At 71.5% G+C, this 97,855-nt stretch carries 96 protein-coding genes and 3 pseudogenes; 48 read left to right on the top strand and 51 right to left on the bottom strand.

What is annotated here, in order from left to right; translation table 11 throughout:
* Nucleotides 1-1,689: 1,689 nt before the first annotated feature.
* Entirely contained in the window at nt 1,690-2,061 is a 372-nt protein-coding gene (locus ACWDYJ_RS12125; RefSeq protein ID WP_451565405.1) for a hypothetical protein, read from the bottom strand.
* 169 nt (nt 2,062-2,230) lie between these two features.
* Here ACWDYJ_RS12125 and ACWDYJ_RS12120 point away from each other — a divergent pair, with 169 nt between their 5' ends.
* Nucleotides 2,231-2,839, top strand: coding sequence for a flavin reductase family protein (locus ACWDYJ_RS12120; protein ID WP_451565421.1), 609 nt, complete (start codon nt 2,231-2,233; stop codon nt 2,837-2,839).
* Nucleotides 2,840-2,898: 59 nt separating this feature from the next.
* On the opposite strand, the gene ACWDYJ_RS12115 is transcribed toward ACWDYJ_RS12120, so the two are convergent.
* The 3 genes from ACWDYJ_RS12115 to ACWDYJ_RS12105 are packed head-to-tail and all read right to left on the bottom strand — an operon-like array spanning nt 2,899 to nt 6,118.
* Nucleotides 2,899-3,966: a Zn-dependent alcohol dehydrogenase gene (locus ACWDYJ_RS12115; protein WP_451565404.1), complete on the bottom strand. Its 1,068-nt coding sequence runs from the start codon at nt 3,964-3,966 to the stop codon at nt 2,899-2,901.
* A complete protein-coding gene (locus ACWDYJ_RS12110; protein ID WP_451565403.1) occupies nt 3,963-5,186 on the bottom strand; it encodes an acyl-CoA dehydrogenase family protein in 1,224 nt (407 codons plus the stop codon). The genes ACWDYJ_RS12115 and ACWDYJ_RS12110 overlap by 4 nt, the downstream gene beginning before the upstream one ends.
* Before the next feature lie 8 nt (nt 5,187-5,194).
* The gene (locus tag ACWDYJ_RS12105; RefSeq protein ID WP_451565402.1) at nt 5,195-6,118 is read right to left on the bottom strand and encodes an SDR family oxidoreductase; all 924 of its coding nucleotides are present in this window, start codon (nt 6,116-6,118) and stop codon (nt 5,195-5,197) included.
* A gap of 103 nt (nt 6,119-6,221) precedes the next feature.
* Between ACWDYJ_RS12105 and ACWDYJ_RS12100 the strand changes: the two genes are divergently transcribed.
* Entirely contained in the window at nt 6,222-7,166 is a 945-nt protein-coding gene (locus ACWDYJ_RS12100) for a cyclase family protein (RefSeq protein WP_451565420.1), read from the top strand.
* Between the two features lie 417 nt (nt 7,167-7,583).
* Here ACWDYJ_RS12100 and ACWDYJ_RS12095 read toward each other — a convergent pair whose 3' ends face one another.
* Complete coding sequence (locus tag ACWDYJ_RS12095) at nt 7,584-8,063, bottom strand: hypothetical protein (protein ID WP_451565401.1); 480 nt, start codon at nt 8,061-8,063, stop codon at nt 7,584-7,586.
* Between the two features lie 467 nt (nt 8,064-8,530).
* Here ACWDYJ_RS12095 and ACWDYJ_RS12090 point away from each other — a divergent pair, with 467 nt between their 5' ends.
* A complete protein-coding gene (locus tag ACWDYJ_RS12090; protein WP_451565400.1) occupies nt 8,531-9,073 on the top strand; it encodes a hypothetical protein in 543 nt (180 codons plus the stop codon).
* Between the two features lie 40 nt (nt 9,074-9,113).
* Nucleotides 9,114-9,542 (top strand): annotated as a pseudogene (locus ACWDYJ_RS12085) (DNA-binding transcriptional regulator); the annotation flags it as partial.
* Here the strand turns inward: ACWDYJ_RS12085 and ACWDYJ_RS12080 are convergent.
* The gene (locus ACWDYJ_RS12080; RefSeq protein ID WP_451565399.1) at nt 9,530-10,207 is read right to left on the bottom strand and encodes a DUF4386 domain-containing protein; all 678 of its coding nucleotides are present in this window, start codon (nt 10,205-10,207) and stop codon (nt 9,530-9,532) included. The pseudogene ACWDYJ_RS12085 and the gene ACWDYJ_RS12080 sit on opposite strands and share 13 nt — an antisense overlap.
* A 119-nt stretch (nt 10,208-10,326) precedes the next feature.
* Between ACWDYJ_RS12080 and ACWDYJ_RS12075 the strand changes: the two genes are divergently transcribed.
* From ACWDYJ_RS12075 to ACWDYJ_RS12065, 3 genes are all read left to right on the top strand, one after another.
* Nucleotides 10,327-11,010, top strand: a complete 684-nt coding sequence (locus tag ACWDYJ_RS12075) for a TetR/AcrR family transcriptional regulator C-terminal domain-containing protein (protein WP_351455040.1) — start codon at nt 10,327-10,329, stop codon at nt 11,008-11,010.
* A gap of 168 nt (nt 11,011-11,178) precedes the next feature.
* Nucleotides 11,179-11,451 carry a type II toxin-antitoxin system Phd/YefM family antitoxin gene (locus ACWDYJ_RS12070; RefSeq protein WP_451565398.1) on the top strand — a complete coding sequence of 91 codons (273 nt, stop codon included), beginning with the start codon at nt 11,179-11,181 and terminating at the stop codon, nt 11,449-11,451.
* On the top strand, nt 11,448-11,729 hold the full coding sequence (locus tag ACWDYJ_RS12065; RefSeq protein ID WP_451565397.1) for a hypothetical protein: 282 nt from the start codon (nt 11,448-11,450) through the stop codon (nt 11,727-11,729). The genes ACWDYJ_RS12070 and ACWDYJ_RS12065 overlap by 4 nt, the downstream gene beginning before the upstream one ends.
* 137 nt (nt 11,730-11,866) lie before the next feature.
* On the opposite strand, the pseudogene ACWDYJ_RS12060 reads toward ACWDYJ_RS12065, so the two are convergent.
* The 6 genes and pseudogenes from ACWDYJ_RS12060 to ACWDYJ_RS12035 form a co-directional block, all read right to left on the bottom strand.
* Nucleotides 11,867-12,221 (bottom strand): annotated as a pseudogene (locus ACWDYJ_RS12060) (VOC family protein).
* Between the two features lie 82 nt (nt 12,222-12,303).
* Entirely contained in the window at nt 12,304-12,669 is a 366-nt protein-coding gene (locus ACWDYJ_RS12055) for a hypothetical protein (protein WP_451565396.1), read from the bottom strand.
* A gap of 265 nt (nt 12,670-12,934) precedes the next feature.
* Complete coding sequence (locus ACWDYJ_RS12050; RefSeq protein WP_451565395.1) at nt 12,935-13,399, bottom strand: ATP-binding protein; 465 nt, start codon at nt 13,397-13,399, stop codon at nt 12,935-12,937.
* A gap of 371 nt (nt 13,400-13,770) precedes the next feature.
* The gene (locus ACWDYJ_RS12045; protein ID WP_451565394.1) at nt 13,771-14,670 is read right to left on the bottom strand and encodes an acyl-CoA dehydrogenase family protein; all 900 of its coding nucleotides are present in this window, start codon (nt 14,668-14,670) and stop codon (nt 13,771-13,773) included.
* A 5-nt stretch (nt 14,671-14,675) separates the two neighbouring features.
* A complete protein-coding gene (locus ACWDYJ_RS12040) occupies nt 14,676-15,839 on the bottom strand; it encodes an acyl-CoA dehydrogenase (RefSeq protein ID WP_451565393.1) in 1,164 nt (387 codons plus the stop codon).
* Nucleotides 15,839-17,038, bottom strand: a complete 1,200-nt coding sequence (locus ACWDYJ_RS12035; protein WP_451565392.1) for an amidohydrolase family protein — start codon at nt 17,036-17,038, stop codon at nt 15,839-15,841. The genes ACWDYJ_RS12040 and ACWDYJ_RS12035 overlap by 1 nt, the downstream gene beginning before the upstream one ends.
* A 146-nt stretch (nt 17,039-17,184) precedes the next feature.
* On the opposite strand from ACWDYJ_RS12035, the gene ACWDYJ_RS12030 reads away from it, so the two are divergent.
* On the top strand, nt 17,185-18,732 hold the full coding sequence (locus tag ACWDYJ_RS12030; protein WP_451565419.1) for an AMP-binding protein: 1,548 nt from the start codon (nt 17,185-17,187) through the stop codon (nt 18,730-18,732).
* Nucleotides 18,733-18,776: 44 nt separating this feature from the next.
* On the opposite strand, the gene ACWDYJ_RS12025 is transcribed toward ACWDYJ_RS12030, so the two are convergent.
* On the bottom strand, nt 18,777-19,295 hold the full coding sequence (locus ACWDYJ_RS12025) for an EF-hand domain-containing protein (protein WP_451565391.1): 519 nt from the start codon (nt 19,293-19,295) through the stop codon (nt 18,777-18,779).
* 316 nt (nt 19,296-19,611) lie between these two features.
* Between ACWDYJ_RS12025 and ACWDYJ_RS12020 the strand changes: the two genes are divergently transcribed.
* Together ACWDYJ_RS12020 and ACWDYJ_RS12015 are read left to right on the top strand one after the other, a co-directional pair.
* Nucleotides 19,612-20,190 (top strand): sigma-70 family RNA polymerase sigma factor, encoded by a 579-nt coding sequence (locus tag ACWDYJ_RS12020; protein WP_451565390.1) that lies wholly within the window; start codon nt 19,612-19,614, stop codon nt 20,188-20,190.
* Nucleotides 20,187-21,482, top strand: coding sequence for a zf-HC2 domain-containing protein (locus ACWDYJ_RS12015; protein WP_451565389.1), 1,296 nt, complete (start codon nt 20,187-20,189; stop codon nt 21,480-21,482). Before ACWDYJ_RS12020 ends, ACWDYJ_RS12015 begins: the two co-directional genes overlap by 4 nt.
* A 59-nt stretch (nt 21,483-21,541) precedes the next feature.
* On the opposite strand, the gene purU is transcribed toward ACWDYJ_RS12015, so the two are convergent.
* Both purU and ACWDYJ_RS12005 read right to left on the bottom strand, forming a co-directional pair.
* The gene (purU, locus tag ACWDYJ_RS12010; RefSeq protein WP_451565388.1) at nt 21,542-22,414 is read right to left on the bottom strand and encodes a formyltetrahydrofolate deformylase; all 873 of its coding nucleotides are present in this window, start codon (nt 22,412-22,414) and stop codon (nt 21,542-21,544) included.
* 14 nt (nt 22,415-22,428) lie between these two features.
* Entirely contained in the window at nt 22,429-22,875 is a 447-nt protein-coding gene (locus ACWDYJ_RS12005) for an SCO4402 family protein (RefSeq protein ID WP_451565418.1), read from the bottom strand.
* A 196-nt stretch (nt 22,876-23,071) separates the two neighbouring features.
* Between ACWDYJ_RS12005 and ACWDYJ_RS12000 the strand changes: the two genes are divergently transcribed.
* On the top strand, nt 23,072-24,433 hold the full coding sequence (locus ACWDYJ_RS12000; RefSeq protein WP_451565387.1) for an ABC transporter substrate-binding protein: 1,362 nt from the start codon (nt 23,072-23,074) through the stop codon (nt 24,431-24,433).
* 1 nt (nt 24,434) lies between these two features.
* On the opposite strand, the gene ACWDYJ_RS11995 is transcribed toward ACWDYJ_RS12000, so the two are convergent.
* Nucleotides 24,435-25,388, bottom strand: coding sequence for a GlxA family transcriptional regulator (locus tag ACWDYJ_RS11995; RefSeq protein WP_451565386.1), 954 nt, complete (start codon nt 25,386-25,388; stop codon nt 24,435-24,437).
* Nucleotides 25,389-25,478: 90 nt separating this feature from the next.
* Between ACWDYJ_RS11995 and ACWDYJ_RS11990 the strand changes: the two genes are divergently transcribed.
* Nucleotides 25,479-26,072, top strand: a complete 594-nt coding sequence (locus ACWDYJ_RS11990) for an MBL fold metallo-hydrolase (RefSeq protein ID WP_451565385.1) — start codon at nt 25,479-25,481, stop codon at nt 26,070-26,072.
* 31 nt (nt 26,073-26,103) lie between these two features.
* Here the strand turns inward: ACWDYJ_RS11990 and ACWDYJ_RS11985 are convergent, their stop codons facing one another.
* The gene (locus tag ACWDYJ_RS11985) at nt 26,104-27,555 is read right to left on the bottom strand and encodes a hypothetical protein (RefSeq protein ID WP_451565384.1); all 1,452 of its coding nucleotides are present in this window, start codon (nt 27,553-27,555) and stop codon (nt 26,104-26,106) included.
* Between the two features lie 83 nt (nt 27,556-27,638).
* Nucleotides 27,639-29,021 carry a transcriptional regulator gene (locus ACWDYJ_RS11980; RefSeq protein WP_451565383.1) on the bottom strand — a complete coding sequence of 461 codons (1,383 nt, stop codon included), beginning with the start codon at nt 29,019-29,021 and terminating at the stop codon, nt 27,639-27,641.
* A gap of 214 nt (nt 29,022-29,235) precedes the next feature.
* Here ACWDYJ_RS11980 and ACWDYJ_RS11975 point away from each other — a divergent pair, with 214 nt between their 5' ends.
* The 3 genes from ACWDYJ_RS11975 (at nt 29,236) to ACWDYJ_RS11965 (ending at nt 32,573) form a co-directional block, all read left to right on the top strand.
* Entirely contained in the window at nt 29,236-29,922 is a 687-nt protein-coding gene (locus ACWDYJ_RS11975; RefSeq protein ID WP_451565382.1) for a bifunctional DNA primase/polymerase, read from the top strand.
* 156 nt (nt 29,923-30,078) lie between these two features.
* Nucleotides 30,079-30,924, top strand: coding sequence for an ABC transporter ATP-binding protein (locus ACWDYJ_RS11970; protein WP_451565417.1), 846 nt, complete (start codon nt 30,079-30,081; stop codon nt 30,922-30,924).
* Nucleotides 30,921-32,573: a transporter gene (locus ACWDYJ_RS11965; RefSeq protein ID WP_451565381.1), complete on the top strand. Its 1,653-nt coding sequence runs from the start codon at nt 30,921-30,923 to the stop codon at nt 32,571-32,573. Before ACWDYJ_RS11970 ends, ACWDYJ_RS11965 begins: the two co-directional genes overlap by 4 nt.
* Nucleotides 32,574-32,635: 62 nt before the next feature.
* Here the strand turns inward: ACWDYJ_RS11965 and ACWDYJ_RS11960 are convergent, their stop codons facing one another.
* From ACWDYJ_RS11960 to ACWDYJ_RS11945, 4 genes are all read right to left on the bottom strand, one after another.
* Nucleotides 32,636-33,895, bottom strand: a complete 1,260-nt coding sequence (locus ACWDYJ_RS11960) for a transglycosylase family protein (RefSeq protein ID WP_451565380.1) — start codon at nt 33,893-33,895, stop codon at nt 32,636-32,638.
* Nucleotides 33,896-34,023: 128 nt separating this feature from the next.
* The gene (locus tag ACWDYJ_RS11955) at nt 34,024-35,652 is read right to left on the bottom strand and encodes a CHAP domain-containing protein (protein ID WP_451565379.1); all 1,629 of its coding nucleotides are present in this window, start codon (nt 35,650-35,652) and stop codon (nt 34,024-34,026) included.
* A 225-nt stretch (nt 35,653-35,877) separates the two neighbouring features.
* The gene (locus tag ACWDYJ_RS11950) at nt 35,878-36,042 is read right to left on the bottom strand and encodes a hypothetical protein (protein WP_451565378.1); all 165 of its coding nucleotides are present in this window, start codon (nt 36,040-36,042) and stop codon (nt 35,878-35,880) included.
* A 145-nt stretch (nt 36,043-36,187) separates the two neighbouring features.
* Complete coding sequence (locus ACWDYJ_RS11945) at nt 36,188-36,547, bottom strand: hypothetical protein (protein ID WP_451565377.1); 360 nt, start codon at nt 36,545-36,547, stop codon at nt 36,188-36,190.
* Between the two features lie 156 nt (nt 36,548-36,703).
* On the opposite strand from ACWDYJ_RS11945, the gene ACWDYJ_RS11940 reads away from it, so the two are divergent.
* Nucleotides 36,704-37,699, top strand: coding sequence for a helix-turn-helix transcriptional regulator (locus ACWDYJ_RS11940; protein ID WP_451565376.1), 996 nt, complete (start codon nt 36,704-36,706; stop codon nt 37,697-37,699).
* Nucleotides 37,700-37,877: 178 nt separating this feature from the next.
* Complete coding sequence (locus ACWDYJ_RS11935; RefSeq protein WP_451565375.1) at nt 37,878-38,423, top strand: EF-hand domain-containing protein; 546 nt, start codon at nt 37,878-37,880, stop codon at nt 38,421-38,423.
* A gap of 73 nt (nt 38,424-38,496) precedes the next feature.
* On the opposite strand, the gene ACWDYJ_RS11930 is transcribed toward ACWDYJ_RS11935, so the two are convergent.
* Together ACWDYJ_RS11930 and ACWDYJ_RS11925 are read right to left on the bottom strand one after the other, a co-directional pair.
* Nucleotides 38,497-40,032: a pyridoxal phosphate-dependent decarboxylase family protein gene (locus ACWDYJ_RS11930; RefSeq protein WP_451565374.1), complete on the bottom strand. Its 1,536-nt coding sequence runs from the start codon at nt 40,030-40,032 to the stop codon at nt 38,497-38,499.
* Complete coding sequence (locus ACWDYJ_RS11925) at nt 40,029-40,664, bottom strand: DUF6875 domain-containing protein (protein ID WP_451565416.1); 636 nt, start codon at nt 40,662-40,664, stop codon at nt 40,029-40,031. The genes ACWDYJ_RS11930 and ACWDYJ_RS11925 overlap by 4 nt, the downstream gene beginning before the upstream one ends.
* 392 nt (nt 40,665-41,056) lie before the next feature.
* On the opposite strand from ACWDYJ_RS11925, the gene ACWDYJ_RS11920 reads away from it, so the two are divergent.
* The 3 genes from ACWDYJ_RS11920 to ACWDYJ_RS11910 all read left to right on the top strand — a co-directional run bounded on the left by ACWDYJ_RS11920 (nt 41,057) and on the right by ACWDYJ_RS11910 (nt 42,872).
* Entirely contained in the window at nt 41,057-41,602 is a 546-nt protein-coding gene (locus ACWDYJ_RS11920) for a hypothetical protein (RefSeq protein ID WP_451565373.1), read from the top strand.
* 601 nt (nt 41,603-42,203) lie between these two features.
* Nucleotides 42,204-42,557: a hypothetical protein gene (locus ACWDYJ_RS11915; protein WP_451565372.1), complete on the top strand. Its 354-nt coding sequence runs from the start codon at nt 42,204-42,206 to the stop codon at nt 42,555-42,557.
* Between the two features lie 30 nt (nt 42,558-42,587).
* The gene (locus ACWDYJ_RS11910) at nt 42,588-42,872 is read left to right on the top strand and encodes a hypothetical protein (RefSeq protein ID WP_451565371.1); all 285 of its coding nucleotides are present in this window, start codon (nt 42,588-42,590) and stop codon (nt 42,870-42,872) included.
* Nucleotides 42,873-42,874: 2 nt separating this feature from the next.
* Here the strand turns inward: ACWDYJ_RS11910 and ACWDYJ_RS11905 are convergent, their stop codons facing one another.
* Nucleotides 42,875-43,294, bottom strand: a complete 420-nt coding sequence (locus ACWDYJ_RS11905) for an ATP-binding protein (protein WP_451565370.1) — start codon at nt 43,292-43,294, stop codon at nt 42,875-42,877.
* A 201-nt stretch (nt 43,295-43,495) separates the two neighbouring features.
* On the opposite strand from ACWDYJ_RS11905, the gene ACWDYJ_RS11900 reads away from it, so the two are divergent.
* The 4 genes from ACWDYJ_RS11900 (at nt 43,496) to ACWDYJ_RS11885 (ending at nt 46,693) form a co-directional block, all read left to right on the top strand.
* A complete protein-coding gene (locus ACWDYJ_RS11900) occupies nt 43,496-44,335 on the top strand; it encodes a helix-turn-helix domain-containing protein (RefSeq protein WP_451565415.1) in 840 nt (279 codons plus the stop codon).
* An 11-nt stretch (nt 44,336-44,346) separates the two neighbouring features.
* A complete protein-coding gene (locus tag ACWDYJ_RS11895; RefSeq protein WP_451565369.1) occupies nt 44,347-44,526 on the top strand; it encodes a DUF397 domain-containing protein in 180 nt (59 codons plus the stop codon).
* A 76-nt stretch (nt 44,527-44,602) separates the two neighbouring features.
* Nucleotides 44,603-45,013 (top strand): hypothetical protein, encoded by a 411-nt coding sequence (locus ACWDYJ_RS11890; protein WP_451565368.1) that lies wholly within the window; start codon nt 44,603-44,605, stop codon nt 45,011-45,013.
* A gap of 201 nt (nt 45,014-45,214) precedes the next feature.
* Nucleotides 45,215-46,693, top strand: coding sequence for an alpha/beta fold hydrolase (locus ACWDYJ_RS11885; protein ID WP_451565367.1), 1,479 nt, complete (start codon nt 45,215-45,217; stop codon nt 46,691-46,693).
* A gap of 171 nt (nt 46,694-46,864) precedes the next feature.
* Here ACWDYJ_RS11885 and ACWDYJ_RS11880 read toward each other — a convergent pair whose 3' ends face one another.
* Nucleotides 46,865-47,737 (bottom strand): alpha/beta fold hydrolase, encoded by an 873-nt coding sequence (locus tag ACWDYJ_RS11880; protein ID WP_451565366.1) that lies wholly within the window; start codon nt 47,735-47,737, stop codon nt 46,865-46,867.
* Between the two features lie 329 nt (nt 47,738-48,066).
* Entirely contained in the window at nt 48,067-48,759 is a 693-nt protein-coding gene (locus ACWDYJ_RS11875; RefSeq protein WP_451565365.1) for a metal-dependent transcriptional regulator, read from the bottom strand.
* Between the two features lie 232 nt (nt 48,760-48,991).
* Here ACWDYJ_RS11875 and ACWDYJ_RS11870 point away from each other — a divergent pair, with 232 nt between their 5' ends.
* On the top strand, nt 48,992-49,747 hold the full coding sequence (locus tag ACWDYJ_RS11870; protein WP_451565364.1) for an SIS domain-containing protein: 756 nt from the start codon (nt 48,992-48,994) through the stop codon (nt 49,745-49,747).
* On the opposite strand, the gene ACWDYJ_RS11865 is transcribed toward ACWDYJ_RS11870, so the two are convergent.
* The gene (locus ACWDYJ_RS11865) at nt 49,744-51,078 is read right to left on the bottom strand and encodes a PAS domain-containing protein (protein WP_451565363.1); all 1,335 of its coding nucleotides are present in this window, start codon (nt 51,076-51,078) and stop codon (nt 49,744-49,746) included. The genes ACWDYJ_RS11870 and ACWDYJ_RS11865 overlap by 4 nt on opposite strands.
* A gap of 170 nt (nt 51,079-51,248) precedes the next feature.
* On the opposite strand from ACWDYJ_RS11865, the gene ACWDYJ_RS11860 reads away from it, so the two are divergent.
* Nucleotides 51,249-52,481, top strand: coding sequence for an RNA-guided endonuclease InsQ/TnpB family protein (locus ACWDYJ_RS11860; protein ID WP_451565362.1), 1,233 nt, complete (start codon nt 51,249-51,251; stop codon nt 52,479-52,481).
* Between the two features lie 537 nt (nt 52,482-53,018).
* Here the strand turns inward: ACWDYJ_RS11860 and pdxH are convergent.
* Nucleotides 53,019-53,681, bottom strand: a complete 663-nt coding sequence (gene pdxH, locus ACWDYJ_RS11855) for a pyridoxamine 5'-phosphate oxidase (RefSeq protein WP_451565361.1) — start codon at nt 53,679-53,681, stop codon at nt 53,019-53,021.
* 199 nt (nt 53,682-53,880) lie between these two features.
* On the opposite strand from pdxH, the gene ACWDYJ_RS11850 reads away from it, so the two are divergent.
* Entirely contained in the window at nt 53,881-54,984 is a 1,104-nt protein-coding gene (locus ACWDYJ_RS11850) for a citrate synthase 2 (protein WP_451565360.1), read from the top strand.
* 53 nt (nt 54,985-55,037) lie between these two features.
* Here the strand turns inward: ACWDYJ_RS11850 and ACWDYJ_RS11845 are convergent, their stop codons facing one another.
* The 7 genes from ACWDYJ_RS11845 to ACWDYJ_RS11815 form a co-directional block, all read right to left on the bottom strand.
* Complete coding sequence (locus tag ACWDYJ_RS11845; RefSeq protein ID WP_451565359.1) at nt 55,038-55,670, bottom strand: TetR/AcrR family transcriptional regulator; 633 nt, start codon at nt 55,668-55,670, stop codon at nt 55,038-55,040.
* Complete coding sequence (locus ACWDYJ_RS11840) at nt 55,658-56,404, bottom strand: enoyl-CoA hydratase family protein (RefSeq protein WP_451565358.1); 747 nt, start codon at nt 56,402-56,404, stop codon at nt 55,658-55,660. The genes ACWDYJ_RS11845 and ACWDYJ_RS11840 overlap by 13 nt, the downstream gene beginning before the upstream one ends.
* 362 nt (nt 56,405-56,766) lie before the next feature.
* On the bottom strand, nt 56,767-57,924 hold the full coding sequence (locus ACWDYJ_RS11835) for an acyl-CoA dehydrogenase family protein (RefSeq protein WP_451565357.1): 1,158 nt from the start codon (nt 57,922-57,924) through the stop codon (nt 56,767-56,769).
* On the bottom strand, nt 57,921-59,828 hold the full coding sequence (locus tag ACWDYJ_RS11830; RefSeq protein ID WP_451565356.1) for an acetyl/propionyl/methylcrotonyl-CoA carboxylase subunit alpha: 1,908 nt from the start codon (nt 59,826-59,828) through the stop codon (nt 57,921-57,923). Before ACWDYJ_RS11830 ends, ACWDYJ_RS11835 begins: the two co-directional genes overlap by 4 nt.
* A gap of 8 nt (nt 59,829-59,836) precedes the next feature.
* Nucleotides 59,837-61,444 (bottom strand): acyl-CoA carboxylase subunit beta, encoded by a 1,608-nt coding sequence (locus ACWDYJ_RS11825; protein WP_451565355.1) that lies wholly within the window; start codon nt 61,442-61,444, stop codon nt 59,837-59,839.
* The gene (locus ACWDYJ_RS11820) at nt 61,441-63,246 is read right to left on the bottom strand and encodes an acyclic terpene utilization AtuA family protein (RefSeq protein ID WP_451565354.1); all 1,806 of its coding nucleotides are present in this window, start codon (nt 63,244-63,246) and stop codon (nt 61,441-61,443) included. The genes ACWDYJ_RS11825 and ACWDYJ_RS11820 overlap by 4 nt, the downstream gene beginning before the upstream one ends.
* The gene (locus ACWDYJ_RS11815) at nt 63,243-64,043 is read right to left on the bottom strand and encodes a TIGR03084 family metal-binding protein (protein WP_451565353.1); all 801 of its coding nucleotides are present in this window, start codon (nt 64,041-64,043) and stop codon (nt 63,243-63,245) included. The genes ACWDYJ_RS11820 and ACWDYJ_RS11815 overlap by 4 nt, the downstream gene beginning before the upstream one ends.
* A 277-nt stretch (nt 64,044-64,320) precedes the next feature.
* Between ACWDYJ_RS11815 and ACWDYJ_RS11810 the strand changes: the two genes are divergently transcribed.
* From ACWDYJ_RS11810 to ACWDYJ_RS11785, 6 genes and pseudogenes are all read left to right on the top strand, one after another.
* On the top strand, nt 64,321-64,950 hold the full coding sequence (locus ACWDYJ_RS11810; RefSeq protein WP_451565352.1) for a Crp/Fnr family transcriptional regulator: 630 nt from the start codon (nt 64,321-64,323) through the stop codon (nt 64,948-64,950).
* Between the two features lie 137 nt (nt 64,951-65,087).
* Complete coding sequence (locus tag ACWDYJ_RS11805; RefSeq protein WP_451565351.1) at nt 65,088-65,897, top strand: hypothetical protein; 810 nt, start codon at nt 65,088-65,090, stop codon at nt 65,895-65,897.
* Complete coding sequence (locus ACWDYJ_RS11800) at nt 65,894-66,646, top strand: hypothetical protein (protein ID WP_451565350.1); 753 nt, start codon at nt 65,894-65,896, stop codon at nt 66,644-66,646. The genes ACWDYJ_RS11805 and ACWDYJ_RS11800 overlap by 4 nt, the downstream gene beginning before the upstream one ends.
* Nucleotides 66,643-66,954 carry a helix-turn-helix domain-containing protein gene (locus ACWDYJ_RS11795; protein ID WP_451565349.1) on the top strand — a complete coding sequence of 104 codons (312 nt, stop codon included), beginning with the start codon at nt 66,643-66,645 and terminating at the stop codon, nt 66,952-66,954. The genes ACWDYJ_RS11800 and ACWDYJ_RS11795 overlap by 4 nt, the downstream gene beginning before the upstream one ends.
* Nucleotides 66,951-68,090: a hypothetical protein gene (locus ACWDYJ_RS11790; protein ID WP_451565348.1), complete on the top strand. Its 1,140-nt coding sequence runs from the start codon at nt 66,951-66,953 to the stop codon at nt 68,088-68,090. Before ACWDYJ_RS11795 ends, ACWDYJ_RS11790 begins: the two co-directional genes overlap by 4 nt.
* Before the next feature lie 373 nt (nt 68,091-68,463).
* Nucleotides 68,464-68,724, top strand: a pseudogene (locus ACWDYJ_RS11785) (NUDIX hydrolase); the annotation flags it as partial.
* 71 nt (nt 68,725-68,795) lie between these two features.
* Here ACWDYJ_RS11785 and ACWDYJ_RS11780 read toward each other — a convergent pair.
* Together ACWDYJ_RS11780 and ACWDYJ_RS11775 are read right to left on the bottom strand one after the other, a co-directional pair.
* The gene (locus ACWDYJ_RS11780; protein WP_451565347.1) at nt 68,796-69,005 is read right to left on the bottom strand and encodes a hypothetical protein; all 210 of its coding nucleotides are present in this window, start codon (nt 69,003-69,005) and stop codon (nt 68,796-68,798) included.
* Nucleotides 69,005-69,961 (bottom strand): EamA family transporter, encoded by a 957-nt coding sequence (locus ACWDYJ_RS11775; RefSeq protein WP_451565346.1) that lies wholly within the window; start codon nt 69,959-69,961, stop codon nt 69,005-69,007. Before ACWDYJ_RS11775 ends, ACWDYJ_RS11780 begins: the two co-directional genes overlap by 1 nt.
* Before the next feature lie 123 nt (nt 69,962-70,084).
* Between ACWDYJ_RS11775 and serC the strand changes: the two genes are divergently transcribed.
* Together serC and ACWDYJ_RS11765 are read left to right on the top strand one after the other, a co-directional pair.
* Nucleotides 70,085-71,203 carry a phosphoserine transaminase gene (gene serC / locus ACWDYJ_RS11770; RefSeq protein WP_451565345.1) on the top strand — a complete coding sequence of 373 codons (1,119 nt, stop codon included), beginning with the start codon at nt 70,085-70,087 and terminating at the stop codon, nt 71,201-71,203.
* A gap of 201 nt (nt 71,204-71,404) precedes the next feature.
* Nucleotides 71,405-74,614 (top strand): sacsin N-terminal ATP-binding-like domain-containing protein, encoded by a 3,210-nt coding sequence (locus ACWDYJ_RS11765; protein WP_451565344.1) that lies wholly within the window; start codon nt 71,405-71,407, stop codon nt 74,612-74,614.
* A 6-nt stretch (nt 74,615-74,620) separates the two neighbouring features.
* Here ACWDYJ_RS11765 and ACWDYJ_RS11760 read toward each other — a convergent pair whose 3' ends face one another.
* The 4 genes from ACWDYJ_RS11760 to ACWDYJ_RS11745 all read right to left on the bottom strand — a co-directional run bounded on the left by ACWDYJ_RS11760 (nt 74,621) and on the right by ACWDYJ_RS11745 (nt 78,335).
* Nucleotides 74,621-75,064 carry a hypothetical protein gene (locus ACWDYJ_RS11760; protein WP_451565343.1) on the bottom strand — a complete coding sequence of 148 codons (444 nt, stop codon included), beginning with the start codon at nt 75,062-75,064 and terminating at the stop codon, nt 74,621-74,623.
* Nucleotides 75,061-75,348: a hypothetical protein gene (locus ACWDYJ_RS11755; RefSeq protein ID WP_451565342.1), complete on the bottom strand. Its 288-nt coding sequence runs from the start codon at nt 75,346-75,348 to the stop codon at nt 75,061-75,063. The genes ACWDYJ_RS11760 and ACWDYJ_RS11755 overlap by 4 nt, the downstream gene beginning before the upstream one ends.
* Nucleotides 75,349-75,418: 70 nt before the next feature.
* On the bottom strand, nt 75,419-77,872 hold the full coding sequence (locus ACWDYJ_RS11750) for an HAD-IC family P-type ATPase (protein WP_451565341.1): 2,454 nt from the start codon (nt 77,870-77,872) through the stop codon (nt 75,419-75,421).
* A 91-nt stretch (nt 77,873-77,963) separates the two neighbouring features.
* The gene (locus tag ACWDYJ_RS11745; protein ID WP_451565340.1) at nt 77,964-78,335 is read right to left on the bottom strand and encodes a DUF2530 domain-containing protein; all 372 of its coding nucleotides are present in this window, start codon (nt 78,333-78,335) and stop codon (nt 77,964-77,966) included.
* A 154-nt stretch (nt 78,336-78,489) separates the two neighbouring features.
* Here ACWDYJ_RS11745 and ACWDYJ_RS11740 point away from each other — a divergent pair, with 154 nt between their 5' ends.
* Complete coding sequence (locus ACWDYJ_RS11740) at nt 78,490-79,920, top strand: NCS2 family permease (protein ID WP_451565339.1); 1,431 nt, start codon at nt 78,490-78,492, stop codon at nt 79,918-79,920.
* On the opposite strand, the gene ACWDYJ_RS11735 is transcribed toward ACWDYJ_RS11740, so the two are convergent.
* A complete protein-coding gene (locus tag ACWDYJ_RS11735) occupies nt 79,913-80,095 on the bottom strand; it encodes a ribbon-helix-helix protein, CopG family (protein WP_266574969.1) in 183 nt (60 codons plus the stop codon). The two genes, ACWDYJ_RS11740 and ACWDYJ_RS11735, sit on opposite strands and share 8 nt — an antisense overlap.
* A 173-nt stretch (nt 80,096-80,268) precedes the next feature.
* On the opposite strand from ACWDYJ_RS11735, the gene ACWDYJ_RS11730 reads away from it, so the two are divergent.
* The 3 genes from ACWDYJ_RS11730 to thpR all read left to right on the top strand — a co-directional run bounded on the left by ACWDYJ_RS11730 (nt 80,269) and on the right by thpR (nt 82,770).
* The gene (locus tag ACWDYJ_RS11730) at nt 80,269-80,706 is read left to right on the top strand and encodes a MarR family winged helix-turn-helix transcriptional regulator (RefSeq protein WP_451565338.1); all 438 of its coding nucleotides are present in this window, start codon (nt 80,269-80,271) and stop codon (nt 80,704-80,706) included.
* A 25-nt stretch (nt 80,707-80,731) separates the two neighbouring features.
* Nucleotides 80,732-82,054, top strand: a complete 1,323-nt coding sequence (locus tag ACWDYJ_RS11725; protein ID WP_451565337.1) for an MFS transporter — start codon at nt 80,732-80,734, stop codon at nt 82,052-82,054.
* A gap of 149 nt (nt 82,055-82,203) precedes the next feature.
* On the top strand, nt 82,204-82,770 hold the full coding sequence (gene thpR / locus ACWDYJ_RS11720) for an RNA 2',3'-cyclic phosphodiesterase (protein WP_451565336.1): 567 nt from the start codon (nt 82,204-82,206) through the stop codon (nt 82,768-82,770).
* 230 nt (nt 82,771-83,000) lie between these two features.
* On the opposite strand, the gene ACWDYJ_RS11715 is transcribed toward thpR, so the two are convergent.
* Nucleotides 83,001-83,993: an MmcQ/YjbR family DNA-binding protein gene (locus tag ACWDYJ_RS11715; RefSeq protein WP_451565335.1), complete on the bottom strand. Its 993-nt coding sequence runs from the start codon at nt 83,991-83,993 to the stop codon at nt 83,001-83,003.
* A 213-nt stretch (nt 83,994-84,206) separates the two neighbouring features.
* On the opposite strand from ACWDYJ_RS11715, the gene ACWDYJ_RS11710 reads away from it, so the two are divergent.
* Complete coding sequence (locus ACWDYJ_RS11710; RefSeq protein WP_451565334.1) at nt 84,207-85,196, top strand: aldo/keto reductase; 990 nt, start codon at nt 84,207-84,209, stop codon at nt 85,194-85,196.
* Nucleotides 85,197-85,374: 178 nt separating this feature from the next.
* Here the strand turns inward: ACWDYJ_RS11710 and ACWDYJ_RS11705 are convergent, their stop codons facing one another.
* Nucleotides 85,375-86,067 carry a GDSL-type esterase/lipase family protein gene (locus tag ACWDYJ_RS11705; RefSeq protein WP_451565333.1) on the bottom strand — a complete coding sequence of 231 codons (693 nt, stop codon included), beginning with the start codon at nt 86,065-86,067 and terminating at the stop codon, nt 85,375-85,377.
* An 86-nt stretch (nt 86,068-86,153) separates the two neighbouring features.
* Between ACWDYJ_RS11705 and ACWDYJ_RS11700 the strand changes: the two genes are divergently transcribed.
* Nucleotides 86,154-87,185 (top strand): WD40 repeat domain-containing protein, encoded by a 1,032-nt coding sequence (locus tag ACWDYJ_RS11700; RefSeq protein ID WP_451565332.1) that lies wholly within the window; start codon nt 86,154-86,156, stop codon nt 87,183-87,185.
* A gap of 91 nt (nt 87,186-87,276) precedes the next feature.
* Here ACWDYJ_RS11700 and ACWDYJ_RS11695 read toward each other — a convergent pair whose 3' ends face one another.
* Entirely contained in the window at nt 87,277-88,194 is a 918-nt protein-coding gene (locus ACWDYJ_RS11695) for a DUF3027 domain-containing protein (RefSeq protein WP_451565331.1), read from the bottom strand.
* Between the two features lie 315 nt (nt 88,195-88,509).
* Between ACWDYJ_RS11695 and ACWDYJ_RS11690 the strand changes: the two genes are divergently transcribed.
* The 4 genes from ACWDYJ_RS11690 to ACWDYJ_RS11675 all read left to right on the top strand — a co-directional run bounded on the left by ACWDYJ_RS11690 (nt 88,510) and on the right by ACWDYJ_RS11675 (nt 92,301).
* Nucleotides 88,510-89,889 (top strand): MFS transporter, encoded by a 1,380-nt coding sequence (locus tag ACWDYJ_RS11690; RefSeq protein ID WP_451565330.1) that lies wholly within the window; start codon nt 88,510-88,512, stop codon nt 89,887-89,889.
* A gap of 332 nt (nt 89,890-90,221) precedes the next feature.
* Nucleotides 90,222-90,722, top strand: coding sequence for a DUF2771 domain-containing protein (locus tag ACWDYJ_RS11685; RefSeq protein ID WP_451565329.1), 501 nt, complete (start codon nt 90,222-90,224; stop codon nt 90,720-90,722).
* A gap of 6 nt (nt 90,723-90,728) precedes the next feature.
* Complete coding sequence (locus ACWDYJ_RS11680) at nt 90,729-91,454, top strand: futalosine hydrolase (protein ID WP_451565328.1); 726 nt, start codon at nt 90,729-90,731, stop codon at nt 91,452-91,454.
* A complete protein-coding gene (locus tag ACWDYJ_RS11675) occupies nt 91,441-92,301 on the top strand; it encodes a 1,4-dihydroxy-6-naphthoate synthase (protein WP_451565327.1) in 861 nt (286 codons plus the stop codon). The genes ACWDYJ_RS11680 and ACWDYJ_RS11675 overlap by 14 nt, the downstream gene beginning before the upstream one ends.
* A 75-nt stretch (nt 92,302-92,376) precedes the next feature.
* Here the strand turns inward: ACWDYJ_RS11675 and ACWDYJ_RS11670 are convergent, their stop codons facing one another.
* Together ACWDYJ_RS11670 and ACWDYJ_RS11665 are read right to left on the bottom strand one after the other, a co-directional pair.
* A complete protein-coding gene (locus ACWDYJ_RS11670) occupies nt 92,377-92,760 on the bottom strand; it encodes a cold-shock protein (RefSeq protein ID WP_451565326.1) in 384 nt (127 codons plus the stop codon).
* 144 nt (nt 92,761-92,904) lie between these two features.
* Nucleotides 92,905-94,008 carry a helix-turn-helix domain-containing protein gene (locus tag ACWDYJ_RS11665; RefSeq protein WP_451565325.1) on the bottom strand — a complete coding sequence of 368 codons (1,104 nt, stop codon included), beginning with the start codon at nt 94,006-94,008 and terminating at the stop codon, nt 92,905-92,907.
* Nucleotides 94,009-94,154: 146 nt separating this feature from the next.
* Between ACWDYJ_RS11665 and ACWDYJ_RS11660 the strand changes: the two genes are divergently transcribed.
* The gene (locus tag ACWDYJ_RS11660) at nt 94,155-94,352 is read left to right on the top strand and encodes a hypothetical protein (protein WP_451565324.1); all 198 of its coding nucleotides are present in this window, start codon (nt 94,155-94,157) and stop codon (nt 94,350-94,352) included.
* A complete protein-coding gene (locus tag ACWDYJ_RS11655) occupies nt 94,349-94,576 on the top strand; it encodes a DUF7848 domain-containing protein (RefSeq protein WP_451565323.1) in 228 nt (75 codons plus the stop codon). The genes ACWDYJ_RS11660 and ACWDYJ_RS11655 overlap by 4 nt, the downstream gene beginning before the upstream one ends.
* 48 nt (nt 94,577-94,624) lie before the next feature.
* On the opposite strand, the gene ACWDYJ_RS11650 is transcribed toward ACWDYJ_RS11655, so the two are convergent.
* Together ACWDYJ_RS11650 and ACWDYJ_RS11645 are read right to left on the bottom strand one after the other, a co-directional pair.
* Nucleotides 94,625-95,410 carry a hypothetical protein gene (locus ACWDYJ_RS11650; RefSeq protein ID WP_451565414.1) on the bottom strand — a complete coding sequence of 262 codons (786 nt, stop codon included), beginning with the start codon at nt 95,408-95,410 and terminating at the stop codon, nt 94,625-94,627.
* Nucleotides 95,407-96,357, bottom strand: coding sequence for a recombinase family protein (locus tag ACWDYJ_RS11645; RefSeq protein WP_451565322.1), 951 nt, complete (start codon nt 96,355-96,357; stop codon nt 95,407-95,409). Before ACWDYJ_RS11645 ends, ACWDYJ_RS11650 begins: the two co-directional genes overlap by 4 nt.
* Before the next feature lie 113 nt (nt 96,358-96,470).
* Here ACWDYJ_RS11645 and ACWDYJ_RS11640 point away from each other — a divergent pair, with 113 nt between their 5' ends.
* On the top strand, nt 96,471-96,725 hold the full coding sequence (locus tag ACWDYJ_RS11640; RefSeq protein WP_451565321.1) for a hypothetical protein: 255 nt from the start codon (nt 96,471-96,473) through the stop codon (nt 96,723-96,725).
* A gap of 9 nt (nt 96,726-96,734) precedes the next feature.
* Here ACWDYJ_RS11640 and ACWDYJ_RS11635 read toward each other — a convergent pair whose 3' ends face one another.
* Nucleotides 96,735-97,388 carry an HAD family hydrolase gene (locus ACWDYJ_RS11635; protein ID WP_451565320.1) on the bottom strand — a complete coding sequence of 218 codons (654 nt, stop codon included), beginning with the start codon at nt 97,386-97,388 and terminating at the stop codon, nt 96,735-96,737.
* Nucleotides 97,389-97,855: the final 467 nt, after the last annotated feature.

Genomic DNA, 97,855 nt, shown 5'->3' with positions numbered 1-97,855 from the left:
CGGTTCGGTGATCCGGGGGTTCGGTGATCCGGGGGTTCGGTGATCCGGGGGTTCGGTGATCCGGGGGTTCGGTGATCCGGGGGTTCGGTGATCCGGGGGTTCGGTGATCCGGGATCAGGGAGGGTATGGGGGCTTCCCGTCAGTCTCATCGTCTCTCCGGTTCGGGCCGGCCCCTCAAGGGCGCTCCTCCTCGTTCCTCGTCGTCGCGTCGCTTCGCGATGGCCTGCGGCCACCCTTGACCGGCCGTCCCGCCCCGGACAAACGAAGACTGTCGGGAAACCCCCAAAAGAACGGCACGGGGAGAGGGACGGGCATGCGAGGTCATCAGGGATGCGAGCCCCTGCCCCGGCAGGACGATCCCCATCCGGGGTCGACAACCATCCAGCCCCGAGTCGGGGCCGGCCCATCCTCACGAAACAGCGACCAGACCGAGCCGGCGGCCCCTCAGCGGGGTCAGGCGCATCAGATCGCTACTCGCTCCACACATCTCGGCGACCGACCCCCGCCTGTGGCCGCGCAAAAGCCGCACAAGCACCCCAGAGCTCCGCACCGACGGCGCCCGACGGCCGTCCGTGGCCGGGCAAAAGCCGCCCAAGCTCCCCAGCGCGCCTCATGTCCCGGCGGCGAACGGCCGCCTGTGGCTGGGCATAAGCCGCCCACGCTCTCCGGCGCGCCTCATCGACGGCGACTGACCGTCCGATGGGGTCAAAAGACGGCTGGCAGCGGGTATGTCGTGGTGGATTGCGGTCTGGACGAGTGGGCGCGCGCAGGGGCCGCCAAATTGCCGCAATTACCCTAGTTTGCACGCGTGTTTGTGGTGTGGAGGTCGCTCTGACCGCTTCACAGCTCGACATGGGCGCTGTTTGGGGCCTTCAGCCCGGATGGGCGACGGTCGCCCGCATCGAGATGCACCAAGGCGTCGTGGGCGGCTTGTGTCCAGCCACAGAGGGGCGACGGCCGCCTTCCATGCGAGGCATGCAGGCGTCGTGGGCGGTTTGTAGCCGACCACAGACAGGCGACGGGCACCCCTCAAGGCAGGCACGCAGGCATCTTGGGCGGCTTGTGACCAGCCGCAGACGGGCGACGGCCGCCTTCCACGCGAGGTGCGCAGGTGGCTTGGGCGGTTTGTGCCCGGCCACAGGCGGCCGTCAGTCGCCGTCGATGAGAAGCGCTGGGAAGCATGGGCGGTTTGTGCCCGGCCACAGGCGGCCGTCAGTCGCCGTCGATGAGAAGCGCTGGGGAGCATGGGCGGCTTGTGCCCGGCCACAGACGGGTGGCAGCCGCCGAGACGTGTGGAGCGAGTAGCGATCTGATGCGCACCCACGCTCCCGGGAACCGTCTGGCCGCCGTGAGATGGATGCTGGCCTCCTTGGCTCCAGTCCCGCATCCCTGATCTCCTCGCATGCCCGCTCCTCCCCCCGTGCCGTTCTTTTGGGGGTTTCCCGACAGTCTTCGTATGTCCGGGGCGGGACGGTCGGTCAAGGGTGGCCGAAGGCCATCGCGAAGCGACGCGACGACGAGGAACGAGGAGGAGCGCCCTTGAGGGGCCGGCCCGACACGGAGAGACGATGAGACTGACGGGAAGCCCCCATACCCTCCCTGATCCCGGATCACTGGACACCGGCCACCGAACCCCCGGCCGCCCCACGCTCCCGCCCCACGACCCCCGCCCCACACCCCCGCCCCTGATCAGCTCGGATGGCCGAGGCGTCGCCGCACCTCGCGGATCCGCCCGTCGGCCTGTGCCCCGTCCTCGATGCCGGCACGGATTCGTCGCTCCAGGTCCCCGATGACCACCTGCCCCAACGGCGCGTCGGGGGACTTCCTCCATGACTTCGGCCGCCGGGTCGACAGTCGCTGCTCGACCGCGTCCCCATCCGCCGTCCGTAGGCCGATAAGCGCCGAGAGAACCAGATACCGGCCTCGCCGGTCGGCACTCTTGGGCGCTCGCTTGTTCCTGCGGATGCTTTTACGTGAGCTCTTGTCGTTCTCGCCGTAGCTGTTGCGTCGGTCCTTGAGGTAACTCATCCGCTTCTTCTCCTGCGGTGCCTTCCGTTCCACGGCCGCCTCGCCTCCAGTTCCGACCAACGACTCACGCCATCCGGCCACCCCCACCGCGGGAAGCGATAAACCCGCACCCCGCATGCGCCGACATGGTCCTACCCATGCCCGCCCCTTCCTATCTGACGCACCGTCAGCTTCAATCGGTCGTGTGATGGGACACGCAGGGATGGCGGCCACCGTCGTCCGATACCTCAGGTCGGTCGGCTCCCCCACCTCCATGGAGCCGGAGTCGGAGACACAGCCGGTCGACGCGCTGCCGCGGCCCGAGCTGCGGGCCGTCGGGGAGGATGAGCGGGCGCCCGTCAGTCCCGCCGAGTTCCGGGCCGTACTGGGCAACTTCGCCAGCGGGGTCACCGTCATCACCGCGCCCGGCGACGACGGGCCGGCCGGTTTCGCGTGTCAGTCCTTCGCCTCGCTGTCCCTCGACCCGCCCCTGGTCACCTTCATGGTGGCCCGTACGTCGACCACCTGGCCGCGCATCGCGCGCGCCGGGGTGTTCTGCGTCAACATCCTGGGCGCCGAGCAGGGCGAGCTGTGCCGGGGCTTCGCCGTCAGCGGTGCGGACAAGTTCGCCGGGGTGGCCCACCGGCCCGCCCCCGTGACCGGGTCGCCGCAACTGGACGACGTGCCCGCCTGGATCGACTGCCGGATCCACGCCGTCCACACCGGCGGAGACCACCTCATCGTCGTGGGGCGGGTCGAGGCCATGGGCGCGGCCGGCGAGGGCGGGCCGCTGCTGTTCCATCAGGGCCGGTTCGGCCGCTTCACCTCCTGAGCCGGGGACGGGACCGGGAGGTGGGGGCCGGGCACAACCCCCGACCCCCACCCCCCACCTCAGAACGTGAGCACCCCCCGCGCCACGCGCCCGTGGTGGGCGTCGTCCGCCGCCTTGGCGAAGTCCTCGACCGGGTAGACCTCCGTCACCAGCTCGTCCAGCAGGAGCTTGCCCTGCCGGTACAGCTCGGCGTACAGCGCAATGTCACGCTGCGGGCGCGAGGACCCGTAGCGGCAGCCCATGATCGTCTTGTCCAGGTACAGGGACGAGACGAGGAACGCCGCCTCCTCCCTGAAGCCCGGCACGCCGAGCAGGACGGCCTGCCCGTGCCGGTCGAGGAGGTCGACGGCCTGGCGGATCAGCTTCACGTTGCCCACGCACTCGAAGGCGTGGTCCGCGCCCGTCGGCAGGATCTCGCGGACGGCCGCGGAGGAGTCGGGGACGGTCGAGGCGTCGATGAAGTGCGTGGCCCCGAACCGGCGGGCCACCGCCTCCTTCGCCGGGTTGGCGTCCACCGCCACGATGGTCGTGGCCCCCGCGATCCGCGCGCCCTGGAGGACGTTGAGCCCGATGCCGCCGGTGCCGATGACCACGACGCTCTCGCCGCGGTCCACCTTCGCCCGGTTCAGCACGGCCCCCACGCCCGTCAGCACCCCGCAGCCGATCAGCGCGGCGGAGGTCAGCGGGATCTCCCGGGGGATCTTGACGGCCTGCACGGCCTTGACGATCGTCCGCTCCGCGAAGGCCGAGTTGGAGGCGAACTGGTACAGCGGCTTCCCGCCCCGTGAGAAGGGTTGTCCGGGCATCCCGATCGCCTTGCGGCACATGGTCGGCCGGCCGCGGTCGCAGTCGGCGCACGCCCCGCAGTTCGCCAGCGTGGACAGTGACACGTGATCTCCCACTGTCACATGTGAAACTCCACTGCCAACCGCCTCCACCACACCCGCCCCCTCGTGCCCGAGCACCACCGGCGGCGGGAACGGGATCGTCCCATCCATCACCGACAGGTCGCTGTGGCAGAGCCCCGCCGCCGCGATCGCGACGAGCACCTCCCCCGGCCCCGGATCGCGGATCTCCAGATCGTCGACGACCTGGGCCTGCTTGCCGTCGAATACGACGCCTCTCACCTGGGCTCCTTAGGCAGGCCGAGCACCCGCTCGGCAATGATGTTCCGCTGGATCTCGTCCGAGCCGCCGTAGATCGTGTCGGCCCGGGTGAACAGGAACAGGCGCTGCTCCTCGTCGAGCCCGAGTTCGTACGGTGTTCCCCGCGCCCAGAGCCCCGGCCCGGCCGTCGCCGCCGCGCCCCGGACCGCCACCGCCAGCTCTCCGAGCCGCCGGTGCCATCCGCCCCACAGCAGCTTCGCCACGCTCGGAGCCCCGGGATCCACCGCGTCACCCAGCGTCCGCAGCGCGTTCCACCGCATGGTGCGCAGCTCGGCCCACTGCCGTACGAGCCGCTCCCGCAACACGGGGTCGGCGGCGTCCCCGCCGGCGCGGTCGGCCAGGGAGGCCGCCACGTACGCGGCCACCACACGCTCCAGTTCCGCCGCGAAGCCGATCTGCTGGACCAGCGTCGAGACCCCCCGCTCCAGGGCGAGCAGCCCCATGGCCACGGTCCAGCCGTTGCCCTCGCCGCCGACCGTCTCGGCCGCCACCGCCCCGTCGAAGAAGACCTCGTTGAACTCCGCCGTCCCCGACAGCTGCCGGATCGGCCGGACCTCGATCCGCCCCGGCTGGTCCATCGGCACCAGCAGGAAGGACAGACCCCGGTGCCGCTTCGACCCCGCCTGCGTCCGGGCCAGGACGAAGCACCAGTCGGCGTCCGCCGCGAGCGAGGTCCAGATCTTCTGCCCGGTGACCCGCAGCCGCCCGTCCGCCCGGTCGCGTACGGCCGCCGTGCTCACCCCCGCCAGGTCGGATCCGGCGTCCGGCTCGCTGTACCCCTGGCACCACAGCTCCTCGCCCCGCGCGATGCCGGGCAGGAAGCGGTCGCGCTGCTCCTGGTCCCCGTACGCGGTCAGGGTGGGGGCCAGGAGGTTCTCCCCGATGTGGCCGACCCGGCCGGGCGCGCGCAGCGCCGCGTACTCCTCCGCCCACACCACCTGCCCGGTGAGCGAGAGCCGCTGCTGCCCGTACGCCCCGGACGGTACGTCCCACCCCTGCCCGATCCAGCCGCCGCGCCCCAGCTCCCGCTCCCACGCGCGCCGCGCCGCCACCCCCTCGTGCTCGCTGCCCGGCCCGCCGAGGCCGACCGCGTCGGCGTACGGCCCTACGAGGTGCTCCGCCAGCCACGCCCGGGCGCGGCCGCGCAGCTCCTCGTCCTCGGCCGCGAAGCTGAAGTCCATGGAGCCTCCTAAGCGTTGGGGCGTTCCTTGGCCGCCGCCGCCTTGGCCATGGCCTCCAGCTGGGCGAGCATCGGCATCGGGTCGGTGCCGACGGTGCCGGGCAGGAAGTCGGCGATCTTCTCGGGGGTCCAGGAACCCTCGGCGTACCCGGCGCGCAGTTCGCGCGGCTGCGCCCAGACGGCGATCTTCGGGCCGGCGATCGTGTAGACCTGCCCGGTGATGCGCTCGCCCCCTACGGCCCTGGCCCGGTCGCTGAGCAGGTAGGTGACGAGCGCGGCGACGTCCTCGGGCTCGCCGATCTCCTTGAGCTCCATGGGGACACCCGCCGACATGCGGGTGCGGGCGACGGGGGCGACGGCGTTGGCGGTGACCCCGTACTTGGCCAGGCCGAGCGCGGCGCTGCGTACGAGGGAGATGATCCCGCCCTTGGCGGCGCTGTAGTTGGCCTGGGCGACGGAGCCCTGGTGGTTGCCGCTGGTGAAGCCGATGAGGGTGCCGGCGCCCTGTTCGCGCATGACTGCGGAGGCGGCGCGGAAGAGGGTGAAGGTGCCCTTGAGGTGGGTGGCGACGACCGGGTCCCATTCCTCCTCGGACATGTTGAACAGCATCCGCTCGCGCAGGATGCCGGCGACGCAGACGACTCCGTCGATGCGCCCGTAGCGGGCGAGCGCGGTGTCGACGATGCGCTGGCCACCCGCCATGGTGGAGATGTCGTCGGCGACGGCGACGGCCTCGCCGCCCGCCGTGAGGATCTCCTTCACCACACCGTCGGCGATCTCGCTGCTCGGCTCCCCGCCCCCTGCGATGCCGACGCCGTAGTCGTTGACGACGACCCTGGCGCCTTCTGCCGCCGCCGCGAGGGCCACGGCCCGTCCGATGCCCCGGCCCGCGCCCGTGACGGCGACGACCTTGCCTGCCAAGAAGTTCCCCACGTCCGGCCCCTTCCCGCGTTTTCTGACGGACCGTTAGATTCTATGGGCAGTCGGACGCCGCAGCACAAGCCCTCGCAAGGAGCTGATGAAACCCATGGCCCCGATGACACCCATGACCCCCACGGCCCTGGCCGCCGAGTTCCACGACATAGCGAAGCGCGTCAACAACTGGGGCCGCTGGGGCGCCGATGACGAGATCGGCACCCTGAATCTGGTCACCGACGCGGTCGTCCGCGCGGCTGCCGCCGAGATCCGCACTGGCCGCCGCGTCCCGCTCGCACTGCCGCTCCAGGAGGACGGCGTACAGGCCGGCCTGATCCCCGGCCGGATCAACCCGCTGCACACGATGGTGCAGATCAACCAGGAGATCTTCGGGCCGGGCACGGTCGCGTGCAGCGACGACGCCGTGACCATGGGCCTCCAGGCCGCGACCCACTGGGACGCCCTGACCCACGTCTCCCACTCCGGGAAGATCTACAACGGCCGCCCGGCCTCCACCATCACCGCGCACACCCGCGCGCAGTTCAGCGGCATCGACAAGGCGGGCCACATCGTCTCGCGCGGCGTGCTGCTGGACGTGGCGCGCGCGAAGGGCCTCGAGCGGCTTGCGGGCGACCACGCGGTGACGCCGGGGGACTTGGAGGAGGCGGAGGAGTTCGGCCGGGTCACGGTCCGCCCCGGCGACATCGTCCTCGTCCGCACCGGCCAGATCCAGGTCTACCTGGCGGGCGACAAGCACGGCTACGGCTACCCCTCACCGGGCCTGTCCATCCGCACGCCGGAGTGGTTCCACGCCCGGGACGTGGCGGCCGTCGCGAACGACACCCTCACCTTCGAGATCTTCCCGCCGGAGATCGATAATCTCTGGCTTCCGGTCCACGCACTCGACCTGGTCGAGATGGGGATGCACCAGGGCCAGAACTGGAATCTCGAAAAGTTGTCCACAGCCTGTGCGGAAGAGGGCCGGTACGCGTTCCTGCTGTCCGCGATGCCGGAACCCTTCGTCGGCGCCACCGGCACCCCGGTCGCCCCGGTCGCCATCCTCTGACCCCGGCCCCGCGACCCCCGGCACCCCGGCACCCCGCCCCGCCGACGGGGCGGGGCAGCGGCTCGTCAGCGGTCCGTGGCTCGCGGGTGCGCCGTTCCCGCGTACGTGATCCAGCACATGTCGCGGGCGGTGTCGACGAGGTACCACACCCGGCCGCCTCCAGTCACCTCGATCTGCCACTGCTCGCAGATCTGTCCGCGATGGGTCCCGTGCGCCAAAGCCCCCTTGAGCGGTGGTGCCGCGGCGTCTCGACGGCCGGCCGCGGATCCGTGCGTATGGCGATCCAGGCTCGGTACGTGTTTTCTCGGGCCTGCTGCGCGAGGCATTCCCAGCCCTTGGCCGAGGCCGCGTCAGCGAAACGGACGTCCCACTGCCCTTCCGGCGCGGGAGGTGCAGCTCGGTCGCCCCTCCCTGCGGTCATGCCGCGTCCCGAGGGTCGGGCACCGGGCCGTAGTCCGTGCCGTGATCCCTGGTCAGCGCGACGAGCAGGTCCGGGTCGGAGTAGACCTCGGCTGTGTGCTGCCAGGCGGTGAGCATTTGGGCGACGGACGCGCTGTTGGCGATGGACTCGGCGGCGCGCATGGTGGCGACAAGCTCGACAGCAAAGGCATGGACATCAGGCTCGGGCAGGAAGCGGACCCAGGGAAATGCATCGGGCAGTATGTCGAGGAGCAGTGCCGTACTACCGGGCTCCCTCCTCGCCATCGCGGCCAGCATGCACGTGGCGGCCGACACTACGGTCTGGTCCTGCTCAGCCCGTGCTGCGGTGGTGAGGACAAGGTCCTCTCCGTCTCTGCGGTGGAGCAGCAACCGTGGCTGGTCCTTGAGCAGAGCCAGCGTCTGCTTGTTCTTGTTCACCAGCTCGGAGAAGTTCACGGCTGCACTCTCAGTCCCCATATCTTTGAAATTAGTTCGAAACTCGCACGCCCGCAATCGCCCGCAAGAGGGAACCTAGAACCCTGGCCACCGAGATCGACCACAAGGCGCCCTGGAGCCCTCGGCGCCACCGGCACCCCGGTCGCGCCGGTGGCCATCCCCTGAGGCCTCGGCTCCGGATCACGCCACGCAGCCGGGCCCGCCTCCGAAGGAGGGGCCGGCTCCGGCCGGTGAGGAAGGACAGCCAGGCCGGGCGGCCGAAGGGGCGCGCGCCGCGCACCCGTGCGCCCCGACGGCCGGCGGAAACGCCGGTGACCCCTGAGGCTGCCACCCATTCGAGGTATCGACGGAAGGGCGGTGGGGCGGTCGCGGAGCGGCTGATTCCTCCCTTTATGGCACGGCATGACTCCGACACGATGGGTTGGCGTCTCCAAGGCCACCACCATGAGCGAGTGGCTCCCGGGTCGCAGAAGAAGAGGGGATCAACCATGTCACCGCGCAAGATCCTGGCGATGATGACCGCGACCGCGGCACTGATCACAGGCACGGTTCTGACCACCAACGCCTCCGCCACCTCCCAGACCCAGCAGTCCGCCTACGCCGAGCAGGTGCGCGATGCGGGGCTGACCGGCCCGCAAGCGGCCCAGCTCCAGAAGAAAGTCGACGGCGTCCTCGCGAAGGATTCGCAAGCGCGCCAGGTCTCCGCGAACAAGCTCACGACCGCCGGCGGCACCCTGACCCTCGCCGTCCCGGGCCAGGCGCAGGTCCGCGACCTGGCCGCTCCCGGTGTGGCGCTGGCCTGCGACCACGGGCACTTGTGCATTCGGGACGGCCAGGGCAACAACTACGACTTCTACCGCTGTGGTTACTACGACTTCTGGGGCATCGGCGACGGAACGTTCAACAACAACCAGACCTCCGGCACGCGGGCCCGCTTCTACAACGAGAACGGCAGCGAACGCTGGTCGAACGTCGCCAAGTCCACCGGCACGGCGTCCTGGACGCCCGTCTACCACATTCGCCCGTGCTGACCCTCTAGAGCACCGATGAGCGGCGGTGGCCCCGGCCTGCGCCCCGGCCGGGGACACCGCCTTCCTCATTCCCCTGCCACCAGGACGAACCACCTGCTCGCCGCGCCCCGACGTACCCGACACCACAATGATCGAGGTCAGGCGCGCGGTGCTCACCGGACACAAGCTGCGCATCCACTACGCGGCCACGGGCCAGACGCCGCACCTCTCCGGCGGCGACCACATCACCGTGCGGGTACGGGTGAACCCGGCGCAGCGGGACGAGCTGCTGGACACCGCGCTGGCTGTCCGCGCGGAAGAACCCGACACAGACGGCCGGCTGCGGCTGGAAGGTGACCTTCCAAGATTCACGACACGCCGAATGGGCGTTGTGGCAGCTCAGCATGGACGCGGAAGCACTATCCCCGCAGTCGTTGCGCACCTTCCTGCGCAACCGCGCCGCCGCGATCGCACCCGCTACGGAGACTCATCCCGGGACGCGGTGCCTGAGCCGGGCCCGAACCCCCTGACGATCAGCCACCCGGCCAGCCCCAGCTCCCAGGCGAACACCGGGAGCGCGGCGACCGTCCCCGCCACGGAGAGCTGCGTGTAGGCCCCGAACATCACGGCGACGGCCGAGGCGCAGATCAGGGGCCCGCCGACCAGCCCGAGCACGGCGATGAAGCGCGGCACGAGCCGTGCGCGGTACGCCAGGTACGCGAGCAGGACGGTGTTCAGGCCGAGGGCGATGTTGGGGCCGAGCAGGAACGTCCAGTCGTGCACGGCCGCCAGCGCGACGTCGGCGCCATCCGCCGCCCCCGCGTCCCGCCGCAGGGTGATGAGCGCCAGGACGGCGACGATCCCGAGGGCGATGACGGCCGCCTCCAGCAGCCGCCCGAAGGCGTACCCGAGCGCGAGGCCCTCGCCATGGCGCCGCAGGACGGGGAACAGCGCCGCCCCGGTACCGGCCACCGCCACCACCAGCACCACCTCGCAGAGCACCCCGAACAGCGCCCGCGTATCGGCGCCCTGCGCGAGCCGGCCGTCCGCCGCGCCCAGCAGGGGGCGGTACAGAACCGCCCCGGCTATCGCGGCGGCCTCGGTCAGCAGGAACAGCGACCCGGCGGCCACCGCGGTTCTCCGGTCCGGACTCATCTTCTCGGTACCTCTCGCTCGGTGTGGTGTACGCCGTACACCTGGCAGCGACCATAGGGTGTACGTCGTACACTCGTCAAGGAGAGGGCGTTGTCGAGGAGGGAAGGGGCCGAACCGGAATGACCCGGCAGGAAGCCACGCACACGCAACGGATCCCCCTGAACAGGGACCGCGTCCTGCGCGCCGCCGTCGCGCTCGCCGACGCCACCGGCATCGACGCGCTCAGCATGCGCAGGCTCGCGCAGGAGCTGGACGTCGTACCGATGGCCCTCTACAAGCACGTGGCCAACAAGGAGGAGTTGCTCGACGGCATGGCCGACGCCGTCGTCGGCGAGATCGACCCGCCGGCCGCGGGCCCCGACTGGCAGCGCGTGGTCCGCGGGCGGATCCTCTCTGCTCGGCGGGTCCTGCTCCGCCACCCCTGGGCGGCCCGGGTCATCGAGTCGCGGACCGGCCCCACCCCGGCCGTGCTGGCGTACCTGGACTCGATGGCCGGGAGCTTCCGGGACGGCGGCCTCTCCGCCGACCTCACGCACCACGTCATGCACGCGATGGGCAGCCGCCTGCTCGGCTTCAGCCAGGAACTGTTCGACACCTCGGGCCCCTCCGGCCCGCCGGACCCCGGGCTGGCGGCGCGCTACCCGCACATCGCGGAACTGGCCGCGACGGCCGCACACGACGGGGGCTCCACGGTCGGTGGCGGCTGCGACGACCAGTTCGAGTTCGAATTCGCCCTGGACCTCCTCCTGGACGGCTTCGAAAGCCTCCGCCGCCAGGGCTGGACGTCCGCGCGGAAGGCATAGCGGGTGCCGGCTTCAGCATCGTCCTGCGCAACGGGCCGCACCCCGAGTGGCGCGCACGACCCGTCGACTACCTACCGGGCCCAGCATGAGAGGACAGGACAGTCCCCCGACTGGTACGGCAATGCCGTACGACTCATCGCGTTATTCGGATGCACCTGGAGGCGAGCCATGCCGATCTCGGCGAACGAAGCCCGGCAGCGCTTGTACCCGTTGATCCGGCAGGTCAACGAAGACCACGAACCCGTAGAGGTCGCGTCCCGCGAGCACGGCGACATCGTGATCATGTCCGCCGAGGACTTCCGGTCCTGGCAGGAAACCGTCTATCTGCTGCGTTCGCCGCGCAACGCACAGATCCTCGTGGAATCCATCGCAGAGCTGGACGCCGGCCACGCACAGGCCAGGGAACTGATCACCACGTACGACGGAGGGTCCACTGGGTGAAGGCCGTCTTCTCCGGCCGCGCCTGGGACCAGTACACCGAAGGACTTACGGACCGCGGAGCCTTCGAACCCGAGAACCTGAGCGACCTTCAGGCCGTGGGCCGCCGCGTCGGCGAGATCGACGCCGACAGTCGCGCCGTCCGGTGGGCCGACGCCCTGGCTACGGACCCCGCCTGGGACGAGGTCCGGACTCTCGCCCGCCAGTTCCTCCTCACGCTGCTGGGCGACTGGCGTCAGCCACTGCCGCGCCCCGTGCGGCCGCACCCCAGTGAAGAGTGAGCACGTCCACGCCGCACCTGTGCGCCGACATGAGGCCCCGCCCTACGCCTCACACCTGAGGCAGCGCCGCATGACCGTCCCGGAGTGGGGAAAGCCGAACCATCGTCTCTTCGAGGGGACCTCCTCCAAACGCTAAGTTACTGGCGCCGCTGGCCAAGGACACAGAACTCGTTACCTTCGGGGTCTGCCAGTACGACCCACGATTGATCACCCTGGCCGATATCAACACGCTGTGCGCCATGAGCAACCAGGCGAGCCACCTCGGCGTCCTGGTCATCAGGCCTGAAGTCGAGATGCAGTCGGCTCTTGACCTTCTTGCTCTCATCAAGCCGGACGAAGTCCAATCCCGGCAGGCGATCCGGCCTCCGGGCGGATCTCGAACTCCTCATCGGAGGAGTGGACCACAACCCAACCAAGGGCTGAAGCCCACCACTGCCCCAAGGCCACCGGATCAACCGAGTGAACAATTACCTGTTCCCATTCCAAGGTCATCCGCCGACCCTAGACCTGCCATGGCTTCGAAAACAGGCACGCACAAAGTGGCCAACTGACCTGCCGTTCCGGTTGGTTCCGCTCAGCCCTCCGGGAGGCGGACGGTGCCGTCGGCGTCGAGGGTGATGGGCTGCGGGGTCAGTTCCTCGTAGAAGCGGAGGGCGCCGATCGGGTCGGGGGCGGTGATGTGCGGGGCCAGGGTGGTGAGGACGTACGCCAGTTCGGGGAGGCTCTCCGTGTGGATCTCCTGGCGGGCCGTGAACGACCAGCCGGCCGGGGTCCGGACGAGTTCGGCGGTGAGGGTCCCGCCCACGCGGTACGCCGGACCGCTCGCGCTCAGCAGGGCCTCGGGGTCATCGGACAGGTGCCACCGGATCAGCGCGAGCGCCGGCTCCGCGGTGGACTCGTCGAGGTCCAGGGCGAGGTCGAGGGCGTAGAGGTCGGCCATCCGGCCGATCCTACGGAACAGGTCGGGCCGACGATGGATTGGCATCCGGCTCCGGCCCAGCGACGATCCCGGCCGGCCCACGCCGGACGGGGGGCGGCGCGTCAAGAAGGAATGGCGGCACTGCGGGTGGCGGCGTGCGCGCGTGCACGCCCCGAGCGCGGCACGGCAGCCGCCACCCCACGACCCGCACTCGTCAAGGCAGGACCCTTGGCGTCCCCTCGCGACGAATCGCTCACCACCAGGGTGATCAACTCGTGACGAACCGTCAACACCTCGTTAGAGGTACACGCGCGGTTCCCGCATCGGTCCATGATTTTTTCGCGGTCCCCCCGGGACCGCCCTGCGTGGCCCGGTCGATCTCGCACCAGATGCGCTTGCCCGCGCCCTCGCGCTGCCAGCCCCACCGGTCCGCCAGTCCGTCCACCAGCTCCAGCCCGCGTCCGCCCGTCTCGTCACCGGCGGCCTGCCGCCGGGCCGGTGCGCGGTCGCTCGCGTCGGCGACCTCGACCCGTACTCCCGGCTCCCCGAACAGCATCCGCAGCACGGCGGGGCAGCCGGTGTGCACGACGGCGTTCGTGACCAGCTCGGAGATCAGCAGGATCAGGGTCTCGGCGAGCGGTTCGTCGTCCCCCATGCCCGAGCCCGCCAGCCTGGACCGCGCCCACCGGCGCGCCCTGCCGACCTCGGCGGGGTCCGGGCCTACCTCCAGCTGCACCTGAAGCACCTGCACCGCTCACACCATCCGAACCGGCGGACACTTCGCCTCGCGACGGGACGGGATCACCGCGCGTGATCCCCGTGCGCAGCAGCATGGTTGACATACAGTCACGACAACAAGCGCTTCGGGCATATTCCAGCGCGAAGGAGTAGGCGTGGTGCATACTGTGCGGCGCTCGCGCCGCTCAACCGCTCGCATTCGTGGGAGCGTACCGGAGCGCACCCCTGACCCCGGGCCGGATCGGGGTGCGCGAAGGACACGAACCGATATCAACTCTCCGTAATCAGACATGCGTCCCGCACCGTCCCTCCCGTACCTGCCCGTGCCCCTCCCCTGCCCGCCCCGTGCCCGCCCTTGCCCGCCCGTGACACCGAGCTACGCGCCTACCGCGCCGCCGAGGCCAGCAGGTCCTCCGCCAGCAGTTCCTCCGCCTCCCCCGCCGTACGCCACTGCTCCGCCCGCACCCACGCCCGCTTCAGGTGCAGGTGGACGTCCGCCTCCCACGTGAAGCCCATCCCGCCGTGCACCTGGAGGCAGTCCCGGGCGCCCAGCCCGGCCGCCTCGTCCGCGAGCAGCTTGGCGGCGGCGATCTCCGCCCCGTCACCCGTCACCGCCGCCGCGTAGACCGCCGTACGGGCCAGCTCGGCCCGCACCACCATCCCCGCGCACAGGTGCTTCACCGCCTGGAAGGCGCCGATCGGCTGCCCGAACTGCTCGCGCTCCCCCGCGTAGCGCACCGCCAGCTCCAGCGTCCGCAGCGCGCTGCCCACCTGGAGCGCCGCCGTCAGCAGCGCACCCGTCGAGCGGTACGCCTCGCAGTCCCCCTGCGAGGCCACCCGGTGCAGCGGCGTCAGCGGGTCCGCCGAGCGCACCGGTTCGCCGACCGGCACGCGGGACGCGCCGAGCACCGCGTCCGCCTCCCCCAGGTACGTCACCAGTGGTCCGCCCAGGTCGAAGGCGGTGACCACCGCCGTCCCGGCCGCCGCCCCCGGGACCACCCCGGCCGCCAGGTGCGTGGCCACCAGCGGCCCCGGCAACAGCTCCCGCCCCGCCTCCTCGAAGACGAGCACCGCCTCCGGCAGGCCGAGCCCGACCCCGCCCTCGGACTCCGGGAGGCGGAGGGAGAAGAAGCCCGCCTCGCCCAGTTCCCGCCACAGGGCCCGGTCCACGGCGACCCCCGTGTCCACCGACGCCCGCAGCGCCTCCCGCCCGTACCGCCCGGCCAGCAGGTCCCGTACGCCTGCCCGCAGGGCCCGCTGGTCCTCGGTCGGCTGGAAGTCCATGCCGCTCACCGCCCCTTCGGCAGGCCGAGGATCCGCTCGGCGACGATGTTCCGCTGGATCTGCGAGGTGCCCGCCGCGATGGTGTACGAGAGGGAGGAGAGGCGGTCCCGGACCCATTCCTCGTCCAGGCAGAGGGAGGAGGGCCCCAGCACCTGCGCCGCCGTGTCGTACAGCTCCTGGCGTGCGTGCGAGTACGCCAGCTTGAAGACGCTGCCGCCCGTGCCGGGGACGCCGCCGGAGCGCTGCGCCTCGCTGACGTTCCACTGCGTGAGCCGCCACAGCGCGCCGAACTCCCCGTGGAGCCGCCCGAGCCGGCGCCGCAGCACCGGGTCGTCCCACCGGCCGTTGGCCTTCGCCGTACGGGCCAGCGCGGCCAGGGTGCGGCGGCAGGCGACGACCTCGCCGACGAAGGCCGTGCCCCGCTCGAAGGACAGGGTGACCATCGTGACCCGCCAGCCGTCGTTCTCCGCCCCCACCCGGTTCGCGACGGGTACCCGTACCTCGTCCAGGAACATCTCCGCGAACTCGGCCGATCCCGCGAGCGTGCGCAGCGGCCGGACCGTGACGCCCGGCGCGTCCATCGGCAGGGCCAGCCAGGAGATCCCCCGGTGCTTGGGCGTCTCCTGGCTGATCGGGGTCGTCCGCACCAGCAGCTCGCACCAGTCGGCGATCTCCGCGTGCGAGGTCCAGATCTTCGATCCGGTGATGACGTACTCGTCCCCGTCGCGCACCGCCCGCGTACGCAAGGAGGCCAGGTCGGAGCCCGCGTCCGGCTCGCTGAACCCCTGGCACCACACCTCGTCGCCGCGCAGCACCGGCGGGAGCCACCGCGCCCGCTGCTCGGCGGTGCCCTCGGCGGCGATGGTCGGGCCGGCGTGGAGCAGGCCGACGAAGTTCGCGCCGACGTACGGGGCCCCCGCGCGCTCGGTCTCCTCCAGGAAGATCAGGTGCTGGGTCGGGGTGGCGCCGCGCCCGCCGGCGTCGAGCGGCCAGTGCAGGCCCGCGTACCCGGCGTCGTGGAGCCTGCGCTGCCAGCCCAGGTCGTACGCGCGGCGGCCGGGCCAGTCGTCCGGGGAGGGGGCGGCGGGCAGCTCGGGCAGCGTCTTGCCGAGCCAGGCGCGCAGCTCGGCGCGGAACTCCTGCTCCTCCCGCGTGTACGTGAGGTCCACTAGCGGCGGTCCTTGTCCGGCTCCAGGCCGAGCATGCGGATGGCGTTGCCGCGCATCAGCTTGTAGACCGTCTCCTCGTCGAGGCCCTGGACGTGGTCGAGGGCGACCTCCTTGGTGTGCGGGAAGGTCGAGTCCACGTGCGGGTAGTCGGTCTCGAAGGTGGCGTTGTCGCGGCCGACCACGTCCAGCGAGGCGATGCCGTGCTTGTCGCGGAAGAAGCAGCAGTAGATCTGCCGGTAGTAGTACGTGGACGGCGGCTCGGGGATCAGGCCCTTGACCCCGCCCCAGGCGCGGTGCTCGCGCCACACGTCGTCCGCGCGCTCCAGGGCGTACGGGATCCAGCCCATCTGGCCCTCGCTGTAGGCCAGCTTCAGCGCCGGGAACTTCACCAGGACTCCGCTGAAGAGGAAGTCCATCATCGAGGCCATCGCGTTGTTGAAGCTGAGCGCGGCCTGGACGGCGGGCGGCGCGTCGGGGGACGCGGCGGGCATCTGGGAGGAGGACCCGATGTGCATGTTGACGACGGTGCCGGTCTCCTGGCAGACGGCGAAGAAGGGGTCCCAGTAGCCGGAGTGGATGGACGGCAGCCCGAGGTGGGTGGGGATCTCGGAGAAGGTCACGGCGCGCACGCCCCGTGCGGCGTTGCGCCGGATCTCGGTGACGGCGAGGTCGATGTCCCAGAGCGGGATGATGCACAGCGGGATGAGCCGGCCGCCGCTGTCGCCGCACCACTCCTCGACCATCCAGTCGTTGTACGCGCGGACGCAGGCGAGCGCCACCTCCTTGTCCTTGGCTTCCGCGAAGGTCTGCCCGCAGAAGCGCGGGAAGGTCGGGAAGCACAGCGAGGCCTCGACGTGGTTGAGGTCCATGTCGAGGAGCCGCGCCTTGGGGTCCCAGCAGCCGCGCCGCATCTCCTCGCGGGTGATGCCCTCCAGGGTCATGTCGTCGCGGTCGAAGCCGACGGCGGCGATGTTGCGCTTGTACGGGAACTTCAGGTCCTCGTAGATCCACCAGTCGGTCGGCGGGCCGTCGGGGTCCATGGAGATCACGTACTTGCCGCCGGTGTAGACGAGTTCGCCGATGCCCGCGGTGAGCGCCTTGGGGCCGCGGTCGCGGTAGGGGGCGGGCAGCCAGACGTCGAAGAGGTGTGCCGGTTCGATCACGTGGTCGTCGACGCTGATGATCCGGGGCAGTTCCATGGTTTCCCCTCACCACATATCTGATGGGTCGTCAGAAACAAAGCTAGCTCCGCCACCCCTGGACCGACAAGCGCCGGAGCCCTACGCTCTCCGCTTGATCTGACTATCCGTCAGCTACAGGGAGGTCCGGGATGACGAGGTCCGGGATGACGGACACCGCGACACGACTCAGCCGGTCCCGCACCCTGTGGGAACTGATCGACCGCCGGGCCGCGCTGACCCCGCACGCCACCGTCCTGATCGAGGCCGCCGAGGAGCCCGCCCGGGACCGCCGACTGACCTTCGGCGGCCTGCGCGAGCGCGCCGAGCGAGTGGCGGCGGGCCTGTACGACATGGGCGTACGCCCCGGCACGGTCGTCGCCTGGCAGCTGCCGACCCGCATCGAGACGGTCCTGCTCTCGGTCGCCCTCGCCCGGCTGGGCGCCGTCCAATCGCCCGTCATCCCCTTCTACCGAGACCGCGAAACCGGCTTCGCGCTACGGGAGTCCAAGGCGGAGTTCTTGGCCGTCCCCGGCGTCTGGCGCGGCTTCGACCACACCGCGATGGCCGCCCGCCTCGGCGCGCGCGGCGTCTTCGAGGCCTACGACGCCCTCCCGGACGGCGACCCGGCCGTCCTGCCCCCACCGCCCGCCTCCGGCACGGACGTCCGGTGGATCTACTGGACCTCCGGCACCACCTCCGACCCCAAGGGCGTCCTGCACACCGACCGCTCCCTGATCGCGGGCGGCTCCTGCCTCGCCCACGCCCTGCGCCTGACCCCGGACGACGTCGGCTCGATGGCCTTCCCGTTCGCCCACATCGCCGGGCCCGACTACACGGTGATGCTGCTGCTGTACGGGTTCCCGGCGGTGCTCTTCGAGAAGTTCGCGCTGCCGGACGCACTGGACGGATACCGCCGCCACGGGGTCACGATCGCCGGCGGCTCCACCGCCTTCTACTCCATGTTCCTGACCGAACAGCGCAGGGACCCCGCCACGAAGCTCATCCCCACCCTGCGCCTGCTCGCGGGCGGCGGCGCCCCCAAGCCCCCGGAGATCTACCACGCGGTGGTCCGTGAACTGGGCTGCCAGCTCACCCACGGCTACGGCATGACCGAAGTCCCCATGATCACGATGGGCGCCCCGGACGACACCCCGGAGAACCTCGCGACCACCGAAGGCCGTCCCCCGGCCGGCATGTCGATCCGCATCACCACCCCGGACGGCACGCCCCTGCCCGCCGGCACGGACGGCGAGGTCCGGCTGCGCGGTGAGGCGGTCTGCCAGGGCTACCTGAACCGCGACGACGCCGCCGGGGTCTTCGACGCCGACGGCTACCTGATCACCGGCGACCTCGGCCACCTCACCCCGGACGGGTACCTGGTCCTCACCGGACGCAGCAAGGACGTCATCATCCGCAAGGGCGAGAACATCTCGGCGAAGGAGATCGAGGACCTGCTCCACCAGCTCCCCGCCGTCGGCGACGTGGCGGTCATCGGCCTGCCGGACCCGGAGCGGGGCGAACGCGTCTGCGCCGTGGTCGAACAGCCGCCGCGGGCGGCCCCGCTGACCCTGCCCCAGGTGACGGCGTACCTCCGCTCGCAGGGTCTCTCGACCCACAAGCTGCCCGAACAACTGGAACTGGTCGACGCGCTGCCCCGCAACGAGGCCCTGCGCAAGGTGCTGAAGTACAAACTGCGCGAGCGCTACGCCTGACGTCCTTCGGGGCGCCCGGACGACACCGGACGCCCCGCCAGGGCTCAGGCGTCCGGGGCCTCCACCCCGCAGTAGCCCGCGAAGGCGGCCAGGATCTCGGCCTGCGAGATCCGCCCGTCGCCGTCCGCGTCCAGGGCCGCCGCGACCTGTCCGGCCAGTTCGGGCGGGGTGCCCAGGACCCGCAGGACCCGGGCCGCCGCCTGCGGGGTCGCGCCGGCGCCGTCCTCGTCCGCCACCGCGATCACGGCCGCGAGGAACGGCCGGGCGATCTCCGCGAACCGCTCGGGGCTGTCCCGCAGCCGCTTCGCCGCGCCGGTGACGAACTCCTCGCGGGACACCCGCTGGTCCCCGTCCACATCGGCGATCCCGGCCATGCCCTGCCAGAACGCCTCGGCCCCGTTGAAGAGGGCCTGACCCTTGTCCGACCGCGCGGCGGTGCCGAATTCGGCCAGCACGGCCCGCGCCGCGGTACTGAAGTCCTCCCGGTCGATATAGCCGGACCCGTCCTGGTCGAAGGTCGCGAATCGGGCGGCGATCTTGCGCTCGTATTCTGCGCTGTCCATATTCGGCGTTCCGCCTTCACATGTGCGGTGGGGTGCAGTTCAAGACAAGGCAGGAGCGTACGGCCTTGGTGGCCTGCGCGTTAAGCGAAGCGGTCAAGGAGGTGGCCGCATCGAACCAGCGCACGGGAAGCGCGGCGGGGCGCGTATGCGTCCGCGTGTGCCCGTGCCCGTGCGTGTGCCCCCGCGTCTCGGCCGCCCGCGGCCCACAACACGCCCTGGCACGGGCAGGATTTCCCGGGTGAGCTTCGCCCAAAACCGGCGCGGCGCGGCGTGTGGCGACTACATTCGACGGGTCGACACACGCCAGGGGGCAGCTATGGCGAAGGACGTTCCACCGCGGTGGGACCGCCGCATGCAGCAACGCCTCGCCCGCGGTGAAGCCGCCGCGCTCGGGGAGTTGTACGACCGCTTCGCGTCGCTCGTGCACAGCCTCGCCCACCGGGTGCTGGGCGACGAGAAGGCCGCGGACCGGATCACCCGCGAGGTCTTCGGCTACATCTGGGAGAACCCGGACGCCTTCGACCCCAAGCAGGGCTCCATGCGTTCCTGGGTCGCCCGGATCACCCAGGGCCAGGCCGTGGCCCGCCTGCGCCAGGCCGAACTGGGCCGCGGATCCCGCGAGGAGCTGGAGCAGAAGGTGCGCAGCGCCAACGCCGCCGCCCGCGCGGACTACATCGTCACCTCCATGCCCGCGCCGCTTCGAGCCGCCCTGGAACTGGCCTACTTCAAACGCCGCGACTACCGCCAGGCCGCCGCCGACCTCCAGATCAGCGAGGACGAGGCGCGGCGCCGGCTGCGGCTCGGCCTCCAGTTGCTGTCGACCGCCAACGTCCTCCCCCGGGAGGACACCGCCCCGCCCGGATACGGCTCACGCGGATATGGAACGCCCCGATGAACGGCCCCTCCGAAGAGATCCCCGACGACGCGTACGAGCGCCCCGCGGGCGGTACGGCGCGGATACCGGGTCCGCGCGCGGCCGGCGACGACCTCGATCCGCCGAGGCCGCCCGGGTCGCGGACGCGGCATCCGCAGCAGACGTCGCCGCCCCAGTGGCCGCCGCTGCGGTCGGTCGCCGAGCCGGCTCCCGCGCCCTCGCACGCCGTACTGAAATCCCTGCTCGGAGCGTGGGCGCTGGCCGCCTGCTCCACCGAGGAGACCCAGGCCGTGGAGGACCACCTCACCGAGTGCGCGCCCTGCGCGGAGGAGGCGCTGCGGCTGCGCGACGCGGTGGGGCTGCTGCACCCGGAGGAGAGCCTCGACCTCAAGCCGCTGCTGCGCTCGCGCGTGCTGGAGGACTGCCTGGGCAAACGCCCGGCTCGCATCCCGGTGCCGGCGTGGGCGAGCCCGTACGACACGGAGACGGCGCGGCTCGACGCGCTGCTGCGGGACTTCGGCGACTCCGAGTGGCACACCCCGGTGCGGCTGAAGTGGTTCGAGGACGAGCGCCGCCGCTCGCACCGGACCACGGTGGCGGGGGTGATCGGCCATCTGCTGACGGTGGACGGTCAGGTCGCGACGGCCCTGGGGCTCGACGACCCGCTGGGGCCGGACGCGCCGCCGCTCGGCTCCACGGGCCGTACGGAGCACTTCTGGAACTCCTCCCCGTATCCGACCACCCGCCACGTCCGCGAGCCGTGGCGGGAGCAGGGGCACACCCTGGTCCGTACGGTCTCGTTCGCGGGCCGGGGCGTGGCGGAGCTGGCGGTGGACTACGGCGCCTTCGCACTGCCCCTCGGGGACGCGTTCCTGGAGCGGGCCTTCGAGTGCTGGGTGCACGCGTGGGACATCGCGGAGGCCGTGGACTACCCGTACGAGCCGCCCTCGGGCCCGCACCTGCACGGGATGATCGACCTCGCGGCCCGGCTGCTGCCGGGCGCGCTGGCGGACCGGCGGCGCGCGGGGCGGGCGGGGGCGCCGCGCGGGCTCGTCGCGGCCGGCGCTCCCGGGCGGACGCTGCACCTGGAGATCGAGGGCGCGGGCGGAGGCGGCTGGGACATCGCCCTGGACTCACCGGCGGCGAAGCCGTCGCGGGAGCACACGGTGGCGGAGGTCGCGCTGGACTGCATCGAGTTCTGCCAGCTCGCCGCGGGGCGCATCTCGCCGGAGGAGGCGGCCGTGGGCCAGACCGGCGACCGCGAGGCGATCCGCGACGTTCTCTTCGCCGCGGCCTCGCTCAGCCGGCTCTGAGAAGTCCCGTCGACGTCCCGGGCCCGGTGGCGGCGGCCCGGGACGGCGCGCGGAGGGAGCTACGCGAAGACGACGGTGCGGGTGCCGTTCAGCAGGACGCGGTGCTCGCTGTGCCACTTCACCGCACGGGCCAGCGCCTGGCATTCGACGTCACGGCCGACGGCGACCAGCTGGTCCGGGGTCACCTCGTGGCCGACGCGCTCGACCTCCTGCTCGATGATCGGGCCCTCGTCGAGGTCGGCGGTCACGTAGTGCGCGGTCGCGCCGATCAGCTTGACCCCGCGCGCGTGCGCCTGGTGGTAGGGCTTCGCGCCCTTGAAGCTCGGCAGGAAGGAGTGGTGGATGTTGATGATCCGCCCGCTCAGCTCCTTGCACAGGGTGTCCGACAGCACCTGCATGTAGCGGGCGAGGACGACCAGCTCGACGTTCTGCGCGCGCACCAGTTCCAGCAGCTGCTCCTCGGCGGCCGCCTTCGTGTCCTTGGTCACCGGGATGTGCACGAACGGCACGTCGTACGAGCCGACCAGCTCCGCGAAGTCGGTGTGGTTCGACACCACCGCCGCGATCTCCACGGGCAGCGCGCCGATCCGCGAGCGGAACAGCAGGTCGTTCAGGCAGTGGCCGAACTTCGACACCATCAGCACGATCCGCATGCGCTCGTCGGAGCGGTGGATCTGCCAGTCCATCCGGAAGGAGTCGCCGATCGCGGCGAAGCTCGCCCGCAGCTTCTCCACCGTCACCGGCTCGTCCGCCGAGAAGTGGACGCGCATGAAGAAGAGCCCGGTGTCACGGTCGCCGAACTGCCGGCTGTCCTCGATGTTGCAGCCGGTCATGAACAGGTAGCTGGACACGGCGTGCACGATGCCCGGCTTGTCCGGGCACGAGAGGGTCAGGACGTACTGCTGCGGCTGGGGCTGCGGGTGATCGCTCATGACGGCACAGCCTTTCACACCGCGCGGGTGAGGATCTTCAGTACTTCTATGGACCGGGGCCCGGCGTCCGGATCGTCCCCGTCCGCCGTCGCCAGCCGTACGTGCGCCTCGCGCGCGGCTCGTACGGCCTCGGGCCAGGCATGGTGCTCCAGGTAGGCGGACACGGGGGCGTCGGGTCCGATCTGGTGCAGGATCCGCAGCACCCGCAGTACGGCGAGGTCGACGACCGCCGCCTCCTGCGCGTCGCGGAAGATCGTGCCGACGTACTTCTCGGCGGACCAGCTGTCGAGCCAGGTGTCCTCGACCAGCCGGTACACGGCGTCGGTGACGTCTCCGTACCCTTCGGCGCCCGTCAGCCAGATCTCCTCCTGGAACACCGGGTCGGAAAGCATGTGCAGCGCCGAGCGCACGTTGCTGCGCCAGCGCCACCACGGCATGTCGTTGAGGGGCATGCCGCCCATGGTGGAGGAGCGGCCGCCGCGGCGGGAAGAGTTCTTCGAACCTTCGACGAATGTCACGCTTTCGATCGTACGTTCCACGTTCGGGCGATCTTGAAGCACCCGCGTTCGAGCGCTCCCCGCGAATTCACCCGGGTGTCACCGAATGTTGTGTACACCTCACACTTCAGTTCCCCGGCGGGCGGAATGGTGCGTGGACATGACCCATCGGCAACGCGTAACAACCCTCTCCCGCATCCTCTTGGCCACGGCGACAGGCGCTTGTCTCACCGCCGCGTGCGGGGCCCTGCCCGGGGGCTCGGGGAGCTCCGGGGACACCCTCACGGTCATGACCTTCGCACCCGTCGGCACCAAGGCCACCAACATGCCCGGCATGCCCGGCATGGCCAAGGCGTACGAACGCTGGGTGAACGCCGAGGGCGGCATCAACGGCCGCAAGCTCCGCGTCCTGACCTGCAACGAGAAGAACACCCCCACCGGCGCCGCCGACTGCGCGCGCCGGGCCGCCCGGGAGAAGGCCGTCGCCGTCGTCGGCTCGTACAGCCAGCACGGGCGCGCCTTCATGGCCCCGCTGGAGGCCGCGGGGATCCCCTTCATCGGCGGCTACGGGGTCTCCGCGGAAGAGTTCCAGAGCACCCTGTCCTATCCCGTCAACGGCGGTCAGCCCGTCCTGCTTGCAGGCGCCGGCCACCAGCTGGGCCGGGCCTGCTCCCAGGTGGCCCTGGTACGCCCGGACACCCTCGCCGGGGACTCCATGCCGGTCCTGCTCAACGCCGGGCTCAAGGCCAACAAGATGCCGGACGCCTCCGACATCAGGGCCGCCGAGGACTCCGCCGACTTCACTCCCCAGGCCCGTGAGGCACTGAACGGCGGGCCCGCCCCGACCGAAGGCGCCGCCGCGGCCCCGGCCGCCAAGGAGCCGAAGGAGCCGAAGGACACGACGGAGCCCAAGGAATCGAAGGAGTCGAAGGACAACAAGAGCTGCGTGACCGCCGTCCTGGGCGAGCGCACCGAGACGTTCTTCGACGCCTTCCGCCGCAGCGACATCCAGCGCAAGAAGCCGCAGATCTCCTCGGTCCTCGGCAGCGTCAGCCAGTCCCTCGTGGACCGCACCGGCGGCAAGGAGAGCCCCTTCGAGGGGGCGTACCTCACCAGCTGGTACCCGGTGGCGAACGACCCGCTGTGGGCGCCGATGCGCAAGGTGATCAGCGAGCAGGCCTTCGGCGACCACACCGTCGACCCCGACGACAGCGGGACGCAGACCACCTGGATCGCGTACAGCGTGCTGAAGCGGATCGTGCAGGGCTTCGACGACGACGAGGACATCACCTCGCGCAAGGTGGCCCGCGCGCTGAACCAGGCCGAGAGCGTCAGCACCGGCGGCCTCACCCCGAACCTGAGCTGGCGCTACCAGGACATGCGCGCCGTCGCCGGCTTCCCGCGCCTCGTCAACGGCCGGGTCACCTTCCAGATCGTCCAGGCGGGACGCCTCGTCGCCCAGCCCGGCGAACAGTCCCTGGACATGACCCCGGCCCTGGAGCAGGCCCCCCGCTCGACCTGACTCAAGTCCTCGTGAACGTACTGCGGTAGACGCGGGGCGGCACGCCCCGACGGCGGACGAACTGCTCGCGCAGGACGGCCGCGCTGCCGAACCCGACCAGGCGTGCGATCTCCTCGATGGGCAGGTCCGTGGTCTCCAGGAGCTCCTCCGCCCGGCCCAGCCGCAGACCCAGCACCCACGCGTGCGGCGTCGTGCCGGTCGCGGCGGAGAACCGGCGGGCGAAGGTGCGGCGGCTCATCAGGGCGCGCCGGGCCAGCTCCGCGACGGGCAGCGGCGCGTGGAGGTGCCCGCGCGCCCAGGTGAGGACGTCCGCGAGCCGTTCGTCCTCGCCGTCCTCGGGTACGGGGGCGGCCAGGTACTGGGCCTGTCCGCCGTCGCGGTGCGGCGGCAGGACGAGGTCACGGGCGACGGCGTTGGCGGCTGCCGCGCCGTACTCGCGGCGCAACAGGTGCAGACAGAGATCGAAACCGGCGGCGGCGCCCGCACCCGTCAGGATCCGGCCCTCGTCCACGTACAGGGCGTCGGGCTCGACGGTGACGGACGGATGGCGGCCGGCGAGCAGTTCGGCGAACCGCCAGTGGGTGGTGGCCCGGAGCCCGTCGAGCAGCCCGGCGGCGGCGAGCGCGAACGCGCCGACGCAGTGCGCCCCGACCAGCGCACCGCGCGTGTGCGCGGCCCGGAGCGCGTCGAGCACGGGGGCGGGCGGCGGGGTACGGAAGTCGGCCCAGGGCAGGACGAGTACGAGATCGGCGGCGGCGATCCGGTCGAGGCCCTGCTCGACCGCCAGCTCCACCCCGACGTCGGTGGTCACCTGCCCGGGCCGGTCGGTGCAGAGCGCGAAGTCGAAGCGCGGGACGCCGGCGGCGCGGGTGTCGAAGACCTCGGCGACGAGACCGACGGCGAGCATGCCGACGCGGGGCGGGGCGTAGGCGGCGACGGTGAGGAACGGCGGCATGCGGCCAGTGTGGCAGCGTGGCACAAATCCTGCGATGCATGGCAACAGGGCCACTCATGGTCTGCGGGCCCGAGGCGCGAAGGTGGAGTCATGACAGACCAGCCCCTCGGCCGCAGCGCCGTGTACACCGTCTTGACCACCGGCTACACCCTCTCCACCGGCCCGGGGGTCGCCGCCACCGTCTCGTACGTCACCGACGGCGACCGGCATGTGATCGTCGACCCGGGCATGGTGGCCCACCGCGACCGCATCCTCGGCCCGCTCGCGGAACTGGGCCTGGGACCGGACGACATCACCGATGTCGTCCTCAGCCACCACCACCCCGACAACACCATGAACGTGGGCCTGTTCGCTCAGGCGCGGGTCCACGACCACAAGGCGGAGTACCGGGGCGACCAGTGGACCGACCGGGATGCCGAAGGCCATGAACTGACCGGCTCCCTGCGCCTGATCCGCACCCCGGGCCACAGCCCCGAGGACATCACCCTCCTCGCCGGCACCGCCGACGGCGTGGTCGCCTTCGCCGGCGACCTCTGGTGGCGCCCGGACGGCCCGGCCGAAGACCCGGTGGCTCCGGACCGGGATGCCCTGCGCACCTCCCGCCTTCGCGTCCTGGCGGCGGCCGACGTGATCGTCCCGGGCCACGGGGGCGCCTTCCCCGCGGTGGAGGGCGTGCCGCTGTAGCGGCGGGGCGGGTGTGAACCCGCCGACCGGGTCAGAGCTGGGACTTGTCCCGCTTGGTGAGGCTGTACTTGACCGCGATCGTGTTCCACATGGTCGCGGCCGACTCCTTGGCCTTCGTCGCCTCGCCGCTCGACTTGTTGCCGGCGGCGGCGTTGTCGGTGGACCTGGCCTTGCCGTCCTTGCAGCCCTTTTCGTCCTTGTCGTCCTTGTCGTCCTTGTCTCCCTTGACGCCCGCCACGTCGTCCGCCCAGGCCGCGTAGCTCTTGTCGGCGGACGCCGAGGCCTGCCAGGCCTTCTTGAGGGTGGCGGAGAGCTTGACGTGGTCCGGGAGCTTGTCCAGCTTCAGCTCCTGAAGCCGGGTGACGAGTTCCTCGCGCTGGCGGGCCGCGTTGCGCAGGTCGTTGGCCGCCTGGTCGAGGTTCTTGCAGACCTTGATGTCTTCCACGGCCTTGATCACCGCGTCCCGGCTGTCGTTGCTGTCCGCGAGCAGCTTGTCCAGCTGGACGGCCTGGGGGCGGGCCGGGTCGACCGGTGCCTCAGCTGCCGCGGCCGCCGAGCCGGCGGAGCTGGTGGGTACGGGGGGCACCGCGCCCGGGTCGTTGTTCTGGGCCTTGCCGTCGCCGAGCAGCGAGCCCACCCCGAGCCCGACCACGGCCAGCCCGATGACCCCGGCGGCGATGACGACGGGGGAGAACCGCCGCTGGGCCGGCGGGGGCGGCGGCGGCGCGTACTGCTGCTGGGGCGGCTGCGGGTGCTGCGGGTGTGGCGGCTGTTGCGTGTGGGGCCGGCGTGGTGCGTACTGCTGGGCGGGCGCCGGGGGCGGCGTCCGGCGCAGCACCGGCTCCTGGACGGGCGGCATGTGCTGGGTGTGCCCGGCGGTGTCGGCGTCGCCCCGGAACAGCCCGTCGAAACCCTCGGCGGCAGGGGGCGCGGGGCCCGGCGGGACGGGCGGGAGGTACTGGGTGGCGTCCTCGGCGGGTGCCGGCGCGGCGGGGACCGGCGCAATGTACTGCGTCGCCGCCTCGGCCGGAGCAGCGGGGACCGGCGCCATGTACTGCGTCGCCGCATCGGCCGGAACGGCCGGGACGGGTGCGGCCGGGACCGGCGCCATGTACTGCGTCGCCGCCTCGGCCGGAGCGGCCGGGACCGCCGGGATGTACTGGGTGACCGCGTCGGGCAGCGGCGGGTAGCCGTACCCGTGCGGATCCCCCGGCCCCTCGAAGCCGGGTCCGACGACATGTCCCGCCGGCGGGTACCCGTACGCCGGCTGCTGGGGGTCGTACGGCGGCGGCTCGTACGGCTGGGCGCCGTACTGCTGCTGCTCGTACTGCGGCGGGTTCTGCCGCTGCGGGTCCTGCTGCTCAGCGCCGTGCTGCCGCTGGTCGTACTGCTGCTCGTGCTCCTGCTGCGGCGGGTACCCGTACGCCGGCGGTCCCCACGGCGCCCCGGGCTGGGGAACGCCCCCTTGTCCGTTCTGCGTCACCGGGACTCCTTCTCGCCTTCTCCGAAGGCTCTCCGCACCTACGGCAGCCGTCGGCCACGCTACCCGGTCACGCCACGATCACGTCAGGCCACCTGAACCTCCAGCCGCGCCCCGAACTCCCGCACCGACGCTTCCTCCCGGTACGGCTCCAGCCGCAGCCGGAAGTCCTCCAAGTACTCCGCCCCCCGCCGCGAGCGCAGCGATGCCAGCAGGTCGGCGGCCTTCGTCGCCGTCTGGCAGGCCTGCTCGACCTCCCGCTGCTGCACCTGCGCCGCCGCCAGCAGTAGCAGCCCGATCGCCCGACGGCGGGCCTTCGTCGCCGGCAGACCGCGCAGCGCCTCCTCGGCGCGCCTGGCGGCCGCGTCGGCCTGGCCCAGGTCCCGGTGGCAGTGGGCCAGTTCGTCGGCCAGGTACCCCTGGCCGAAGTGCCGGATCCACACCGGGTCGTCGTCGGACTCCGGCTCCGCGCGCTCCAGCGCCGTGACCGCCCGCCCGGACAGCACCGCCGTGGCCCGGGCGTCGCCCAGCAGCGCGTGCCCGCGCGCCTCGGCGGCGTAGAACATCGCCTCCACGCGCGGGGTGACCTGGCCCCGCGTGCCCTCCTGGGCGGCCCGCGCCAGCTGCGCGATCTCCCGCGGGTTGCCCAGCTCGGCGGCGAGGTGGCTCATGGACGCGGCCAGGACGTACCCGCCGTACGCGCGGTCACCGGCCGCCTGGGCCAGCCGCAGGGCCTGGATGTAGTAGCGCTGGGCCAGGCCGGGCTGGCCCGTGTCCACCGCCATGTAGCCCGCGAGTTCCGTCAGCCGGGCCACGGCCGCGAACAGCGCTCGGCCGACGGGCTCCCGGTACGAGCCGCCGATCAGCCCGGAGACCACGGAGTTGAGGTAGTGCACGACCACCGGCCGCACGTGCCCGCTGCCGAAGCGGTGGTCGAGTTCGGTGAGGGCCTGGGTGGTCGCCCGTACCGCCTCCACGTCGGACATCCCGACGCGCGCCCCGCCGCTGCGGGCCACCTGCGGGTCGGCGCCGGTGATCAGCCAGTCGCGGCTGGGCTCGACGAGCGCGGAGGCCGCCACGCTCGATCCGGAGAGGAAGTCGCGGCGGCCCACGTCGCTGCGCCACAGCTCGCAGACCTGCTCGATGGCGCCGATGACGGTCGGGGAGAACTGCAGGCCGACGCCGGAGGCGAGGTTCTTGCCGTTGGCCATGCCGATCTCGTCGATGGTGACGGTCCGGCCGAGTTTGCGGCCCAGCGCCTCGGCGATGATGCCGGGGGCCCGGCCGCGCGGCTGCTGGCCGCGCAGCCAGCGGGCCACGGAGGTCTTGTCGTAGCGGAGGTCGAGGCCGTGTTCGGCCCCGCACATGTTGACGCGCCGGGCGAGCCCGGCATTGGAGCACCCGGCTTCCTGGATGAGCGCCTGCAGCCGTTCGTTCGGCTGGCGGGCGACGAGAGGCCTGGCTGCCATGAAAACCCCCTGTGGCCGCGGGTGATCGTTCGAATGATCACTTCCCGCCTGATGTGCGGAGAATCTTCCCCTCGGCGTGGTGTCGCTACCCAGCGACCGCGCCCCAGCCTCCTTTGCGCCCCCGTGCGTGCATCCGTGCGCCCCGTTTGCAGGATCGATGCTCCGCCCACCGGCGGGTTTACCCCCGTAACCCCGAGTGACCCCGGGAGTTGTGATGGGCGTGGAAGAGACCATCGGAGTCACGGAGACCGCGCCCATCCCCCAACAGCGAGGCGACCAGCTGCTGGACCATGCCGTGCGGTACGTGGAAGAACGGCACTGGGACGTCTTCGCCGGTACCTGGCTGGAGCCCGGTGACGGCCGGGAGCTGTGCTCCTGCGGCGCGGCGGACTGCCCGGCACCCGGCGCGCACCCGGCGGTGAAGGACTGGGCGGCGCACGCGTCGGGCAGCGCCGTCGGGGTCCGTCGGATCTGGGCCAAGCACCCCGGCGCCTCCATCCTGCTGCCGACGGGCCGGACGTTCGACGCGCTGGACGTCCCGGACTCCGCCGGATTCCTGGCACTGGCGCGCCTGGAGCGCATGCAGCGCACCCTCGGGCCGGTCACTCTGACCCCCGACCACCGGATGCTGTTCTTCGTACTGCCCGGCGCCGGGGCGAAGGTGACGGACCTGGTGCGCAAGCTCGGCTGGCTGCCGCACGCCATCGACCTGGCCGCGCGGGGCGAGGGCGAGTACGTGGCCGCGCCGCCCACCCGCTTCGGCGGCAAGGGCCCGGTGCAGTGGGCGCGCAAGCCCACGCCGGCGAACCGGTGGCTGCCGGACACGGAGGAGCTGATCGACGCGCTCGCGTACGCCTGCGGCAGCGAGGCCGCGGCGGCCCGCAACCGCCGCCAGGGGTGACATACCCAGGTGAGATACCAGGTGTGACATACCAGGGTGACGTACCAGGGTGACGCTCAGAGCTGGAAGTTCATGACATAAGTAACTGCTGCCGTCTCTTTCCCTCCTCCTATGGTGAAGACGTACGACCACGGGGAACAGACGAGAGGCAGGCGCATGCCGGACCAGGGTTATGCGGCAGACGTGACAGGCGGGACGGGCGGGACGGGCGGGACGGGTGGCGCACGGCCGGCGCCGTCCGCCGCCGTGCGCGTAGAGGGACTGTGGAAGCGCTTCGGCGAGCAGGTGGCCGTCGCGGGGATCGATCTGGAGCTGCCCGCGGGCCAGTTCATCGGTCTCGTCGGCCCGAACGGCGCCGGCAAGACGACCACGCTGTCGATGGTGACCGGGCTGCTGCGCCCCGACATGGGGCGCGTGGTGGTCGCCGGGCACGACGTCTGGGCCGACCCGGTCGCGGTGAAGCGTCGCATCGGCGTCCTGCCGGAGGGCCTGCGGCTCTTCGAGCGACTCTCGGGGCGTGAACTGCTCGGCTACATGGGCCGGTTGCGGGGACTGCCGGGCGAGGAGACCGACAAGCGGGCGACGCAGCTGCTGGACGTCCTGGACCTCGCCGGCTCGCAGCACAAGCTCGTGGTCGACTACTCGACGGGCATGCGCAAGAAGATCGGCCTCGCCGCCGCGCTGCTGCACAACCCCGAAGTCCTCTTCCTGGACGAGCCGTTCGAGGGCGTCGACCCGGTGTCGGCGCAGACGATCCGCGGGGTGCTGGAACGTTACACCGCGTCCGGCGCCACCGTCGTCTTCTCCTCCCACGTGATGGAGCTCGTCGAATCGCTCTGCGACTGGGTGGCAGTCATGGCCGCCGGGCGGATCCGCGCCGCCGGTCCGCTGGCCGACGTACGGGGCGACGCGCCCTCGCTGCAGAGCGCCTTCCTGGAACTCGTCGGCGCCCAGGACCGCGCCGCCGGCGACTCCCTCGACTGGCTCGGCGGCGCCCGATGAACAGCGCCGCCACCGCGGCTGCCGTCCCGACCGCGACGGCCGCCGCCTCCGCCTCCGCCTCCGTTTCGCTGACCCCGCTGTTCGTCCGGCTCAAGCTCTCGCTGCTGCGCAACGGCCTGAAGGGCTCCTCGAAGCGCAAGGCCGTCTGGCTCATCAGCCTGGCCTTCGCCCTCGTCGTCGGCTTCTTCGTCACGCTGGGCCTGTCCATGCTGCACGGCCACGCCCGCGCCGGAACCGTCGTCGTCCTGCTGGCCGCGATCCTGGCGCTCGGCTGGACGTTCATGCCGCTGTTCTTCCCCGCCGGTGACGAGACCCTCGACCCGAGCCGGCTGGTCATGCTGCCGCTGCACCCGCGGCCGCTCGTACGGGCCCTGCTCGCCTCCTCGCTCGTCGGCATCGGGCCGATGTTCACGCTCTGCCTGGCCGTCGGCTCGGTGGTGGCCGTGGCGCGCGGAGCGGCGGGCGTGGTGGCAGCCGTACTGGCCGCCCCGCTGCTGCTGATCGGCTGCGTGGTCCTCGCCCGCGCCGTGGCCACCGCGAACGTACGACTCCTCTCCAGCCGCAAGGGCCGCGACCTCGCCCTGCTCAGCGGCCTGCTGATCGCGGTGGGCGCCCAGGTGGCCAACTTCGCCAGCCAGCGCCTGTTCGAGACGGGCGGCCTCGCCCAGCTGGAGCCTGTCGAGGCCGTCGTACGGTGGCTGCCGCCCGCGACCGCCGTCGGCATGGTCGACTCGGCGAGCCGCGGCGCGTACGGGGAGGCCGCCGCCCAGCTGGCCCTCACCCTCGGCGCCCTGGCCGGCCTCCTGTGGTTCTGGGAGCGGAGCCTGACCAAGCTGATGGTCACCCCGGACGGCTCCACCATCGCCGCCGCCAAGCCCCAGAAGGACCCCGGCGCGGGCGGCGGCCTCTGGTCCCTGCTGCCCGGCGGCCGCACCGGCGCGTCCATGCAGCGCACCCTGCGCTACGTCGTCCGCGACCCGAAGACGAAGTCCGCGTGGGTGACCGCGCTGGCGATCGGCCTGATCGTCCCCGTCTTCAACGCCCTCCAGGGCACCGGCTCCATCTACCTCGCCTGCTTCGGCGCGGGCATGCTCGGCGTCCAGATGTACAACCAGTTCGGACAGGACACCTCGGCGTTCTGGATGGTCGCCCAGACCATCGCGACACCGCGCGACGCCTACGTCGAACTCCGCGCCCGGGCCGCCACGCTGGCCCTGGTCACCGTCCCGTACACGGTCCTCGTCACGGTGGTCACGGCCGGCCTGACCGGCGACTGGGCGACCTTCCCGGCGGGACTCGGCCTGGCCCTGGCCCTGCTCGGCTCGATGCTCTGCACGGGAGCACTGGCCTCGGCGCACTTCCCGTACTCCATCCCGACGGAGGGCGCCTTCAAGAACGTCGCCCCCGGCCAGGGCGGCCTCGCCTGGATGGGCATCGGCGCCGGCCTGCTCAGCTCGGCGTTGATCTGCGCCCCGCTGATCGCCCTGACGATCTACCTCCACGCGGCGGACCACCAGACCCTGACCTGGATCCTGCTCCCCCTGGGCATCGCCTGGGGCACCCTGGCCACCTGGTCGGGCCTCCGCCTGGCCGCCCCGGCGGTATCGCGCAAGCTGCCGGAGATCCTGCTGGCGGTGAGCAAGGGCTGACAACGCCGGACGGGCCGGCCTGCGCTCCCGGTGGGGAGCGCAGGCCGGCCCTCTGCGTGGTGTCAGGCGACGTTCGCCAGCGAGGCGGTGAACGCGGCCGGGACGCTGACCACGTCGTTGAAGCTGCGCTTGCCGACCCCGAACTCGTCGGCGTTCATCGCCCGCTTCTTGCCGCCGAGGACCTCCCACACGGTGTTGCTGCCCGGGGAGAGCAGCATCGTGCCGTCAGCGGGAGCCGCCTTCGCCGCGGCCGCCTTCAGCCACTCGCCCGGGGCGCCCTCCAGCGGGCGCTTGTCGTAGCCCAGGCCGGTGAAGTCGGCGTAGGTCAGAGCGACCGCCTTGCCGCCCGCCATCACATAGACGGTGGGGTTCCCACCCGAGACGTCCTTGACGACCGTGCCGTTCGCCACCTGCTTGGCCACGGAGGAGGCGAGCCACTCACCCGGGACGCCCATCAGGGACCGCTGGTCGTAGCCGTTGGCCGTCCACTCGGCGGCCGAGATGTGCAGCGCCGAACCGTTCACCATCACGTAACGGTTGTTGTCGGTGCCGGTCTGGTTCATCACCACACGGCCGTTCGTCACCGTGCGCTGTGCGGCACCCTGCAGCCAGGCGGTCGGAACGCCCATGTCCGGGCGGGTGTTGTAGCCGGCGGCCGTCCAGTCGGCGCCGCCGATCCGCAGCGCAGCGCCGTCGACCACCACGTACCGGTTGTTGCCGCCGGCCTGGTCGTGCACCACCGTGCCGGCGGGCGGGCTGGTGGGCAGGCCGTTGAACGCCGAGTCGTCCACCAGCACGATCTTGCTCAGGTCGTAGCCGTCCGGCGTGACGTCGGAGCCCGCCACCGGGACACCGGCACCGGAGATCATCACCTTCACGGCCGGGCCGTTCGGCGACTTCACCAGAGTTCCGGACGGCAGCGAAGCCGGGCTCGGGTAGGACGGGGCGGCCGGGTACGGGTCGGCGTGGTCGGTGCCGAGGCCCGCCGCGGCACCGCAGGAGGGCCAGGCACCCGGGCCCTGGCCGGCCAGGATCTTCTCGCCGGTCAGGATCTGCTGCTGCTTGGTCGCGAGGTCGGCGCGGCTGGCGTACTGCGTTCCGCCGAAGGCGCGCCAGGTCGACATCGATATCTGGAGGCCGCCGTAGTAGCCGTTGCCCGTGTTGATGCTCCAGTTTCCGCTGGCCTCGCACTGGGCGACCTTGTCCCAGGTCGAGACGGAGGCGGCCGAGGCGCTGGTGGCGGTGAGGAGCGGGGCGGCGAGGGCGAGGAGGGCGGTGGCGGTGACGGCGAGTGCGGACTTGTTGCGGGCGGCGGAGCGCATGGTGGTTTCCTCGGCGGGTCTGGAGGGCGGCGGCGGGGCGGAGCAGGCCCGAGCCGCCCGGCCGGTGGGGCCGGGCGGCTCGGGTGGGCGGTGCTCAGGTGGTGCTCAGGTCGTGCTCAGGCGATGGCTCAGGCGACGTTCGGCAGCGACGCGGTGAACGCGACCGGGACGCTGACCACGTCGTTGAAGCTGCGCTTGCCGACCCCGAACTCGTCGGCGGTCATCGCCCGCTTCTTGCCGCCGAGGACCTCCCACACGGTGTTGCTGCCCGGGGAGAGCAGCATCGTGCCGTTGGCGGGGGCCGCCTTCGCCGCGGCCGACTTGAGCCACTCGCCCGGGGTCCCCTCCAGCGGGCGCTTGTCGTAGCCCAGGCCGGTGAAGTCGGCGTAGGTCAGAGCGACCGCCTTGCCGCCCGCCATCACATAGACGGTGGCGTCCGCACCGGAGGCGTCCTTGACGACCGTGCCGTTCGGCACCTGCTTGGCGACCGCGGCGGCCAGCCACTCACCCGGAATGCCCATCAGAGAACGCTCGTTGTAGCCGTTGGCCGTCCACTCGGCGGCCGAGATGTGCAGGGCCGAACCGTTCACCATGACGTAACGGTTGTTGTCGGTACCCGACTGGTTCATCATCACGGTGCCGTTGGACGGGGACTTGGCGGCGGCCGCCTTCAGCCACTCGCCGGGGACGCCCATCAGGGTCTGCTGGTTGAAGCCGTTGGCGGTCCACTCGGTGCCCGAGATGTGCAGGGCGGCGCCGTCCACGATGGCGTAGCGGGCCGGGTCCTTGCCGGTCTGGTCCATCACGACCACACCGGTCGTCACCGTGCGCTGCTTGGCGTTCTGCAGCCATGCGGTCGGAACGCCCATGTCCGGGCGGGTGTTGTAGCCGGCGGCCGTCCAGTCCGCGGCGCCGATCTTCAGCGCGGCGCCGTCGATCACGACGTACCGGTCATTTCCACCGGCCTGGTCGTGGACGACCGTGCCGGCGGGCGGGGCGCTCGACAGGGCCCGGAAGGCGGTGTCGTCCACGAGCACGATCTTGCTCAGGTCGTAGCCGCCCGGCGTGACGTCGGAGCCCGCCACCGGGACACCGGCACCGGAGATCATCACCTTCACGGCCGGGCCGTTCGGCGACTTCACCAGGGTTCCGGACGGCAGCGAGGTGGGGTTCGGGTAGGTGGGGGTCGTCGTACCGGCCGGCGAGATGTAGCCGCTGATCCGCTGGCCCCAGGGGGAGGAGCCCACGCTCCAGTTGGTGGTGCTGTTGGTGCTGACGTAGCCCGGGTAGCCGCCCTGGTTGCCGCCGGTGATGGTGACGGTGCTGCCGGAGATCGCGGTGACGATGGCCACGTGGTCGTCGGAGTAGCCCCCGCCGTAGTTGTAGACCACGGCGTCGCCGACGTGCGGAGTGTTGGACAGAGTGCCGTACTTCACTCCGTAGTCGTAGAAGCTGAGCGCCATGTCGTTCAGGGTGGACAGGCCCGTGACCCCGTTGCGGGCCCAGACCCAGCCGGCGAAGTCGGCGCACCAGGCATGCGTTCTCTGGCCGTTGCTGCAGCTGCTGTTCTGGTTGGCACCGCCTACGTAACCGCCGTGGGCGCAGGCTCCGTTGCCGTTCTCGGCGCGGGCCGTGACGGCGATGTTGTCGCCGAGCGAGGCGGCACTGGCGGGCATGACGAGGACCGTGGTGAGCGCGGTCACGGCCAGGGCCGAGGCGGAGGTGAGGCGGATGGCGGTGGTCTTGAGGCGGGACATGGTGAAGCTCCTGTGGGCGTGTCGGAAGGAAGTCTGAGAGGCGCTGCGGGATGCCGCAGACAGGCCTGGTACTGGCCGGAAGAGGTCGAGCGGGCCGTGGCGAGGGGACGGCTGCCCTGCAGGAGCAGCTGTCGGGCCGGCGGACGGGACGCTCGGGAAGTTCGGGGGCCGACGGATCGGCGGGCGGTGCGGGCGGCGGGGCCGGCTTGCGGCAGCCGGGGCCGGCTACTCCCAGGCGGTGGTGTTCTTGCCGGCCGGGGCGGTCTCCCACGCGGTGGTGGCGGTGATGCGGGTGTCGTCGGCAGAGGCGGGGCCCACGAGGGCCGGGGTGAAGGCGGCGAAGGCGAGGGAGGTGACCGCGGCGGCCTTGGCGAGGCGAGTGCGAAGCATGGGAGTGGTCCTTTTCGAGAGCTGGAACGAGCGGGTGATCCGGACTCGCATCCCGCGGTGACGCTTCGTCCGGTGTGCCTGCCGGGTGTTTCTCCCTGCTGGCGATCACTAGCTTCGTCGCAGCTCAAGTGGGGTGGAAGGGCTTTCAGGTGGACGGAAGCGGACCTGACCCAATCCGTCCAGCGTGACCGGAAGGGGCCCGCAGAAGCTGCTCGTAGTAGGGCGCGACGAGGGGCGCGCCGAGCCGGGCGAGCGTCCAGCCCCGTAGTGCCTGCACCTCGTCGAGCGCACGCCGGCAGAGCGCCTCCGTACGGAGCTCCGCCTCGTTCAGGCTGTCCGCGACCAGGAAGAAGCCGACCACCGGGTCCGGCAGGGCGTCCGGATGCGCGGAAATGTGCTCTACCGGGTCCTGGGCATCCGCGAGCGAGCGGATGATGTCAGCGGTGTGCGGCGGCAGTTGGCCGCCGGCCGACGGGGCCCGGAAACCGGCGTGGATGAGATACATGCATCCAACTCTTCCGAACACTCGACGCGGAACCCATGCGAGCAACCTGGACACTTCGGGCCCTGGCCGAAAGCGTCCACGGACTGGTCCGGTCGAACACTGCGTGCGATGATCTGGTCACCTTGATCAACAAGGCTCACACCGGGGGGAACCGCTGTGCTAGCCACGCTTGGCCTCGACTCGACCTCAGAGGCCGTGTACCGCGCCATGCTCGCGTGCCCGCGCGACGGCGTGAGCGCCATCGCCGCGCGCCTCGGGGTGCCCGAAACGGACGTCCGGCAAAGTCTCGACACGCTCAGTGAATTGGCTTTGATCCGACCCTCCTACGAGCGGGACGGCGAGCTGCGCGCGGTCTCGCCCGAGGTCGGCATGGAAATCCTCATGGCCCGCCAGCAGGCTGAGCTGGCGGCACAGCAGCTGCGGATCGAGGCGTCGCGCGCTGCCGCGGCGCAGCTCATCGCCGAGTTCGCCGACCTGAGCCCGGCCGCTTCCGGCCCGGGCGTCGAGCAGCTGGTGGGCCTGGACGAGATCCGGACCCGGATCACCGGCCTGGCGCACGGGCTCCAGACCGAGCTGATGACCTTCGCCCCGGGCGGCGGCCACCAGCCGCAGACGCTGGAGGCCTCGAAGCCGAACGACCTGGCGCTGCTGGGCCGCGGCGTGCGGATGCGGTCCCTGTTCCAGGACAGCGTGCGCAACAGCCAGAGCACCGTGACCTACGCGACGTGGCTGAGCGAGCTCGGCGGCGAGGTGCGGACCGCCCCCGACCTGCCGACCCGCCTGATGATCTTCGATCGGACCACCGCGGTCATCCCGGTCAGCAGCGACGACAGCGCGGCGGGGGCCGTGATCCTGACCGGTCATGGCACCCTGACGGCGCTGTGCGCGCTCTTCGAGAACGTCTGGTCGGGCGCGCAGCCCTTGGGCGCTCCGGAGGCACGGGACGAGGCCGCGCTCACCGCGCAGGAGAGCACGGTGATCCGGCTGCTGGCCCAGGGGCTGACGGACGAGGCGATCGCCAAGCGGCTGGCGGTCTCCCCGCGCACGGCCCGCCGCCTGGCCAACGGCCTGATGGAACGCCTGGACGCCTGCAGCCGCTTCGAGTTCGGCGTCCGCGCGGTCCAGCACGGCTGGCTCCCGGGCACGCAGTAGCCGTAGGGGCCGGGCGGACCCCCGAAGCGACCGGCCTTGCGAAACGCTCGGCTCGGTCAAGGGCGCGTTCCTCGTTTCACCTGATGGCCCGGCCTGTCCTGCCGGCTTTCGCGGCGGCGTGCGGAAAGGATGTCCGCGGACGTCTGACCGTGAGTGACGAGCGACGGGAGCAACTGAGGTGGACAAGGCTTTCTACCAGCGCAAGATGGACACGCGCTTCGAAACTTTCGACTACGACCGCGATGGTGTGATCACCAAGGCCGACTTCGAGCAAATGGCCTCGAAGGTCCTGACGGGCTTGGGTCACACCCGGGAATCCGCCCATGGCCGGGCGGTCCTTGGCGGTGCCGAGCGCTTCTGGAACAACCTGGCCGACGCGGCGGACGCCGACCGGGACGGTCAGATCACGCCTGCTGAGTTCAAGGCGGCGACCACGCAGTCGATGCTCGGAACCCCCGAGGGCTTCGGGCAAACTGCTCGGCCCTGGGTCGAAGCCGTCGCGAAGGCCGCAGACGTCGACGGTGACTCCAGGATCAGCAACGACGAGTACCGGCGGATGCTGCGCGCGCTGGGCGTCCGGGAGGAGGCGATGAAGGAGATCGTGCCCTACCTGACCGACGCCGACGGTTCGATCTCGGTCGACGCGGTGATCGCGTCGGGGCAGGACTTCTACACGAGCGACAAGCCGGACCACCCGGCGACCTGGTCCTTCGGCAAGTTCTAGCGGCTGAGGAGCAAACCCGCACGGGCGGCGCCAGACCGGTTGCAAGAGGCCGGCACGCCGCCCGTAGCGCCCGTCACCCCGATTCGGCCGCAGAGCTCAGCCCGCCTCCGTACGGGAGGCGGTCGGCTTCCGCGCGGATCCGTGTCCACGCACGGGTGATGTGGCCGAGGGTGGTGGCGGTACCGCCCGCCGCCATGCGCAACGTGTAGTGACCGTTGACGTCGGTGCTGCTGAGCAGGATGTCGCCGCCGGCGTTGAGGCGTTCCAGGAGCCGGGCGTTGGTCGGGTCGTCAGCGCGCAGGCGGAAGCAGACCAGGCCGAACGGGCCGGGCGCCACGATCTCGAAGCGGTCGTCGCTGCGGACCATCGCGGCGAACGCCTGAGCCAGTTCGATCCCGTGGCGCACATGGGCACGCAGGCCGTCGGCTCCGTACCAGCGCAAGGTGAACCACAGTCTGAGGGCGCGAAAGGGACGTCCGAGCGGGATCTGCCAGTCCCGGTAGTCGGGTGCGTCCCGCGCGTCGCCGGTCACCTCACGCAGGTAGCTCTGGGTGGTGGACATGGCCTGGGTGACGGCCGCCGGGTCGGCGAACCACATGGGGCTGCACTCGAATCCGGTGAGCAGCCATTTGTGGGCGTTCACGCTGTAGCTGTCGGCGTGTTCCAGGCCGTCGTTGATCCACCGCAGCTCAGGACAGATCGCCGCGACGCCCGCGTAGGCGCCGTCGACGTGGAGCCACAGGTCGTGGTCGCGGCAGACGGCGGCGATGGCCGGCAGGGGATCGATCGCCGTGGTGGAGGTGGTGCCGATCGTGGCGATCACCGCGACCGGCGTCAGCCCCGCGGCCAGGTCGGCTTCGACCGCTTCGCGCAGCAGGTCCGCCCGCAGGGACTGGGTGTCCGAAGCAACGGGGACGCGGCGCAGTTGCAGATCTCCCAGACCGGCCAGACGTACGGCCTTGTGCACGCAGCAGTTGGCCTCGGTGGAGGTGTAGACGGTGTAGCCCGAGCCGCTTCCGTGGTCTCGCCACCCGTCCCCGGCGCGGCGCCACAGGGCCGCGGCCAGCGCGACAAGGACCGCGGAGGAGGCGGTGTCCTGGATGACGCCACCGCGCACGAAGCGGTCCGGGAGCGCCATGAGGCCGGCGAGCCAGTCCATGACGCGGTGCTCCAGTTCGGTGGCGGCCGGGTTGGTGGCCCAGGTCATCCCCTGTGCGTTCAGCCCAGCGGTGAGCATCTGCGCGAGCACCGCCGGACCCGACGTGGTCATGGGGAAGAACCCGAGGAAGTCCGGGTGCTGCCAGTGCGCCATGCCGGGAACGATCAGCGTGTCGAGGTCCTCAAGGAGCGCGGCGAAGTCCTCTCCCTTCTCCGGGGCCCGGACAGGCAGGCGGGCGGCGATCTCACCCGGGGAGACCGGTGGAGTGACGGGGCGGCCGGGCAGGTCCTCCCAGTACTCGGCGATCCAGTCGACCACGGCATGGCCCCAGCGGCGGAACTCCTCGATCGGCATGTGGCCGGGGCCGATCTCCACACCGTCGCGCACGGGCGGGGGGAGTTCGGGGATGGCGTCGCCGGCGAGGCCGGGGCGCGTCGCGGGGACGGTCACGGTCGCCCACCTGCCGCGCCGGTCGGCGCCTGATGCGGGAAGCGGGCCTGGTAGGCAGCCCGGTGCTCCGGGGCCTGGGCGAGGAAGAGGTGGTCGGGGCGGACCATGCGGCGCAGCGCCAGGAGCGGCACCGGGCTGCGCAACGGGCGGAAGGCGGGGTTCCGCACTCCGGGGGTCGGCGGTGGACCGTCATGGAATTCACCGATCATCAGGCCCCGCCACGCCAAGGACGTCTTCAACGCCCGCTGGGTGCCCTCGATGAGCGGCACGTGCCGGCTCGGTGGCAGGGCGGGGAAGGCCACCAGTAAGGCGCGCTCGGCGTCGGCGTCTTCACCGAACCGGTCGAACCAGAGCGCGTAGCGGCCCATGATGGCGGTCATGTCCCCCACTTCGTCCACCAGGTGCGGCCACACCACGCCGTACAGCGTCCGTCGTCGCACGGCCCGCACGGTAAAGGGACACACTGCTCCGCCACGACCCAGCTCCGGATGGGGACGACAGAGATAGGACCGTACCCACTGCTCCACCACCTGCCAGGCATCGTCCCGGCCCGCGTCTCCTGACGCCTCACACAGCAGCCGCGGAGGACACCACTGCTCAGCCCGTACCGCGGCAGTGACAAGCCTCTTCATGCCTGGCCAACGACGACCGCGCCCACCGGGCACGAACAGCATCAGCGGATCCCCCCGACGGCTCAACCGACTGTAGTCACTGCCGCGTTGACACGGTCCTGCCAGGGACCGCCTCTCGATCCCGCGCCGGCGGCCCAAGACGGCGAGCTCCAACGGCTCCGCCGCCAGCTGAACCCGGCCCTCCTCCTCGAACACCAGCAGGCACGGACATCAAGGGCGTCGTTCCCTTGCACCGCCTATGGGCACCGTTCACGGCCTCTCGTATAGCCCCACCAGGTGGTGTCTGGCGCCGTCTGATCGATATCAGGGAAGAGGCGGCGGCATCGAGTGCCAAGATGCGTGAACCGGGCCGGTCACGGCCGCGCACCCCACCTCAAGTACAGGAGCAGCCTGTGTCGAATGGGTTCCCCACTGGAAGATTCCGCATCGTCAATGTGGAGACCGGAGAATGCCTGTCCAAGAGGTCAGGCCAGAACATTGGGGATGAGTCGGCAACCGTCGGCAAGTACTCGTACGGTGACCCCGACCTCCTGATCGGCGCCCTGAAGGGCACGGAAGCGGAACTGTGGTCCTCCGACGGGGGCATGCTCGTCAACGCGGTCCCAGAGCCTCCCCATCGTGGCAATTTCGCCCTGAGGCTCAACCACGACGACCGCAGCCGCTGGGTCAGCCTCGTCGGGACAGGCAGCATCCACGCGACTCGGTGGGAATTCACCGATGGGCACATCAAATCGGTGAAGTACGGCCTACTTCTGGCATACCAGCCACGGATGCCGCTCCCCCTCATCGGGGACTACCCCGAGGGCAGCGGCCCCCGGACCGCCACCCTCAGCGAACTCCTCGGCGGCAGCGCAGACCAGAGCCACCCCCTCGACTCTCTGTTTGCCGCCGGTGCCCCGGCTAAGACTCATCAGGCATGGCGGCTGGACAAGGGCTGACAGGACCGGGGCTACATCGAAGGGGGCAGACGGCGGCGAGGACGGTGAAGGACACCGCGCCCGTTCGAGAACAGGGCCTTCACCCACAGGAGTGGACGTCGGCTGGCCCTTCAACCGAGACACGCAGGGAGGTGGACACGTCCTTCGCACCGCTAAAGGGGTAATCCACGATTAGCCCGGCCTCGACCCGGTAGACCGCGCTGGTTCGCCGCGTCAGCGGCAGGCGGGTGGCGGGATGGCGTCGACCTTTCGGTTGATTCATCTGATCACCTTCACGTATGAAGGCCCTATCGGTAACGTGGCGATCTTCGGGCGGCGTAGGTCCCCGGAGTCCCAGAGGTGAACGCCATGACTGTTGGCGAACTGCCCGTCGTGTGGAGCGTGCCCCCCGAGGATGCCGGGGCGGGACGGCATGCGCTGTGGTGGAGCGTGGGGCCCGATGGCGAGCTCGCGGTCATGCTGGTGGCAGCGCCGGTTCCTGCGCCGCTCCAGGTATCCCAGGGGTTGGGTCGGATGGGGCCTCCAGAACCCGTTCTTCGACGCCTAGTTGGTCGTCGTCTCCGGTCAAGGCCTGCGACGCGTTCGGGTCGACGGGATAGACATGCGGCCCAGCTACCTGGCGCTGCTCCCGGAGTCGCGGTTCCTTCTGGCAGCAGGCCGTACCTTCGAGGACGAGGCAGGGACCTGGGGGAAGAACGCCGTCGTGTACTCCCCCGAAGGCCGGCCGGAGAGCGCCCACTGCGTCGGTGACGACATCGACTATCTGATTCTCCGACCGCAGCGGCGGAATCTGGACCGCTTACGGCGACGAGGGATCTACGGAGGCCGTCCCCAGTCCATCGGCGGCTTGGCGGGCTGGAACACCGACGGTGTCGCCACGTGGGGTCCGCGCGGACGGCTTCCCGTGACACCGCTGGGCGGCAGCGCGGCAGCCACGGAGGGCGGACTGGTCTGACTGGCCTGGTACAGCCACGAGGGTTCCTTCGTGTCCCGCGTCGACCCCGCCACCGGCGAAGTGACCAGCTACCGCAGCCCGGTCAAGGACACGGACGGGATCGCCGTACGCGGTAACCGGATGGTCCTGTCCCACCGCTACCACGACCGATCGACCATCGTCCTGTCCCGGGCTGAGCTCATCGACGACAGCTGGGTACTCACCGGCCAGGAGGAGACACCCGTACCCGGCCGGGTGGTGCTGCGGTGCGGCCAGGGGCGCGACGGCGTCCTGTGGCTGCGCGCCGGTGACACCTGGGTACGCGTCGAGGCCTGAGGTCACGCCGTCCCGGCCGCCGCGCACTCCACCCAGAGCATCTTCCCGGCGTGCGCCCCGTCGAGGCGGTACGAGCCGAAGCGGTCCGCGCAGAGCCGTACGAGGACCAGCCCCCGGCCGTCCTCCGCGTCCGCGGCGGGCTCCGCGCCGAAGGGGGCCGGGATGTCCGGGCCGGTGTCCCAGACCCCGACCCGGAGCCGGTCGGCGGCCATCGCCCGCAGCCGCAGGGCGCAGGGGCCGCGGGTGTGGCGGTAGGCGTTGGAGACGAGCTCGCTCGCCAGCAGCTCGGCGGTGTCGGCCAGGCCAGCCATGTCGTGCCCCCGGAGCATTGCTCGCAGTGTGGATCGGGCGATGCCCGCGGCGCGGGGATCGTGCGGAAGGTGGAGGGTGTAGGCCCAGGACGGAGTTACGGTTGCCGTCATGGAAGTCTCCGATCGAGGAGGAGAGTTGGACCTTGTGCGTGCGGTGCCCGGTGACCAGGTCGCTCCGTCGAGCGGGGTACTTCCAGGCGGTGGCCTGACACCCAAAGTAGCGGCTTCGCGTCATGTGTTTCATGGTTTCCGCGTCATGAGTAACATTCCCACTCCTGTGGGTGACAGCCGTGAGAGGACGGTGAGTTGAGCATGGCGACCGCCCGCCAACTCCGGTTCGGCGCCGAGCTGCGCAAGCTGCGCGAAACCACCGGCCTCAACGCGACCGAAGCCGCCAAGCACTTGGGCATCCGGCAGACACAGATCAGCAACCTGGAGGCCGGGCGGATCGGCGCCAGCCCGGAGCGCGTACGCGCGTTGGCCGACCTCTACGGCTGCGCGGACCAGTCGTACATCGAATCGCTCATCGCGATGACCGGGGAGCGCAAAGGCGGCGGCTGGTGGGAGACGTACCGTGAGCTGCTCCCGGAGGCCTGGCTGGACCTCGCCGAACTGGAGCACCACGCCGGGAGAGTGCGCGATGCGATCACCATGCACATCCCCGGACTGCTCCAGACCCCCGAGCACGCCCGGGAGATCTTCCGCCAGGCCGTACCCGAACTTTCGGCGCCGGAGATCGAGCACCGCGTCTCGTTCCGCGTGAAACGGCAGGGGATCCTCCACCAGGACACCCCGGCCCCGTACCAGGCGATCATCCACGAGGCCGCGCTGCGCATCGCCGTCGGTGGACCGGCCATCGCGGGCGCCCAGTTGAAGCATCTGCTCGACATGAGCGAGCGCAGCAACGTGACCATCCGGGCGATCCCGTTCTCGGCGGGTGCCGTCCCTGGATCAGGCCAGTCGTTCCTCTACGCGCACGGCCCGGTGCCCCGGCTCGACACCGTCCAGCTCGACCAGTCGCACGGCGTGGTCTTCCTGGACGCGGATGACCAACTGGCGAAGTACCGCATGCTCTTCGACCGGATCGAGGCCGTGTCCCTGCCGCCGGATCGGACGCGGGACCTCATCGCCGACATCGCCCGGAACCTGTGAAGGACACCACCATGGCCGAACACACCTGGCAGCGGTCCTCCTACTGCGCGGAGGGGAACTCCTGCGTCTACGTCACCCCCGGCGGCGACGATCACGTGCTCGTCGCCGAGAGCGCGACACCCGGCACCGTCATCGTCACGACCGCCGCCGCCTGGGGCGCGCTCGTCGAGGCCCTCAAGGCGGCGGCCTGACCGGCGCGGAACGCCTGGCGATAGGCCGTCGGGGAGACGCCGATTGCGGCCGAGGTGCCGGCGGAGGGAGACGGCCGTGCCGAAGCCCGCGTGGGCGGCGACCTGGTCGACCGAGAGGTCGGTGGCCTCCAGCAGCCGAGCGCGCGTGCTCGACCCGCTGCTGGGCGAGCCACTGGCCGGGCGGCATGCCCACTTCCTGACGGAAGCGCGGCAGAAGGTCCGCACGCTCATCCGGGCGTGTTCCGCCGGCTCGGCCAGCGGCAGCGGCCGGTGGAGCCGTTCGAGGGCCCGGCCGCGCGTGGGGGCCGTGGTGGCGTCCTGGGGCTCCTGCATCGGGCGTTCGATGTACTGGGCCTGGCCGTCGTCGACGAACAGCACGTTCGCGTCGACCTGGACCCGCGGGAAGGTCCGCTGGAACTGGTCGGCCTCGTTCCAATGGGTGGTGGTGCGCCGGGCGTCGAGCAGGCCCGCGGCGGCGAGCACGTAGGAGGCGGTGCAGCCGCCCGCGACGCCTGCGTACCTCGGTCGGAGGCGGCTGACGGCCGTCGGTGGCAGATGGACCAGGCCTGCAATCCGTTCGGTCGCGCCTGCCTGGCAGGGCGTCAGATGACGCCGCAGGATGCTGCTGACGCCCGTACCCGGCCAGTCAGGAGATGCGATGCACACCAGTCCGGAGAACCATGGACGGATGGCGAAACGGAGACCGAAGCGGTCGCGTGGGTGGCTGCTCGTCGTGTCCGTGAGCCTGATCACCGGCGCCTTCGGCTCCGGCCATTCGGCGGCGGCCGAGCAGTCGGCCACGCGCTGCGACAAGGCGCCGACCGGGGTCAGTGTCGGGGACCACTGGCTTCCGTTCACGGTGCCGGCGGGACTGATGCCCGACCCGCGGTTCGACGGGCGCCAGGCAGAGATCCAGGTCCACCGCGTCCGGCCTGTGTACGCGCACGGCAAATGCCGCGATGTGCCCAACAGGGCCGCGGTGCTGGTCCACGGCAGCGGAGTCTCCGGCACGCCGTCGTTCGACCTCCGGAAGCGCGCCCCGGGCGGCGGTACGCTCAGCACGCAGCGGGCGCTCGCCGAGGCAGGCATCGACACCTTCGCCCCGAGCCTGCTCGGCTACGGCCTCTCGACCCGCTTCGCGGACGGCCTCGACGATCCCGGCAACGCGAGCCTTCGGCCCTACCTCGCGAACGGCAGCTGCCCCCACCCTGAGGGGTGCGACCGCCCCGGCATCCCGCCCGTGCCGCTTGATCAGCAGGGGACGCTGCTCCTGAACAACCCGCTCGACGGGCAGCGGCGCGCGCACTCCAGCAACTCCCGGTTCGCACGCTCCGACGTCTTCGTGCGCGACATCCGTCAGGTCGTCGACGACGCCATCGCGCGCGCGAAGCCGTCGGACGGCAAGGTCACCCTGATCGGCTGGTCGCTGGGCGCACAACACGTCGCCCGGACGCTGCACAAAGCCGACTCGGTCCTTCGCGAGAAGGTCAGCCGTGTCGTCTTCCAGTCGTCGAACTTCGGTACACCCACCGAGGAGGCGGACCTGCCCCCCGCGGCCTTCTCCACGATGCCGACGCGCCTCACGACGCAGGAGTCCATCCTCTCGGGCCCGATGATGCCGCCCGGTCGTGCCGAGGTCTGCACCGGCCACTCCATCCCCAGCACTCAGCAGCAGCTGTGGAACCAGATGATGGAGGAGGACCCTCTGGGGAGGACCTGGGGAGGGGACGACCCCGCCCGCCCCACCGGTCTCAGCCGTGCGCCCACCTTCTCCAGCTACGGCTGGAGGGCCGACGTCGCACGGCAGCTGACCACACCGGCGCTGGTCATCCACGGTCTCGATGACGTGGTCGCGCCGCCGGGCAACGCGACCGCCATCTACGACAACCTCATTCTGGTGCCCAACAAGGTGCTGGTCCATGTCGGTTGCGCCAGCCACCTCCTCCACCTCGGAGGCTGCTCCGGCCCGCGCTGCACCCCGGAGTCCGGCACACCCTACGGCGGGCGCGCCGGCCGCCCCTGGCGCGGACCGCATGCCACGTTCCAGGCCGCAGTAACCGAGTGGATCAAGAGCGGCACTTTCGACGGCGCCTCGAACGGACGGTTCGTCGTCAACGAGAGCGGCGTGGCCAATCCAGCAGTCACGACGAGCGGCCCCGCCCGCTGAGCTCCCGCCCCGCGCTGCCAGCTCCGGTCTGACAGTCCACTGGGCGCCTATGTCCGACCACAGGCGGGGGTCGGCCGCCGAGACGGGTGAAGCGAGTAGCGATCTGACGCGCCCATGCCCCCGACCCCCATACCCCCGCCCCCGGGTACCCGGGGGGCGGGGTCCGGGCCGTCACGGCGCGGCGGCTTTGACCTCCTCCAGGAAGGGTTCCAGTACCGCGCGCCAGGCCGCCGGCTGGTCGTAGTGGAGGTAGTGGCCCGCGTCCGGGATTTCGGCGTACTGGCCCGCCGGGAGGACGCGGACCATCTCCTGGGCCTCCGCCCGCCCGAGCTCGCCGTCCAGGCCGCGGACCACCAGGGTCGGGCAGCGGACCTGGGCCAGTTCCTCCCAGTGGGCGTCGTGGACCCAGGTCTCGCGAGCCGTCAGCATCTGGCGGCGGGAGAAGAGGGGGCGCCAGCCGTCCGGGGCCTGGTGCATGACCTCGGCGAAGAAGGCCCCGCGGCCCGGGTCGGGGCGCTCCACGCGGGGGTCGTCCTCGCCGAACCAGCGGCGGGCGGCGTCCTGGGTGGGGAAGGGCAGGGGCCAGCGGTGGAACCAGTCCTCCCAGTCCTGCTGCGAGGCCTCGCCGAGGGCGGAGGCCCGCATGTCGCAGATCACCAGGGCCTGGACGAGCTCGGGGCGGCGGGCGGCGAGCTGCCAGGCGGTGAGGGCGCCCATGGAGTGGCCGATCAGGACCACGGGGGCGAGGCCCAGCTGGTCGATGACGGCTTCCGCATCGGCGACGAAGGCCTCGCGGCCCAGGGGGATCGGGAGGCCGGGGCCGGCGGAGGGGTGGCCGCTGTGGCCGTGGCCGCGCTGGTCCAGGGCGACGACGCGGCGGTGCTCGCCGAGCCAGCGGGCGGTGTCGGCCCAGTGGAGGGCGCGGCCCATCAGGCCGTGGAGTAACAGGACGCCGGGACGCAGGGGCTCCACGGGCGGTTCCCGGAACTCCCAGGCGGCCAGGCGGATACCGTCGGCTCCAGTCACATCGATGCGCTGTACCACCGCAGATGCACCCCCTTCGCTCCCAGCCAGACTATCGAACCCACATTCGAAAACGGGCGTCTCGCCGACAACACCGCTCTTTCGAGTGACCTTGCTCAAGGATTGGCCGCCACTGCCGATGGAGATCCTTTCAGCAGGGAGGCGGGCCGCTCGGGGAAGACGGTCCGAAGGGGATGACCTTGAGAGCTCGGGGCTCCAGGTCAGCAAGGGGAGGACCGGTCCCGGTGCCGCGAGGCACCGGGACCGTCCACATCCGCCACTGCCCCCAGGGGGACGGCAGCCTTCTCAACTTCTCAGCCTTTGCAGCTTCTCAGGCTTCTCAGCCCTTATCAGCGCTTCGCGACGAACACGTGCGAGGCGATGTCCGAGTCCAGCTCGGCCGCCTCCCCGCCGCTGCCGACCAGCACCCCGCCCGGGGACTCCGTCACGCTGACGACCGAACCGGGCTGCACGCCCGCCCGGCGCAGCGTGTACATCAGCTGGGCGTCCGTCTGGATCGGCTCCCCGATCCGGCGGACGACCACCGTCTTGCCCTCGGTGCCCGGGTCCAGCTCGGACAGGCTGACCATGCCGTCCTCCAGGAACGGATCGGCCTCGGCCTTCTCGCCCAGCTCCTCCAGACCCGGGATCGGGTTTCCGTAGGGCGACTCGGTCGGGTGACGCAGCAGTTCCAGCACGCGCCGCTCCACCGCCTCGCTCATCACGTGCTCCCAGCGGCAGGCCTCGGCGTGCACCTGCTCCCACTCCAGGCCGATGACGTCGACGAGCAGGCACTCCGCGAGCCGGTGCTTGCGCATCACGCGGGTGGCGAGCTTGCGGCCCTCGTCGGTCAGCTCCAGATGGCGGTCGCTGGCGACCGCCACCAGACCGTCCCGCTCCATGCGCGCCACGGTCTGGCTCACCGTGGGGCCGCTCTGATCGAGCCGCTCGGCGATCCGGGCGCGCATGGGGACCACGCCTTCCTCTTCCAGCTCGAGGATGGTGCGGAGATACATCTCCGTGGTATCGATCAGTCCGGACATTCGTGCCCCTCGGATTGCGTGCGCTGGCCCTGCCCCCAATTCTGACGCATCGCGCCGACTACCGTCCCGCGCCGAGCGTCAAGGCATGTACGGGACATCTCCACAGCCGGCCTGCGGGGGCCCTCGGTCCAGGGATTGACGTCCGTATTGACACGCCCTTGGTCCAGACCGCACGGTGAGCGGCGGACACCGACGCACCCACCGCACCCCACCCCTGGAAGGGCTTCGGCGTATGAGCGAGAGCAAGCTGGCCGGGCAGTTCTTCGACGCCGCCATCGGCCTGCTGGAGCGGGTACGCGACGAAGAGGCCGAGCGGATCAACGAGGCCGGGGCCGTCATCGCCGAGGCCGTCGCCTCCGGGAACCGGCTGTTCGCCTTCGGCGCCGGGCACTCCTCGCTGCCCGCCCAGGACGTCGTCTACCGGGCCGGCGGACTCGCGCTGATGAACTTCCTCGCCGTGCCCGGCACCGTCGGCATCGACGTCATGCCCGCCACCCTGGGCAGCGCCCTGGAGCGGGTCGACGGCCTCGCCGCAGCGGTCCTGGACAGCAGCCCGGCCTCCGACGGAGACGTCCTGGTGATCATCTCGCTGTCGGGGCGCAACGCGCTGCCGGTCGAGATGGCCATGAACGCACGGGCGATCGGCCTCAAGGTCATCGGCGTCACCTCGGTGGCGTACGCGACCGGGACCAAGTCGCGGCACGTCTCCGGCACGTTCCTCAAGGACCACTGCGACATCGTCCTCGACAGCAAGATCGCGGTCGGCGACGCCGAACTGAGCGTCGACGGCATCGACGCGCCCTTCGCCCCCGCCTCCACCGTCGTGACCAGCGCGATCATGCAGGCGGTCATGGCAGCGGCCGCCGGCGAGCTGGCGGCGCGCGGACTGGAACCGCCGCTGCTGCGCTCGGGCAACGTCGACGGCGGCCACGAATGGAACGGCCGCGTGATGCGGGAGTACGGCAGCCGGATCTTCTACCGCCACTAGAGCCGGTCCCGGCTCGCCCCGTAGCCGGCGGCCAGGTCGAGGTCCGCCGCCACGCGGGCCGCGACCTCCTCCGCGTACAGGGCGTCCGCGCGCTCGAACGCCGGTCGCGAGGGGCCGCGTAAGAAGGTCAGCGCGCCCAGGGTCCGGCCTCGGCTGCGCAGCACCGTGCACAGCGCGTGCGTCGCCTCCGGCGGCCACTGGCGGGACCGGGCCCAGGCCTCGGACGGCTCGCCGCCCGGGGCGCTGGCCCGTACCGGGCCGATGCGGTCCAGGGCCTGGAGCGCCGGGTGCATGGCCTCGTACCGGACGGGGATCGCCCCCGGCCCCGGCAGCAGCAGGGTCAGCCCCGACGCGGACACGGCCGACCGGACCAGCCGCCGGCCCTGATCGGACCCGGGTTCCAGTACGTCGACCAGCGCGTGCTCCGCGAAGCCGGCCAGCGCGAAGTCCAACCGGACGGCCGCCGCCTCCGCCGGGTCCTCGCACTCGGCGGCGGCCCGCCCCGCCCGGTGCAGCTGGTTGGCCCGGAACCGCAGCTGCCCGGTGTCCAGCTCTGCCTGCCGGGCCTCGGTGACGTCCTGGAACAGCCAGCCGACCCCGAGCGGCACCGGCTCCTCCGCCAGCGGCGACGCCAGCCGCAGGAACCCGCACCGCCAGCACCGCCGCCGCACCCCCTCCGGAGTCCGCACCGACACCCACAGCTCCAGCGGCGCCGGCGGCGCCCCCTCGGCCAGCACGTGCTGGAGCGCCCCTTCGAGTTCCTCCACGCCCTGCACCAGCAGGTCCCCGAGCGGCCGCCCGAGCAGCGCGGTGGGCCCGGCCCCGAAGGCACGGGCGGCGTGGGTGTTGACCACCGCCGGGCGCAGGTCGACGTCCACGAGGACGACCCCCCAGGAGGCGTCGTCCATCAGCGCCTCGCTGAGCGCGATGGAGCGTTCGAGGTCGATCTGGGCGTGGACCTCGCTGAAGGCGCAGTAGACGCCGGCGGGCTTCCCGTCCGCGCCCGGCACCCCGGCGGACTGGGTGCGTACGAGGATCCGCCCGCCGTCCTTGGTCAGCAGCGCGAACTCGTGCACCTGCCGTCCCGGCAGATCCTGGGCGGACATGAGCCGGTGCTGGACGTCGTCCGCGTCGGCGGCCCGCACCGCCCACCCCGCGAACCCCTTGCGCCCCACGGCCTCGGCGGCGGACCAGCCGAGGATCCGCTCGGCCTCCCGGTTCCAATGGGTGATCACGCCGTCGGAGTCGAACGCGCACAAGGCGGCGTCCATCCCGTCGAGCAGCGCTGCGAGCAGATCGTCGGCGGTCTCGCTACGTCCGGAAGCACTCACCTGGCACCCCCTGCAGGTGTTCGCGTGTGCGGCACGTCACATCATCCCAGTTTCCTTGCGTGCCTAACCCCGGTTTCGGCAGGTCAAGGAATCCCCAGCGCCGAGCCTCGGTGTGTAATGCTCTGACCTGGGCTTGTGTTCGGATTGTGGCTGGCCCTAGCGTCCACGCCATGGGGGCTAATTCCGTGAAGCGGGCCTTCAAGTACCGCTTCTATCCGACCGATACGCAGGCAGCTGAGCTGTCGCGGACGTTCGGGTGCGTGCGGAAGGTCTACAACCTCGCGCTTGCGGCCCGTACTGAGGCGTGGGCGCGTCAGGAGCGGGTGAACTACGTCCAGACGTCGGGAATGCTCACCGGCTGGAAGAAGACCGGGGAGCTGGCCTACCTCGCCGATGTATCGTGCGTTCCGCTCCAGCAGGCGCTCAGGCACTTGCAGAGCGCGTTCGCGGGGTTCTGGGGGAAGCGGACGAAGTATCCACGCTTCAAGTCGAAGCGGAAGTCCCGGGCGAGTGCTGAATACACACGCAGTGCGTTCCGCTACGCCGACGGTCGGCTGACTCTGGCGAAGATGGCCGAGCCCCTGGAGATCGTGTGGTCTCGCTCCCTGCCCGCTGGTGTGGAGCCGACTACGGTCACGGTCTCCCAGGACAGCGCAGGGCGCTGCTTCGTGTCCCTGCTGTGCGAGGACACCCCCGCCCCAATGCCCGCCACCACGTCCGCGGTCGGCATCGACGCCGGGCTGACGGCCCTAGTGACCCTCTCCACTGGGGAGAAGGTCACCAACCCGAAATACGAACGAAGGGATCGCGCCCGCTTGGCACGCGCCCAGCGGGCGCTGGCCCGCAAGCAAAAGGGAAGCAGTAACCGGGCCAAGGCCCGAACCCGGGTTGCGAGGATCTACGCCCGGATCGCCGACCGCCGCCGAGACCACCTGCACAAACTAACGACACGACTCGTGCGCGAAAACCAAACGCTCGTGATCGAGGACCTCACCGTCCGCAACATGCTCAAGAACCACAAACTCGCCGGCGCCATTAACGATGCGGGCTGGCGGAAGCTGCGGCGAATGCTGGAGTACAAGACGGCCTGGTACGGACGTGAGCTGATCACCGTCGACCGGTGGTTCCCCAGCACCCGCCTGTGCTCGGCCTGCGGAGCGCTCGCCGACAAGATGCCCCTCAACGTCCGCGAATGGACATGTGAGAGCTGCGGGATGACCCACGACCGGGACGAGAACGCAGCGATCAACCTTCTGGCCGCCGGGCTGGCGGTCACTGCCTGTGGAACGGGTGTCAGACCTCAACGGGAGTCCTCCTCTCGGCCGGGGCGGTCCGTGGTGAAGCAGGAAACCCCACCCGCAAGGGTGGGAACCCGCTCGTTACAGGGAGGGGGAAGCCAATGAACTCGAGCGTGACCAGCGCCCAAGCCGTGTTCGGGGTATCGAGCAGGACCCACCACGGGTACTCCACCGGCGACCTGGTGCGGGCCGTGGTTCCGCGGGGGAAGTGGGCCGGCAGCTGGGTGGGACGCATCGCGGTCCGGACGACTGGCCAGCATCGCATCACCGCGCTGACCTGCCGGTTTGATGTCTCTCACCGGAATCTCCGGCTGCTCCGGAGGGCCGATGGATACACCTACGGATTGGCACCGGAAATTCGATTGAGTGCAGAGGACGGGGCTGCTTAGAGTGGTCACACACTGAAAGGAGGTGATCCCGGAAATGTATGAACTCCGGACGCGTGAGGTGGCTGCGGGCTAAGCGCCCGTCGTCGCACGCACCCAGTGCGGTGCCCGGCGGGAACGCCAGGCGCCAATCCACAGCAGTCACCCGACCCGCGGGCTCGCCGGTACGTCCGGCCGGCTTCTCCCACTGCAGGGGAGAAACCCGAGCCCGCGGGTCGTCTGTGTTTACAGGGCTTACGGACTGTCTCGGAGCTGCCTACGGACAGAGCCGCTCGATCCGCCACTTCGTGCCGTCCAGGACGTAGCGCAGCCGGTCGTGCAGGCGGTTCTCGTGCCCCTGCCAGAACTCCACCGCGTCCGGGGCCACCCGTACGCCGCCCCACTCGGGCGGTACGGGGACCTGCTCGCCCTCCGGGTAGCGGGCCTCCAGTTCCGCGTACCGGCGGTCCAGCTCGGCGCGGGAGGCGATCACGCGGGACTGCTCGCTCGCCCAGGCGCCCAGCTGGGAGCCGTGCGGCCGGGAGCGGAAGTAGGCCGCCGTCTCGTCGCGGCCGATGCGGGTGGCGGTGCCGGTGACGATGACCTGGCGGGCGATCGGATGCCAGGGGAAGAGCAGCGAGACGTACGGGTTCTGGTCGATCTCCCGGCCCTTGCGGGAGCCGTAATTGGTGAAGAAGACGAAGCCCCGCTCGTCGAACCGCTTCAGCAGCACCGTGCGGGAGCTGGGGCGGCCGTCGGGGGTCGCGGTCGAGAGGACCATCGCGTTGGGCTCGAAGACGTGCCCGTCGGCGGCCTGCTGGAACCAGCGGGCGAACTGCAGCATCGGCTCCTCCGCGAGGCTCTCCTCCTCGACGATCAGGGAGCGGTACTGCTTGCGCATGACGGCGGGGTCAACGTCCTGATGGGTCACGCGGCCCATCCTGCCGCAGTACGACTGCTGGGGGTGTGCCGTATGTCACGCTTCCGCAGGCCATCGCGAACGGACAAAATCTGGGGGCCGGTCCGAGGGTGCCTGTGGGGGTGACCATCGGCCGTGCCGGGCATCAACGGGGATGACCGCGCCGGGCCGCGAATCACGCCGGGAGCCGCGCGTGTTCGCACTATCTGAGGAGCCGCAGATGTCCGATTTCGTACCCGGACTCGAAGGGGTCGTCGCGTTCGAGACCGAGATCGCCGAGCCTGACAAGGAAGGCGGATCGCTCCGCTACCGAGGCGTCGACATCGAGGACCTGGTGGGCCACGTCTCCTTCGGGAACGTCTGGGGCCTGCTGGTCGACGGTGCGTTCAACCCGGGCCTGCCGGCCGCCGAGCCCTTCCCGATCCCGGTGCACTCGGGTGACATCCGCGTCGACGTGCAGTCTGCGCTGGCCATGCTCGCGCCCGTGTGGGGTCTGAAACCGCTGCTGGACATCGACGAGCGGACGGCGCGCGACGATCTGGCGCGGGCGGCCGTGATGGCGCTGTCGTACGTCGCCCAGTCCGCCCGCGGCCAGGGCCGGCCGATGGTGCCGCAGCGGGAGATCGACAAGGCGGAGTCCGTCGTCGAGCGGTTCATGATCCGCTGGCGGGGCGAGCCGGACCCGAGGCACGTCAAGGCCGTCGACGCGTACTGGACCTCGGCCGCCGAGCACGGGATGAACGCCTCGACGTTCACCGCGCGGGTGATCGCGTCCACCGGCGCGGACGTGGCGGCCGCCCTGTCGGGCGCCGTGGGCGCCATGTCCGGGCCGCTGCACGGCGGGGCCCCGTCCCGGGTGCTCGGCATGATCGAGGAGATCGAGCGCACCGGCGACGCCGTGGCGTACGTGAAGAAGGCCCTGGACAAGGGCGAGCGGCTGATGGGCTTCGGGCACCGCGTGTACCGCGCCGAGGACCCGCGCGCCCGCGTGCTGCGGCGCACGGCCAAGGAGCTGGACGCCCCGCGCTACGAGGTGGCCGCCGCGTTGGAGAAGGCCGCGCTGGAGGAGCTGCACGCGCGCCGTCCCGACCGGGTGCTCGCGACGAACGTGGAGTTCTGGGCCGCGATCATGCTGGACTTCGCGGAGGTTCCGGCGCACATGTTCACCTCGATGTTCACGTGCGCGCGTACGGCCGGCTGGTCGGCGCACATCCTGGAGCAGAAGCGCACGGGCCGCCTGGTACGGCCGTCGGCCCGCTACATCGGGCCGGGGCAGCGGGACCCGCGGGACATCGAGGGATACGAGGGCATCGCGGGGCGGTGAGGGACCCGGCCCGGTAGGCGGAGCGTGCTCCACGGGGTGTGGAGCCGTTCCCGCTAGCCGGGGGTGGTCAGGGTGGTCTCGATGATGCGGGACCACTGGGCCACCACGCGGGCGCGGCGGGCCGTGTCGTCGGTCAGGACATTGGCCAGGCCGAGGCCGCGGGCCATGTCGAGCAGACCCTGCACGGTCTCCCGTACGCCCGGGACGGACTCGTCGGCGCCCAGCAGCTCGACCGCGATGCGGTGGGTCTCGCGGCCGACCCGGGCTTCGAGTTCGGTGACCTGGGGGCGCAGCTGCTCCTCGTTGGAGGCGGCGACCCACAGTTGGAGCGCGGCGCGGAAGAGCGCGCCGGTGTACAGGTCCACCAGGGCCTGGACGACGGCCGGGCGCGGGGCCGGTGCCGAGTGGAAGAGCTCTCGCAGGGCGGTGGAGCGTTCCTCGGCGACGTGGGCGACGGCTGCCGTGAACAGCGCCTCCCGCGTCGGGAAGTGGTGCTGGGCCGCGCCGCGCGAGACGCCGGCCCGTTCGGCGACGACGGCGACGGTGGAGCCGGCCCAGCCGTGTTCGGCCAGGCAGGAGACGGCGGCCTCCAGGAGGTGGCGTCGGGTGACGCGGCTGCGGGCCTGCTTGGGGTCGGCGCCGGGGCGGGGGCGGGGGCGTGGGCTGGGGCTGGTCATCGTGCCCATGAAGGGTCCCGGCGCTCGAAGCGGGCGGTGATGCCCTCGCGGGCCTCGGCGGAGGCGAACAGGTCCGCGGAGAGGGCGGTGAGGCGTTCGCCGTCGCGGGCCAGGGCCTCGCGGACGGCGGCGGTGACCATGGCCTTGGTGGCGGCCAGGGCGTGCGGGGAGGCCTTGCGCAGGCCGGCGAGGACGGGCGCCAGAGCGGTGTCGACGTCGTCCGCCTCGGTGTGCAGGGTGAGCAGGCCGATGCGGGTGGCCTCGGCGGCGTCGAAGGCCTCGGCGGTGAGGAAGTAGCGGGCGGCGGCGCGGGGGTCGAGCCTGGGCAGCAGGGTCATCGAGATGACGGCGGGGGCCAGGCCGAGGTGGGTCTCGGTGAAGGCGTACGAGGACCGCGGCCCGGCGGCGGCGATGTCGCAGGCACCGAGGAGGCCGAGACCGCCGGCGCGGACGTGGCCGGTGACACGGGCGACGACCGGCTTGGGGAGCTCGGTGATCTCACGGAGCAGGGCCAGGAAATCGGCGGGGTCGCAGGGGGACTTGAGGTCGGCGCCGGCGCAGAAGGTGGTGCCGGTGTGGGTGAGGACGACGGCGCGGACCTCCGGGTCCGCGGCGGCCTGCGCGAGGGCGGTGCGGAGCTCGGCGACGAGGTGCGCGGAGAGGGCGTTGCGGTTGGCCGGGGAGTCGAGGGTGAGGGTGGTGACCGGCGCCAGCGCCTTGGCGGCGTGCACGAGTGGGGGCATGGCTCCTCCGGAGCGGGTCGGGCTGGGTCGGGGGCTCCCCCGGGGAGGGTATGCGGACCTTGCTGGTCCACGCCAAGTCGCCTCCGGCGGGGTGCGGGTGGGCCGGGGCCCTGCCGGGCGGGGTGCGGGTGGGCCGAAGCCCTGCCGGGCGGGGTGCGGGTGGGCCGGATCCGGTGCCGGGGCGGGGTGTCGTCCGGGACTGCATGATTTATGGCGCCTGATCCGGGTCACAGGGGTGCGACCTTCGGGCGCGCCACAAATCACGTTTTACGTCCCGGCCAACACCCCGCCCCGTCCCCGGCCCCGGCAGCTCGTCCGTCCGCCGGCTCCGGCTTCGGCTTCGGCTTCGGCTTCGGCTTCGGCTAGTACGACTTGGGGAGGCCCAGGGTTTGGTGGGAGATGAAGTTGAGGATCATCTCGCGGCTGACCGGGGCGATGCGGGCCACGCGGGCGGCGGTGATGAGGGAGGCCAGGCCGTATTCGCGGGTGAGGCCGTTGCCGCCCAGGGTGTGGACGGACTGGTCCACCGCTCGTACGCAGGCCTCGGCTGCGGCGTACTTGGCCATGTTCGCGGCCTCGCCCGCGCCCGTGTCGTCGCCCGCGTCGTACAGGTGGGCGGCCTTCCGCATCATGAGGCGGGCCAGTTCCAGCTCGATGTGGGACTGGGCGAGGGGGTGGGCCAGGGCCTGGTGGGCGCCGATGGGTTCCTTCCAGACCTGGCGGGTCTTCGCGTAGTCGACGGCCTTGGCGAGGGCGTAGCGGCCCATACCGATGGCGAAGGCGGCGGTCATGATGCGTTCGGGGTTGAGGCCGGCGAAGAGCTGGAGGAGGCCCGCGTCCTCGTCGCCGACGAGGGCGGAGGAGGGGAGGCGGACGTCGTCCAGGGTGAGTTCGAACTGCTTTTCCGCCGCTTGGAGTTCCATGTCGATGGGCGAGTGGGCGAAGCCGGGGGCCTCTCGGGGGACGATGAACAGGCAGGGCTTGAGGCGTCCCGTTCGAGCGTCTTCGGTGCGGCCGACGATGAGGGTGGCGTCGGCGATGTCCACGCCGGAGATGAAGACTTTGCGGCCGGTCAGGAGCCAGTCGTCCCCGTCGCGGCGGGCGGTGGTGGTGATGCGGTGGGAGTTGGATCCGGCGTCGGGTTCGGTGATGCCGAAGGCCATGGTGAGGCTGCCGTCGGCGAGGCCGGGGAGCCAGGTCCGCTTCTGGGCGTCGGTGCCGAAGCGGGAGATGACCGTGCCGCAGATGGCCGGTGAGACGACCATCATGAGGAGGGGGCAGCCCGCGGCGCCGAGTTCTTCGAGGACGATGGCGAGTTCGGCGATGCCGCCGCCTCCGCCGCCGTACTCCTCGGGGAGGTTCACCCCGAGGTAGCCGAGCTTGGCGGCGTCGGCCCACAGCTCGTCGGGGTGGCCGCCTTCGCGGGCGACGCGGGCGAGGTAGTCGCGTCCGTAGCGTCGGCCGAGGGCGGCGACCGCCGTGCGCAGGGCCTTGTGCTCGTCGGTTTCGAGAGTGCTCATGTTTGCGGTTCCTCCTGGACTACGGCGAGCAGGGCGCCGTACTCGACCTGTTGGCCGGTGGCGGCGTGGAGCGCGGTGAGCGTGCCGGAGGCGGGCGCGAGGATGCGGTGTTCCATCTTCATGGCCTCCAGCCAGAGCAGGGGCTGCCCGGCGGTGACGGCGGAGCCGGGGGCGAGTCCTTCGGCGACGCGGACGACGGTGCCGGGCATGGGGGCGAGTAGGGAGCCCGGTTCGGTGCGGTCCTGGGGGTCGGGGAATCGGGGGACGGGGGTGAGGGTGTGGGATCCGAGGACGGAGTCGACGTAGATCTCCGGCTTGTTCGAATTTTGTTTCACGTGGAACAGGCGTCGGATCCCCTCGACTTCGAGGGTCACGAGGGTGGGGGTTGCTGAGATGACCTGGACGCCGGGGTGGTCGAGGGGGTGGTAGACCGCCGTGTATTCGGTGCCGGACTCGGTGTAGCGGCGGGTGTGGGGCTGGGAGCGGACGTTGCGCCAGCCGCCGAGGCGGGCGGTGAGGGGGGCGTCCGGGGTCGGGGCGGCTTGGGCGAGGGCGGCGGCGAGGGCGGCCAGGGTGGCGTCGGGGGGACCGTCGGTGAGGGCGGGGAGGTGGCGCTCGTAGAAGCCGGTGTCGAGCCGGCCGGCGGTGAACTCGGGGTGCCGCAGGGATCGTACGAGCAGCTCTCGGTTGGTGGTCAGGCCGTGGATGCGGGCTCCGGCCAGGGCGTGGGCGAGGACCCGGACGGCCTCCGCGCGGGTGGGGGCGTGGGCGACGACCTTGGCGAGCATCGGGTCGTAGTGGATGCCGACGGTGTCGCCGTCGGTGAAGCCCGTGTCGACGCGGACCGCGGAGGGGAAGGCGAGCGTCTCCAGGACGCCGGTCTGCGGGCGCCAGTCCTGGGCGGGGTCCTCGGCGTAGAGGCGGGCCTCGACTGCGTGCCCGGTGGGCTCCGGGGGTGTCGGGGGCAGGGCGGCGCCCTCGGCGATGCGCAGTTGGAGGGCGACGAGGTCGAGGCCGAAGACGGCTTCGGTGACGGGGTGTTCGACCTGGAGGCGGGTGTTCATCTCCAGGAAGTACGGACGCCCGTCGGCGGTGACCAGGAATTCGACGGTGCCCGCGCCCTGGTACGAGACGGCGCGGGCGGCGGCGACGGCCGAGGCGTGGAGGGTCTGGCGCAGCGACTCGGGGAGCCCGGGGGCCGGGGCCTCTTCGATGACCTTCTGGTGGCGGCGCTGGAGGGAGCAGTCGCGGGTGCCCAGCGCCCAGACGGTGCCGTGGACGTCGGCGAGGATCTGGACCTCGACGTGCCGGCCGCGCTCGACGTAGGGCTCGGCGAAGACCTCCCCGTCACCGAAGGCGGAACGGGCTTCGGCGGAGGCCGCGTCGAGGGCCTCTTTGAGGCCGTCGAGGTCGCGGACCACGCGCATCCCGCGTCCGCCGCCCCCGGCGGCGGCCTTGAGGAGGAGGGGCAGGTCGGCGGTGGTGGCGGTGGCCGGGTCGACGGGGTCGAGGAGCGGCACCCCGGCGGCGCGCACGAGGTCCTTGGCCTGGGTCTTGGACGCCATGGCCTCGATGGCCTCGGGGGGCGGGCCGATCCAGGTCAGGCCTGCGGCCTGGACCGCGCGGGCGAAGTCGGCGTTCTCGGAGAGGAAGCCGTAGCCGGGGTGGACGGCGTCGGCGCCGGCGGCGAGGGCGGCCTTGATGATCAGGTCGCCGCGCAGGTAGGTGTCGGCGGGGGCCGCTCCGGGCAGGCGTACGGCCGCGTCGGCGTCGCGGACGTGCAGGGCGTCGGCGTCCGGGTCGGAGTGGACTGCGACGGTGGCCAGGCCCAGGGCGCGGGCGGTGCGGAAGATCCGGACGGCGATCTCGCCGCGGTTGGCCACGAGGAGCGAGTTGATGGTCATCTGCGGGCTCACATCCGGAAGACGCCGAAGCCGCCACGGGCGCCCTCGACGGGGGCGTTGTGGACGGCCGACAGGCACTGGCCGAGGACGGTACGGGTGTCGCGCGGGTCGATGACCCCGTCGTCGTACAGCCGCCCGGACAGGAACAGGGGCAGGGACTCGGCTTCGATCTGCGCCTCGACGAAGGCGCGCATGCCGGCGTCGGCCTCTTCGGCCGTTTTGTCGTACGGGATGCCCTTCGCGGCCGCGGACTGCCGGGAGACGATCGAGAGCACGCCCGCGAGCTGCTGGGGGCCCATGACGGCGGACTTGGCGCTGGGCCAGGCGAAGAGGAAGCGGGGCTCGTAGGCGCGGCCGCACATGCCGTAGTGGCCGGCGCCGTAGCTCGCACCGATGAGGACGGAGAGGTGGGGGACGCGGGAGTTGGAGACCGCGTTGATCATCATCGCGCCGTGTTTGATGATGCCGCCCTGCTCGTACTCCTTGCCGACCATGTAGCCGGTGGTGTTGTGGAGGAAGAGGAGCGGGATGTCGCGCTGGTTGGCGAGCTGGATGAACTGGGCGGCCTTCTGCGACTCGGCGCTGAACAGCACGCCTTGGGCGTTGGCGAGAATGCCCACCGGGTAGCCGTGGAGGGCGGCCCAGCCGGTGACGAGACTGGTGCCGTAGAGGGGCTTGAACTCGTCGAAGTCGGAGGCGTCGACGATGCGGGCGATGACCTCGCGCGGGTCGAAGGGCGTCTTGAGGTCGGGGGGGACGATGCCGAGGAGGTCTTCCGGGTCGTGGAGGGGTTCCTCGGCCTCGGGCGGATCCTGGTGGGCCTTGCGGTGGCCCAGGCGGGCCACGACGCGGCGGGCCTGGCGGATCGCGTCGTACTCGTCGAGGGCGTAGTGGTCGGCGAGGCCGGAGGTGCGGGCGTGCATGTCGGCGCCGCCGAGGGACTCGTCGTCGCTCTCCTCGCCGGTGGCCATCTTGACCAGCGGCGGTCCGCCGAGGAAGACCTTGGAACGGTCCTTGATCATGACGGTGTGGTCGGACATCCCGGGGATGTACGCGCCTCCGGCGGTGGAGTTGCCGAAGACGACCGCGATGGTCGGGATGCCGTCGGCCGACAGCCGGGTGATGTCACGGAAGATCGCGCCGCCCGGGATGAAGATCTCCTTCTGGGAAGGGAGATCGGCGCCGCCGGACTCGACGAGGCTGACGCAGGGAAGGCGGTTCTGCCGGGCGATTTCGTTGGCCCGCAGCGCCTTCTTCAAGGTCCAGGGGTTGCTGGCGCCGCCGCGGACGGTGGGGTCGTTGGCGGTGATCAGGCACTCGACGCCTTCGACGGTACCGATGCCGGTGACCATGGAGGCGCCGACCGGGTACTCGCTGCCCCAGGCGGCGAGCGGGGAAAGCTCCAGGAACGGGGTGTCCGGGTCGAGGAGCAGCTCGACGCGCTCCCGGGCGAGGAGCTTGCCGCGGGTCTTGTGGCGGGCGGTGTACTTCTCGCCGCCGCCGGCGAGGGCCTTGGCGTGCTCGGCGTGGAGGGCGTCGAGGCGCTCCAGGGCGGCGGTACGGGCCGCGAGGTGGTCGGCGGCGAGGGGGTCGACGGTGGTGGTGAGACGGGTCATGGGCCGGGCACCTCCGGTGCGGGCAGCAGGTGGACCGGGATGTCGAGGTGGCGGGAGCGGAGCCATTCGCCGAGGGCCTTGGCCTGGGGGTCGAACCGGTGACCGGAGGCCACGCCGTCGCCGAGGATGCCGGGGACGGTGAAGTTCAGGGCGCGGAGGTTGGGCAGGGCGTGGCGCTCCACCGCGTGCGGGCGGGTCTCGGGGAGCAGGTGGTGGAGGGTCTCCACCGTCAGGGTGCGGTGGAGCCAGTGCCAGGCGGCGTCGGTCTCGACCCAGACGCCGATGTTGGCGTCCCCGCCCTTGTCGCCGCTGCGGGCCCCGACCAGTGCGCCCAGGGGGGCGCGGCGGGTTGGCCCTGCCGGTGCTCCCGCGGGGGTGTGGTGAATGGGCCCTGCCGGTGCGCCCGTGGGGGTGTGGTGAATGGGCCCTGCGAGGCTGTCCCCCACCCCGCCCCTTCCCGCAACCGGGGCTGCGCCCCGGACCCCTTCGGGGGCTGCGCCCCCGGACCCCCGTGCCTCAAACGCCCCCGGAACTGGATACCGGGTGCCGTCCGGGAGGACCGCCGTGTGGGGGACCCAGGTGGACGGGGTCGTGGACGAGGAGAAGATGCCGTACGGCTGGGCCGGGCCGGGTGGGGAGGTGACGTGGAAGCCGGGGTAGCTGGCCAGGGCCAGTTCGATGGCCTTCGAGGTCAGGGCGCGGCCGACGCGGTCCGGGGAGGGGTCGCGGACCACCAGGCGCAGCAGGGCGCTCGCCGTCTCCTCGGTCGCGGCGTCCGCGTGGTCCGTACGGGCCAGGGTCCAGGTGGACTCGGCCACGTCCTGCAGTGCTTCGGTCAGTTGGGCACGGACCAGGGCGGCTTTCGCCTCGACGTCCAGGCCCGTCAGGACGAAGACGACCTCGTTGCGCCAGCCGCCGATGCGGGTGACGCCCACCTTGAGGGTGGGCGGCGGGGGTTCCCCCTCGACCCCGGTGATGCGTACCCGGTCGGGGCCCGCGTCCGTCAGGCGGACGGTGTCCAGGCGGGCCGTCACGTCCGGGCCGAGGTAGCGGACGCCCTGGGTCTCGTAGAGGAGTTGGGCGGTGACGGTACCGGTCGAGACGACTCCGCCGGTCCCCGGATGCTTGGCGATCACCGATGTGCCGTCCTCGGAGATCTCCGCGAGGGGGAAGCCGGGGCGGCGTACGTCATGGGCGGTGAAGAAGGAGTAGTTGCCGCCGGTGGCCTGGGTTCCGCACTCCAGGACGTGTCCGGCGACCACCGCTCCCGCCAGCCGGTCGTAGTCGTCGGGCGCCCAGTCGAACCACCAGGCGGCCGGTCCGCTGACCAGCGCCGCGTCCGTGACCCTGCCGGTGACGACGACGTCGGCGCCGGCCCGCAGACAGGCGGTGATCCCGGCGCCGCCGAGGTAGGCGTTGGCGGTCAGGGCGCCGTCGGCGTACGGCATCAGGTCGTCGCCCTCGACGTGGGCGACGGAGACGGGAATCCCGGTCTTGGCCGCCAGCGCCCGGACGGCGTCGGCGAGGCCCGCCGGGTTGAGCCCGCCCGCGTTCGCGACGATCCGTACGCCGCCTTCGTGTGCGAGTCCGAGTGCTTCCTCCAGCTGGCGCAGGAAGGTCTTGGCGTAACCGAGGTCCGTGTTCTTCAGGCGGTCGCGGCCGAGGATGAGCATGGTCAGTTCGGCGAGGTAGTCGCCGGTCAGGACGTCGAGAGGGCCGTCGGTCAGCATCTCGCGCAGCGCGCTGAAGCGGTCCCCGTAGAAGCCCGAGGCGTTGCCGATGCGCAGCGGGCGGCGGGTCATCGAGGCGCCTTGGGGGCGCGGCCGGGGCCCGCCGGGCCCGCGAAGGCCTGGGCGATGTCCAGCCAGCGGTCGGCGTCGGGGCCGGTGGCCGTGAGGGCGAGGTCGGCGCGGTGGGCCCGCTGGGTCACGAGGAGGCAGAAGTCGAGCGCCGGGCCCGTGACGCGCTGGGCGGCGTCCGGGGGGCCGTACGTCCACGGCCCGTCCCCGTCCGGCGCTACGAGTTCCACCCGGAACTCCTGGTCCGGAGCCGGCAGTCCCCGTACCGCGTACGCGTAGTCGCGGGCGCGCACCCCGATCCGAGCGACGTGGCGCAGCCGGGCCGTCGGGGTCCGGCGTACGCCGAGCGCGTCGGCGACGTCCTGACCGTGCGCCCAGGTCTCCATCAGCCGGGCGCTCGCCATCGAAGCGGCCTTCATCGGCGGCCCGTACCAGGGAAAGCGGGTGTCGGGCGAGGCGACGCCGAGCGCCTCGCCGAGCGCGGCCCGCCCGGCCCGCCAGCGGGCGAGCAACTCGCCGGGCGGCAGCGCCGCGCCCTCCTCCGCGCCCTCGTCGACGAAGGAGTCGGGGGCCTTGAGGGCCTCCTCGACCATGCGCCCGAAGCCCTCGGCGTCGGTGAGGGCGAGCAGCGCGGCCCGGTCGGTCCAGTGCAGGTGGGCGATCTGGTGGGCGACGCTCCAGCCGGGCGCGGGGGTCGGCCGGGCCCAGTCGGGGCCGGGCAACTCGCCTACTATGGAGTCGAGTTCACGCCCCTCCTCCCGTAGATCGGCGAAGACGGCGGCAGCGGACGGATCGGGCACGGTGGCGCTCCCCTCTCGGCGTGAGGGGAAGACTGGCAGGGGCGCGCAAAACAATCAAGCAAGCTTGCATTCTTTTTTGGGTAGGGGATGATGAAGGGAAGTAACCTTCAACCCCATTGATTGGTGGGCGAGTTGCTCGGCTCACATCCACATTCGGTTTGACGCACCCTCTTCGCTCGTCCCGGTGACTCCGCGCATGGCTGCGGCCGGGCCCGGACATACCTCTCGCCAGAGAGGGGCCGGGAGTCCTGGCCGAGGGAGGGGGAAGGGGCGCGCCGTGACCACAGACGCATTCGCGGAGCTGCAGAGCGAGGGAATCCGCCGGCCTTTCAAGCCGGGCGAGCGAATGCTGCGGCAGGGAGACGACGGGGCGTACGTCCTACTTCTCACAAGCGGCTTGGCCCGCGTCGTGCTCGGCAGGGCCGACGGCACGGAGCTCTGGCTGGCGCACCGCGGTCCCGGTTCGCTACTGGGGGACATGTCCGTCGTGAACGGTGCCGCACGCAACGCCCATGTCTTCGCCGTCAGTCCATGTACGACGGTACTTCTGCGATCGGATCGGTTCCTGCGTCGCATGGAGCGGGGCGAGTTCGCCTCCGCGCTCTACCGCCACGTGTTGGCGAGGCAGCACGAACAGGATGTCGCCCACAGCGAGCAGTGGAGCCTCCCGGTGCAGGTCCGACTGGCGCGGCTCCTTCTCAGCCTGATCAACACCTCCGCCCCGTCCCGCCTCATCCTCGGCTGGACACAGGCGGAGCTCGCGACCGCCATCGGAGCCTCCCCCGGCGCCGTCAAGTTGGCTCTGAACGCGCTGCGCACGTCAGGAGCCGTGGACGTGCGACGGCGCCTGATCAACGTCAGGGACCTGGGAACGCTCCGGATCCTGGCCGGGGAACCCCTCGCCTAGCGCCCTGCCCCGCGCGTGACCGGCTTCACGCTCCGAGTGGTCAATGCTGCCCATTGGACATCGGGAAGCACGCGCATGCTCGGAAGCGGCCGCGCTCGCGGCCACCACCACCTTTCGCCTCCGTCAGGAGATTCGCCATGCCCGAACCGTGCCGCACGAGCGGTGCTTTGCCTGCTCCACTAGGCATTCTGGGATTCGACCTCGTAGGTTTCACCGAGCTGGCGGACGTGCAGCTCGCACCGATGAGTGCGCTGATTCCCGACCTCGTGCACCGAGCACTCGTGACGGCGGGGATGGGCGAACTGTGGGACACCAAGCGCTTCCCCGCGAGCACGGGTGACGGAATCGTCTTCGGTTTCGATCACTGCGCCCTCCCTTCAGTCCTCTCGCCCTTCCTCGATGTACTGGAGGAGGAACTCGTCAAGCACAACGCCAGCTCGCCCGGCCCACGCGTCCGCCTCCGCGTCGCCGTCCACCTCGGACCGCTGCCGGATGACGGATCGCCGGGCGACGGCAACGGGACCGCACGGAACGACACCCACCGGTTGTTGGATTCCGTACCCGTCAAACAGGCCCTTGCGCAGGCCGAACCGGAGGCCACCCACGTCGCGGCCATCATCTCCCAGCGCGTCTACGAGGATGTGGTGCTGGGCGGACACACCACCCTGCATCCTGCCCACTGTCTCAAGGTGGACGCGACGGTGCCCGGCAAGCGCTTCTCGCAGCCCGCATGGGTGTACGTTCCCCGCCCCTCCGGGAGCCTCCTCCACATCGGGCCCTCCCCGGCCGTGCAGGCCGCGCCTCCCCGGACGTACAGGTCGATCGTGCTCCCCCCGTTCTCGGACGGCCTCGACTACGCCCTTGCCCTGAAGCACCTCGCACAGGTCTCCGCGGAGGCGGCGGACGCGCTGTACCGGATCGTCCTGGACCGGGGAGCGGGCTCATGACTCCGATCATGTCGAACCGCGTCTTCGACGCGATCGGAAGGCGACTCGTCACCTTCTCCCCCGAGCCGCCGGCCCTCGTCGTATCCGGCGCCGATCGCCGCGTCCTGAGGCTGACTCCGGCGGCGGCCCGGGATGTGCTCTACGGCCCCGAAGGGGACGAAGAACTTCGCCGCGCCATCTGGCGGCAGGTCGTTTCGGAGGCTCAACAGGAGGTGTCGGACAGCGGGCCGTGGCGCCTGCTGGCCATCTGGCTGGCGTTGCCGCGCTTGTACCGCACAGTGCACAAGTCCGCGGCACGCTTGGGGGCCGATCCGGCCGACATCCAGGCCGAGGCCGTGCTGGGCCTCCTCGAACGGTTGCAGACCATCGATCCGCAGGAACAGCGTGTCGGCGACGCGCTGGCCAAGGCCGCGAGCAGCCGAGCATGGGCCTTGGCACGCCAGTCCGCCAAGGAGACACGCGTGGCGGACATCGCGGCGGTCGCGGCGGCCCGCCTCGCCCGCCGGCCGACCGACACGGTCACGGAGCCGGAGCAGGGCTGGGAGCTCCAGGTCGCCCCGCCCGACCGCCCGGACGGGTTGTCCGCCCCGATCCGGTTCACGGCCTCCCCTTCGCAGATCGAGGGCGAGCGGATCGGTGCGCTCGCCCAAGGGCTGGGTCTGCGGGACATCGTCCACCGCGCCCGCAGGCCCGGTGAGGGAACGCTGATCGGAACCCTGTCACTGCGACCCGCCGGAGGGCACCGATGAGTGAGCGCAAAGGTCCCCCGCTGTCGTTCGCGGAGGCTTTCGACCTCCCGCTGAGCATGGATCTCCGTACCGCCGCGAGGGCCTTCGGGGTATGCCCGGGCACCGCCTACAAGTTGATCCGCTTGGGCCGCTTCCCGTGCCCCGTCCTGCGGCTCGGCCGCCGCTACCGCATTCCGACGTCCTTCGTCCTGCGGGCCCTGGGCATCGAGGAGAGGCCCGTCTACGCCATCGATCTGGAGGCCGGCGCCGACTACGCGGCCGAAATCCAGCACGCCGCCCACCGCGAAGAAGAGGAGTACCGCGCATGACCGCCATGACCACCGCCGTCACCACCGCAGTCACCCCCGAGGCAGCCGACGCGCAGGACCGCACCCTCAGCTGCTTCGTCATCGGTCCGATCGGCGACAGCCTCGCCACCCCCGGTACTGAGGCCGCACAGGCGTACGAGGCCGCGTTCGACGTCTTCGACAAGGTCATCCGGCCGGCCTGCGCACAATTCGGCATCGTCCCGGTTCGGGCGGACGAGCTCGCCGGCGCCGGGGAGATCACCGAACAGATCTGCCGTCACGTCCTCATGGACGACATCGTCATCGCCGATGTGGGTGGTGGCAACGCCAACGTCATGTACGAACTCGGTCTGCGCCACGTCACAGGCAAGCCCACGATCCACATCGGGGAGAACGGACAGCTCCCGTTCGACATCTCCCCGATCCGCACCATCCGGTTCACCCGTACTCGAGGCGGCCTCATGGATGCGCGCCGGAGCCTGGAAAAGGCGTTGCACGAAGGCATCCACAACGGCTTCGACCTGCTGACACCCGCCAGGATTCAGCGGGGACTGCAGGTCTCCGACGACGCACCGGGCGGCGCCCCCGACGACGAGCCGGTGGACGAGGACGCTCCTGGGCTCATCGACCGATTCATCGCGATCGAGGAACAGATGGATGCCCTGACGGAGGACGCCGACGCCATGGCGGCGGCACTCGCTCGCATCGCCACGGCAACCGAGGAATCCACCCCGGAGATGGAACGGGCCAACCAGCCGGGCTTCCCACTGAGTGCCCGTATGCCGCTGCTGATGAAGTACGCCTCGTCCATCAGCGGACCGGCCGCAGACCTGAGGGACAGCGCCACGCGATTCGCCGAGCGGATGGGCGATGTCGACACCGCCGTGAATGCCGCACTGGACTTCCACCAGGCCACGCCGCCGGACGAACGTGGCGACAGCGAAAAGGAGTTCATCAGTGGACTGATCGGAACCGCCGAGGGGACGCGGCAGGCCATGGAAGGCATCACCGCCTTCGGCACGGCGATCAAGTCGATGGTCGGCATGAGCAGGGAGCTGCGCGGTCCGGTCAAGGACATCGCCGCCGCCCTCAAGCAGGTCAGCACGGTCGTCGGCCGTATCGACGCCTGGGAGCGACGCGCCCGCGCCATCGCCTGATCGACACCGAGAGGCCCGGACCGCGCGGCGGTCCGGGCCGCAGGGCACATTTCAGCCGTACGCCCGGAAAACCGGGAAACCGGGAAACATCACCGATGTCGCGCCGATACCGAATGCTCCGCTCCGGGCCCAGAGCGCACACACGTTCATGTCACTCGGCGCAGAGGATGACCTGGCGTAGCCTCAGCCGACTTCTCCCAGCCTCTCACCTCCCTGCATCCCGAGCTCGACGCGACCGCGCTCACCGCGTACGCCACCGCGCTGGAGACCGGCGAACCCGGCGGCCTGTCCCCTGCTCGGGCCGCCGAGATCGACGGGCTCCGGTCCCTCGCCGTCTTCAACCGCGGCAAGGTCACCGGCGCCGACGGGGCTGGAGGAGACCGGCATCGAAGTCGAGGTGGACGGGCTCACTGGGGTCTACAAGAACACGACGCGGGGCGTTGTCGCCCTGGTCTTCCGCTGCAAGCCGTCCGGCGGGAGCGAACGGGCGTCGGAGGAGTTCACCGCGGCGAACTGGCTCGCTCCCGAAGAGACATCGGAACGGATGGCCGACGTGTACGCGGTCCGGCTGCTGGACGCGCTGGACGGCATGAGTCCTCATGTCCGGAGCCATGACCGCCGCCGATTGATCTGAGCGGCAACGGAGTACGGAGTGGGTCGCGTGACGTGCCCCGTCCTGAGGCGGGCGGCGTGCCCGTCGGCGCGCTACGCGCAGACGGGACCGGGCGGCGCCGAGGCCGTCGTGCGCAGGAGGTCGCGGATCAGGTCTAAGTCGATCCGGTCCGGGCTGCGGAAGCGGAGGCGGCCCTTGCCCGTGTCGTGGGCGGCCAGGCGGTCCGCGAAGGCGTCACGGAGGGCCGGGCGGCGCGCCTGCAGGGGCTCGGCCGGGTGGGTGTCGACGGCGGCGGCGTCCATCAGACCGCCTTCTTCCCGCGTCCGAGCCCGAGCTGGGAGCGGACCGCGCCCATGCTGGCCGCGATCACGAGGGCGATGGCGAGCGCGTCGAGCGCCGACATCGCCTGGTTCAGGACCAGGAAGCCGGCGGTGGCCGCGATGGCCGGTTCGAGGCTCATCAGGATGGCGAAGGTCGGGGCGGGCATCCGGCGCAGGGCGAGCAGTTCCAGGGTGTACGGGAGGACGGAGGACAGCACGGCCACGCCCACGCCCAGCGCCAGGGTGCTCGGGACGAGCAGGTCGGAGCCCGCCTCGAGCACGCCCAGGGGCAGCGAGAGGACCGCCGCCACCGCCATCGCGAGGGCCAGGCCGTCCGCCTGCGGGAAGCGGCGGCCGGTTCGGGCGCTGAAGACGATGTACGCCGCCCACATCGCGCCCGCTCCGATCGCGTAGGCCGCGCCCGCCGGGTCGAGGGAACCGAAGCCGAAGCCGCCACCGCCGTGGCCGGACAGCAGCACCACCCCGCCCAGCGCGAGGCCCGCCCAGAGCACGTTCACCAGGCGCCGCGAGACGATCACCGACAGGGCCAGCGGGCCGAGGACCTCCAGGGTCACGGCGGGGCCGAGCGGGATGCGGTCGATGGCCTGGTAGAAGAGGCCGTTCATGCCGGCCATGGCCACGCCGAAGGCGACGACCGTGCCCCAGTCCGCACGGGTGTAGCCGCGCACCTTGGGGCGGCACAGGACCAGCAGCACCAGCGCGGCGGCCGCCAGGCGCAGCGTGACCACGCCCGCCGCTCCCGCCCTGGGCATGATCACGACCGCGAGGGCGGCCCCGAACTGCACCGACACCCCGGCCGAGACCACCAGCGCGACCGGGCCGAACCGGGACCCCCGGGCGGGGGCCTGGACCGCAGCGGCGGCGACGGGTGCGGCGGGGGCGGGGGAGGTCGTCGGGGACGAGGAAGGTGCGGGCATGCATCCAGACTAAGGGGTGGGTAAGGACCATCACCGCGTGTTTTGCCTTACATCGGGGGCCCCTGCGTCTCATCGAGTGGACTCCGTTCCAAGGCGCGGACCGGGACCCGATACGCTCCGCTCGTGGCTGAGATCCAGATTCCCGCTGACATCAAGCCCGCCGACGGACGCTTCGGCGCGGGCCCCTCCAAGGTGCGGACCGAGGCGCTGGACGCCCTCGCCGCCACCGGTACCTCCCTGCTCGGAACCTCACACCGCCAGGCCCCGGTCAAGAACCTGGTCGGCTCGGTGCGCCAGGGCATCCGGGACCTCTTCTCCCTCCCCGAGGGCTACGAGGTGATCCTGGGCAACGGCGGCTCCACCGCCTTCTGGGACATCGCGACGCACGGGCTCATCGAGCAGAAGTCCCAGCACCTCACCTTCGGCGAGTTCTCCTCCAAGTTCGCCAAGGCCGCGAAGCTCGCGCCGTGGCTGGACGCGCCGTCCGTGATCTCCTCGGAGCCGGGCACCCACCCGGAGCCGGTCGCCGAGGCGGGCGTGGACGTGTACGCGTACACGCACAACGAGACCTCGACGGGTGTCGCGGCGCCGGTCAAGCGGGTCGCGGGCGCCGACGCCGGGTCCCTCGTCCTGGTGGACGCGACCTCGGGCGCCGGCGGTCTGCCCGTGGACATCACCGAGAGCGACGTCTACTACTTCGCCCCGCAGAAGTCCTTCGCCTCGGAGGGCGGCCTGTGGCTGGCCGCGTTCTCCCCGGCGGCCCTGGAGCGGGCGCAGCGCGTGGCCGACTCCGGCCGGCACATCCCGGAGTTCTTCTCCCTGCCGACGGCGATCGACAACTCGCTGAAGAACCAGACGTACAACACCCCGGCGCTCTCCACCCTCTTCCTGCTGGACCAGCAGCTGCGGTGGATGAACAGCCAGGGCGGACTGGACTTCACGACCGGCCGTACGGCGGCCAGCGCGCGCAACCTGTACGGCTGGGCGGAGGCGTCGAAGTACGCGAGCCCGTTCGTCCAGGACGCCGACAAGCGCTCCGCGGTCATCGGCACGATCGACTTCTCCGACGACGTCGACGCGGCGGCGGTCGCGAAGGTGCTGCGCGCCAACGGCATCGTGGACACCGAGCCGTACCGCAAGCTCGGCCGCAACCAGCTCCGTGTCGCGATGTTCCCGGCGATCGACCCGGCGGACGTCCAGGCGCTGACCGTGTGCGTCGACTACGTGATCGAGCGGCTCTGACCGCGGACGCGCACCCTGTTCGGAGCCCCCGGTGACCTCTGGTCGCCGGGGGCTCCTTCGCACGTCACGGGCACGGCGTAAGGGGCGCCCCGCCCCACGCGATACCTTCAGGACTTCAGGGCTCGGCATTCTTGAAGGCAGTACGGCAGCAGTACGGCAAGCAGTACGGCAGAGGTACGGCAGCAGCATGGAGGCAGCGGCGTGAGCGTGCGAGTGACAGCGGCCCAGACCGGCGTGGACCCCTTCGGCACGGCCCGGCTGCGGCGCGGGGTGCTCGACGCCTGGGGCGCGGGCCCGGCCCGGTTCCGTGAGGACGCCAACGCCGAGGAGGACCTGGCCCTCGGCGGCTACCGCGACCGGCTCGTGGTCGAGCTGGCGCAGAACGCCGCCGACGCCGCCGCCCGCGGCGGGGTTCCCGGCCGGCTGCGGCTCACCCTGCACCCCGGTGTGAACGGTCACGCTGTACTGGCCGCCGCCAACACCGGTGCCCCGCTGGACGCGACCGGCGTGGAGTCGCTGAGCACCCTTCGGGCCTCCGCCAAGCGCGAGCCCGCGAAAGCCGCCGGAGCCGCCGGAGCCGGGGACGCCGCCGAGACCGTCGGCCGCTTCGGCGTCGGCTTCGCGGCCGTCCTGGCCGTCTCCGACGAGCCGGCCGTGCTGGGCCGCCACGGCGGTGTCCGCTGGTCGCTGGCCGAGGCCCGCGAACTGGCCCGGGACGCCGCCAACGGCAGCCCCGGCCTCGGCGACGAGCTGCGCCGCCGCGACGGTCACGTCCCACTGCTGCGGCTTCCGCTGCCCGCCGAGGGCACCGCTCCGGAGGGTTACGACACCGTCGTGGTCCTCCCACTGCGCGACCCCGCCGCCGAGGACCTGGTCGAGCGCCTCCTGGCCGGCATCGACGACGCCCTGCTCCTCACCCTCCCCGGGCTGCGCGAGGTGATCGTCGAGACCCCGTCCGGCGGCACCCGTACGCTCCACCGGCGCACCGAGGGCCCGTACACCGTCATCGATGACACCGCATCCGGTACGCACCGCTGGCGCACCGTCCGCCACAGCGGCCCCATCGAGCGGGCCCTGCTCGCCGACCGGCCCGTCGAGGAGCGGCTGCGGCCCGTCTGGACCGTCACCTGGGCCGTGCCCGTGGACGCCGACGGCGCGCCCGAACGCCCCGGCACCGCGCCCGTCGTGCACGCGCCGACCCCCACCGACGAGCCGCTGGGCATCCCCGCGCTGCTCATCGCGTCGCTGCCCCTCGACACCTCCCGGCGCCACCCCGCGCCGGGACCCCTGACCGACTTCCTGACCGAGCGCGCGGCGGACGCGTACGCCGAGCTCCTCGGCGCCTGGGACCCGGTGAGCACCGCGCTGATCGACCTGGTGCCCGGCCCGCTCGGCAAGGGCGAGCTGGACGGGGCCCTGCGCGCCGCCGTGCTCCAGCGGCTCCCCCGTACGGCCTTCCTCGCGCCGGCCGCCCCGGCCGCCCCGCCGCAGGAGCCCGAGGAACACCACGACACCCACGACACCCACGAGACCCACGACCGCCCCAGGGCCCGGCACGCCCTGCGCCCCTTCGAGGCCGAGGTCGTGGAAGGCGCGGGCGCCGACACCGTACGCGTCCTCGCGGAGGTGCTGCCGACCCTGCTCCCGGCCGGCCTGGAGCGCCGCTCCGAGCTGCGCACGCTGGGCGTCGGCCGGCTCCCCCTCGGCGACGCCATCGAGCGGATCGCCGGCATCGAGCGGACCCCGCAGTGGTGGCACCGCCTCTACGACAGCCTGGCCGGGGTGGACCCCGACCGGCTCTCCGGGCTGCCCGTGCCGCTGGCCGACGGGCGCACCGCCATCGGGCCGCGCCACATCCTGCTGCCCGGCGCCGACACCGCCCCCGAGAGCCTGGCCCGCCTGGGCCTGAAGGTGGCCCACCCGGACGCCGCGCACCCGCTGCTGGAGAAGCTGGGCGCGCTCCCCGCCAGCGCGCGGGCCGTCCTGACGACTCCGCAGGTCCGCGCGGCCGTGGCCGCCTCCCTCGACGCGGGCGAGATCTGGGACGAGGACGCGCTGGACGCGGAGGAACTGGCCGAGGTGGTCCTCACCCTGGTCCGCGACGCCGCTCTGAACCCCGGCGACGAGCCCTGGCTGGGCGCGCTGGCCCTGCCCGACGAGGACGGCGAACTCACCCCGGCGGGCGAACTGCTCCTCGCGGGCAGCCCGTTGGCCTCCGTCCTGCGCGAGGACGAGATCCCGTACCTGGACGCCGACCTCGCCGCCCGGTGGGACGGCGAGACCCTCGCCGCCTGCGGGGTGCTGACCGCCTTCCAGCTGGTCCGCGCGAGCGACGTCGTCCTCGACCCGGACGAACTGGAGCCCCGCGAAGGCGACTTCGCCGAGCCCGACGACGTCGGCCTGCTCGACGCGGTCGACGTGTGGTGCGAGGACGTACTCGACCAGCTGCCGGAGTCCCACGTGCCGCCGGTGGCCACCGAGATCGTCGCCGTCCGCGACCTCGACCTCGTCGACGACGACCGCTGGCCCCAGGCCCTGGCGATGCTCGCGCAGCCCCCGCTGCGCGACGCGCTGACGCAGCCCGTACGCATCCTGCTCCCCGACGGCACCACCCAGTCCGTGCGCCCGTACACCGCCTGGTGGCTGCGCGACCACCCGGTGCTCGACGGCCGCCGCCCCGCCGGGCTGCGCGCCGCCGGGGGCGACCCCCTGCTGGAGGGCCTCTACACCCCGGCCGACGCCACCGGCTTCGAGGACGAGCAGGTCCTGCGCGCTCTGGGCGTACGCACCACCGTGCCGGCCCTGCTGGACGAGCCGGGCGGCGCCGCCGAGCTGCTGGGCCGGCTCGCCGACCCGGACCGCGAGGTGTCGGGCCGCCAGCTGCACGGGCTGTACGGGGCGCTGGCCGACCTGGACCCCGAGCAGGTCACCCTCCCGGACGAGCTGCGCGCGGTGGTGGACGGCGAGGTCGTGGTGGTCGACGCGGCCGACGCGGTGATCGCGGACGCCCCGGACCTGCTGCCGCTGACGTCGGGCCTCCCGCTGCTCCCCGTGGCCCCGTCCCGCGCGGCGGACCTCGCGGAGCTGCTCCAGGTGCCCCGCCTGTCGGACACGGTCCCGGCGGAGGTCACCACGCCGGGCGAGGTGCACGAGGTCCCCGAGCCGGTCCGCACCCTCCTGGGCCCGTCGACCCCGTCGACGTACGTCGAGCACGAGGAACTGATCGCGGGCGGCACCGAACTCGACTGGCGCCGCACCCCCGACGGCACCCTGCACGCCTCCACCCTGGAGGGCGTGGCGGCCGGCCTCGCCTGGTCGGCGGGCCAGTGGCCCCGCCGCTTCGAGGTCGCGGCCCTCCTGGAGGACCCGTCCCGCACGCCGGAACTGGCTCGCGACCGGTGGTTCGACTGAGGCTGTCTAGAGGGGCTCGATCTCTACGGGATGCCCGGCGAGGAAGCGCCCCATGTCGTCCACATCAGACGTGAGCACAGCAACGTCGTCGCCGCGCTCGGCGGCTTGGAGCGCCACCGCAGCAAGGACGGAGTCGATCGCGTACTTGTGCCCGTGCAAGCCCGCGTGCTTGAGGAGTTTCAGCGCGGTCGTGGTGATGGCCTCGTCGACATAGACGACTTCGATCCGCGACAGTGTCGAGTCCCACGCCTTGCTCCGTGCGCCCGCCCGTGGATCACAGGCCTCCAGGATGGTGAGCGGCGACGTGACGACGTGGATCCCCGACTGCGATGAGGCCTTGAGGAAGAGACCCAGCGTCTCGTCACCGCGAGCGGCTTTGGAGAGGGCCTCACAGTCGAAGACGAACGTACGACGGCGCGAAGGGAGCCGCCGCCCGGAGCGAGGTGTCATGCGGCGCGCTCGTCCGCGCGCCCATCCGCCGCCTCACGGGCACGGCGCTCGTCGTGGCGCGCGTCGATCGCCGCGATGCGGTCGAGCACAGCCTCGTACGCCTCGTCGCTGTAGGGGCCGTATTCCCTCTCCAGCAGCTCCGACAGCTCGCTCAGTTTGTCCATCGCATCCGCGTGCGCCGCGGCTTCCGCGATGTACGCGGACACCCCTCGTGCGTCCACCCGGGAACGGATGGACTCCAAAAGTTCCTCCGGCACCGTGATCGTGATCTTCTTCGTAGCCATATAGCAAGTATGACTACGTCGCGAGCATCAAGCCCATCACTCTGAAGGGTGAAAGTGACAGCCCAGCCCGCTACGCCGGAAACCTTCGGTCCACCCACCTGAACGTGAACTCGATCAAGGTCGCCGCCGTCGCCGCGATCGCGACCGCGATCCACGGCATCGTCACGCCCTCCAGCTTGAGCTGGAAGAACTCCTGGAGCCACGGCACGACCAGGACGATCAGGAAGGCGCCGCCCATCGCGCCGACCAGGCCGACCCGCCACCACGTGTACGGGCGGGCGATGATCGCCAGGACCCACATCGAGGTGAGGAACAGGGCCAGCGTCGCCGCGCTGGTCTCGGACTTCAGGGCCTCCGCGCCGGTGTAGTGGTGGCGTGCGACCACGTACGTCACGAAGGTGGCCGTCGCCGCGATCACCCCGCCCGGGATGGCGTAGCGCATCACGCGTTTCACGAAGTGCGGCTTCGCGCGCTCCTTGTTCGGGGCCAGGGCCAGGAAGAAGGCCGGGATGCCGATGGTCAGCGTGGACAGCAGCGTGAGGTGGCGCGGCAGGAAGGGGTACTCGACCTGGGAGCAGACCACCAGGATGGCCAGCAGCACCGAGTAGACCGTCTTCGTCAGGAAGAGGGTGGCGACCCGGGTGATGTTGCCGATGACCCGGCGGCCCTCCGCGACCACCGAGGGCAGGGTCGAGAAGCTGTTGTTGAGCAGGACGATCTGGGCGACGGCCCGCGTCGCCTCGGAGCCGGAGCCCATCGCGACGCCGATGTCGGCGTCCTTGAGGGCGAGCACGTCGTTGACCCCGTCGCCGGTCATGGCGACCGTGTGGCCCCGGGACTGGAGGGCGCCGACCATGTCGCGCTTCTGCTGCGGGGTGACGCGGCCGAAGACGGCGTTGCCGTCGAGGACCTCGGCCATCTCGGCCCGGCCGGCGGGCAGCTCGCGGGCGTCGACCGTGTGCTGCGCGCCCGGCAGGCCGAGCTTGCCGGCCACGGCGCCCACGGAGACGGCGTTGTCCCCGGAGATGACCTTGGCCTTGACGGCCTGGTCCTCGAAGTAGCGCAGGGTGTCGGCGGCGTCGGGGCGCAGCCGCTGTTCGAGCACGACCAGGGCGGTGGGCCTGGCCCCGCCGGCCACGGCGGGGTGATCGAGCTCGCGGGCCGAGCGGGCGAGCAGGAGGACGCGCAGGCCCTGCGCGTTGAGGTCGTCGATCTCCTCCAGCGCCGGGTCCCCGGCCGGGAGGAGGACGTCGGGGGCGCCCAGCAGCCAGGTGTTGTTCTCGCCGTCGCCCTCGCTGAAGCTGGCGCCGCTGTACTTGCGGGCGGAGGAGAAGGGGAGGGACTCGGTGCAGCGCCACTCGTTGCTGTCGGGGTAGGCGTCGATGATGGCCTGGAGGCTGGCGTTGGGGCGGGGGTCGGATTCGCCGAGCGCGCCGAGCACCTTCTTGACGTACGCGGCTTCCGCGCCGCCGAGGGGGCGCAGCTCGGTGACGTCCATGCCGCCCTCGGTGAGGGTGCCGGTCTTGTCGAGGCAGACCACGTCGACACGGGCGAGGCCCTCGATGGCGGGCAGTTCCTGGACCAGGCACTGCTTGCGGCCGAGCCGGATGACGCCGATGGCGAAGGCGACGGAGGTGAGGAGGACGAGCCCCTCGGGGATCATCGGGACGATGCCGCCGACGGTCCGGGCGATGGAGTCCTTGAGGTTGGAGTCCTTGACGATCAGCTGGCTGACGATGAGGCCTAGGGAGGTGGGAACCATCATCCAGGTGACGTACTTGAGGATGGTGGAGATGCCGGAGCGCAGCTCGGAGTGGACGAGCGTGAAGCGGGAGGCTTCCTCGGCGAGCTGGGCGGCGTAGGCCTCGCGGCCGACCTTGGTGGCGGTGAAGGCGCCGCCGCCGGCGACCACGAAGGAGCCGGACATGACCTGGTCGCCGGATGTCTTGAGGACGGGGTCGGCCTCGCCGGTGAGCAGGGACTCGTCGATCTCCAGGCCGTCGGCCTCGCCGACGACTCCGTCGACGACGACCTTGTCGCCGGGACCGAGTTCGATGACGTCGTCGAGGACGATCTCGGAGGTGGAGATCCCGGCGGTGGTGCCGTCGCGGCGGACGCTGGGTTTGGCCTCGCCGATGACGGCGAGTCCGTCCAGGGTCTTCTTGGCACGCAGTTCCTGGATGATGCCGATGCCGGTGTTGGCGATGATCACGAAGCCGAAGAGGCTGTCCTGGATCGGGGCGACGAAGAGCATGACCACCCACAGGACGCCGATGATGGCGTTGAAGCGGGTGAAGACGTTCGCGCGGACGATCTCGGTGGTGGAGCGGGAGGAGCGGACGGGAACGTCATTGACGTCTCCGCGGGCGACGCGTTCGGCGACCTCGGCGGTGCTCAGGCCGCCCGGTCTGAAGGGGGGCGCCGGCGGTTCGACGGGGTGTACGGGGTCCAGCTCGGCCCCCGCGTCGATGGCGGCGCCGGTCCGCTCCGGCCCGTCGTGATCGATCCTCGCCCGCTGCGTCATGCATTCGACGGTAGAGGGCCTTCGAACGGTTCACCCGCCGAGCGGTGCGAAGATCCGACTTCAGGATGAGCGGAATCCTCCTCGGGTCCCCCTACGCGTCGCGGTCCCCCCGAGGAGCCTCGTGCGCCGCGGCCTCAGTAGCGGCCTCGGTCTCAGTCTCAGTCTCAGCCTCGGCCGCGGTCTCAGCCTCGGCCGCGGTCTCAGCCGCGGCCGCGCGCTCGGCGGCGTGGCGCTGGAGCGCGGCCTCACGTCCGCGGACGTACCAGATGCCGATCAGGCCGAGTCCACCGCCGGCCGCGCAGGTCCACAGCCACCACAGCAGGTCACGGTCGGCGAACCACCCGTAGAACGGCAGCTGGACGACGAACATGGCGAACCAGAGGATCGTGCCGCCGGTGATGGTGGAGACGACCGGGCCCTCCAGGGGCTCGGGCGCCTCGTGCTTCGCAGTCCACTTCGCCATGCGGCAAGTCTAGGTGGCGCCCCACGAGGTGAACGCGCGGTCGGGTCTACGCGCGGAGATGGACTGACTCTCGTTCATCTGTTCATACTGAAACGGTTTGCCTGCGACCGGATTCGTTCGTATGAATCGCCAAATAGACCAGTTTGAGGACCGCATGCTCACCTCGGCACCCCCCGCCGCGGCCCCCACCAACGGCCTGGACCGCTACTTCAAGATCTCGGAGCGCGGCTCGACCGTGGCCCGCGAAGTGCGAGGCGGTCTGGCGACCTTCTTCGCGATGGCGTACATCATCGTGCTGAACCCGATCATCCTGGGCAGCGCCAAGGACATGTACGGGCACCAGCTCGACGGCGGCCAGCTCGTCACCGCCACCGTCCTGACGGCCGCCTTCTCCACCCTCCTCATGGGCGTCATCGGCAACGTCCCGATCGCGCTCGCGGCCGGCCTCGGCGTCAACACCGTCGTCGCCCTCCAGCTCGCCCCGCGGATGAGCTGGGCCGACGCCATGGGCATGGTGGTGCTGGCCGGCTTCGTGGTGATGCTGCTGGTCGCGACCGGCCTGCGCGAGCGGGTCATGAACGCCGTCCCGCTGGGCCTGCGCAAGGGCATCGCGATCGGCATCGGCCTGTTCATCATGCTGATCGGCCTGGTCGACTCCGGCTTCGTCTCCCGCATCCCGGACGCCGCGCACACCACCGTTCCGCTCCAGCTCGGCAGCAACGGCCACCTGCACGGCTGGCCGATCCTGATCTTCGTGGTCGGCGTCCTGCTGACGCTCGCGCTGCTGATCCGCAAGACGCCGGGCGCGATCCTCATCTCCATCGTGGTCACGACCGTGATCGCCGTCGCCGTCCAGCTGATCGCCCAGCTGCCCGCCGGAGCCTGGGGCCTGACCGTCCCCGAGTGGCCGGGCAACCCGCTGTCCGCGCCCGATTTCGGCCTCGTCGGCGAGGTGAGCCTCTTCGGCGGCTTCGAGAAGGTCGGGATGCTGACGGGCGCCCTCTTCGTCTTCACCGTGCTGCTGTCCTGCTTCTTCGACGCGATGGGCACCATCCTCGGTGTCGGCGACGAGGCGAAGCTGATCGACAAGAGCGGCGACTTCCCCGGCATCAACCGGGTCCTGCTGGTCGACGGCCTGGCCGTCGCCTCGGGCGGCGCGACCTCGTCCTCGGCGACCACCTGCTTCGTGGAGTCCACCGCCGGCGTCGGCGAAGGCGCCCGTACGGGCCTGGCCAACGTCGTGACGGGCGGCCTCTTCACCGTGGCCCTCTTCCTGACCCCACTGGCCACGATGGTGCCCTCCCAGGCGGCCACCCCCGCCCTCGTGGCGGTCGGCTTCCTGATCCTGGCCGGGTCGGTCAAGGACATCGACTGGAGCGACTTCACCATCGCCGTCCCGGCCTTCCTGGCCATGGTGACGATGCCGTTCACCTACTCGATCACCAACGGCATCGGCATCGGCTTCGTCAGCTTCTGCGCGCTGCGCCTGGCGACGGGCAGGGGCCGCGAGGTCCCGGCCGCGATGTACGTCGTCTCGGCCGTCTTCGTCTTCTACTACGCGATGCCCGCGCTGGGGCTCACGTGAGGCCGTAGAACTTCTCCGTCTCGTCGACCGCGGTCTTGAACCGCTCGTCGAAGTCATCGCGAATGAGCGTCCGGACGACATAGTCCTGGACGCTCATTCCGCGTTTCGCGGCATGGTGCCGGAGCCGCTCCAGCAGCTCTCCGTCTATGCGCATGCTCAGCACATGTGTCCCCATGCCGACAGGGTCGGGCCACAGGGTGGCGATGCGTGTCACTTTCCGCAGCCGACTCACCCGTACGAGTGACGCAGGGGTGCCGCGCGGGCGGCGTACCGGTGGCGTGCGGGCGGCGTACGGGCGGCGCCGTTCACCGGTTTTCCTTAGCGAGAGTAATGAGTTACTCTAAAGACATGCCTGACTTCTCCCATGGCGACGACGCAGCCGCCGTGAACGACCTCCGCTCCGCCGTCATGCGGCTGGGCCGGCGCCTGAAGCACCAGCGCGTCGACGAATCGCTGAGCCCGACCGAGATGTCGGTCCTCGGCACCCTCGCGCGCTGCGGCCACGCCACCCCCGGTGAGCTGGCCCGGCGCGAGCACGTCCAGCCGCCGTCGATGACACGCATCGTCGCGCTGCTGGAGGCCAAGGGGCTGGTCACGCTGGAGCCGCACCCGGACGACCGCCGCCAGAAGGTGGTCCGCCAGACGGAGGAGGCCGAGGCGATGCTCGAAGAGAGCCGCCGCAAGCGCAACGCCTTCCTGGCCGGGCTCGCGGCCGAGCTCACCGAGGACGAATGGGCCAAGCTCCGCGAGGCCGCACCGGTCCTGGAGAAGCTCGCACACCTGTAAGAACGACGCCTGGAGGCGAACGCTTTTGAGTACGGGAACCGGAGCAGACTCCGCACCCGGCCATCCATCCACCCACAACAACTCCATGTTCGGCTCGCTGAGGATCCGCAACTACCGGCTCTTCGCGACCGGCCAGGTCGTCTCGAACACCGGCACCTGGATGCAGCGCATCGCGCAGGACTGGCTGGTCCTCTCACTGACCGGCTCCGCGTCCGCCGTGGGCATCACCATCGCCCTGCAGTTCCTGCCGATGCTGATGTTCGGCCTCTACGGAGGCGTACTCGCCGACCGGCTGCCCAAGCGGCCGCTGCTGCTCACCACGCAGAGCGCGATGGGCCTGACCGGCGTCGCACTCGCCGTCCTGACCCTCGCCGGACACGTCGAGGTCTGGCACGTCTACCTCGCCGCCTTCCTGCTCGGCCTGGTCACGGTCGTGGACAACCCGGCCCGCCAGACGTTCGTCTCCGAAATGGTCGGACCCGCGCAGCTCGCCAACGCGGTCAGCCTGAACTCCGCCAACTTCCAGTCCGCGCGGCTGGTCGGCCCGGCGCTCGCCGGTGTGCTGATCACCGCCGTCGGCTCCGGCTGGGCCTTCCTGCTGAACGGGCTGTCCTTCGCCGCGCCGATCGCGAGCCTGCTGCTGATGCGTACGCACGAGCTGCACCGGGTCGCGCCGCAGCCGCGCGCCAAGGGACAGCTGCGGGAGGGACTGCGCTACGTCGCGGGCCGGCCCGAGCTGGTCTGGCCGATCGCGCTGGTCGGCTTCGTCGGCACCTTCGGGTTCAACTTCCCGATCTGGCTGTCGGCCTTCGTCAGCGACGTCTTCCACGGCGACGCGGGCACGTACGGGCTGTTCAACACCCTGATCGCGGCGGGCTCGCTGGCCGGCGCCCTGCTGGCCGCCCGCCGGGGCCACGCGCGGCTGCGGCTGCTGGTGGCGGCCGCCGTGCTGTTCGGCGGGCTGCTCGTCGTCACGGCGTTCGCGCCGGGCTTCTGGCTCTTCGCGGCGCTGCTGGTGCCGATCGGGGTGCTCGGCCTGACCGTCAACGTCGTGGCCAACTCCAGCGTGCAGATGGCCGTGGACCCCGAGATGCGGGGCCGGGTCATGGCGCTGTTCATGATGGTGTTCACCGGCGGCACCCCGGTCGGGGCCCCGCTGCTCGGCTGGATCACCGATACCTACGGCGCCCGCGTCGGCATGGCCGCCGGCGGCGCGATCTCCCTGGCCGCCGCGCTCGCCATCGCGGTGGTCCTGTCCCGGGTCGGCAACCTCCGCCTGCGGGTCGACCGCCGCGGAGTCGCCTTCGTCCCGTCCCCCCGCGCCCGCGAACTGACCACCGCCGCGTAGCCCCTGGCCGGGGGTCACGCGGGGACGGGCCTGTGGCCCCTCCCGCTCCCGGCGGCGCAGCCGCGCGGAGCGGAACCGGGGTCCGGGGCCGGTCCGGGTCGGGGGCCACCGGCTCCCGGTTCGGGCACGGGCTCGGTATCGTCGGGGGCATGAGGCTGTTCGCCGCCGTGCTGCCGTCCGCCGAGGCCATCGCCGAGCTGCGCGCCGCCGTCGCGGCGGCGCCGCGGGCCGAGGGGCTGCGCTGGACCGGCGAGCCGGGATGGCACTTCACCCTCGCCTTCATGGGCGAGGTACGCGACGACGTGCTCCCCGACCTGTACGCGCGGCTCGGCCGGGCCGCGACCCGGACCGCACCCTTCCCGCTGCGCATCCACGGCGCCGGCCACTTCGGCGACCGCGCCCTGTGGGCCGGAGCCGCCGGCGGCATCGACTCCATGCGCCTGCTCGCCGAGCGCGCGGAGGCCGCCGCCCACCGGGCCGGGATCCCGATGAACCAGCACCACCGGTACACCCCGCACCTGACGCTGGCCCGCAGCCGCCCCGGCACCGCCGTCGACCTGCGGCCCGTCCTCGACGCCCTCGGCGGCTTCGAGGGCTCGCCCTGGCAGGTCGACACCCTCAGCCTCGTCCGCAGCAACCTCCCCACGAGCGGGGTACCCGGCGAACAGCCCCGCTACGAGGTCGTCGAGGCCTGGCCGCTCGCCGCACAGCCGTAGCCGTAGCCGTAGCCGCAGCCGATCGCCTCAGGGCGCGGAATCCGGACCCAGCGGCGGCCCTCCACCCCGGCGACCTCGTGGAGGAAACCGACCCGGTGGACGGCGTCCGACGGTGTCCGACGCCAACGGCGCCACCGTGGTCGACGGCAAGGTCTACGGTGCCGCTTCCCACGCGCCGCGCACGAGGGGATCTCCTTCAACGCGGGCCGTCCGGCCGCGCCCGGCCCGGATCACCTGGACCCGGCTACCGGGGTGTCGGCGTCCCGGTGGCTGAGGGTGACGTAGAGGTATTCGTCGAGCACCTTCGCCAGCGGCAGTCCGGGCCGGCCCAGGGAGGCGGTCAGCGCCTCCTCGGTCAGCCCGCTCTCCGCGAGCGCGGCCCGCGCCCAGGCCCGGCCCAACCGCAGGTGGCGCCGGAAGGCGGCGGCGTCGCGCCCACCGTGCAGCCGGGCGGCGATGGCCGCGTCCCACGGCATGACCGTGCGCGGCCTCAGCGCGAACAGCGCCTTCGCGGCGGCGGTCGGGCCGAGGGTGCGCCGGCCCAGCGGCAGCGCGGCCAGGTCGCCGTACCCGGTCGCGAGCCGGGCGATGTCGGTGTCGGTCAGCGCCGCGAGGGGGGCCTCGGGCAGCGGGCGGTGCCGCACCCACCAGGCGCCGAGCCCGGCGCCGAGCGGGTCCGGCTCGCCCTCGCGCGGGTAGCGGATCCGGCAGCCCCAGGAGTTGAGCCAGCGGTGCAGGGCGGTGCGGTGCGCGGCCCCGGAGAGGTCGATCCCGGGGGCGGTGTCCGCCACCAGGGCCAGCCAGCTGCGGTCCACGCCCGGGAAGGCGCCGAACACCTCGGCGGCGGCGCGCAGCGCGGCGGGCTTCGGCGCGGGCGGCAGGTCGCCCTCCAGGTGCTCGCGGGCCACGCGCGCCGGTACGCACATCCGCCAGGCGTCGGTGACCAGCTCGGCCAGCTCCGCGCCGTCGAGGGCGTCCATCCGGGCGTGGACCCAGTTGTAGCGCATGTCACCGGCGCCGGGCAGGGAGAACTTCCCGGGCTCGGCGGCGACCAGCGCGGGCCGTTCCTCCTTGGGGAAGGCGAAGCCCAACTCGCTCTCGTCGCGGGAGAGGGCGAGGTAGACGATCCTGCCGATCCGGAACTTCACCCGGTCGCGGATGAGGTGTTCCTCCGTGCGCGGCAGCGCGAGCGCGAGCCGCCGTACGTCTTCCACGGTCACCATGACCGCAGTCTGCCAGGGGCCCCGTACGAAGGACCGGGTGCGGCCGCGTTAGTCTCGACGCGTGGATCCGAAGACCAGAAACCGTGTCATGGCCGGTGTGCTCGTGCTGATGTTCGTCGTCGTCGCCGTGGCGGCCGCCGTCGGGCAGTAGCGCGCGCGGGTTCGCGGGAGGCTCTTGCCTGGAGTGAACTCGAAGCAGTTGGCTTGTGCCCCATGAAGTACACGCAGCTCGGACGCAGCGGACTCAAGGTCAGTCGACTCGTACTCGGCACGATGAACTTCGGTCCGCAGACAGACGAATCCACCAGTCACGGCATCCTGGACGCCGCGCTCGACGCGGGTCTGAACTTCGTCGACACCGCCAACGTCTACGGGTGGGGCGAGAACAAGGGCCGCACCGAGGAGATCATCGGCACCTGGTTCGCCCAGGACGGCGGCCGGCGGGACAAGACCGTGCTGGCCACGAAGGTGTACGGGAACATGGGCGCCGAAGGCGACCCCTGGCCCAACCACGACCGGCTGTCGGCGCTGAACATCCGCCGGGCCGTCGAGGCCAGCCTCAAGCGGCTCCGGACCGATTACATCGATGTCTACCAGTTCCACCACATCGACCGCCGGACCCCCTTCGAGGAGATCTGGCAGGCCGTCGACGTACTCATCCAGCAGGGCAAGATCCTCTACGCCGGGTCGTCGAACTTCCCCGGCTACAAGATCGCCCAGGCCAACGAGACGGCCGCCCGCCGCGGCATGGTCGGCCTGGTCAGCGAGCAGTGCCTGTACAACCTCTCCGAGCGGCGCGCCGAGATGGAGGTCATCCCGGCCGCTCAGGAGTACGGCCTCGGCGTGATCCCGTGGTCCCCGCTGCACGGCGGGCTGCTGGGCGGTGTGATCAAGAAGGAGGTCGAGGGCGGGCGCCGCGCCTCCGGCCGGTCCGCGGACGCGCTGGCCGACACCGCCGTACGGGCGCAGTTGCAGGCGTACGAGGACCTGCTCGACAAGCACGGCCTGGAGCCCGGCGAGGCGGCCCTGGCCTGGCTGCTGACCCGCCCCGGCGTGACGGGCCCGATCGTCGGCCCGCGTACGGCCGAGCAGTTGGAGAGCGCGCTGCGCGCCGTGGAGCTGGAGCTGTCGCAGGAGGTGCTCGCCGGCCTGGACGAGATCTTCCCCGGCCCGGGGCCGTCCCCGGAGGCCTTCGCCTGGTGACGGGTGACCGGCGCCGGGTGAGGGTGACCGGTGACGGTGCCGGGTGACCGGTGACAGTAACCGGTGACCGGTGACAGTGCCGGGTGACCGGTGACAATAGCCGGTAACCGGTGAACCGGCAGCCGGCAGGTACGCGTACGGCCGTCGCCGCTTCGTCCGGGGCGGCGGCCGATACGCGTTACGGATCCCGCGCGGGCCGGTAGGGGCCGCCGATGCCCCAGGCCTGGTGCAGGACCGCCGCGAACTCGCCCGCCAGGCGGTGCTCGCCGGAGGCGTTGGGGTGGGTGCCGTCGTAGGTGTCGTGGTGGAGTTCGTACGAGTCCGGGCGCGCGGCCAGCAGCAGCGGCGAGGCGGCGGTCGACAGGTCGGCGACCGCCTTCGCGAGCAGCTCGTTGAAGAGCGCGACCTCGGCCGCGAAGGGCGGATCGTCCTGGGCCCGGACGTTCGGGATGACCGGCAGCAGCACCATCCGGACGCCGGGGCGCGCGGCGCGGGCCTCGGCGATGAAGCGGCGGGCGTTGGCGGCGGTTTCGTCGGCGCGGGTGTAGAAGCCGAGGTCGATGAGGCCGAGGGAGACGAGCAGGACGTCGGCCTGGCCCGCGCGGACGGCCGGGCCGATGAGGGGGGCCATGTGCTGCCAGCCCTCGCCCCAGCCGGCCAGGTGGCGGCGGGCGTGCGCGGGGAAGCCCGGGTCGGCGTACGCGTGGCTGGTGGGGGCGTCGGCGAAGGTGTCGTAGACCTCGCTGCGCGGACCGACGATCTGGTACGGGCCGCCCATGGTGGCGCTCAGGTGCTGCCACATCCGGTAGCGCCAGGTGTAGTCGCCGGCGCGTCCGATGGTCATGGAGTCGCCGACGAACATGAAACGCATCCGGACATCATCCCGGATGACGTGACGGGCCGTCCCCGGCGGCCCTGTGATGCCGGACACGCGGCCCCGGCTGGCAGGCTGGTCGCATGCGCCTGCTGCCGTCGACCGCCGTCCCCACGCTCTCCGCCCTGTCCGCCGTGTCCGCCGCCCTCGTGCTGGCCGTGCTGCCCGCTCCGGCCACGGCCGCCGAGAGCCCCGGTGCGGCGGGGTTCACGATCACCGATCCGCGGATCAAGGAGTCGAGCGGGCTGGCGGCCGGCCGCCTCCACCCCGGCGTCTACTGGACCCACAACGACAGCGACGACGGCCCGTACGTGTACGCGGTGGACTCCGCGACCGGCAGGACGGTCGCCCGGGTGACGCTCACCGGGATCGGGCGGCCGCGCGACGTGGAGGCGATCTCCCTGGGACCGGACGGGCAGCTGTACCTCGCCGACATCGGGGACAACCGCGACGGCACCTGGGACCACGTGTGGATCTACCGCTTCCCCGAGCCCGCGCAGCTCGGCGATGTCACCGTCAGGGCCGAGCAGTTCACGGTGACGTACGCCGACGGGCCGCGCAACGCCGAGGCCCTGATGGTCCATCCGGTGACGGGCCGGGTGTACATCGCGAGCAAGCACGAGGAGAAGGGCGGCCTGTACGAGGGCCCGCAGAAGCTGTCGCCGAGCGGGCCGAACGTCTTCCGGCGGATCGCGGACGTGCCGTGGGTGACGGACGGGGCGTTCTCGCCGGACGGCGGCCGGCTGACCCTGCGCGGCTACTTCACGGCCCGCAGTTTCCCGTGGAAGGACGGGCGCCCGGAGGGTGAGGGGGAGAGGGTCGGCGCTCCGTGGCAGGGACAGGCGGAGTCGGTGACGTACACGGCGGACGGCTCGGCGCTGATGTTCGGCTCCGAGGGCGCGAACAGCCGGGTCGTGTCGGTCCCGGTGACCCCGGCCACCGCGTCCCCGTCCGCCCCGGCGGCGCCGGGCCCCGCCAAGCCGGGCTCCCCGCCCACGACCGGGGACTCCGCCGCGCAGGACGGCAGTTTCACCAAGGGGGCCCTGGTCCTCGCGGCGGGCACGATCCTGGTCCTCGCGGGGAAGCGGCTCCTGCGTCGCCGGCCGAAGGGGTAAGGCCGGGCCGGGCCCGTCGTCCGCGCCGCGCCCTCCAACTGCCCCGGAGGGCCCTGCCGTTCCGGCCGGGCAGACGCGCTGCCCAGATCGGTCAGGAGTGGCCGAGGTCCGGCGCTTCGACGTCCGTGACGGGGACCGAACCCGTGTCGGGGACCGGGCGCAGCGGGAACTCGTCGGTGGCCATCGAGTCCAGGACCGGCGGCGCGGGCCGCGGCGGCGTCGGCATGACCGCGGCCTCCGAATGGCCGCCGCAGCCGTACGAGAGGGACACGAGGTGTCCGTCGGCCGGGCTGAACTCGTTCGCGCAGACGCCGAAGGCCTGGCCGAGCGAGCCGCCGATCGCGACGAGGAAGCCGCAGGAGACGCAGGACGCGGGCGCCGCCTGCGCCATCGGGGTCTTGGCGCCGAAGGACTCGTCCCAGCGGTCGGCCGCGCTGTGCAGCCCGTAGCGGGACAGGACGCGGGCGCGCCGCATGCCGAGTTCCTCGGCGACGGAGGTGATGGAGCCGCGTACGGGGACGACCGCGCGGTCGGTGACGTCGGCGTCCTCCGCCTCGACCAGTTCGGCCATCTCGGCGGACACGACCGAGTTCGGCGGCGGGGCGTCCTCACCCGACCAGCCGGGCTCCAGGCGCAGGTCCTCGGCGTCGGTGGGCAGCAGGTCGCCGGGGCCCATGTCGCCGGGCCGCAGCCGCTCGCTCCACGGCACCCACTCGGGTGCGAGGAGGGCGTCGTCGCCGGGCAGCAGCACCGTTTCGTCGAGGGTGACGTTCTTCGCGCGGGAGGCGCGGGCGACGGTCACGGCCCAGCGCCAGCCGCGGTAGCCCGGTTCCTTGCACTCGAAGAAGTGCGTGACGACCCGGTCGCCCTCCGCGACGGCGGAGACGTGCTCTCCCACCACGCCGGGGAAGGCGGCCTCCTCGGCCGCCGCACGGGCGAGTTCTACCGCCTCGACGCACAGGCGGTCGGGGGTACGCGGGGTACGGCTTCGCGTCGTCGCAGCACTCACAGGTCTCGTTCTCTCCTACGCCGTCTCACGAGTGCGCCGTCCGTACTGTCGTCCACAACGACCCGTCGGTTTCGTCCGTACGTAGCGCGGGCGGAGCGGACCAGGGGGCCGCGTCGACGTCCGCGCCCCGATCGGCCTCGGGCGCACCTCATGCAATCCATTCTGCGGGATGGCGAAGAGGCGCGCGGCCAAGAACAACCGCCGGTGGCGCGCTACGCACGCTACCTCCTCCGAAGCCTCCGGCCCACATGCGAGGTCCGATTCGCGGACAACGCCGGTAGGCCGGACGCGCCGGGAGGGGTCCGCGAGGGCCGAGTGGGGCACTATGGCCCCGTGGCACCCGTACGGTCGTCCGGCGACGGCTCGGGACCGGCCAGGCGGGCCGGCCGGGCCGTCGGACGTGTGCTGCACCTTCCGATCACCGGTACGGCGCGCGGGATCCGGCGGGCCACGCACGCCCAGGGAGCCGGTGAATCGGGCCTGGGCCGATTGATCGAACTCCACGCCATCAACGGCGCCGGCGACGTGATGATCACGGTCGCGCTGGCTTCCACGGTGTTCTTCTCCGTTCCCACGGACGAGGCACGCGGACGGGTCGCCCTGTACCTGGCCATCACGATGGCCCCCTTCACCCTGCTGGCCCCCGTGATCGGCCCCCTGCTGGACCGGTTGCCGCACGGCAGGCGGGCGGCGATGGCGGGCGCGATGCTGGCGCGGGCGCTGCTGGCGCTGATGATGTCGGGCGCGGTGGCGACGGGCGGGCTGGAGCTTTATCCGGCGGCGCTGGGCGTACTGGTGGCGTCCAAGGCGTACGGCGTCGTACGCAGCGCCGTGGTCCCGCGCCTCCTGCCGCCGACGTTCTCACTCGTCAAGGCGAACTCCAGAGTCACCCTGGCGGGCCTCCTGGCCACGGGCGCGGCGGCGCCGGTGGGGGCCGGCCTGCACGCGATCGGGCCCGAGTGGCCGCTGTACGGGGCCTGCGCGATCTTCGTCTGGGGCACCTTCGCGGCGTTCCAGCTGCCGCACAAGGTGGACGAGGCGAAGGGCGAGCGCCGGGCCCGGCTGTCCACCCACGAGGCGCACTCGCGGCGGCCGGGCCTGCGTACGGTCACCCGCTCGGTGCTGTGCGGGCTGCTGGCCAATGCCGCCATGCGGGGGCTCTCCGGGTTCCTGATCTTCTTCCTGGCCTTCCTGCTGCGGGAGCACCCGCTGGGGGGACAGAGCGCGGCGGTTTCGCTGGGCATCGTGGGCGTGTCGGCGGGCGTCGGCAACGCGTGCGGTACGGCGGTGGGGGCGTGGCTGCGGGCCAGGGCCCCGGAGGCGATCATCGCGGCCGTGCTGTGCCTGACCCTGGCGGTGGCGGTCATGGCGGCGGTCTTCTTCAGCGGGGCCTTCATGGCCGTCCTCGGCGCGACGGCGGGCTTCTGCCAGGCGCTGGCGAAGCTGTCGCTGGACGCGATGATCCAGCGGGACGTGCCGGAGGCCGTCCGTACGTCGGCCTTCGCCCGTTCGGAGACGCTGCTCCAGGTGGCGTGGGTGCTGGGCGGCGCGATCGGCATCGCGCTTCCGCTGAACGGGGTACTGGGCATGGCCGTCGCGGCGACCGTGGTCGCCTCGGGCACGGCGATGGCCCTCCGCGGCCTCCTCGCCACCCCCCGCCCCCACCCCCGCTCCCCCCGCCCCCGCGTGGCGTGACCCCTCGCCCCCGCCGCCCCCTCCACACCCCGCCGCCCCCTCCAGCCCCGCCGCGCCGCCACCCCCGCCGCCCCCTCCAGCCCCGCCGCGCCGTCACCCCCGCCGCACCCTCCAGCCCCGCCGGCGTTTGAGGCGCGGGGTCTGGGGCGGAGCCCCAGGATCTTTCAGCCCCGCCAGGGGGTATCCCCGGACGGAGTCTGGGGGGGATTGAGGCGCGGGGGCCCGGGGGCAGCGCCCCCGCAACGGCGCCACACCCACCCGACCCACCAAGCGGCAGCGCCACGGCACCCCCGTGCGGCGACGAACCCCGGCGGCCCGATAGCCTTCGGCTCATGACCGCACCGCTTTTCCCGGGTAGGGCCCGCCGCAGCGTCGCGGCCCTCGGAGCCGTGTCCGCCGGCCTCCTCCTCCTGTCCGCCTGCGCCGAGCTGACGAAGCCGACGCCGCTCGCGACGGTGACCGTCGGCAGCTCGTCGGTGTCCACGGAGGCCGCCTGCCGCAAGGGCGACGGCCAGGACCTCTCCATGGAGAAGGTCCAGGAGTGCCTCACCGACGTCAAGGACGCCAAGACGATCACGTACGGGCGCGGCGACACGCTGCGCCTCGGCGTCGAGCCCGACGTCGTCGAGGACGGCAAGAAGTGGCAGGCGGTCCTCGACGGGCAGCCGATCACCGAGCCCTCCGAGAACACCTACCGCAGCTTCCACGGCGCCGACGTCTTCGCGACCGGCGGCCAGGGCGAGGCACCCTCCTCGAAGATGCTCAGCTTCGTCCAGGTCGCCAAGGACGGAACGCCGCTGTCGGTCTGGACCTTCAAGATCAAGCTCAAGTAGTCCGTCGTGCGCGCGCTCGTCGTGACCGCGGTGGCCGCCGAGGCCGAATCCGCGGCTTCCGGTCTCACCCCTCATCCGGACCCGGTCACGCCGGAGCCGCGCACCCTGCCCGGTGGTTACCTCATCCACCGCCGGGATCTTCCCGGCCTCGCCGTCGACGTGCTCGTCGGCGGTGTCGGCCCGGCCGCCGCCGCGGCGGCCACGGCCACCGCGCTCGCGCTGGCCGACTACTCCCTCGTCGTCTCGGCCGGCATCGGCGGCGGGTTCGCGCCCGCCGCCCCGGTCGGCTCGCTGGTGGTCGCGGACGCGCTCGTCGCCGCCGACCTCGGTGCCGAGGGCCCCGACGGCTTCGTCCCGGTGGAGGCGCTCGGCTTCGGCCGCAGCGTGCACCTGCCGCCCGCCGAGCTCGCCGCCCGCGTCGCCGAGGCCACGGGCGCCCTCCTCGCGCCCGTGCTCACCGTTTCGACCGTCACCGGCAGCGCCGCCCGCGCCGCCGAACTCGCCGCCCGCCACCCGCTCGCCGGGGCCGAGGCCATGGAGGGCTTCGGGGTGGCGGAGGCGGCCGCCGCGCACGGGCTGCCGGTGCTGGAGATCCGCGCCGTGTCCAATGCCGTCGGGCCGCGTGAGCGCTCCGCCTGGCGGATCGGGGACGCGCTGGACGCCCTCTCCGGCGGCTTCCGCGCCCTGGGACCCGTACTCGCGAACTGGGGAGAACGCCATGAGCACCGCTGAGACCGCGCGACCGCTGAGCATCGCCTACTCGCCCTGCCCCAACGACACTTTCGTCTTCGACGCCTGGGCCCACGGCCGGGTGCCGGGCGCGCCGCCCATCGACGTCACCTTCGCGGACATCGACGTCACCAACGGCATGGCAGAGCGCGGTGAGCTGGACGTGCTGAAGGTCTCGTACGCCGTCCTGCCCTGGGTGTTGGAGGAGTACGCGCTGCTGCCCTGCGGCGGGGCGCTGGGGCGCGGCTGCGGGCCCTTGGTCCTGACGCGCGAGCCGGGGCTCGACCTGGCGGGCAAGACCATCGCCGTGCCGAGCGAACGCTCCACCGCCTACCTGCTGTTCCGGCTTTGGGCGGCCGACGTGCTGCCGCAGGGCGTCGGCAAGGTGGTCGTGCTGCCGTTCCACGAGATCATGCCGGCCGTGCGCGACGGGCGGGTGGACGCCGGACTGGTCATCCACGAGGCCCGGTTCACCTATCGGGACTACGGGCTGCACTGCCTGGCCGACATGGGCGAGCACTGGGAGTCCACCACCGGCCTGCCGATCCCGCTCGGCGCGATCATCGCCAAGCGCTCGCTGGGCGCGGAGCGGCTGCGCGCGCTCGCCGAGGCCGCCCGTACGTCGGTCCGGATGGCCTGGGACGACCCGGAGGCCTCACGGCCGTACGTACGCGCCCACGCGCAGGAGCTGGATCCGGCGGTCGCCGACCAGCACATCGGGCTCTACGTCAACGAGTTCACCGCCGACCTCGGCGACGACGGGTACGCGGCCGTCCGCGGCCTGCTGACCAGGGCCGCCGCGGAGGGTCTGGTTCCCGCCATCTCCCCGGACGCGCTCGCCTTCCCGTAGCTCCCGCGAACCCGCACACACGCCGGTGCCCCGCCGCTCGAAGGAGCGGCGGGGCACCGGCGGTACGCGAAGGCGTCAGACGTCGAGCTGGTCGGCCACCGCGCGCAGCAGACCTGCGATCTTCGTGCCGTGCACCTTGTCGGGGTAGCGGCCGCGCTCCAACATCGGGGTGATGTTCTCCAGCAGGGTCGTCAGATCCTGCACGATCGAGGCCAACTCGTCCGGCTTGCGCCGCTGCGCTGCCGCGACCGAAGGCGCCGGCTCCAGCACGGTCACCGAAAGGGCCTGATCACCACGCTGCCCGGCGACCACACCGAACTCCACGCGCTGGCCGGGCTTGAGGGCGTCGACCCCGGCGGGGAGCACCGACGAGTGGACGAAGACGTCGCCGCCGTCGTCACGGGAGAGGAAGCCGAAGCCCTTCTCGCTGTTGAACCACTTGACCTTGCCGGTAGGCAAAGCACGCACCCCGTCTCACATACCCGGAACCGAACCAACATGTCTCAGCAGGTCAGGGTATCCATGTCCCAGGGGCCGTGACTGCCGTCTCTCGCTGTGAAGAGTCTCCCCTCACCTACCCCCCGTCAAGCATGGCCGAACTCGCTATGCCCGGATCTCGTCCATGAGCATCCGCAGGGTCAGAGAGTGCTTGTCCGGCGGCAGCGCCTCCATGGCGGCTTGCGCGTAGGCAACACCCCCGGCCCGGTCCCCGGACCGGGCCAGCATCAGCCCTCGGTGCAGCTCCAGGTGAGTGGCGAACCGGGGCAGCTCCGGCGGGAGCTCGGCGCGCGCGAACTCCTGCGCCCGGGTGGCCCCGCGTTCGTCTCCGAGACGTGCCAGCAACAGGGAGAGGAAGACGTTCATACGCCACCAGGGCACCGCGTAATCGGAGGTGCGCTCGTACGATCCGGCGACGTCGAAGATGCGGCGGCCTTTGTCGGCGAGCTCCGTGGCAGTCTTGCGATCGCCCCTCAGAGCGGCGGCGTGCGCCTTGCCCATGACGGCGTTCAGCAGCCCCAAGGACGGCTTCTCAGTGATCGCGAGGGCCTGGTCGGCCAGCATATCGGCAACACCCGGAGAGGCCCCCTCGTAGCCGAGGGCGATAGCGGCACGGCCCCGCACCCAGACGCGCGCCGCGTCGTCGCCCGACTCATCGGCTGCCGCTGCCGCCATGCGGTACCAGTGGACGGCCTTGGAGCCGTCCGAACCTGGAAACGTCTTGGCGTAGAGCGTCATCAGCCGCGACGCGACGGACCAGAGCTGCGGCTGGTCCAATTGCTGTTGGACCACGACCAATTCACCGGCCACCCGGCGCTGGATATCGGCGGCCCCCATCGACATGTAGTCGGTGCCATAGGTGGCGAGCTTGTCCTCCCAGCCATCCGCGGACGGCCCGCCGGACAGCCGGGCAGCGAACCCGGCCGACAGCAGGTCGGAGGCGATTACCGGAGCTATGGCGGCCCCTGCGACATCCGTCAGAAAAGTACGCCGCTGCAACCCGTCCTCCATGACAGCCAGGGATACGTCCAGGACAGCGGACAGCGCGGCCAGGTAGAACGGGCCGGGCACGTGCTTTCCACACTCCCAGCCACTCACGTACTCGCGCGACAAAGTCGTGCCGTACACGTCATTGATCACCGTCGCCAGCCGCCCCTGCGACCATCCGCGAGCCTTGCGGAGATCCCTGACCAGCTCCCCGATGTCCATGCGCTCACCTTGCCACTCCAGGTGCCGCTGGACACCCACATCCCTTCCCTGTGAGGTGCCTTCACACTACGGATCACACTGGGCCGCGCCTTCCTGCACGCCGAGACTTGGAGTGCGCTCAATGGCACACCAGGAAGGGACAGGACATGGCGGTAATCAACCTGCGGCGAGAGGCCGAACAGCGTGACCCCGTCCCCGTCGAGACACCCAAGCCTGTCCCCGGCTGCCGGCGGTGCCTCTCTCTTGTGGTGCGCCGGAAGAACGCCGGGTCCGTCCAGGACTACAGCGGAGTGACGGACGCCAACGTGCTGATTCGCGAGCACCAGGCGGTGGACCACCCGTGACCAGAACTGGCTTCCGGTATGCCGAGCACACCATCCGCCACGTTCCCGAGGGCGGCATCACCTGGGAGGTGTTCTGCCGGGCCGCAGGGTGTGAGCTGGACTCCGGCCCTCAGGACGAGCAGGAGGAAGCCCAGGACTGGGCGCTCCGGCACACAGGCCGCACCGGGCATCGACTGTTCCGCCGCGTGGTGACCGACCACGCGGAGGTCACCCGCGCCGGCTGAACTCCGTTGCCCAAAGCCGACCCTTGCACCCTGATCCAGCTGAGCCCGTCAACCCCTACCGTCGGGGCGGGACCTTCCTTGCTTGGGAATGCCGCGGGCACGCTCTTTACGCCGCTCCTTGAGCACCTGGGGAATCTCGACCGTGCCATAGGAGCGCTCCACCATGGCGCGACCTTCAGGGCTGTCAAGGACCGACGCGTCCACCCAATGACGGGGGACGTTGGCACTCCACTGCGCCCACTCGACATCACTTTCTGGGATCATTTTCAGCTCGCTGGCGAGACGGCCGATGTCACCCATGTCCACCATGACGTTATCCCGACCGCCGGGGGCCTTACCAGGCACGGCATCGCGCCATACCCAGACCGTCACCCCATGCTCTCGTAGGAATTCTCGCCGATCTGCCTCGTCCTTGGCTGCCCAGACATCGCCGTACAATCGGCCGGTCGCAGTAAGCGTCGGATGCCTGCGCTCAGACTCCAGATTTTCCAGCCCAGAAATCTTGCCGGACAGAGATTTGTGCATGCGCCAGTAGGAACTCTCCTGGCCTTTCCCGTCATATTTCCCGGCGAGGAAATCACTCTCCAGCCTGCCAAGCCTGACCTTGGCCACCTCCAGCTCTTTAGCCATGCTCGGACCCCCGGCGGTCCGTTCAAACATCTCCCATTGGCCGACGACGCCCACGACGGCATCGTTCACGTAGCCATCCAATTTCAAGGCTTCAATGTAGCCACCCTTGACGCACTTGCCACCCCTGAAGCGGCTGGTACAGCGGTAGAAGAACTTCCCATCGACCCTTGTGCCGTCCTTACGGAGCGCACCCGACGTCTTCACCCTGGCCAACGCCGAACCACATTCACCACACTTGGCGACACCGGCGAGAAGACTCCTGGCCACTCGTGTACCGGAATTCTTAGCCTTGGGCTGAATCTTTGCAACCAGTCGATACCATTCATCAATGGTCGCCAAGGGGATTTCCGGAAGGATGACAGGCTCCCCGCAATCATCCAAGACAATTTCACCTTTATAGGTGTAGATTCCGGGCACCCAGTGGGATCGAATGAACTTGTTGATGACGACTGCTTGCCATTGCGTACCCTTGAGCCCCTCACCTTTGGTCGCACGCAAATGGTCACCCAGGTGCGAACACCCCGAATATTGAAGTCCTTGGCGATTCTATGCGTGGACTGCCCTTCCAACACACGGGCAAAGATTTCCTTGACGACCCACTCAAATTTGGGGTCGATCTCCAGGACCTTGCGACGCTCACCCTCGACCGACTTGATGCGGTAGCCGGTGGGCGGGGCCCCCACAATCCACGACCGGTTTTCAAGACGAGTCTTGACGCCGTTCATGATGCGGGCTTGAATGGCATCCCATTCGGCTTCCGCAAATACGGCCGCAATCTGCGCCATCATCTTGCCAGGACCGGTCGAGAGATCGAACCCCTCTTCGACGCAGACGATGTACTTACCGTTGTCCTGGCACCACTTCAATAGCTCGTTGAAGTGGAGAGAGCGGCGGGTGAGCCGGTCAAGCCTGTAGGCGATGATCACATCGAATTGTTCCGGCCGCTTCAGCCACGTGCCCAGTTCGGGTCGCTTGAACGGGGAGAGGCCACCGGACACGTCCGTATCCTCTGCGATACCGGCCAAGATGCCGGATACATGGGGTGCTGCAAGGTGGTGCTCGATGCCGCGCAGCTGGCCCTCGATGGCAGTGGAGGCGTCGGAGTCCGACGACAGTCGGAGTGCGGCAAGGTAGCGCAGGTTCGGTTCCACGATCGGGACGCTAGCTCGCCAGTTAAGCAACCGTCTGGATTTTGCCGGCAGGCACGCACAGCCTCGGCCCTTGTGCTAGGCGGCTTCCATGCGCCGGGGACTACCCTGGTGGGGTGACTGTTACTCCTCAGCCCGACGAGGCGCGGCCCGGCGACGGGCTCGTCAAGGCCGGCGGCATCGTGTTCATCGTCGGCGCCCTGGCCACCCTCGCGACGATGGCACCCCTGTTCCTGGGCACCGACCCGTTCCCCTCGTACGCGTGGGCGGTGTGCATGCTCATGGGCGTCGGCTTCGCCGTCTCCGCGGCGGGCGTGTTGCGCTCCGCCGCCGCGCAGCGCAAGGCGGCCCGGGCGTCCCAGGCCGCCTGACGGGCGGGCTCAGAGCTCGCGCGTGCGGGCGTACTCCGCGAGCCACTCGGGCAGCGCGGTGAGGTCCGCCAGCACCACGTCCGCGCCCGCCGCGCGCAGTTCCGGCTCCCCGCACGGGCCGGTCGGCACCGCCACGGATATGGCGCCGGCCGTGCGGGCACCGCGTACGTCTCCCACGTGGTCGCCGACGTAGACCTGCGCCCCGTACTCGCGCAGGGCGTCGGCCTTGGCCTCGGCCCACAGCCAGCCGATGACGGCGTCGGGTTCGATGCCGAGGTGCTCCAGGTGGTGGCGGGCGTTGGGCTCGTTCTTGGCGGTGACCACGATCGCGCGGCCGCCCAGGGCCTGGACGGCCTTGACGGCCTCGTGGGCGCCGGGCATCGCCGGGGTCGGCTCGATGGCGTACGTGACGTACATCTCCCGGTAGCGGTCTCTCATCGCCGGGATCTGCGACTCCGGGAACCAGTAGGCCAGCTCCTCCTCCAGCGGCGGACCGAGGCGGGTGACCGCCTCGTCGGCGTCGATGAACGTACCCGTCTCGGCGGAAAGGGCCTGGTAGGTGGCTCTGATACCCGGCCGGGAGTCGATGAGGGTCATGTCGAGGTCGAAGCCGACGGTCAGTACCGGAGCGGGAGTGGGCTCGGTGGGGTTCTGGGAGCTCATACCGTCATTGTGCCGAGGTCCGACCGGTGGGCAGGACCGTGGACTTAACCTCGCATCAACAGACAGTGACATTTAGTGATATGTCAGCCGCTGTCCTTGGTGCCGCTTCAAGGCGCTCTCCAACGACCCGTCGGATGGCGTGGACGGTGGCCGGCTGCGCGGCGCGAGCGGCCCCGACGCGGAAGTCGTCCGTACGCTGCGGGTCCCGCGCACGCTGTCATCCCGGACTCGGGTGACGGGGTCCCCGCTGATCGTGCCGTGCGCGCCGTAGCCCTGGCCGGGCGTTAGGGGCTGCCGCTGCCAGCCGGCGGCTCGCGCCGTGCCGGGCCGGGCCGGGCCGGGCCGGGCCGGGCCGGGGCCGCTGCGCGGGGCCTCTCCCCGCCCCGCCCTTCCACCATCCCCCAGACTCCGTCCGGGGGGACCCCCAGCCGGGCTCTGCCCGGACCCGCGCCTCACCCCCCCCGGGA

Source organism: Streptomyces sp. NPDC003042, assembly GCF_053591315.1.
The sequence above is the reverse complement of the archived record's forward strand: the minus strand, read 5'-3'. Positions and strand labels throughout refer to the sequence as shown.

Coding starts and splice junctions, on each gene's coding strand:
- ACWDYJ_RS12120 (WP_451565421.1), top strand. CDS start 2,231: ATGGCGGCCACCGTCGTCCGATACCTCAGGTCGGTCGGCTCCCCCACC.
- ACWDYJ_RS12110 (WP_451565403.1), bottom strand. CDS start 5,186: ATGGACTTCAGCTTCGCGGCCGAGGACGAGGAGCTGCGCGGCCGCGCC.
- ACWDYJ_RS12100 (WP_451565420.1), top strand. CDS start 6,222: ATGACACCCATGACCCCCACGGCCCTGGCCGCCGAGTTCCACGACATA.
- ACWDYJ_RS12095 (WP_451565401.1), bottom strand. CDS start 8,063: ATGGGGACTGAGAGTGCAGCCGTGAACTTCTCCGAGCTGGTGAACAAG.
- ACWDYJ_RS12090 (WP_451565400.1), top strand. CDS start 8,531: ATGTCACCGCGCAAGATCCTGGCGATGATGACCGCGACCGCGGCACTG.
- ACWDYJ_RS12080 (WP_451565399.1), bottom strand. CDS start 10,207: ATGAGTCCGGACCGGAGAACCGCGGTGGCCGCCGGGTCGCTGTTCCTG.
- ACWDYJ_RS12075 (WP_351455040.1), top strand. CDS start 10,327: ATGACCCGGCAGGAAGCCACGCACACGCAACGGATCCCCCTGAACAGG.
- ACWDYJ_RS12070 (WP_451565398.1), top strand. CDS start 11,179: ATGCCGATCTCGGCGAACGAAGCCCGGCAGCGCTTGTACCCGTTGATC.
- ACWDYJ_RS12055 (WP_451565396.1), bottom strand. CDS start 12,669: ATGGCCGACCTCTACGCCCTCGACCTCGCCCTGGACCTCGACGAGTCC.
- ACWDYJ_RS12045 (WP_451565394.1), bottom strand. CDS start 14,670: ATGGACTTCCAGCCGACCGAGGACCAGCGGGCCCTGCGGGCAGGCGTA.
- ACWDYJ_RS12035 (WP_451565392.1), bottom strand. CDS start 17,038: ATGGAACTGCCCCGGATCATCAGCGTCGACGACCACGTGATCGAACCG.
- ACWDYJ_RS12030 (WP_451565419.1), top strand. CDS start 17,185: ATGACGGACACCGCGACACGACTCAGCCGGTCCCGCACCCTGTGGGAA.
- ACWDYJ_RS12025 (WP_451565391.1), bottom strand. CDS start 19,295: ATGGACAGCGCAGAATACGAGCGCAAGATCGCCGCCCGATTCGCGACC.
- ACWDYJ_RS12020 (WP_451565390.1), top strand. CDS start 19,612: ATGGCGAAGGACGTTCCACCGCGGTGGGACCGCCGCATGCAGCAACGC.
- ACWDYJ_RS12015 (WP_451565389.1), top strand. CDS start 20,187: ATGAACGGCCCCTCCGAAGAGATCCCCGACGACGCGTACGAGCGCCCC.
- purU (WP_451565388.1), bottom strand. CDS start 22,414: ATGAGCGATCACCCGCAGCCCCAGCCGCAGCAGTACGTCCTGACCCTC.
- ACWDYJ_RS12005 (WP_451565418.1), bottom strand. CDS start 22,875: ATGGGCGGCATGCCCCTCAACGACATGCCGTGGTGGCGCTGGCGCAGC.
- ACWDYJ_RS12000 (WP_451565387.1), top strand. CDS start 23,072: ATGACCCATCGGCAACGCGTAACAACCCTCTCCCGCATCCTCTTGGCC.
- ACWDYJ_RS11995 (WP_451565386.1), bottom strand. CDS start 25,388: ATGCCGCCGTTCCTCACCGTCGCCGCCTACGCCCCGCCCCGCGTCGGC.
- ACWDYJ_RS11990 (WP_451565385.1), top strand. CDS start 25,479: ATGACAGACCAGCCCCTCGGCCGCAGCGCCGTGTACACCGTCTTGACC.
- ACWDYJ_RS11980 (WP_451565383.1), bottom strand. CDS start 29,021: ATGGCAGCCAGGCCTCTCGTCGCCCGCCAGCCGAACGAACGGCTGCAG.
- ACWDYJ_RS11975 (WP_451565382.1), top strand. CDS start 29,236: ATGGGCGTGGAAGAGACCATCGGAGTCACGGAGACCGCGCCCATCCCC.
- ACWDYJ_RS11970 (WP_451565417.1), top strand. CDS start 30,079: ATGCCGGACCAGGGTTATGCGGCAGACGTGACAGGCGGGACGGGCGGG.
- ACWDYJ_RS11965 (WP_451565381.1), top strand. CDS start 30,921: ATGAACAGCGCCGCCACCGCGGCTGCCGTCCCGACCGCGACGGCCGCC.
- ACWDYJ_RS11960 (WP_451565380.1), bottom strand. CDS start 33,895: ATGCGCTCCGCCGCCCGCAACAAGTCCGCACTCGCCGTCACCGCCACC.
- ACWDYJ_RS11955 (WP_451565379.1), bottom strand. CDS start 35,652: ATGTCCCGCCTCAAGACCACCGCCATCCGCCTCACCTCCGCCTCGGCC.
- ACWDYJ_RS11950 (WP_451565378.1), bottom strand. CDS start 36,042: ATGCTTCGCACTCGCCTCGCCAAGGCCGCCGCGGTCACCTCCCTCGCC.
- ACWDYJ_RS11945 (WP_451565377.1), bottom strand. CDS start 36,547: ATGTATCTCATCCACGCCGGTTTCCGGGCCCCGTCGGCCGGCGGCCAA.
- ACWDYJ_RS11925 (WP_451565416.1), bottom strand. CDS start 40,664: ATGAAGAGGCTTGTCACTGCCGCGGTACGGGCTGAGCAGTGGTGTCCT.
- ACWDYJ_RS11915 (WP_451565372.1), top strand. CDS start 42,204: ATGCGGCCCAGCTACCTGGCGCTGCTCCCGGAGTCGCGGTTCCTTCTG.
- ACWDYJ_RS11905 (WP_451565370.1), bottom strand. CDS start 43,294: ATGACGGCAACCGTAACTCCGTCCTGGGCCTACACCCTCCACCTTCCG.
- ACWDYJ_RS11900 (WP_451565415.1), top strand. CDS start 43,496: ATGGCGACCGCCCGCCAACTCCGGTTCGGCGCCGAGCTGCGCAAGCTG.
- ACWDYJ_RS11895 (WP_451565369.1), top strand. CDS start 44,347: ATGGCCGAACACACCTGGCAGCGGTCCTCCTACTGCGCGGAGGGGAAC.
- ACWDYJ_RS11885 (WP_451565367.1), top strand. CDS start 45,215: ATGGCGAAACGGAGACCGAAGCGGTCGCGTGGGTGGCTGCTCGTCGTG.
- ACWDYJ_RS11875 (WP_451565365.1), bottom strand. CDS start 48,759: ATGTCCGGACTGATCGATACCACGGAGATGTATCTCCGCACCATCCTC.
- ACWDYJ_RS11870 (WP_451565364.1), top strand. CDS start 48,992: ATGAGCGAGAGCAAGCTGGCCGGGCAGTTCTTCGACGCCGCCATCGGC.
- ACWDYJ_RS11860 (WP_451565362.1), top strand. CDS start 51,249: ATGGGGGCTAATTCCGTGAAGCGGGCCTTCAAGTACCGCTTCTATCCG.
- pdxH (WP_451565361.1), bottom strand. CDS start 53,681: ATGGGCCGCGTGACCCATCAGGACGTTGACCCCGCCGTCATGCGCAAG.
- ACWDYJ_RS11850 (WP_451565360.1), top strand. CDS start 53,881: ATGTCCGATTTCGTACCCGGACTCGAAGGGGTCGTCGCGTTCGAGACC.
- ACWDYJ_RS11845 (WP_451565359.1), bottom strand. CDS start 55,670: ATGGGCACGATGACCAGCCCCAGCCCACGCCCCCGCCCCCGCCCCGGC.
- ACWDYJ_RS11840 (WP_451565358.1), bottom strand. CDS start 56,404: ATGCCCCCACTCGTGCACGCCGCCAAGGCGCTGGCGCCGGTCACCACC.
- ACWDYJ_RS11835 (WP_451565357.1), bottom strand. CDS start 57,924: ATGAGCACTCTCGAAACCGACGAGCACAAGGCCCTGCGCACGGCGGTC.
- ACWDYJ_RS11830 (WP_451565356.1), bottom strand. CDS start 59,828: ATGACCATCAACTCGCTCCTCGTGGCCAACCGCGGCGAGATCGCCGTC.
- ACWDYJ_RS11825 (WP_451565355.1), bottom strand. CDS start 61,444: ATGACCCGTCTCACCACCACCGTCGACCCCCTCGCCGCCGACCACCTC.
- ACWDYJ_RS11820 (WP_451565354.1), bottom strand. CDS start 63,246: ATGACCCGCCGCCCGCTGCGCATCGGCAACGCCTCGGGCTTCTACGGG.
- ACWDYJ_RS11805 (WP_451565351.1), top strand. CDS start 65,088: ATGCCCGAACCGTGCCGCACGAGCGGTGCTTTGCCTGCTCCACTAGGC.
- ACWDYJ_RS11800 (WP_451565350.1), top strand. CDS start 65,894: ATGACTCCGATCATGTCGAACCGCGTCTTCGACGCGATCGGAAGGCGA.
- ACWDYJ_RS11795 (WP_451565349.1), top strand. CDS start 66,643: ATGAGTGAGCGCAAAGGTCCCCCGCTGTCGTTCGCGGAGGCTTTCGAC.
- ACWDYJ_RS11790 (WP_451565348.1), top strand. CDS start 66,951: ATGACCGCCATGACCACCGCCGTCACCACCGCAGTCACCCCCGAGGCA.
- ACWDYJ_RS11780 (WP_451565347.1), bottom strand. CDS start 69,005: ATGGACGCCGCCGCCGTCGACACCCACCCGGCCGAGCCCCTGCAGGCG.
- ACWDYJ_RS11775 (WP_451565346.1), bottom strand. CDS start 69,961: ATGCCCGCACCTTCCTCGTCCCCGACGACCTCCCCCGCCCCCGCCGCA.
- ACWDYJ_RS11760 (WP_451565343.1), bottom strand. CDS start 75,064: ATGACACCTCGCTCCGGGCGGCGGCTCCCTTCGCGCCGTCGTACGTTC.
- ACWDYJ_RS11755 (WP_451565342.1), bottom strand. CDS start 75,348: ATGGCTACGAAGAAGATCACGATCACGGTGCCGGAGGAACTTTTGGAG.
- ACWDYJ_RS11750 (WP_451565341.1), bottom strand. CDS start 77,872: ATGACGCAGCGGGCGAGGATCGATCACGACGGGCCGGAGCGGACCGGC.
- ACWDYJ_RS11745 (WP_451565340.1), bottom strand. CDS start 78,335: ATGGCGAAGTGGACTGCGAAGCACGAGGCGCCCGAGCCCCTGGAGGGC.
- ACWDYJ_RS11740 (WP_451565339.1), top strand. CDS start 78,490: ATGCTCACCTCGGCACCCCCCGCCGCGGCCCCCACCAACGGCCTGGAC.
- ACWDYJ_RS11735 (WP_266574969.1), bottom strand. CDS start 80,095: ATGGGGACACATGTGCTGAGCATGCGCATAGACGGAGAGCTGCTGGAG.
- ACWDYJ_RS11730 (WP_451565338.1), top strand. CDS start 80,269: ATGCCTGACTTCTCCCATGGCGACGACGCAGCCGCCGTGAACGACCTC.
- thpR (WP_451565336.1), top strand. CDS start 82,204: ATGAGGCTGTTCGCCGCCGTGCTGCCGTCCGCCGAGGCCATCGCCGAG.
- ACWDYJ_RS11715 (WP_451565335.1), bottom strand. CDS start 83,993: ATGGTGACCGTGGAAGACGTACGGCGGCTCGCGCTCGCGCTGCCGCGC.
- ACWDYJ_RS11710 (WP_451565334.1), top strand. CDS start 84,207: ATGAAGTACACGCAGCTCGGACGCAGCGGACTCAAGGTCAGTCGACTC.
- ACWDYJ_RS11705 (WP_451565333.1), bottom strand. CDS start 86,067: ATGCGTTTCATGTTCGTCGGCGACTCCATGACCATCGGACGCGCCGGC.
- ACWDYJ_RS11700 (WP_451565332.1), top strand. CDS start 86,154: ATGCGCCTGCTGCCGTCGACCGCCGTCCCCACGCTCTCCGCCCTGTCC.
- ACWDYJ_RS11685 (WP_451565329.1), top strand. CDS start 90,222: ATGACCGCACCGCTTTTCCCGGGTAGGGCCCGCCGCAGCGTCGCGGCC.
- ACWDYJ_RS11675 (WP_451565327.1), top strand. CDS start 91,441: ATGAGCACCGCTGAGACCGCGCGACCGCTGAGCATCGCCTACTCGCCC.
- ACWDYJ_RS11665 (WP_451565325.1), bottom strand. CDS start 94,008: ATGGACATCGGGGAGCTGGTCAGGGATCTCCGCAAGGCTCGCGGATGG.
- ACWDYJ_RS11660 (WP_451565324.1), top strand. CDS start 94,155: ATGGCGGTAATCAACCTGCGGCGAGAGGCCGAACAGCGTGACCCCGTC.
- ACWDYJ_RS11635 (WP_451565320.1), bottom strand. CDS start 97,388: ATGAGCTCCCAGAACCCCACCGAGCCCACTCCCGCTCCGGTACTGACC.